The organism is Chitinophagales bacterium, assembly GCA_020635995.1.
GTDB lineage: Bacteria > Bacteroidota > Bacteroidia > Chitinophagales > UBA8649 > JAFMKE01.
In genome coordinates, this window is record JACJYS010000002.1 from 115,343 (window position 1) to 230,685 (window position 115,343).

A 115,343-nucleotide genomic window follows, 5' to 3' on the forward strand; every position below is an offset into this window, starting at 1 on the left:
CGCCATAATATTTTTGTTTGTCTAAGCCAAAATCTGTAGAACGGTGGGTTACTAACATTCCTATTTCTTCAAAACTACCTTCATCTAATAAAAAATGTAAGCGTTCTCTTGCCGTAAGTTTTCCTTTATCGTGTTGACTTTTAATTCTTTTTTCGCCACCACCAAGCTTTGCTTTTTCTTGTTTAGACTGTAGCAGTTTTAATTTGTCTTGCATGAAAATAAGTTTAGTTTACAAAAGTAAGAAATTAACTGTATAAAATATTGTTGAAAACTTAAAGCGTTCTATTTATAAAAATGGTACGAGAATTGCTACATTTGGTAATGTTATTATTTTTATTAAACATAAATTAAACTAAAATGAGCAAAAGAGACGAAAAAGTAGCTAAATATGCTGAGCAATTAAAAGGTGCTGGCGTAAAAGTTGACATGGATTTATTAACTAAAGTAACTGTAGGCTTAGGTCCTTCTATTTACAAAGCTGATGCTGAAACAGTATCTGGTACTGACGAAAGCGAATTAGAAACTGTAAAGAAAAATTACTTAATGAAAAAATTAGGTTTAGCAGACAGCCCAAAATTAGATGCAGGCATAGCTAAAGCTGTTGAAACTTTAGGAAAATCTAACAGAAATAAATACAGAGCTTGTGTATATTACTTGCTTTGCAAAGAGTTTAAAAAAGAAAGCGTTTACGCTTAATTTTTTATAACCGTACAAAAAAAGAGACTGTCCGAAAAATTTTGGACAGTCTTTTTTTTTGCATAAAGTCCAATTTATTATACCGATTAGGAATATATAATAGTCCAATATCGGTTACGCCTTGCCTTTTTCATTTTATTCAATACCTGTTCGTATAAATATTAATAGAACTCAGGTTTATACACAATAAAAATTAAAATATGGTATTCTCTAATTTGGTTGAATGGATACGTTTATTTTACATTTATAAAAAATACCGAGATTATCGCAAAATCTCTATATTTTAAACATTGTGTTTTCGCAATTGCTTTTCAAACTGTTTTGATTTTATATAATTGTGCTTCTTCTTATTAACTTGTACACTTTCTAAAAAACCTAATTGTACAAGTGTTTTTAAATCTGACCGAGCAGTAAAGTTAGATATCTTAAATCTGTTTTCTATAAATTTAGAATCTAATATTCGGTCTCCATCATCGTACAACAGTTTTAATATCTGAGCCATACGTTCGTTTATATTAGGTATTTTTAAAAACCGAGCCGATTGAAAAACTTCTTTTTGCTTTAAGTTTATATAAGACTTCAAAGACTCAAATGCTTTTTGCATAGTTTTAAGCTGGTAGCTAATAAAATACCCCATGTCATTATTGTCCAACTCGGTATATATAAAAGCATTTTCATATTGTTTTTTAGAGTCTTTTATAATTCTTGAAATAGATAAAAACTCGGTTAGCCAATAGCCTTTTTTTAACATATACCAATAAAACAAAGCTCTAGCCGTTCTACCGTTTCCATCTACAAAAGGATGAATCCATCCTATTAAAAAATGTATAATACTTGCTTTTACAATAGGGTGTATAAACGTGGCATTTTCTTTATTAAAAAAAGCACATAGGTCTTTAATTAACTTTTTCAATTCGGCATAGTCTGGTGGTGTGTGAGCCATTTCCCCTGTTACCGAATTAACTACATGTATTTCATTGCTTTCTCTAAACTTGCCTTCTTCATTTTTGTTGTCAAGAGTACTGTTTGTTATTAGTTTGTGTATGTTTAACAAAAGTTCTTCGCTTAAATCTTTATCTTTTATTTGAACAATTTTTCTCATTGTTATATAATTGTTCATTATCATTTGCTCCGATTTATTGATTGGCTTTCTCTCTTTTTGGAGCATTTCTTTTGCTTTTTTTCGGGTGGTTACAGCTCCTTCTATTTGGCTGCTGCTTATAGATTCCTCAATAAGCGAACTAATAATAAATTTGTTTTTATCTGTTTCTGCTATACCTATATTACTAGTAAGAGAGCCTCCTATATTCAAGTCAAAATGATGCAGTGTTTGCTGCATAAAATCTGTAACAATATAAGAAAATTGATATTTGCCAAAGGTTAAAATATTGCTTTTTAGCCGTCTATGCAATTTTACGGCAAACCATAAATCGGTGGCACTAAGTTTTGATTTTTGATACTTTACTTTGTCCCAATACAAATAGTTGTCTTGTATTTTCTTTAAAACACCTGCCATATCAATGTCAACCATGTTTTGAATGGTAATATCTGTGGTAAGTTCCTTGCTTTGAGGGGGTTTTTCTATCACGTTGCTTAAAGGATTTGCAAACAAATATAAAGCAAAATACCGAGATTATCGTAAAATCTCGGTATTTTTATAAAATTACTTTACATACTTTTGATAAGTTTGGGTGGTCATTTTTCATAAATTTATACCGATTAGGAATATATAATAGTCCAATCTCGGCTACGTCTTATTGTACTAAATATATTGCTCTATCGGCATTTACCATTGTAAAACACAAAATAGATTAGACTATTTTGTGTTGACAATTGGTATTATTTGTATAAAACTTATACACCTAATACCGTTTAGGTTGCCATTATTTATCAATTATACGGTAAACATATGAATTAATCTCCGCAAAATTGCGATGTTTATGGTAGCTAATCTCCGCATAAATTATTTGTATTGGTACTTAGTCAATCTTTTATCTCCTGTTTTATTTAATATGCCTTGCTCTACTCCCCATTTTAAATCTCGGCTTGCTGTGGCTTGGCTAATCTCCTTAAAGTTCTGTAAATAGTCTTTTCGGCTAAATTCATTGTTCTTTACTATCTCTTTATAAAGCTCTATTCTGTTTTCAGTTGTTAAGGTTCTATTTTGCGTTTTAAGGAGGTTATGTAATGATTGTAGTATTATGTTTAGCATAAACTCAATGAATGGCGTAGAACTTCCCGTTTTATCCGATTGAGAAAGTACTTTGTAATAGGTTTCTTGGTTTTCTTTAATAAGGCTTTCAATAGGCAAGTATTCAAATACTGGGTATTCCTGCATTAAAATAAGGGTTTGCCACAATCGCCCCATACGACCGTTACCGTCAATAAATGGGTGTATAAACTCAAACTCATAATGAAATACACAACTTTTAATTAGTAGTAAATCTTTGTCTTTCTTTAAATAAGTAAATAGGTCATTCATTAATCCCTTTACCATAGTTCCACTTGGAGCAATATGTTCCACTTTTGAACCTTTGACAATTCCCACGTTTTTAGTGCGGAGTTTGCCTGCGGTATCAATTAAACCATTCATTAAAATACCATGTGCTTTTTCAAGGTCTTTAAGGCTATTAGAATTAAAGCTATGTAACTGCTCATAAACTTTAATAGCATTTTGTACCTCAACAATATCTTTTTTAGGTGCTAATACTCGCTTATTTTCTAATAGTGCCGTTATTTGCTCCTCTGTAAGCGTATTTCCCTCTATTTCTAAAGAGGATTGTATCGTTTTAATTCGGTTTTTCTTTCTTAGCTCCGTTGGTGGTTTGTACAGATGTGTAGCATTTATTTCCCCTATTTTTTCGGAAATAGCAACAACTAATTGTAGTATTTTATTGTTTATTTGATAGAGTGGTTTCATTTTGTGATAGTATCATTTGATAGTATCACGAAGATAGAAAAAAATTCACTTCCCAATACAAAACTTTCCAAACACAGCACCCAGTATATCTTCATCCATATCTATTTCTCCGGTTATGCTGCCTATGCTTTTTATGGCATGGTGCATGGTGTGTGCTATTAAATCGCTACTGAGTTGGAGGTCAAAAGCGTGCAATACTTCTTCTACATCTTTATAGGCTTGGTTTAGGGCTTCAAAATGACGGGCATTGCTTACCACATAATTGCTTTCGCTGTGGTTCATTTCTTCTACGGCTTTGCTTAGCTGCTCTTTTATAAAATGAACATCATCGCTACGGTGTGCCGAAAGAAAATACAAATTTGAATACGCTTTAAATACCGCATTGTTTTGCTCATAATCTAATGCCAGCAAATCGGCTTTATTGGCTATTATTATAGTTTTAGCCTTAGTATTTAAGCCGTTTATTTCCTTAAATTCTTTTTCAAATGTGCTAAAATCGGTTTCGTTGGCATCAAACAAAAACAAAACTATATCTGCTTTTTGAATGGTACTCAATGCACGCTCTACTCCTATACTTTCTATTTCATCTTGGGTTTCTCTAATGCCTGCCGTATCTATCAATCTATATAAAACGCCATTAATACTTAACTGTGCTTCTACTTTATCGCGGGTGGTACCGGCTATGGTACTCACTATTGATATTTCATCATTGGTTAAGGCATTTATCCAACTGCTTTTCCCTGCATTGGGTTTGCCCACCAAAGCCACACTTACACCATTTTTAATAGCATTGCCATACTGAAAAGAGCTTTTTAACGCCCCTAAAACACGCTTTATTTTTTGCAGGTTTTCTATTAATTCTTTGCGGTTGGCAAACTCCACGTCTTCTTCGCTAAAATCCAATTCCAATTCTAAAAGTGCCGCAAAATCTATTAATTCGGTGCGTAAGTTTTTAAGCTCCGTAGCAAAACCGCCTCGCATTTGCTGCAATGCCAAATCTCGCCCCGCTTTTGAGTTGCTGGCTATTAAATCAGCTACGGCTTCTGCTTGGCTTAAATCTATTCTGCCGTTTAAAAAAGCTCGCATGGTAAACTCGCCCGGCTCTGCCATTTTAGCACCATTTTTAATTAAACATTGCAGTACATTTTCTAAAATATAGGGCGAACCATGACAAGAAATTTCTACACTGTTTTCTGTGGTAAAAGATTTTGGAGCTTTAAAAACACTAACCATTACTTCATCTAAAACAGTATTTTCATCTACAATATGTCCATAGTGTACGGTGTGGCTTTTTGCCTTTGTTAAATTAGCTCCTTTAAATACTTTATCACAAATTTCAATGGCATCTTGCCCCGACATTCTAATAATCCCAATGGCACCCATTCCATTGGCGGTAGCTATTGCGGCTATGGTGTGTTGCTGTTTATTCATTTATTAATACAAAGATAATTTAAAAGCTTAAATGAATACAAGTAGTGCTTATATTCTTATATTTACACCATAAAACTACAAAATGAAAAAAGTATTAGCTACCATTCTTTTATTGTTAATTGGCGTAGGTGCATTTCTCTATTTTGCTAATTTTTCTGAAGGGGTACGTTCAGGTATTTTAATGAAAATAAGCAAAAAAGGAGTGATTTTTAAAACTTATGAAGGGCAATTAAATATTGGTGGTTTTGACCAAACTAATGACGTAGGCGTTAGCAATGTGTGGGAATTTTCTATTAAAGATAAAGATGTACTTCAAGACTTGAATAAAGCCTTAGATAACTCTAAAAGAGTGAAACTTTTTTATGTAGAGAAATACATAACTCTTCCTTGGTGGGGCGAAACCAAGTATTTTGTTACCGATATTGAAGAACTGGGAGATATATAAAACAGCTAAATTGTTGTGGCATCATCCCAAGCCACTATGGTTTCATTGGTTCTTTTCTGTGTTTTTTGGCTTGAATTAAATAGAAAATGTGATAACGCTAAATTATCATTTAGTGCATCTATATAGTGTAAAGATTTAAGATAATCGCTCTTTACCGTTTCGGAGGCTTTCATTTCTATTAATTTTACTTGCTCTCCTTTTTCTATAATTAAATCAATTTCATTGCCATTACTATCTCGCCAAAAATAATAATTATTGTTGTTGCCTCTGTTTTTGTTATTTTTTATTATTTCTATTATTCCAAAATTTTCAAACAACGCACCTTTATATTGCGAAATCATAAAATCCTTACTACTGGAAATTCCCAGCAAATAAGCCAATAAACCCGTATCGTAAAAGTATAATTTGGGTGTTTTTATCAATCTTTTTTTAAAGTTTTTATGCCACACAGGCAAGGTAAAGGCAATATAACTTGTTTCTAAAATAGACAACCAGCTTTGAACTGTTTTTGCATCAATTCCCAATTCTTTTGACAAACTATTTGCATTAAATAACTGCCCGGCATAATGAGCCAATACACTTATAAATTTTTGAAAAACAGCAAGATTTTGCACATTTAATATGTCCCTTACATCTTTTTCAATATATGTTTTTATATAGCTTGGATAAAAATCATTTGGCTGTATTCCTTTGTCATAAATTCTGGGGTACGAGCCTGTAATTATGGCTTGTGCAAAATCTTTTATTTTCGCCCCCTTCAGTTCATACTGATTTAAAGGCAATAATTCCATTACATAAACCCTGCCTGCCAATGTTTGAGCTATTTTTTGAGACAGCAGAAAATTTTGAGAACCACTTAAAATATATTGCCCTTCTATGTTATCATCATCTACTTTTTGCTGAAGATAGGAAAACAATTCCGGCACTTTTTGTGCTTCATCTATTATTACATATTTATTGTACAGTTTTAAAAAACCTCTGGGGTCATTTGTAGCAAACAGACCTACATCGGGGTTTTCTAAGTTTACATATTCATATTTGTTAAATAGAGCTTTAGCCAATGTTGTTTTTCCCGATTGCCGTGGGCCGGTTAAAACAATTATAGGAAATTTTTTAGCCATTTCCTTTATTTTCTTATTCGCTTGTCTTATTATCACACACCAAAGATAAACAAAATTATGTTATTTCGGAATTTTCTTTATGTTATTTCGGAATTTTCTTTATGTTATTTCGGAATTTTTTAGTGTAAAGAAAATCTATTAGCAACTTTAGCATTACATTTCTTACTTTTGCTTAGCAATGAAAATACTAATGGTTTGCTTGGGAAATATTTGTAGGTCGCCTTTGGCGGAAGGTATTTTGCAGCATAAAATTAATGAGCAAATAAACCTTGGCAATGAGCTGTTTAAAACGTGGGAAGTAGAAAGTGCCGGCACCAGTGGTTTCCATGCCGGAGAAAAACCCGATAGACGCTCAATAAAAGTGGCACAAGAAAACGGCATAGATATTACAAACCAAAGAAGCCGACAGTTTAGAGGTTGGGATTTTGAAGCCTTTGACATTATTTATGCCATGGATATGAGCAATTATAAAAACATTGTGGCTCTTGCTCATAATGAAGCAGAAAAACAAAAAGTGAAACTAATAATGAATGAGCTTTATCCCCAAGAAAACATAAATGTACCCGACCCATACTATGGCGAATATGGCTTTGAAAATGTATTTGAAATGCTGGATAAAGCCTGTGAAAGTATTATTAAGAAATATTAGATTAAATAAAGCCTAAAAAACAACAAGTATTTATGCATTATTTAAGTTATATTAGTGCTCAGTATGAGTTTTAATACCGCAGTTTTATTCTTCATTATAATAGCTTTATCATATTCATGTACAAAACCAAATATTGATAAATTTGAAGGTTGCTATTTTTGTAATGGGCAATTTAATCAATATGAACGAATACTTACAGATAGTGGCATATATACCGGAACATTTACCAATACAACAGCCAACAATATAGAAATATGTATTGATAGATTAGCAGATAATAGTTACCAGTTTACGTACAAAAATGATAGTTTAAAACATCTTTCTACAAATGTTGGACTAAACCCTTATTTTTCATTTGCGAGAACCGATGATAATTTCATAAACTCCTTATTCGGAAATTTTAATCCAAGAGATTATACTATTTCATTAGAACAACATACCGAGAATACAGAATATAAACAATCTACATTGTACTTGAATTGTATAAAAAAATAATTTCCTTTTCTAAAACTTTATTGTAATTCTTATTGTTAAATAGAAAGAATCTAAATAGAGCTTTTATTTGCTTTATAAAGGTTTTATTTTTGCACACGATTTGAAATTATGAGTGAAGACGATAAAATATTAGAAGAAGCCACATCGGGAGAATATAAATTTGGTTTTGTAAGCAATATAGAGCAAGAAATAGCTGAAGCTGGATTAAACGAAGATGTAATCCGCTTTATTTCTGCTAAAAAGAATGAGCCGGAATGGCTGTTGCAATACCGATTAAACGCCTTTAAAATTTGGCAAAAAATGGAAGAGCCTACTTGGGCTCATGTTAAATATCCTAAGGTAGATTTTCAGAGTATTAGCTACTATGCTGCACCTAAGGAGAAGAAAAAACTAAATAGTTTAGATGAAGCAGACCCTGAGCTATTGCGTACTTACGAACGCTTGGGCATTCCTATTGAAGAGCAAAAAATATTAGCAGGCGTTGCTGTAGATTTTGTAATGGACAGCGAATCGGTTTTTACTTCATTCAAAAAACAACTGGCAGAAAAGGGCATTATTTTTATGTCTATTTCTGAAGCCGTGCAGGAGCACCCTGAATTAGTAAAAAAATACTTAGGTTCGGTTGTGCCTCCTCGCGATAATTTTTATGCTGCCTTAAACTCTGCCGTTTTTAGCGATGGCTCTTTTGTGTTTATACCTAAAGGCGTAAGATGTCCTATAGAATTAAGTACTTATTTTAGGATAAATGCTCAAAACACAGGGCAATTTGAAAGAACTTTAATAGTAGCAGAAGAAGGAAGCTATGCCAGCTATTTAGAAGGTTGCACAGCACCACAAAGAGATGAAAATCAGTTGCACGCTGCCATTGTAGAAATAATAGCTTTAGACAATGCTGAAATTAAATATTCTACGGTTCAGAACTGGTATCCGGGCGATAAAAATGGAAAAGGTGGTGTATTTAATTTTGTAACTAAAAGAGGATTGTGTGCCGGCAAACATTCAAAAATTAGCTGGACGCAAGTAGAAACAGGAAGTGCCGTAACATGGAAATATCCAAGTTGTATTTTAAAAGGCGATTATTCTATTGGAGAGTTTTATTCTGTGGCGGTTACCAATAATCATCAGCAGGCAGATACGGGAACTAAAATGATTCACATAGGAAAAAACACTAAAAGCAGAATAGTTAGTAAAGGAATTTCTGCCGGGTTTAGCGAAAACTCTTATAGAGGTTTAGTACAAATAAATAAAACTGCTGAAAATGCCTATAATTTCTCGCAGTGCGATAGTATGCTAATGGGAGAAACCTGCGGAGCACATACTTTCCCCTACATAGAAATAAAAAACAAAACGGCTAAGGTAGAACATGAAGCTACAACTTCTAAAATAGGCGAAGATCAAATGTTTTACTGCAACCAAAGAGGCATTGGCGAAGAAGAAGCGGTACACTTAATTGTAAACGGTTTTTGCAAAGAAGTTTTTAAAGAATTGCCTATGGAATTTGCGGTAGAAGCACAGAAATTGTTGGAAATTAGTTTGGAAGGCTCTGTTGGTTAGTTAATAAGTTTAATCTTAAAAAGTTTCAAGTTAATGGCAACAATAAAAAGATTTGAGAATTTGAAAATGAGATAATTAGATAATGGATGGAACAGAAAGAAAATTTAATATTGAAGTTAACATTACAATTTTCTCTTAGCATTATTGAATATTGTGAGATTTTAGAAAACAGAAAAAAATTTGTGATAGCCAATCAATTATTAAAAGCTGGAACATCAATTGGTGCTAATGTGCGTGAAGCTCAAAATGCAGAAAGTAAACAAGACTTTATTCATAAGTTTAAAATTGCTGCTAAAGAAATAGAAGAAACTGATTATTGGTTAGAATTATGTGATTTGTCAAAGAATTACCCAAACACAAAAGAATTAAAAGAAGAACTTAAAGACATTAATAATATTATAAACAAGATAATAATTACGTCTAAAAGCAAATAGGATAGCATTTCCAAATTTTCAAATTGACTAATTATCAAATTAGAGTTATGTTAAAAATAAAAAACTTACACGCCACCATAGAAGGCAAAGAGATATTAAAAGGACTAAATTTAGAGGTCAAAGCAGGAGAAGTGCATGCCATAATGGGTCCTAATGGAACGGGGAAAAGTACCTTGGCAAATATAATAGCCGGTAAAGATGACTATGAAATAACCGAAGGTTCTATAGAATTTTTAGGAAAAGATATACTGGAAATGGAGCCCGATGAAAGAGCCAGAGCAGGTATATTTTTGGCTTTTCAGTATCCTGTAGAAATTCCCGGAGTTACCACTACTAATTTTATGAAAGCGGCACTTAACGAACGCAGAAGACACAACGGAGAAGAACCATACAAAGCCAGCGATTTTTTAAAATTGATGAAAGAAAAAATGAAGTTGGTAGAAATAGACCAAAAGTTTATGAGCCGTTCTTTAAACACAGGTTTTTCCGGTGGAGAAAAAAAGCGTAATGAAATATTTCAAATGGCAATGCTTGAGCCAAAATTAGCCGTGTTAGATGAAACGGATTCCGGATTAGATATAGATGCTTTAAAAATAGTTTCTAACGGAGTGAATAAACTAAGAAGCAATGACAATGCTTTTGTGGTTATTACACATTATCAGCGTTTGTTAGATTATATAGTGCCAGATTTTGTACATGTTATGTACGAAGGCAAAATAGTAAAAAGTGGGCCTAAAGAATTGGCTTTAGAGTTAGAAGAAAAAGGTTACGATTGGATAAAAGAGACAATAGACTTATAGATTTTTAGAGTGTTAGACAAGGTGCTAATAATAAACTACTAAAAACTATTGACCAAAGACAAAAAAATGAATTACACAGCAGCATTTGAAAAATTAAATAAGAAAGAAGGAAGCATAGAAAATAGGGCTTTTAATAGGGTTGAAAAAATGGGCTTACCTACAAGAAAATCTGAGGTATATAAATACAGCAATTTAAGCCATTTTAAAAATCTTACGCCTAATACAGATGCCTCCGTTCCGCATAAAATACCGGAGTATTTTAAACACGATTACATTAAAGACAAACACATTTTGGTAACGGTTAATGGTATTTTTTCCGAGTCATTATCTACCATACACGAAGATGAAAGTGGCTTAATAATAACCTGCATGTGCGATGCCCGAAAAGAATACCGAGATATTGTAAATCAACATTTTAATGAAACCACAAAAGAATATCCCGATTATTTTTCCGAGTTAAATACAGCTTTTGCTCACTGTGGAATATTTATTTATGCCAAGAAAAATACGCATACGGCAAAGCCTATTGTTATACTCAATTTAGGCTCGCAGCAAAAAGAAGATACGCTTAATAACCAGCGAAATTTAATAGTACTTGAAGAAAATGCAGAGGTAACTATAATAGAAGATTACAGCAATTTAGACGAAAAAATAGACTATAATCTAAATCATTTTTCGGAGTATTTTTTAGGAGAAAATGCTAGTTTGAAAGTAGGAATTTACCAAGAGGAAAACAATGGTTTTTATTTTATAGGCAATAAGTTTTTTGAAATGAGCAGAAACAGCCGATTAAAAACTACGGCTATTGATTTGGGTGGCAATTTTATACGAAACAATTTTAGAGTAAATCTAAATGGCGAAAATGCCGAAGCTATCATCAATGGTGTTTTTATAAATAATAAAAAAGAGCATACCGATGACAGAATACTCATAAACCATAATGCGGCAAACTGCCAAAGTTTTCAAACATTTAAAGGTATTTTAAATGATGAGTCAACAGGCGTTTTTAATGGCAAAGTGTATGTAGCAGAAGGTGCTCAAAAAACAAATGCTTTTCAAAGCAATAAAAATATTTTGCTAAGCGAAGATGCTACCATGAACACCAAACCCGAGCTTGAAATATATGCCGATGATGTAAAATGTAGCCACGGAGCTACCTGCGGTCAGCTGGACGAAGATGCCATTTACTATGCCGAAACCAGAGGAATACCAAGAGATAAAGCCAAAAAATTAATTGTATTTGCTTTTGCTCAAGATGTAGTACAACAAATTGAAAATGAAGATTTTAGAAACTTTGTAGAAAGACGTTTAGTGCACAATTTAGACTTAACAGAGTACAGCACTTTTGAAAGTGTACAAAGTGGCATAAAAGAGTAATTCTTATGACTATCCGTAAAGATAGCTATGAAGTATTTTACATTAACTTTTCTTTAGTAGAAAAGTTACAAAAGAATCGCACTAAGTTTTCAGCGACCCATTATAACCTCAACTCCTAAAAATCAAAAACTCATCACTCCGTTCTTCAAACAGTTTAATTTTTTACGGAGTTTTCGGTTAATGGGTGCCCCACTTACAAACTTAAGGTGCACTTTTAACTGACCTTAATCAAAAATACGTTAAGAAATGATGTAAAACAGGCATCCAAAATGAATGAAATTATAAAACAATAAACAGACAAATTAGTATGCTCCTACGAGTGAAAATACTTTAGGAAAACTAAAATTGAGCATACATTAATTTGTCCTCGTCTGTTTTATAGCATTTTAGTGTTTTTGATTACAGTCTTGATTTTTTGTTACTTTTGTATCAAGACAAAAATAAAAGACCACAAACTGTAATTCAAATTACTTAAACGTCCCAAGATGCTATCTTAAAGTATAAATTATTGGTATAATAACGGATAGTCATATAATTCTTTTTTACACCAACATCATCAGCGGGTTTTCTAAATTAGCTTTTAAGGTATTTAAAAACTTAGCTCCTACTGCTCCATCTACAGTACGGTGGTCGCAAGACAAGGTTAGTTTCATTATATTGTTTTCTACAATCTCTTTGTTCTCGTTATAACCTAATTCTTTTTTAATGCCTCCCACAGCTAAAATACAAGAATCCGGTGGATTTATGATAGCGGTAAATTCATTAATACCAAATCCTCCCAAATTAGAAATACTAAAAGTATTGCCTTTCATTTCTTCGGGCGTTAGTTTTCTATCTCTTGCTTTGCCGGCAAACTGCTTAGCTTCTTCTGCTATATGAAGCAAAGATTTATTATCGGCAAATTTTATAACCGGAACTACCAAACCAAAATCTGTAGCCACAGCCATACCTATATGTATATGTTCATTGTAGCGTATAGTATCGCCCAGCCAAGAAACATTTACATCTAAATGCTTGCGTATAGCACTGGCGGTTGCTTTAATTACTATATCGTTAAAAGAAATTTTGCTTGGAGCTATTTGTTTGTTTATTTCTTCTCTGGCTGTTATAGTTTTATTCATATTCACTTCTACGGTTAAATAAAAATGAGGAGCACTATATTTACTTTCTGTCAAGCGTTTAGCTATAGTTTTTCTAACCTGACTTATTTTTTCTTCTCTAAACGATTCATTGCCAACCATTTGAGGAATTTCAATTTGCTGTTGTACTTTTTCTTCCGGTTTTGTTTTAATTTCAGCAACAGCAGTAGGCTTGTATTCTTCTACATCTTTTTTGGTTATTCTACCTTCATCTCCGCTACCTTTTATTTGATGTAAGTCTATTCCTTTTTCTTCTGCTATTTTTTTAGCCAAAGGGCTTGCTTTCAGGCGTTCATTATTAGCCGTACTTTCATTATCTTCTATATTAAATTCTATAGTATTGTCCGTATCATCTTCCTTGCTGGTTTCTACTGCCGGACCTTCATCTTCTTCCTCTGCCACCGTTGTTTTATTAGCTTCTTTGCTTAATAAAGCTTGTATGTCTTCGCCCTCTTGCCCTATTATAGCCACCAAAGCATTAATAGGAACGGTATCGCCATTTTCTACTCCAATATATAATACTTTTCCTTCTTGAAAAGATTCCCATTCCATGGTAGCTTTATCGGTTTCTACTTCAGCTATAATATCGCCAGCCGAAACGCTATCTCCTACTTTTATATGTAATTCTGCTATAACACCCTCTTCCATGGTGTCGCTCATTCGGGGTAGTCTAAGTACTTCTGCCATAAGTTGTTTGGTTTTCACAAAGGTAAATTATTTCATTCTTTATTTGAAACAATATTATACTTTCATTTTTTGTATCTTGCAGATAATGCGTGCTAAATTTACTATTTTAACATTACTTATCGGGTTTTTTGCTTACACTCAGCATCCTTGTAGCAATATTTATGGTGTTGATTATAATTCTTTTGGCACAAGTGCTTTGCCTTATTCTTTTGAAGAACTAACAAGTGTTTATTTTAAAAAAGCTATGTGCGAAGGAGAATACTATGAACTTGAATTTTGGATAAGTAAAGACTTATTTATGGCTAAACACAAAAGAGATTGGCTACAATACGAAAATACGCAATTGGAGTTGAGAATTTTTTTGGCTATAAAAGAAGGAAATAGAGAGGAAGGCAGAAATTACAAGCCTATAATTTATAATTTAAGTAGCTCGCATTTTGTATATATTGACCAAAAAACACAACGATATAAGTATAAAATATATGCCGATGCACCCTATGATTTGCTAACTATTGGCTACAAACCTATTTCGGGGTGGTGGGGTTTAGATATAAATACGATAGATGATATTTTAAATGTTTCAAGTTTAAATTTAGATTATTTAGATAGAGATACCGTGGTAATAGAACCTAAAGAAACTGAAGAAATATATAATTTTGACAGTTTGAAAATTACTGAATTTTTAGGTAGAAAAGTAAAAGATAAAAATGTGAATATTGTAAACCATGATAATTTTGATTTATTAATTTTTGACGATAAAGTAGTAGATAATGACACGGTAAATATTTATTTAAACGGCAGAGCTATTTTAAATCATTATCCATTAAAAAAGAAGGCTTTAAAACTACCTATTAAATTAAATGAAGGCATGAACACACTTTTGCTTTATGCCGAAAATTTAGGAGAAATAGAACCTAACACGGCAGCTTTTCATTTGGTTTTTGAAGATAAAACTTACAAAAAAGTGCTATTTTCCGATTTAAAAACCAGTGATATTATTTATTTGTATTATGAAAAATAGAGGAATTAATCTATATGCTTTTCTGCATGGTATGAGCTACGCACTAAAGGTCCACTTTCTACATATTTAAAACCTTTTTGCAAACCTATTTCTTCTAATTGTTTAAATTTTTCGGGTGTAACGTATTCTTGCACAGCTAAATGTTTTTTGGTAGGTTGTAAATATTGTCCTATGGTCAATACATCTACATTGGCATTTCTCAAATCGTTCATAGCTTCTACTACTTCGTCAAAAGTTTCGCCTAAGCCCAACATAATGCCACTTTTGGTTCTGTTTATGCCACCTTCTTTTAGCTTTGCCAAAACATCAATACTTCTTTCGTATTTTGCCTGCATACGCACTTCTTTAGTTAAGCGTTTTACCGTTTCTATATTATGCGAAACCACCTCTGGAGCTTCATCAATTATGTATTGTAAATTTTCTGTTTTCCCTTGAAAATCGGGAATTAAAGTTTCCATAGTAACGCCCGGGCAGTGCTTGCGTATCATACGGATAGTGGCAGCCCACACTTTAGCACCTCCGTCTTTTAAATCATCTCTATCTACACTGGTTATAACGGCATGTTTTAAGCCCATAAGTTGCACCGACCTTGCCACACGCCATGGTTCCATTACATCTACAGCCTCTGGTTTGCCTGTTTCTACATTGCAAAACTTACACGAACGGGTACATACATTTCCTAAAATCATAAGCGTAGCCGTACCAAAATCCCAACACTCGGCTTGATTGGGACAGTTGCCACTTTGACAAATAGTGTGCAACTCATGCTTAGTAACATTTTTAAGTACTTCAGAAGAATTTTTGCCTGAAGGCAACTTCACTTTTAACCATTCCGGTTTTTGTATGCGTGTTTGTTTTGCTGTATTTTCCATGGCTTAATACAAAGATAAACATAAGTGCATAAAATTAAGTTTCTATTTAGATTAACATATTGCTAAACCCATTTAGCAAAACCTCATTCTATTAACTTTCCTCATAATAATACACTTTATAAAAAGTGCCTTTTTCGTCTTTGTCTTTACTCTATAAATCATTTAACAATATATCTGTTGATAAAACAAACTTTAGATATAAATTCAACTTTAGTAAAATTCATTACCTTTATTTTATGAAAAGTCTTTTTGTTGCTTTTTTAGTGTTGCCATTTGTAGTTTTTGCTCAACAAGATGATGAAAAAAAAGCTTTTGAACTTTATGGCGAAGGTATTAAATACTTTTATAGCAATGATTTTGAAAACGCTCTTGTAAAATTTGATGAAGCTATTGCCTTAAAACAAGATTTTCAATACGCATACTACAACAGAGGATTAAGCCAATACAAACTTAAAAATTATACCGAAGCTGCAACTGATTTAAGTGCAGTACTAAAATTAGACAGCAACAATATAGATGCCTACAAAAATAGAGGTTTAGCCTATATGAAAATAAATGAGTATGACAATGCTTTATCTGATTTTCAGCACCTTATAGCTTTTAACCCCAGCGTACTTGAACCCTATAAATATTTAGGTTTATGCTACTATTATAAAAGGAAATACAAATTGGCAAACGAAGCATTTAGCATTTATTTAGAGTCTTATTTTGACGATACAGAGGTATGGTTTCAAAAAGGTTTAAGCAATTATTATTATGCAGATTTTGATGTAGCTATAAAAGATTTTACCGAAGTTTTAAACTTAAATGCCAATTATATTACTGCATTAGAATGGAGAGGAAAAGCGTACCAAAAAGCTAACTTGATTAAAAAAGCTTGTGAAGATTGGAATACTGCTGTAAGTAAAAATTTAGAATCATCAAAAGCTCTATTACAACAATACTGTGAGCAATAAAAAAGATAAATCTTCTTTTTTTGAAGATGTTTATAAAATAGCACGATTAATTCCCAAAGGTAGAGTATGCACTTATGGAGCTATAGCCGAAGCTTTAGGTGCTAAAAAATCGGCACGAATGGTGGGCTGGGCTATGAATAATGCCCATGTACAATTTCCTACAGTGCCGGCTCATAGAGTAGTTAATAGAAAAGGTTTGCTAACAGGAAAACATCATTTTGAAACACCCAATACCATGCAACAACTTCTTGAAAAAGAAGGAATAGTTATAAAAAATAACCAAATACAAAATTTTGAACAGATTCTTTGGACTCCTTTAAATGAAATGGAATTGTAATTCCCTAATGATTTTCAAGAAATGCTTTAAACTCGCTATCGTGAGTATTTAAGAGTACTTCTTTTTCGCCAAAATCAAGAATTTTACCGTTTTCAAGCATTAATACATAATCGGCATTTTTAATGGTGGCAAGCCTGTGAGCTATCACTATTGAAGTTCTGTCTTTTATAAGTTTATCAATAGCTGATTGTACTATATATTCTGTTTCCGTATCTACAGAAGATGTGGCTTCATCTAAAATTAATATTTTAGGATTAAATACCAAAGCTCGCACAAAAGAAATAAGCTGTCGCTGCCCTAAACTTAATGTTGCTCCACGTTCCATAACTTGATAATGATAACCATTTGGCAATTTTTCTATAAACTCATGAGCTCCTATTAGTTTAGATGCTTTTATTACTTGCTCTTCCGTTATATTTTCATTAAGTAATCTAATATTATCTAAAACAGAGCCCGAAAACAAGAAAACATCTTGTAGCACGGTACTCATTTGCTTTCTATAAAATTCTATTTTGTAATCTTTCACAGAAATATCATCCAAAAGAATATCGCCACTTTGCCAGTCGTATAAGCGTGTTAGCAAATTTATTATAGAGCTTTTCCCAGAGCCTGTTTGCCCTACTATGGCTAAAGTTTTTCCCGCAGGAATGGTAAAAGACACATTTTTAAGCACATAATCATCTCCTATGTAGGCAAATTTCACATCTTTAAACTCTATTTTTCCTTCTATATCTTTATTGTCTATTGCTCCATTATCTTCTATAAACTCATTTCTATCTAACAGTTTAAAAACTCTATTGGCCGCCACCAGCCCCATTTGCATAGTATTAAAACGCTCTGCCATAAATCTAATAGGCCGGAACAAGGCATTGATTAATAAAATGAATTGTACTATAAGCCCTACTGAAGCTATTTCTCCCGAATTGGTAAAAAGTTTATTTTGTATAAGCAAATTAGCTCCCAGCCAAACCATTAAGCCTGTAGCTATAGCCAGCAAAATTTCTACTACAGGAAAAAAAATAGAATACGCCCATATAGCTTCTATATTTGCTTTTTTATGTTTTTCATTTATTTCTTTAAACTTGCTCAGCTCCTGCTCTTCTGCACTAAATATTTGAACCAATCTCATGCCCGTAATATGCTCTTGCAAAAAAGCATTAAGTAAAGCTACTTGCGTTCTCACTTTTTGAAATGCCGATTTTACACTTTCTTTAAAAACATAAGTGGCAAAAACCATTATAGGCAAAGCTATCATACTGATTAACGCCAATTTCCAGTTTTTTACCAGCATCCAAGAAGCAATAAAAACAAGCGTAAGAATATCGGCTATAAGCCTAATAAAACCTTGGGTAAAAATATCGTTTATGGTTTCTATGTCATTTACAGTTCTGGTAGTGGTAGTTCCAATAGGTGTTTTATCAAAATAACTGAGTTTTAAATTTATAACATGCTTAAAAACCTTAGTTCTAAGGTCTTTTACTACAGATTGTCCAAGCAAATTGCTACTATAAATAAAAAGATATTGAAAGAATGTTTCGGCTATCAAAGAAACAATAATAGCAATAATAATTAATTGTATATTATTTCCTTCGCCCAAAATGCCGTTATCTATAAGTCTTTGAAAAAGTTCGGGGCGAAGTGGCACTAACACCGCAATAATAATAGCATACAAAATAGTAACAAACAGCAAACCTTTTAAAGGTGCTGCCAGTTTTATTACTTTCATAAGCAATTTAAAATCAAGGCTGGTATCGTATTCGTTTTTCTGTTGCATTATTTAATGTATGGATACTTTATTTGCCATAAAAATAAACCTTGTGGCGGTGCTGCCCTATTGTATTTCATTTCTGTGCCGTGTTTTAAAGCCTGTTCTAAATCATTTACCGTTAAAGTACCTCTGCCTATGTCTATTAAACAACCTACCATTCTGCGTATTTGGTTCCTTAAATATCGGTTAGATTTAACTTTAAAAATAACTCGTTTCTCGGGCTTAAAATAACACCATTCTGCTTGCGTAACATAAGAATCATGATTTTTTAGCTCGGGATTAAACCTGCATAAAGCGGTATAATCTTTATATTGGGTAAAAAGTTTGGTAGCTTCATATATTTTATCAAAATCTAAGGTAGAAAGCGGATACCACCACGTTTGATTTCTTCTAAAAGTATCAAAATTTTCATCTAAAAAGTACCAATACGTACGCTCTGTAGCATCAAATCGGGTGTGTGCATTATGTGCCACTTCATAAACACCCAAAACGCCTATTTTAGGTGGAAACATTTTTTGCAATATAAAAGCTAACTCTTTGCGTTCCTTTGGAGCATCAAAATGGAAAAAATATTGCTTGGCATTTACTCCTGTATCGGTTCTACCACAACCCACTATGCTTATTTCTTCTGCGTACAATTTACTCAAAGTTTCTTCTATCACTTGCTGTACGGTAAGCACATCTGGCTGACGCTGCCAACCAAAATAATGCGTACCATCATAAGCTATTTCTACAAAAAATCGTTTTGGATATTCCCCATTCTCCATAAAGAACGGCAAAGATACAATTATTAGTCTTTGGTGGGTAGCCAATTCCTTTATGCTACAAACTAATTAACTATTTTTTTAGACTATCCATTTTATACCAATACTTTATGCTTTAATATAGCAGGGTGGGACGTTTAAGTAATTTTAGTCAGTTTGCATTCTTTTACCTTTGTCTTGACACAAAGGTAACCAAAGGTCAAGACTGTAATCAAAAACACTAAAATGCTATAAAACAGACGAGGACAAATTAATGTATGCTCAACTTCATTTTTCCTAAAGTATTTTTATTTGTAGGAGCATACTAATTTGTCTGTTTATTACTTTATAATTTCATTCATTGTGGATGTCTGTTTTACATCATTTCTTAACGTATTTTTGATTAAGGTCAGACAAAAGTGCACCTTAAGTATGTAAGCGGAAAACCCATTAACCGAAAACTACGTAAAAAATTAAACTGCTTGAAGAGCAGAGAGATGATTTTTTTGAACTAAAAGTTCAAAAAAATCATCATATCATGGCGTCATATTATTTTTCTATTTAACTAACCAGCTAAACTATACCCCAAACTGCTTTAAATGATGATCCAAATGTTTGTACAACATATTGTTCCACTCGTTTTTGTTTAGTTTACCAAAAGAGTGAGATTCTTTTCCTTCAAATTCGTTTTCTCCTAACTGCTGAGTTTGATTAATATGGTCTATTAAACGAACTTTTTCTTTTTCAAATTCTCTTTTGTCCGCTATTTTAAAAGCCGGAGCGGTAGGTCCATTTTGCGGATAAGGAGCTGGCGTTACCACTTTATTTTTAACCATGGCTTTAAGCATAGCTTTCATTAAAAAGTTTGGTTTTGGGTGCTTATCGGTATAAATCATCTCGTAGGTAACATTGCAGTGAGCCAGCATTTGAGCTACGTCCATTTTTCCCCATTGAGCACTGGTTTCGGGTGTAAGTTTATTAATTCTGTCAAGCATCTGTTGACTAACTTCTTGTGTAAATATATTAGGTAAATCCATTGTTTTAGTTTTTTAATTGTACAAAAATATAAAAATGGAGCTTTGAAAAAAATATGATTGCTTGTTTATTTAAGAAAGCTGGCTAATTTCATCTAATACCAACCAAAATAGTTATAGAGTGGTGCGGTAAAAAATACCGACCACAAGGAAAATTACCAAAAAAAAGAATAAGCGTCTTAAAAAAACAGCAACCATTTTGTCTATTACTCCACATATTTGCAATAAATTGAAAATAGAGTCAATTTTCATCACAGCCATAATCAATAATAAAAGTTGTATCTACATTATCCCGATATACTATAACTTTTAGTTCATGTAAGGGTTTAAAAACACTATCATGTAGGTTAATATAATCAAAAAAGCCTGATGAATCTACATCAACAATAAAGTTCTGATTATACTTACCTTTAAAAGATATTGTAACAGTTTCAACACTATGATTCTTTATATCATAAAATCTATTTTTAACCACACCTTGAATCTTCCTATTATAAAAAACACTTTCTGATAAACATCCTTCAGAAGGTTTGAAAAGAAATAGCGGAAACATCATTAGAAGAAGAATAATAAGTGCAACACAACCTACTTTATTCCATGCTTTTTCAAAATCTTCATATTCCATTTTGCTCATCCCACCAACTTCAAAACCTCCATTACCTGTTTTGTTGCTTTTACATCATGCACACGCAATATATCTGCTCCGTTTTGTATGGCTATAGCGTGGGCAGCTGTAGTGGCAGGCAAACTTTCTTGGGGAGTTATACCCAAAGGTTTGTACAGCATAGATTTTCTTGAAACGCCAACTAATAATGGCTTTTGCAACGCTTCTTTAAACAATCTTAAGTTTGCCAATAATTCATAATTGTGTTCTACGGTTTTACCAAAACCAAAACCTAAGTCAACTATAATATCATTAGCTCCTTTTTCTTCTAATTCTTTTACTTTAAAACTTAACTCTTTTAGCACGTCCAGCACCACATTATTATACTGTGGGTTCTCTTGCATATTTGTAGGTGTGCCTTGTATATGGCTTAAAACATAAGGCAGTTTATTTTTTGCCACAAAATCAAACATTTTTTTATCCATTGTTCCACCGCTAATATCATTTACTATACTTGCTCCACTTTCAATAGCTTGCTCTGCCACTTTGCTATAATAAGTATCTATAGAAATTACAATATCGGGAAAAGTGCTCACCATTTTTTCAATAATAGGCAATACTCTGTCTGCTTCTTCTTGCTCGCTTACTTTTTGGGCATTAGGTCGGGTAGAAGCACCACCTATATCTATTATATCTGCACCTTCTGCCAGCATTTTAGCCGTGTGTTCTACAGCATTATTAATACTGTTATGCCTGCCTCCGTCAAAAAAAGAATCGGGTGTAATGTTTAATATGCCCATTAAAGCCACGCCATTAAAATTTAATAGCCGACCATTGGCATTGATAGAAAAACTATGGTTTTCTTTATTTGTCAAAGTATTAATTTATTTTTGCGTAAAGTTAAGTATTTTGGATATAAATAAGACCTCAGCCCAGTACGACAAAGCCATTGCTAAATGTCGGAACATTTTTGAACTTAAAGTGAAAGACTACGGTACTTCGTGGCGTATAATGAGGTTGCCGAGCTTAACCGACCAAATTTTTATTAAAGCTAATAGGATTCGTACTTTAGAAGAAAACAAAATACGCAAAGTAGATGAAGGTATTGAACCTGAGTTTATAGGCTTGGTTAATTATTGCGTTATAGCACTTATTCAATTAGAATTAGGTGTAGAAGATGCTGATGAATTGCCTTTAAACAAGGCTTTAAAACTATATGATAAACACGTTAATGCTACTAAAAACTTAATGCTTGATAAAAATCATGATTATGGCGAAGCGTGGCGAGATATGCGTATTCAATCTTATACCGATTTGATTTTGATGAAAATAAATCGCATTAAGCAAATAGAAAATAATGCCGGGAAAACTTTAATATCGGAAGGTAATGATTCTCATTATACCGATATAATTAACTATTCGGTTTTTGCACTTATAAAGTTAGACGAAGAGACTCATTTGTGAATTAAAATAATAAACTATCCGTTTTTATGCTTTAAGATAGCATCTTGGGACGTTTAAGTAATTTTAGTTACAGTTTGTATCCTTTTTACCTTTGTCTTGACACAAAGGTAACCAAAGGTCAAGACTGTAATCAAAAATACTAAAATGCTATAAAACAGACGAGGACAAATTAATGTATGCTCAATTTTAGTTTTCCTAAAGTATTTTCACTTTTAGGAGCATACTAATTTGTCTGTTTACTGTTTTATAATTTCATTCATTTTGGATGTCTGTTTTACATCATTTCTTAACGTATTTTTGATTAAGGTCAGGTAAAAGTGCACCTTAAGTTTGTAAGCGGGGCACCCATTAACCGAAAACTTCGTAAAAAATTAAACTGTTTGAAGAACGGAGTGATGAGTTTTTGATTTTTAGGAGTTGAGGTTATAATGGGTCGCTGAAAACTTAGTGCGATTCTTTTGTAACTTTTCTTCTAAAGAAAAGTTAATGTGAAATACTTTATAGGTATCTTTATGAATAATAATAAAAAAATTAAGTGTAATTAGCTTACTTTAATGCCAATTTGCTCCATAGTTTTTCTAACGCGTTTGTAAAGCATTTCTATACTGGCATTATTTCTAAATCGGTAATCTGCCACACGCACACATGCTGCTATGTTTTGCATGTGAGGTTCTTCATTGCTCATTTCGCGTTGTTCTTCTGCCATAAAAGTATTAAAATCCACTCTGTCGGTTACAGACTTACGTTCTTGCACGCGTTCGTATCTTAAATTAGGGTCGGCATCTACGGCAAATAAATAAAAATCGGATGCTTCTTTCAAAAATTCCACTTCTCCGGGAGTTCTTATACTTTCTATTACCGCATTGCCACCTTCTTTTTTGGCTTTGTTAAACAATTGTTCTATAATATAAGCCGGGCCGTGTTCTTCTCTTAAATCATTAGCCAAATTAGTCATAGAAAGCCTATTCACTTCCGTGCCGGATTCTTCAAGTAATTCTATTAGATATTGGCGAACAGAATAGTGCTTAAATCCGTACTCATTTTTAAGCAGTTCCATCAAGGTATCTTTACCTGCTCCTATTGTACCTGTTATCCCTATTACCATAAATTCAGCTAAATTTTGCACAAAGTTAATGATAATTAGATTGAATTTTAATTTTGATAAACTATTTTTGCATTATGAAGAATACATTTTACTTATTTGCATTAATTTTTTTGCTGTTTTCTTGTAAAAATAGCACTACAGACAATATTAAATTTCAAGACCTTGAGCCAATTACTTTAAAACAGTTTAAGAAGAAAAATGTAGCATTAAACAGTGCTTTAAGGTTTTTAAACGAGAATGAAGAATCTGTTATTTTTAATAAAGTGGAGTATGATGTTTTTGTAGATGGCAAAAATGTGGGTACATACATAGATAAAACCAATGAGAAAGTAGCTAAAAATGGCGTTTATAAAATAGACCTGCCTGCTAATTTTTCTCCCGAAAAAGCTTTTACAGACTTAGATTATGGAATAGCAAAAATTAAATCTGATATAGTGGCAGAAGTGAAATACGAAGGTTATTTTACCATAACAGATAGCAATAAAAAAGAGGAAGAAGTGAAATTTTCAAAAGTTCAAAAAGTACTTTTTAGCAATAATAAAAAGCTTAAACTTGATGAAAATGGCACGATTATAGAAAAGTAATAATTGTTAATTTAAAAAAGGAAAACATCAATGCTAAAAAAAATTCTAACAATACTAACACTTAGCATACTTACTTTAAGCTACTCCTACGCTATAGAAGCCATAGAGTTTGTAAAAACAAAAGAGTGGAAAGTAATAAAAGTAGGTAAAGAAGGAATAGAATTGAGTTGCACGGCTGTTTTTTATAACCCAAATAATGTAAAAGCTAAGCTGAAAGACATAGATATAGATGTTTTTTTTAACGATTTAAAAGCGGGAAATATCTCGCAGCCGGACGGCAAAGTAAAAGTGGGTAAGCAAAGTGCTTTTGATGTGCCATTATCTATAAAATTTAGTCCCGATAAAAACCAAAAAGGTTATTTTTCCGGTTTTTTAACTGCGGTAACACTCAAAGATTTTGTTATAAAACTGCAAGGATATTTAAAACTACAAGCTTTGGGTATTCCCCTAAAAGTAAAAATAAACGACAGCGAAACGGTAAACTTAAAGCAGTTGATAAAGAGCGAGTGAAGTATTTTCCTACTTATTGCTACAATACATCAAACTCTCAAACATCAATACTACACTTTCACAGACTAATCCCCAATCTCATTTCGTTAATATTCAAGTTGTTGATAAAAATACGGCTTTGTTTATTTTTTTAATTTATACTTGCATTAAGTAAGAAAATTGCTATCAAAATAATCTATGAATTTATATAAATATATCGCAATAGTAGGTTTTGTTTTAATTGGTTTTTCGTCTATTAAAGCTCAAGAAACTACTTTTTATGCAGAAAAAAACAGACACCTAAAAAAAGGCTTAAACCTTGTAGATCAAGAACTTTACGCTCCTGCACTTAAAGAATTTCAGTGGCTGAAAGAAGAAATGCAACACAGCACAGATAATCATCAATACACCTATTTGATGTATGCCGATTTTTATACCGCACTGTGTGCTGCTCGCCTAAATAACCCCGATGCAGAATTACTTTTTACCCGATTTATTGAAGCTTATCATCATACTTCACTGAGAAATCAAGGATATTTTGAGCTGGGCAACTACTATTTTAACCAAAACAACACTAATGAGGCTATAAAATGGTACGAAAAAGTGGACACTAAGCAGCTTCCCAAAGAAGATTTAACGCAGTATAAATTTAATTATGGCTATGCAAATTTTAAAAAGAAAAAATTTGATGAAGCTAAACCTCTTTTTAAAGCCGTTAAAGACGGTAGCAGTAAATATGCCGAGCCTGCCACCTATTACTATGGTTTTATTTCTTTTTATGATGAAGACTACAAAGAAGCAGAAAAAAGCTTTGAAAAACTAACTAATTCAGATACATACAAAAATGTAGTGCCTTATTACCTTACTCAAATTTATTTTTTAAGAGGAAATTATGATAAGGTTATAAGCTATGCCTCACCATTAATAAACGATAAAAACAATAAAAATTTAGAGGAGATTAAGCACATAGTTGGGCAGGCTTATTTTGAAAAAGAAGATTATGAAAATGCAGCTCCGTTAATTGATGCCTACATTAGTAGTGCTACTAAAGTGAGTAAGGAAGAAATGTACCAGTTGGCTTTTGCTCAGTATAAAACCGGGCAATACACAAAAGCCTTAGAAAACTTTAAAGATTTAAGCATTGTAGATGATTCTTTAGGGCAAAATGCTTTGTATTGCTTAGGTGATTGCTATTTAAAAACCAACCAAAAAGATAAAGCAAAAGATGCCCTTCAGCAAGCTTCAAATATGGATTATGACCCATTGATAAAAGAAGTGGCAAGTTTTGAAAGTGGCAAGTTGGCTTATGAGCTCAATTTTACCAGCCAAGCCATTAATAAGCTTACGGCTTTTATAAATAAATATCCAAAAAGTGTTTATAAAAATGAAGCAGGAAAAATATTAGGAGAAGCCCTATTGGCTACAAAAAACTTTAGCAAAGCTATAGAAATAATAGAAGAATATAATATTACGGGTCCTAATGTAGATAAAGTATATCAGCAGGTAAGCTATTACAGAGCCGTAGAACTTTTTAACGATAAAGAGTATGACCTTTCTTTGGCTATAGTTAATAAATCATTAAAGAAAAATATAGATGATGACATAACTGCTTTAGCCACATTTTTAAAAGGCAATTTATTGTTTGAAAAAGAAGATTATCCTAATGCGGCTAAAAATTATTTTGCTTTTAAAAACTATAGAAGTTCAAGTAATGAAAACAAATTTGCCTCTAAAGCACTTGCCGATTATAATATAGCCTACTGTTATTTTAAAGAAGAAGATTACGCCCCGGCATCTACCTACTTTGAAAAATCAATATTGAATGCTAACAGTTTAAATTTAACCAATAAGCAAATAATACCGGATGCTTTTTTAAGAAATGCCGACTGCTTATTTATGACAAAAAACTATGAAAAAGCCATACAAAATTATGATGAAATAATAAATAACAATTGGCAAGGTGCGGCTTATGCTTTGGTGCAAAAAAGTGTGATAAATGGTTTGCAAGGCAATCAAACCGAAAAAATAAACACCTTAGAGTTTTTAAATAGAACCTATCCAAACAATATTTATCAAGATTATTCGCTTTTTGAAATAGGAAATGCATACATAGCAGAGGGCAATCTGAATAAAGCTATCTCAACATTAAATAAGTTGATTAATGAATTTCCTTCCAGTACTTATGTGCCAAAGGCATATTTAAAACTGGGATTGAGTTATTTTAATATGCAGCAAGAAGAAAAAGCACTTAAAGCATATAAAGATGTAGTGCTTAAATTTCCTAAAACAGATGAAGCTCAAGAAGCATTGCTGGCACTTAAAGAGTTGTATGTTTACCTTGGCAGACCAGACGATTATTTAGATTTTGTGCAAAATCAAGCAGGAATTAATTTATCTACTACAGAGCAAGACCAGTTGATGTTTGAAAGTGCCGAAAATCAATATATAAACGGGAATTGTACGGATGCCATAACTTCTTTAACAAAATATATAGATAAATTCCCTAAAGGAAATGACATATTAAATGCTCATTATTTTAGAGCAGATTGCTTATTTAAAGGCAATGATTTTCAAAATGCTTACTTTGATTATATAAGAATAAACGAATTTGGTGCTAATAAATACCAAGAAGAAGCCTTGCTAAAAGCCACATATATAGCCTATGAAAAAAATAAGGATTATGCAGGAGCTTTATCGCTGTATGAGCAACTGTATAAAGTGGCTACCATGCAAAGCAATCAAGAAATAGCTCTTATAGGTATGCTACGAAGCAATTACAAACTTAAAAATTATACTAAAGTTTTAGAAGATGCCGATAAAGTACTAAGCAATAATTCTATTAACACAGATGTTAAAACAGAAGCTACTTTTTATAAAGCTAAAGCCCATTTTGAATTGCAACAATACAATTTAGCAAAATCGGGGTTTGAGCAAATAGTAAATACCGTTTCTAATAGTGCCATAAAAGCAGAATCAGCATATAGTTTAGCCTTTATTTTAAATAAAAATGCTCAGTATGAACAGTCTAATACAGCCTGTTTTAAAATTAAGGACGAATATGCTTCTTACGAATATTGGGTAGTTAAAACATTTATTCTTATAGCCGATAATTATCAAGCTTTAGATAATATTTTCCAGGCTAAAGCTACGCTACAAAGCATAGTAGATAACTACAAAGGCGATGAAACTTTACTAAATGAAGCTAAAGCGAAATTAGAAAAATTAAAGCAACTTGAAATAGAAAATAGCAAGTTAGATTTAAACCCACAAGAACAAGATACCATTCAATTTGACAATAAATAAAAGTAATATAACAATGAAGAAGTTACTAATCATATTAGCTGTAAGTTTTTTGAGTGGCAGTATTACTTTTGCTCAAGAAGAAGATGAAAATTTAGGCTCGGAAGACATTATAGTGGTTAAAGACTACGAAGCCAGAATAGCCGATGCCAAAAAAGTAAATGTAAATCCAAGTATTCCCGAAATAGAGGTAGAAAAAGTTAGCTTAGATTACAATTTGCCGAGCAGATTAATGAGTTTAAACTATCCTGCACACCAGCTTAGACCCTATTCAATGCCAAAACTTAAAGACATTAAGTACAAACATTCTTATGTGAAATTGGGTTTTGGTACACAGTTTTCGCCATTGGCAGAGCTTATGTATATTAATAAAGATGTAAAAAACTTAACTTTTGGTGGATATTACCGCCATTTTTCGGCTTACGGGCAAAAAAGAGAAAACCAGAAATTTAGAGATAATAAACTGAATGTTTTTACCAATTATGTAATTAAAAATTTTGAAATAGGAGCGGAATTTGATTTTCGCCAAGATGTAGATTATTTTTATGGATACAACCAAGAAGATACATCTTTTACAGCCAAAGAAGTAATGCACAGAGTGAGAGATATAGGCGGTAAAATTTATTTAAAAAATTCTAAGCTTAACAAAAAGAATGTTGACCATAAGCAAACCATAAGTACTTTGTTTACCAATGATAATTTTAATGTGAACGAATGGTTTGTAAACTACGATTTAGATGTTACCAAAGTACTTAAAAACAAACACTTTTTTAATGTAAATGGAAATGTAGATATTAGCAATTACATTCCTTCGGCACCGGGAAGAGGCGATTTAGAACGAGAAATTTTCCAATTTGGTGGAGGCTATACTTTTAATAATGACGACTGGAAATTAAATGCAGGAATTATATTTGCCGTAGGCGATATTAACGACCAGCAACAATTTAATGTATATCCAAAAATCTATTCTGAAAAGAGATTGTACAAAAATCACTTGCTGTTTTATACAGGTTGGAGTCGTAGGCTAATAAAAAATACTTATGCTGAGTTTGTAAAAGAAAACCCATATATCAATTATGATATTATGCTGGAAAACAGCCGTGTAGAAGACCGTATGGCAGGTTTTAAAGGAGCGTATAAAGGATTTACTTACAATGCTCGTTTTTCAAACAAAGTAGTAAAACAACTACCACTTTATGTAAATGACAGTACAGATATGAAGCGTTTTGATATAGTGTATGACAAAAATACTACGGTAATAAATGTTAATTTAGAAATGGGATATGAGTGGGATGAAAAATTGAAATCGTTACTAACTTTTGATTTAAACCTATATGAGCCGGATGGAGAAGCCAAAGCATGGCACATGCCTATGATAAACACTAATTTTTCTACTTCATATTTATTAAAGAAAAAAGTGCTGTTGAGAGCAGAGATTTTTGGTGTGGCTGGTGCTTTTGCTAAAGCTCAAAATGGCGATGCCGTAAAAATTAAGGGTATGGCAGATATAAATATTGGAGCAGATTATCAGTTTACAAAATATTTATCTTTCTTTGCACAGCTAAATAATTTAGCCAACTTTAAATACCAAAAATGGTATAATTATCCTACCTTTGGGTTTAATGCCATGGTGGGCGTGCAATTTAGATATTGATGGATATAAAATTTGAAAATCACTTATTAGAACTACTTACCAATAACGCTTGTGTTATTATTCCCAATTTTGGTGGATTTATAAATAAAGACATTTCCAGCCAAATAAATGGTGCTGTTATAACGCCACCGTCTAAGCAGTTGGCTTTTAACCAATATCTTACTCATGATGATGAGCTACTAACCGGGGCTTTAATGCAGGCACACCAGTTAAGTTATGAAGATGCTAAAAATAAAGTGCTTAATTATTCTAATCACATACAATATAGTTTAAAAAAGCATCATCAGTTTAAGATAAATAAAATAGGTTCTTTTAAGGTAAATGAGCAAAATCAAATAGTTTTTCAGCCATTTTTAAATAATTTGTCGGCTAAATCTTCTTTTGGTTTGCAAGCTATACATTTTCAACCTTTGGTAAAACAAGTGGCTGAAAATAAAATTGTAGCTAAAGAAAAAGCTGAAAAAACAGAAATATTAAAAACGAAACGTAAAAAAACCAAACGTCAAGTGGCTAAAGGTGCTTTGTTTGGGTTTATTGGTTCTTTTTTACTAATGGCAGGTGTAGCCGGTTTAATGATAACCAATACACAAATAGGTACTGTAGCACATCAAAAAGCAGGTTTTTCCGATATGCTGTTTCCTAAAACCGAGCATGTAAATAGCTTTGGCAATAGAAAAATAATAGAAAGAAAAATTAAGGTGGATACTTCTACGCCTAAAGAATTAGCCGATAAAGGGCGTGTTTATACCATTTCGGAGCAAAATATAGCAGAAGGATATTATGTAGTGTTAGGTTCTTATAGTACGCAAAGCAATGCTACCCGATTAGAAGATAAACTTTTTAATGAAGGAGAAGATACTTATGTAGTTCCTGCCGATAATGGTTTTTATAGAGTGTGCAAATACGTAGGAGCAGAATATACAAAAGCTAATGAAATTCTTACAGCAGAAAGAAATGAAAGCGATAAAGATTTGTGGTTAATTAAAAATTTGAAGTAAGGAAAGGGCGTTTTACAGCTACAAATTAAAGTCCTAAATCGTATATTTCTTGAATGTCTTTTAGTTTTTCTACAAAATTTATTTTTAAGTCTATTAATTTGCCTGATGCAATATCAAAAACCCAGCCGTGTACTGTTGGTGTTTTATCTTTTAAATAGTGTTTTTGAAAAGCTGCCATTTTAATAACATTTACACATTGCTCTTCTACATTTAGTTCTACCAAACGATTGTAGCGTTCATTTTCATCTTTTATGGCATTTAATTCCTCTTTGTGTAGTCTATATACATCTCTAATGTTTCTTAGCCAAGGGTTTAAAATACCTAAATCGGCTGCTTGCATAGCGGCTTTTACGCCACCACAAAAATAATGACCGCACACTACTACGTGTTTTACATTTAAATGGTTAATGGCATATTCTATTACAGACGAAGAGCTTAAATCGTTATTAGGTACTATGTTGCCCACATTCCTATGCACAAACATTTGTCCCGGTTTAACTCCTGTCATATCTTCGGCAGTTACTCGGCTATCGCTACACCCAATGTATAATATTTCGGGTTCTTGCCCATTGGATAAATGCTTAAAAAAATCTGCATCGGTAGCTTTTTTTCCTGCTACCCACTTTTTGTTGTTTTCAAAAACCTTTTGGTACAAATTCATTGCTTAAGTACAATTAATTCTTTAAAGATAGTTTTTTTCTAAAACAAAAAAAATCCCAAGCTTTTTACTTGGGATTCTGAATGTGGGCAATGAGAGATTCGAACTCCCGACTTCTTCCGATTGTTAATCGGAATGCTCTGAACCAGCCGAGCTAATTAAAATTTCTATCTTTTTTCTGCTCTTCCATTTCTTTATTTCACTCTCTCTCGCTTTAGCTTCTTCTTTTGTTAAATATTCTTCTAAATGTACTACATCCCAATCTTTTGCCCTATTTGTAAACCCCTTGTTTGTAGCCCTATGCCTCGCTACTCTTTTTTCTATTTCATCACAGGTATAACCTACGTAATACTTATCTATATCCTGTGAGTACAATATGTAACAATAGCATCTTCCCATTTCTTTAAAACAAAAAATCCCAAGCTTTTTACTTGGGATTTTGAATGTGGGCAATGAGAGATTCGAACTCCCGACCCCCTCGGTGTAAACGAGGTGCTCTGAACCAGCTGAGCTAATTGCCCCTCGTTTTAGTTATATTAGTTCCGTCCTTTTAAAAACGGATTGCAAAGATAACTGCTATTTTTTTAAAACCAAACATTTAGTTTAAATTTTTAATTAAAAAGAGAATCTACAAAAGCCTTTTTATTAAATAGTTGCAAATGTTCTTTCCCTTCCCCTACGCCTATGTATCTTATTGGTATTTTAAACTGGTCTGTAATACCTATTGCCACGCCTCCTTTTGCCGTTCCATCAAGTTTTGTAAGTGCTAAGCAAGTTACTTCTGTAGCATCTGTAAAGGCTTTAGCTTGATGCAAGGCATTTTGCCCTGTAGAAGCATCTAAAACCAGCATAACATCATTAGGTGCATCAGGCAATACTTTTTGCATAACACGCTTAATTTTACTAAGCTCATTCATCAAATTTACTTTGTTGTGTAGCCTGCCCGCAGTATCTATTATTACTACATCGGCATTTTGTGCTTGTGCCGATTTTAGCGTATCAAAAGCAACAGAAGCAGGGTCGGCATCTTGTCCTTTTGAAACAATAGGGACTCCTGCCCTCTCTGCCCAAATTTCTAACTGATGTACGGCAGCTGCTCTAAAGGTATCGGCTGCTCCTAACACTACATTTTTACCTTCTTTCTTTAATTGGTATGCCAATTTGCCAATAGTGGTTGTTTTGCCTACGCCATTTACTCCTACCACCATTAAAACATAAGGTGTTTTTGCATTATTAGGCAAATAAGTTTCCATATCGTCAGAGTTGTTCTCTGCCAATAGCTGACTAATTTCCTCTTTCAATATTTCATTTAGCTGCGTAGTGTTTATATATTTATCTTTAGCTACTCTTTCTTCTAATCGGTCTATTATTTTTATAGTAGTTTCTAAGCCTATATCGGAAGCTATTAATGCTTCTTCTATATCGTCTAAATCATTTTCATCTACTTTAGATTTTCCGGCTACGGCTTTTGACAACTTAGAAAATAGTCCTTCTTTTGTTTTTTCCAGTCCTTTATCTAAGTCTTCCTTTTTTTCTTTATTAAAAAATTTATTAAAAAAACTCATACGCTACTTATTTTTAGGGTTAAAATTAAAAAATAAAAGCCTCTCTTAAAGGAGAAGCTTTTAACTTTATATATTAACAATTGTAAACTACAATTAGTTCTTTGCTAAAAATTCTTGAACTTTATCTTTATGTACAATTTTTTCAACAAAGCTATATGCACCTGATTTTCCGGACTTCATAGTTTTTATAACTCTTACATAGTCTTTAGAACCTTCTTGTGCTTGACGGTTTGTTTTCGCGTTTTTTGATACTTTTGCCATGATTATTTAATTTCTTTGTGAACAGTATATTTCTTTAAAATCGGGTTGTATTTTTTCAACTCAATTCTGTCAGGTGTATTTCTTCTATTTTTTGTTGTTATATAACGAGATGTACCTGCCACACCACTATCTTTGTGCTCTGTACATTCTAATATAACCTGTATTCTATTTCCTTTAGATTTTTTAGCCATTTCTTAATCCTCCTTAACTAATTTAATTTCACCTTTTTTTTCTAACTCTGTTAAATAAGCGAAAATTCCTTTTTTGTTGATTGTTCTCAATGCAGATGTGCTTACTTTTAAGCTAATCCATCTATCTAATTCCGGAACATAAAAACGTTTAAAAATTAAGTTTGGTAAAAACTTACGTTTTGTTTTCACATTTGAGTGAGAAACATTATGCCCAGAAACTGGTTTTTTTCCTGTCAATTCACATACTCTAGCCATCGCTTAATAATTTTGGACTGCAAATATCTTACAAATTATCTAATTAACAAAATAATTCTAAAGATGTTTTTTGATAAAATGGTCTATTTGTATTTAGCATAACCTGTTTCTGACAAAACAAATTCACTATCCGAAACTGTTTTTTCTGTTACGCTCAATGTTTTTAATACATTTATTTCTGTACCATTATTAGCTATTAAGGTAGTGTTAACAGGAAATCCCACTTCTTTTTTTAAAGATAATGCTTGTATTTCAACACTTTCTTTTAATAGTCCGTATAATGACTTTAAAGGAACATCAATATTTGGCAAATATTCTACGTTGTATTCCCCTTTTTCTCCTAAAACATTTAATGTTTTAGATGCTGTTCCATTATACTTGCTGTTTTTAATATCTCCTACGCTTATATTTCCCAAATTAGATGAAATATCTTGCTGCTTAACTTCGGCATATATGATTTTGCCGTCTTCATTTTTTACCTCATCGTTAAATACTATTACGTTATTTGTATTCAAGTTAGGTATAATAGTAACAGATTCTCCAGTAGGGGCTTTAATAATTAGTTTAATCTTATCGCCTTTTATAAACCAAGTTACGTTGCTCAATACACCTGTATTTTCCACAAGCATTTGTTGTTCTATTATCCCTTCAAAAGCAAACAGCTTTGCAAAAATAAATAAACTTAAAACTACAGTTGTTATTATATTCTTTTTCATAAATAAAAATTAAATATTAAATTATGGTTGAACAGGACCTTTGATTAAGAAATTGGGTACTACTAAATCTTGTGTAGGTACATTATTAGTTTTTATAGCTATACCCGGTGCTCCACCTTGAGAAATTGGTAATGTATAAGAAAATGTTTGATTTAGTAATGTTATATTTCCTATGATTGGAATACTTACAGAAACATTCACATTGGCACCTATGCTTCCTGCACCACTAGTGCCCGGCTGTCCAAAATCGCCACCATCGCCACCATTAAGGCTTACAAATGGCGTAACTGTAGCCGGACCCGCACTAAATGATGTAGAATAACTTAAAATACCACCTACTCCCGGTATAGATGTTGGTCCTACTGTGGCATCTGTACCTAAATCTAATAATGAAGGACCTATTACTGTTCCGGACGAACCAGGAGAGTTTCCTGCCAAACCGCCAGAAGCACCACCGCCACCGGTAACACCGGCCTCCAATATAACCAATGTACCTACTATAGGTAAAGATGGAGTAGCTACAACTCCTCCAACAGAACCACCACCACCGCCACCGGAGTAAACACCACCCTGTAAGTCAAAGGTAGTTCTACAAGTAAGTTCCAAAGCATCTCCGCCTACTTCTCCAGGAGGAGCAAAACTTGGATTGGATATTAAGTTTGTTAAATTAGCACCATTTCCTCCTTTAGCATATATATATCCTTTGTTTCTTAAGCCTACATGAGAGTTGGGGTCTAACGAGCCCCAAGACATAGCATAATCATTAGTTGATGTGGCACTAATTTCTACATTTTGAGCTATATCAAGGACAACGCAAACAGGTGTGCCTACTCCCGGCAATGAAAAATCTGTTTGCAAATCTACATCTTGAAGTGGTGCTGCTATATTTACAAGAATACAAGGTTCTACTTCTACAGTTACACCTTGAAAGTAAACATTTTGCCCACATACACTTTGAATTATCAATGGATAAGTGCCTGGTGGTGCCCAAATATTGGCATATACTTTTACTATTACTGTACCTACAGAATCTATTATAGGATTTTCAACAGTAACAGACATTCCTTGTGGCAATGAAGCTAATACAGCCGTGGCTATACTATCTGTACCGTTTAATTTGGTAATATCTATTTCAAAATAAGCGGTATCATTTAAAGTTCTATCAATAGTGGCAAAACCTTGATTAACAGAAGAAATAAATTCACACTCTTGGCAGTTTTTTTGATACGCTTTTAACCAACACTCATTATTATAGTAGTATATTAAACTATCTTCCGTATTATAAATTACTAAACCATTAGTAGGGTTTTGCATTGATGTCATTTGTGTGGTAGTAAGCCTGGGTAATAACAAACCTTTTTCATCTGAGAATAAATCTAATATAGCATTAGAATCTGGCTGTAAAATATTAATACCTACTTGAGCTTTAATAGTGCCAAATGCAAACAAGAGAAAGATGGAAAATGAGAGTAGTAATTTCTTCATGTTGTATAAAATTTGAACTTTAATTGTTAATTGGCTACTAAAGTAAAAAAAATTAATTACTTTTAACCAAAATTAAGTAATTATTTAAAATTGTATGAAACAAATTTACATAATCATAGTCGTATTTTTCTCTTTTTACACAGTTTCTGTTAAGTCTCAAGATTTTTTGAGCAATAATAGTGGCTTAGTATCTATTAAAGATGGTGCTTTTATTTCTGTATTAGGCGATGTCTATTTGGAAAATAATGGCATTTTTGATAATTCCGATACTATTTTCTTTACTAATGATTGGATTAACAATGCCGGAAACACAGGATTTAGCTCTATAGGAGAAGGTTTTGTTTATATGATAGGCGAAGACCAAAGAATTAGAGGTGTTGACGAAACACATTTTTACAACCTACTTTTAAGAACTGGCGGTACTAAATTTGGCGATTTAGATGTTTATGTAGATGGATTTTTAGATTTAGCTTTCTTAGAAATGAACATGGACACCAACGTAGTATATGTTACCGACCCGGCATTGGATGCCACAAGAAATACTACGGGTTTTGTTAGTAGCTTAGAAAATGGTGGTATTTCCAGAGTAACTAATCAAAATGATGTTTATTTATTTCCTGTAGGTTCTACTATATATGATACTATATATAGACCCATAGAAATAACCACTACAGATGCCCCTCAAACTTACCGAGTGCGTTTTGCCGATACCGATGCTACTTATGAAGGCTACGACCGAGACAAACGTGCTTTATTAATTTGTGATATTAATGAAAACTATTACCATAAAATTTGGCAAGACATGGGAGCAGATAGTATAGATATTCGTTTTTTATACAAAAGTGCTGTTGACGGAACTAAATGGAACGATATAGTACATTGGAAAACTGTTCAAGAATGGCAACATGCTCCTGCCGACACTCAAATACTGGGTACTCCGTGGGATATTTTAGATGTATATAATTGGGGAGATTTTAGCACGCCTAACTATGCTTTGGCTCACACAAAACCTCACTATGCCGATGCCGGACCTGATACTACAATATATTTGTTAGATACCATTCAGCTACAAGCCAGCGGAGGAGATTTTTACACTTGGGAGCCTGCTTATCCTATTTCTTGTACTGATTGTAGTAATCCTTTATTTTGGCACGATAGCACTGCCACCATGTGGGTTTTAGTAGAAGACTTAGACAACTGTAAAGATATAGATAGCATAACGGTAACTGTAGATGAAAGAATGACACAAGAAGGGCCTTTTATTCCTTCGGGAATTTCGCCAAACGGAGATGGTGTTAATGATTTTTGGTACATTAGATGGCTATATAGATATCCAGATAATAGCGTAACCATTTTAAACAGATGGGAAGATATTGTTTATCAAACCGATAATTATCAAAATGACTGGTATGGTACGTGGAACGGCAAGAAGCTACCAGAAGGAACATACTTCTATATTCTTAAGATAAAAGAAAACGGAGAAGTAACACAAAATTATACCGGACCAATTACCATAATTGAATAACTAATTAAAACCTATTATTATGAAAAAACTTTTTACCTTTTCATTCATTTTACTAAGTTTTTCGTTAATTGCTCAGCAATTACCAGATTTTAGTTTATTTAGAGAAAATGCGTTTTTATATAATCCGGCAGTAGCAGGAACAGAACAAGCTTCAGTAATTAATTTGTCTGCCAGAAAACAATGGACTAACATTAAAAGGTCGCCATTAACCGTTACCGCTTCATTCCATACTAGTTTACCTAATAAAAACATTGGCTTAGGAGCTATTATTTTTAATGATTTTATAGGTCCTACAAATTATACAGGCTTAACCGGCTCTTTTGCATACAATTTAGTTCTATCAAGAGATTTAAGAGGTGTAAGTCATTACAAAGTTCTGTCTTTCGGATTGGCGGCCAGCATTGTTCAGTACAGAATTAATGGGAACCAAATAGATTTAGACCAACCCAATGATAACGCCATATTAAACGGAAAATCATCTCAGTTTTTCCCAGATGCAGCTTTTGGAGTGTATTATAAAAGTAGAACACTTTTTGCCAGCGTTTCTATTCCTCAATTATTGCACTTAAATGTACCTTTTAAAGGAGATAATGGACAAAAAACTAAGTTTAAGAAAATGCAGCATTACTATGCAATGTTTGGTGGCAGAATTTTCTTTGGCAAAGATAAAGTTACACAAGAATCTAAAGACAAATTTTATTTAGAACCTGCATTTAACTTCCACTACGTTATAGGAAGTATTCCTCAGGCTATGATTTCTGCCCGATTTGCCATGAAAGATGTATTTTTTGTTGGTTTAGGTTATAGAAGTATTCAAAATATGATGATGGAAGGAGGCTTTACCATTAAAAAGCAATTCAGCATATTTTATTCTTACGATATGGCTTTTGGAAGTGTGCGTAAAGATGCCGGACAAGTACACGAAGTAGGATTAAAATACAAATTCAATAAAAATTTAGGTTCTTTTTAATGGCACTGTTCCATTAACTGCTTTATCTCTTTTTGATTATAAAACTTTTTCTCTTTAGTAAATTTCTTGCTAATGTAATTAGTGATATTTAATATCTCTATTTCCGTTAAATCTTTAAGCGGTAGCATTTCTTCGGCATATACAACCCCATTTACTTCAATAGTATCTTTTAAACCATTGGTAATAATACAAGGTACGCTGTTCATGTTATTTTCAAGCCAATCGGAAGCGAGAGGTGGTAATAATTTTTCAAAACCTTCGCCATTATTGCCGTGGCAAGTAGCACAGTGTGTTTTATAAGAAATAGCTCCACTATCTTTAGCTAAAGCATTTATAGATTTAGATAACAACCAAAACCCTAAAATAGCAACTACGGCAACTATAGCTGTTTTTTTCCTACCTTTCATCTAATAATACGTGTATATCATCTATTATTTTAGGAATTTCTTCATCTCTCGTGCCGTCATAATAACCCCTTATGTATTTATTTTTATCTACAAGCAAAAAATAACCATTATGCTCAAATCCTCCGGGAACAGTACTATCTTCATAAGCCAAAATAGAGAAAAATTTAGCTAAATCATAAATATCGTCTTTCTCTCCCGTTACAAAATGCCATGTATCATTATCCTCTATTCCCGATTTTAAGGCATAAGCATTCAGCTGCTCTACAGTATCTCTTTTAGGGTCTATAGAAACCGACATTATTTTCACATCTCCATTTTCTTTAAATTCTTTATAAACATCAACCATGTTTTTAGTCATTATGGGGCAAATAGAAGGGCAAGAAGTAAAGAAAAAATCTACCACATAAATATCATCTTTAAATGTTTCGGCACTTACAGCCTCATTTTTTTGGTCGGTAAAATTAAATGCAGGAACTTGTTGCGTTACCGATTCTCCATTTATTACTTTTTTGCCATAAAAAGGCAACTCTTTTTTTTGGCTACAAGAATACAACAATAAAAAGGCAATAGTTATAAAGGCTAAATTTTTCATAGTTTCTAATTAAAATGCAAAGTTCGCAAAAGTTACATTCAAAAACCTTTAAAACTATTTTTAAAATAAGAAATAGTAATCTTTTTTAACTAATTTAGCTTCATTATGACAAGAAAAATTATTTTAAATCTATTTTTATACAGTTTGTTGTTTGTTCAGTTTAGCAATGCTCAAAATGAACACACGTTTAATTATGCAAGACAAAACACTATTAATTTAAGCAACCAAGGAGTAGCGTGGCAAGCCAATGTGTTTTCTACAGAAGCTGCCTATCCCGGCTCAGATTCATACAGAGCTTATTTACAGCAACTCAAAATGCTTAGATACGATGGCGTGGAAAGAGGTGGTAGTAAAAAATATACAGTAAAGAAAACTACAAGTGAAACGCCTATAAAATCTACGGGTTTTAAGGCTAATAATTTTGGTGGCATACCTAATGATAATGATTTGGCTATTTCTAATGACGGAAAAATAGTTTCTGTAACCAACTCTACCATGAATGTATATGATGAAAGTGGAACGGAATTATTGGTAGTTGATTTACAAGATTTTGCCGATTCTTTAGCTTTAAATGGAAGTTCATACGACCCAAAAGTAATATACGACCCAGACGAAGACCGTTTTATAATGGTGTTTTTAAATGGGAATGATGCTACTCAAACATCAATAGTGTTAGCTTTTTCTCAAACTAACGACCCTACTCAAAACTGGAATTTATACTACTTAGCAGGCAATCCCTTTAATAATAATGCTTGGTCCGATTTTCCAATGATAGCCATAACTAAACAAGATTTTTATGTAACGGTTAATCATATTAATTCAGACTCGGCTTCTTGGCAAACTGGTTTTATGCAAAGCGTAATTTGGCAAGTACAAAAAGCCGAAGGCTACAATGGCAATACCATAACAAGCAAAGTGCATAACAACATAAAATACAACAATAGATTTATCAGAAATTTAATGCCCGTAAAAGGTGGTTTTGACATTAAAAATGAAGAAATGTATTTTGTTTCTAACAGAAATTTTGACCTTGAAAACGACACGTTCTTTTTAGTGCATATTCCGCAATCTTTGAGTAGCAATGCCAATGTGGGATATACTACCCAAGCTGTATTAGCTAATAATGTTTATGGTTTGCCACCCAATGCCCGACAAACTAACAATACTTTTTTACAAACAAATGATGCCCGCCCACTTAGTGGCTTTATAGAAAACGGCATTATTAATTTTGTAGGAAATACTGTAGATACCGCTTCTAATTTAGCAAGTATTTATCACGCCAAATTAAGTGTAATGAATACCAATTTATTTGTTGATTTGCATATAATAAGCGATACAATTATTGAGTATGGCTACCCAAATATCTCTTTTACGGGATTTTCTAATTTTGACGAACAAGCCATTATTTCTTTTAATCATACTTCTATTGATAGTTTCCCGGGTATGTCTGCTATTTTTTATGATGTAAATGATGGCTACTCTGAAAGACTACATTTAAAAAGTGGTAATACTTTTGTAAACCTAATAAGCGGAAATAATGAACGCTGGGGAGATTATAGCGGTAGCCAAAAAAGATACAATAAACCTGGCGAAGTATGGATAAGTGGCTTTGTAGGGAAATATTTAACTTCCGGTATTAGCAGAAACAGGCACGAAACTTACGTTTATAAACTGGCTACTCCAGATAGCACTTATTTAACAGACAGCACACTTAATACTATAAGTAATAATATTGCTCAATCAAGTGCTAAAATTTATCCTAATCCTGTAAATGACAACCACATTTTTATTGATTTTGAAAGTGAAATTGCTCAAAATGTTAGTTTCTATGTATATACTGTAGATGGAAAAATAATAGATAAAATAATAACCGATAAAGTGAAAAAAGGCAAAAATACTTTAACATTATCTACACAAAAATTAACAACAGGTGTTTACCTTATAAAGGCAACAGACCAAAATAATAATCTTATTTTTACAAGCAAAATAATTAAAAACTAAGCTTTGGTTTGGCTTAAAATATCAATAGAAAGCATAATTCTTGCCATTAAAGAATTGCTTAGCAATAAATTTAGAGCTTTTCTTTCTTTGTTGGGTATTTCTATAGCTATACTTTGCTTAATTTCTGTTTTTGCGGCAGTAGATTCTTTAGAAAAAAACCTACGCAGTAGCGTTGACAGCTTAGGAAGCAACATTATTTATATAAATAAATGGCCCTGGCTAATGGTAGAAGATTATCCTTGGTGGAAATTTGTGCAACGCCCGGAAGTTTCAAGAGAAGATTATTTTGCTTTAAATGGAAATGTAAAAACAGCCGAAGCACTTGCATTATGGCGATGGGTGCAAATGGCAACAGTACAATACAAAGATAACCAGCTTGAAGAAATAAGCATTTTTGGTGTTACTAAAGATTATATTAAAGTTCGCGATATGAGTTTTTCGGCAGGAAGATATTTTAGCGACTTGGAATTTAACTCCACTCAAAATGGCGTGCTAATAGGACACGAAATTGCAGAGTTCTTTTTTGACACACCTCAAAAAGCCATAGGCAAAAAGATAAAATATGCCGGCATAGAACTAAAAGTTGTAGGCGTAATGGCTAAGGAAGGTCAAGATGTGCTGGGTATTAATGCCAATTTTGGATTGGATAATACTATGTATATTACCGATAAATTTGCCGATAGCAATTTAAACCCTCCTTTTGAGTCGGGGCCATCTATTTTAGCCAAAGCAAAACCCGGTGTTTCGCTTGAAGAATTAGAAGCAGAGCTTGTAGGACGGATGCGTATAGCACGTAAACTTTCTCCTAAGCAAGATGATAATTTCTCTTTAAACAAAATTAGCCTTATAACGGGCGTTTTTGACCAAGTTTTTAGTTTTATTTATGTTGCAGGATTTGTTATTGGCATTTTTTCGCTAATTGTGGGAGCTTTTGGTGTAGCCAATATTATGTTTGTAAGTGTAAGGGAAAGAACTAACATTATTGGAATAAAAAAAGCTTTGGGAGCAAAAAAAATCTACATTCTTTTAGAGTTTATTATTGAAGCTATAATTTTATGTTTAGTCGGTGGATTGTTGGGTTTATTTGCTGTTTTCTCTTTATTTTTCATTATAAATATAGCCATGCAAGGTAGCGAATTAAACTTTCAAATATCGCTGTTCAATTTAGGTTTAGGTTTATTTATATCTATAAGTGTAGGTTTGCTGGCAGGTATTATTCCCGCAGTAATGGCTGCCAATATGAAACCCGTAGATGCTATTAGAAGCTAATAACCTGAGTTCGGTTAATATCTTCTTTGTTTGCCGGCTATTAAAATTCCAAAAGTAACTTGCCCTAAAGGGAAAGCAATAAAATCAGTTGAAATTATGGCGTCATTATTATTGGCTATAGCATCGGCTGGCAACCCTATGTTTTTAGCATGTCTAAAATACATACCTAAGCCTGCTGTCAATTCAAATCCTACTTTTTTATTAGGCTTTAACATTTGAAAACCAAATTTAGGGATTAAACTGTATGCTTGAATTAATCTGTGATAATCCATAGCTTCGTAGTACGAGCCATTGTGCCTGCTTACATATTCATCTTTATGTATCTCAAATTTAGTTTTGTAAAACAAAGCAGGTGTTATAAATATTCCGGTTTTCACATTTCTGGCAAAATAGATTCTTGGCTCTAAGCCGACTTTAAATCCATGAAAATCATAATTGCTTAATTGATTGTACGCAGGATTCAAATAATTATTAGTATAACCCACCATGGTATAAATACCAAATTTTTTATTAATACTTTGCTCAAAACCAACATTTAAACTTGGCGTAGCAAAATCTAACAAAGAAGTAAAAGGAATAGTGAAAGCGTGCTTAAAAAATGGACTTTCTACTTTGCCATTTTCTTTCAATTCTGGTATAGCAAAACTATCCATATCTTTTTGCTCATAGTCTTGAGCGTTTATAGCAGTAGCTACAACTATAAAAAATAAAAATATTAACTTTTTCATTCTAAAAATTTACTGCAAAATAAGACAAATTTGTAATATTATTCACATCGTTATAATTAAACTGACGTAAACCATCGGTACAAACCACTAATAAATGATTGTTTTTAGCTATTACATCATTGGCGGTAAAACCCGGTATATTTGCCACTAAACTTGGTTGCGTAGGTTGAGAAATATCATAAACATCAATACCCGTATTATCTACACAAATAAACAGCAAATCATTATCTACAGCCAAACCTTTAGGGTTATTCATAGGAATAGTATTAACCATATATGGAGAAGTAGGATTTTGAATATTTATGATTTCCAATCTGTTGTTTTGCGAAATATTGCCTCCGCAAACTCTGTTTGACCGTAGTGTAACATAAGCGTAATCTCCTTGAGCTACCACAGGATCGCAAGTTTCTATATGCTCATAATTAGATAATTGCATAGGCACGCCATTAACATCTGTTTCATAAATAAACATTCCCGTAGTACTACCTATAAGCAAGTAGCCTTCAAAAGGGTAAAGTGTTTCTATACCAAAACCCACATCTTGCTTGTTTTTTAGCACTGGCGAAGCTTCATTACTTACATCATAAGTAGCTAAAGAGCTATTATCTACCACATATAAATAATTATCTACCAGCACAAAACGAGCCATAGAGCCTCCCGTGCCATTAGGGTTTTCTGTATAAATATCGCTATTGTCTTTGCTACAAGAGAAAAGAACAACAAAAACCAATAAAATAAAACTTAACTTTCTCATTATCTATAACATTTTGGTTTAGTTAATGTAGTTTCTTCCCACGATACTACCATACCTTTGCTTTCATCTACACACTCAAAATAACCACTATAACCAGAAGGTAAGTTTAATATATTTTCATCAAGATTAAATACGCCATTTAACCGACTGCTTTCCGAAACGCTTTGAAGATTGCTGATATTTATAGCTACAATATCTGCAAAATTATTGGCGTACATAGTTTGGTTTCGCACTGCTATATCCGATACTCCGGGTATTTTTATAAAGCGTATATCTGTAGGAGCAGAAGGGTTGGCATTTTCTATAACGTGCACGCCTAAACCATTTTCTACAATATAAACATACGTATCTTTTATATAGATTTTACTCCCTTTGGTAATAGCTCCCGGGGTTTCAGATGAAATGGTATTAGGATTTTCTGTTTGAGAATAAATAGGTTTTAGCCCTTCTATAGAATCCGGAACATTAAGTCCGTCATCGGTATCTTTTGTACAGCCTGCCAGTATAAACAGACCTAATACAAACGGTATTATTTTTTTCATAAAATAGTTTGTTTATGTCAAAATTAGTAAAATTTTTACATAGTACAAAATATAATACCAGCTGTTAATACTTTTGTGTTTTACAATGGTAAATGCCGTTAGAGCAATACATTTAGTACAATAAGGTGCAACCGAAATTGGACTATTATATATTCCTAATCGGTATAAATATTTTACAAGCTAAAATTATTATAACTATCCGTTATTATACCAATAATTTATGCTTTAAGAAAACATCTTGGGACGTTTAAGTAATTTTAGTTACAGTTTGTGGTCTTTTACTTTTGTCTTGATACAAAAGTAACAAAAAATCAAGACTGTAATCAAAAATACTAAAATGCTATAAAACAGACGAGGACAAATTAATGTATGCTCAATTTTAGTTTTCCTAAAGTATTTTCACTTTTAGGAGCATACTAATTTGTCTGTTTACTGTTTTTATAATTTCATTCATTTTGTATGTCTGTTTTCCACCATTTCTTAACGTATTTTTGATTAAGGTCAGATAAAAAGTGCACCTTAAGTTTGTAAGCGGGGCACCCATTAACCGAAAACTCCGTAAAAAATTAAACTGTTTGAAGAACGGAGTGATGAGTTTTTGATTTTTAGGAGTTGAGGTTATAATGGGTCGCTGAAAACTTAGTGCGATTCTTTTGTAACTTTTCTTCTAAAGAAAAGTTAATGTAAAATACTTCATAGGCATCTTTACGAATATTTATAAAATTATATATGCAAAAGGTATCTTTTTTACACTTAATTTTGTCCTTATTTCTATGACGTAGCTTTTCCCACTTTAGCCATACCTGCCGTTCCCGCTCCTAAGCTTACTATGCTTTTCATAGCTTGCTCAGATTTTACATCTAAAAATTCTATTTGCTCTTTAGTTAGTATAAATACATAGCCATTAGTTGGGTTGGGGGCTGTAGGGGCAAAAACGGTGTATGTACCTTCTTCCTCGTTTTCGTCTGTTACAAAACCTATCATTTTTGCTCCTTTGGTAAAAGGCTCTACTAAAACTACCCGAGAAAAAGGTGTTTTTTCCTTACCTATAAATTGCTGTACGGTTTCTTTAATAACAGAATAAAAAGGCAATCGACCTATGGTATTTTCTTCAAATAAACTAAAAATGGCTGTGCCTATTTGTGTGCGAACCGATAAACCTATTAAAAAACAAAGTACGGTTATAATGGCAAAAGCAATGAGTTTTACCAAGGTTACATTCCAGCTTTCGGGAAATAAACTAACTACGGGATCTAAAAAACCACCTATTATTCCTATTATCCAATTGGCTAATAAACCAAAAATGGCAAGGGGCAAAATAACCACTACTCCACCCAAAAAAGTAGTAGCCAAAAAATTTCTAAGTTTATGTTTATTCATCGTAGCTTACCTTTACTACGGCACTTTTAGGATGCGACTGGCAAGTTAGCACATAGCCTGCGGCTATTTCTTTGTCGGTTAAAGCATCGCTATCGTCCATTTTTATACTGCCTTCTATTACTTTGGCCCGGCATGTGGTGCAAGCTCCTACCATACACGCAAAAGGTGGGTCTATATCTTCATCTAATGCTCTGTCTAATATTTTATCTTTGGTATCTACATCTATTACGGTAGTTTTTCCATCGTAGGTAATGTGTACTTTGCTAACGCCTTCAAAATTATCATCTGCATTGCCTACTACAGCAGCTTCTTTGTCTTTTTCGCTTTTTTCGGTAAAATACTCTCTATGTACCTTTTCTTTTGGTATTTGAAGTACATTTAAAGCGGCACTAACGCTATCCATAAATCCACCCGGACCACACATATAAAACTGTGCATTTACATAGTTTGAATTGGTTTCTGTTCGCAGCAATTCAAGGCATTTATCTTTTGTAAGCATGCCTTCTACAAAAGGCAATTGCTCATCTGTTTTTTTCCCAAAGCCTAAAAATCCGCCTACTTTTTTGGGTTTGTCAAAAATATGAATAACCTTAAAACGACCTTCAAACTGTTTTTGAAACGCTGCAATTTCATTTCTAAATATTACAGTTTCGGTATTATAGTTGGCATAAAAAAGTGTAACGGTTGTTTTTTCTGCTTTGTGCAATGCTGTTTTTAAAATAGAAAACAAAGGCGTAATACCACTACCGCCACCAAACAAAATGAAATGAGTATTGTCGTTTTTTTCTATTTCGGCTTTAAAGTTTCCTAAAGGTTCCATGCCTTCAAGAATATCGCCTTCTTTAAGTTCTTTATTAATAAAAGTAGATACTTTGCCGCCTAAAACTTGTTTTACGGCTACGGTTAAATCTTCATTTAAAACAGGAGCAGAACACAAAGAATATGAACGATTGTAGGTTTCGCCTTTTACATTAACTCTAAAAGTAATGTACTGCCCAGGTGTGTATTCAAACGATTTTTTTAAATCTTCTGCTACTTCAAAACTAACAGCTACGGCATCACTTGTTTGCCTCTGAATAGTTTTTACTTTCAGCGTGTGGAATATTGACATATTATTTTAGTTTTTCTGTTTAGCAGAAATGGTCAAAAACTTGTTTTAAATGGTGCGAAATAGCTTCTGCATTATTGCCTTCTATTTGGTGGCGTTCTATAAAATGAACTAATTGCCCATCTTTAAACATAGCCATGCAAGGCGATGAAGGTGGATAAGGCTGAAAATATTCTCTTGCTTTAGCTACCGCTTCGCCATCTACTCCGGCAAAAACAGTTACTAAATTATCGGGCAGTTTTTCATTGTTAGTGGCTTCTATAGCAGCCGGACGAGCTCCGCCAGCGGCACAGCCACACACCGAGTTTACTACCACAAATGTAGTTCCTTCTTTTTTGCCTAATATTTCATCTACTTCTGCCGCAGTACTTAAACTTTTATAGCCTGCTTCTGTTAATTCTGCTGCCATTGGGGCAGTCATTTCTGGTGGGTACATATTTTTAATGTTTAATTATTAATGTTTAATGGTTAATTTTTAATGTTTAATGGTTAATTTTTAATGGTTAATTTTTAATGGTTAATTTTTAATGGTTAATTTCTTACTCGTTTTTAAAATGCTTGTAAGCAGTTTTATTATTTCTATAGCATCAGTATGAATACTTTTAAATTCTTTTTCACTTAAATATTTTGTTTCTTTTAATAACTCTAACCAATACATTGTTTCATTGCATTCTTTTTGTGCTATAGACAACTTATGAATAAAATCAGCTTTACTTTCTGCAAATTCGGCTTCTCTATATAATGCCCCTATACTTGTTCCTGCCCTTAATAACTGCTTGCTCAAAACAAATTCTTTTTGTTCTTCTTTAAGAATTTGATATAGTTTTACAATTCTAATTGCAAACGCATAACTTTTATTTTTAAGAACATTCTCTTTCATTAATCATTAAAAATTAACAACTAATAATTATTAAAGAAACCCAAGTTCCAGCATTGCTTCTTCACTCATCATGTCTTGATTCCACGGTGGGTCAAATACCAACTCTACACAAGCTTCTGTTACCCCTTGCACGCCTGCTACCTTGTCTTCTACTTCTTGTGGTAAAGAACCTGCCACAGGACACGATGGCGATGTTAAGGTCATTACAACTTCTGCATTCCTCTTATCATCTATATTTATTTCATATATCAAACCCAACTCGTATATATCTACAGGTATTTCAGGGTCATAAACTGTTTTTAAAGCCTCTATAATGGCTTGCTTCAATTCTTCTTTATCTCGTAATGCTTCACTCATAACATTTGCTTAGCTTTGTATTTCAATAAACTCTTATTTACAAGTTTAGAGTTCATTAACTTTGCAAAATTATGAATTATTATTTTATTACGGGCACAAGTAGTGGTATTGGAAAAGCATTAGTTGAAAGATTAATAACTTATGTTAATAACAAAGTGATAGGTTTAAGCCGAACCAATACCATACATGAAGACCAATTTGAACATCATATAATAGATTTATCTAAAACAGAAGAAACCGCTAACTTTAAATTTCCTACTCTTGAAACTGCCGATAAAATATGCCTAATCAACAATGCCGGCACTTTAGGAGATATAGAATATGTAGGAAATCTTACTTCGCAAAATATTATAGATGCTATGCAAGTTAATTTTACTGCTGTTGCTATTTTGACAAACAATTTCATAAAAACATACAAAGAAAGTAATGCAGAAAAAATAATTTTTAACATTTCATCGGGTGCAGCTAATAGTGTTTATGATGGTTGGAGCAACTACTGTAGTGCCAAGGCTGCATTAAATATGTACACGCAAGTGGTGGCTAAAGAACAACAAAACTGCAAAAATCCTGTAAAAATATATGCTATAGCTCCCGGAGTGGTAGATACCGTGATGCAAAGCGAAATTAGAAAAACGGATAAAAATAAGTTTCATAATAAAGATAAGTTTGTAGAGCTAAAAGAAAAAGGGCAGCTATATAAAGCTTACGATGTGGCTAATACTTTGGTAGCATATTTGAATGACACAGATGAAATACCTTCTTTAATTTCAAGAATTAGACTGTAATGAATAAGATTATTTTTTCCCTTTGTTTTGTAGCACTTTTTATAAATGCTAATGCCCAAATTAGCATTGCCCAAAAAGATTTTGAAAACAATGAGGTTTTTAAAAATGCTCAGTTGGCGTTTTCTATTATAGATGTTAGCAATGGCAATGAAATAGCTAAAAAAAATGAGCATACTTTAATGTATCCCGCTTCATTGCAAAAACTAATTACTACCAATATGGCTCTTATTTTGGCAGGAAAAGATTATCAATATGAAACCACAGTATATATGGGCGATAGTGTTAGCGATGGTACACTTTGGGGAAATTTAACAATAGATGCCAGTGGCGACCCAACTTTAAATTCAAGCAGTTTTAATGCAGATTTTTTAGACAAAGTAGCAAAAGCGTTAAAAGCAAAGGGAATTAGCACCATAAATGGAAATGTGTTGCTTAAAAATAAAGAAAAAGTTTTTGCTACACAAACATGGCTTTATGAAGATGTAGCCAACTACTATGCAACCATTCCTTTATTGTTTAATTATAAAGATAATAGCTATACCATTTCTTTCAAATCGGGAGCAAATAATACTACGCCCACAGTTAATAGCATAACGCCCGAAGTGCCATACACTTTTGAATATTTACTTAAAAGTAGCGAAACCGTTAAAGGAGATAATGCTTATATATTAGGCACACCATTTTCTTCGGCAAGGCAAATAACGGGAACAATAACTGCCAATACCGATAATTTTAAAATAAAAGGAGCAAACGCAAATCCTGTGTATTCTTTTGCTCAAGATTTAAGTAAGCAAATAAAAATAAGCGGATTAGAAACTAAGGATAAAAAAGAAGTTTTTTTGGCAAAAGCTGTTAGTGTTCCGCTACACGATATAGCCAAATATTGCAATTTTGAAAGTGATAATTTTTTGGCAGAAACATTATTAAAAACATTGGGACACAATACTTCAAAACACTTTAGCACAGAAGACGGAATAAAAGCTGTAAACAATTTTTTTAGTTTAAGTAAACTTAATGATAAAGAAATAATACTGAAAGACGGCAGTGGTTTATCAAGATTAAATGCTATAACGCCTAATTTTTTAAGTGAATATTTATGCACTTTTTATGAAAATAAAGATTTTGTAAAAACACTACCCATAGCAGGAGAAAGTGGAACCATGAAATATTTAAACAATGCAGGAATAAAAGGTAAAATTTTGGGGAAAAGTGGTTCGGCAGATGGTGTAATAAACTACGCAGGCTACATTAAAGCCAATAACGGAAAAACTTATGCTTTTACTATAATGACTAATAATGCCTATTCCAGCAAATCGGCTATAAGAAAAGCTATTGGAGAGTTTTTGGCAGCAGTGGTAAATATGCCATGATAGTGAAAAATATTAATGAAATATAAAGAAAGCAGAAATGACTAATAAATATTTAATTTTAGCAATAATAGTTGTAATTGTACTTTTTTCTTGCCAAGAGAATAAAGAAAAGCAGTCTGATTATGAAGAGCAAGTTTCAGAAAACATGACTGCTGACCAAGCACAAAGTTGTAGCCCAAGAATATTAAAAAGGAATACAGAAAATGGCTTGATATTACTTTCAGATAAGCAATTGGAAGAAATTGAGGAAAAAGCTAAAAAAATAGATGAAAACTTGCCCATAATAGGATTATTAATGTATGATGATGTTTTGACAACAGAACTAACTGCACCTATGGATGTTTTTACCAAGCACACAGAAGACGGCAAAAAACTGTTTAATGTTATAACCATTGCCGAAACTTATGATTTTATTGTTAGTGAAGAAGGCTTAAAAATGTTTCCCGATTACACCATTGAAAATGCTCCTCAGCTGGATGTTTTAATAGTTCCAAGTGCTTATGATATGACACTTCAAGTAAAAAATAAAAATTTAGTAAACTTTATTCAAGCTCAAAATAGCAACACAAAATATACGGTAAGTAATTGTGGCGGAGCTACGCTAATTGGCGAATCGGGAGTGGCTGACGGAAAGAAAATTGTAACGTGGATTGGAGGAGGAGAAGATTTACAAAAGAATTATCCAAATTTAAAAGTTCAAAATGATGATAAAGTAAGTTTTGTAGAAGATGGCAAATTTTTATCGTCAAACGGAAATTTAGCGTCCTATATTTCTTCGCTTGAGTTATTAGAAAAAATGACAAGTGTAGAACACAGAAAATTTGTAGAGTCATACTTATATCTTGATAGACTTAAAAACTGGGATAAATAAGTTCCGTTTTTTTTATAATTTAGATACTTCTTCCGCTCTGCTCCATCAGTAAGACGTTCAGTGTTAAATTCTACTCGCCCTTGCAAGTGAGGCACGAATGAAGCAGACAGTAAAGCACAACCTAACAATTAACAAGAGTTGCTATTAACTGTCAGGTTTATTGTGATGCTTCACAAAATCCCCAATACAACAAATCTTTGATTATCAACCATCCCCCAATAACCAATTCCGTTCTCCGCCTGTGGCGGATTCATTGTACGTCATTCGGACGCAACGAAAACTTAGTTGTTAGCTGCTGTTATTTTTTTTCCAATTCAACCAATTTTTCCATTATAGTCTCAAAGAGTTTTTGGGTTATTGAAAATTTAGAAACGTGTGGTTCATACTTTGTCCGAATCAGACTTTCCGTAAATCCGTCTTTATTCGAAGCATTTTCATCATTCAAATTGCGAATACAAGAGTCTATACAATCAATTGCCTTTGCAAATTCCGATTCCCGTGTTTTTCGGTTTTCATATTCTGTCATTATTCTTTGGAATCTGTCAGGATTTGGTATAAAGGAAGAAATTTTTTCTAGTGCTTTTTCTTCTTTCTCCTGCTTTAATTTCATTTCTTCGGGATTGTTGAATTTTGCATCTCCAGCATAAACTTCCACCACATCGTGATAGAGTAGGTATTCAAATACTTTTAGTTTGTCAAGAGGTTCATTTACAAAGTCAATCACTAAATCGGCAATCAGCAGGCAACTCCAGGAATGTTCAGCACTACTTTCTTTTCTATTACCGACATTGAGTCCACGTTCAACTGTTTTGAGTTTTTCTAATTCCGTGAGACTTTTTATTAATTGTTCGATTTTCATAATTGCAGGTAACGTTTTGCATATGGCTTGTAGCGGTTTCGAAGTACTTTCCTGTCCACCGAAACCAAAGCTGGCTACTAAGCGAAAACCTTGCTGATAGCCGTTTACCCGCCATAAACTATATGTGTTGTTAGCTATCGTTTTTTATTATTATTCGTACATCATTTTTGTATGTTTTGTCTTGAAAATCAAGTACAATATTGTTGTTATCAAATTCCTTTTTAAAGTCAGTGATTGTATGCATATCATATATTCCTGAAATCTTCTCATTTTCATTCAACTTAAATCTTATTGGTGGCAAATATTCAGTCATTATTATGCTTGAGTCTTTCCCTATAGTCTTACTTATTGGAAATATGAAAATTGATTTTTCTGTTTCAAAGACATCTGCTTTTTCAAAGTCGTAATCAATCATTTCGCTTATCGATTCTCCATAATATTTGAATCTATTGCTAAATGAAACTTTTGTTGAATTGGAATCAATGTCAGCATCAAATCTTTGAGTTAAAATATATTGATTAATGGCTTTGAAATGCTGAGAAGTTCGTTTGTAGATTTTATAATGTAATGTCATTGGGAACAAATAAAAAACAAGACCATATCCTAATACATTGAATAATATTATCGAGAAAAACACAGAAACAATAAACTTAAAGGATAAGGTCGTAATAGCAAAACCGACAAAAAGAAGGATAGAAGACAGTACCATTTTCCTGTTCTTTTTCAAATTATCAAAAATGTCTGAACTATGAAGTTTTAAATACTCAAAATATGTTTCTGTTCTATAGTTCATTTAATTCTGACTAACGTCAAATATAGCAATTAAAAATCAAATAGTTAGAAATCCCAGTTCTTCATTAGTTAATCCAAATTTAGTGATTTGTTTTTGAATACGCTTCACTTAATCCCCAATAGAACTATCAACCATCCTACAACAACCGATTCCGTTCAACCTACGTTTTTATTGTACGTCCTTCGGACGCAACGAAAAGTTAGTCGTTGTGTACAGTTTTTTTGTTTTTCATTTTCCCCCAAGCCAATACTTTTACTCCTTTTGAGTAATGAATTCTACCTGGTTTTTCGTTAATTAATTTTTCAAATCTCGGATAATTCAGTTCCAATTTCTGCAAGTTGATTTCATTGATTGGCCATTCCAAATGGTGTATTTCAAATTCGTTAATAGACTTGTCAGTATCTTGGAAAAGTGCGTACCTTTCCGTTAACCATTTGTCTAATTCCGTTTTTTTGGTCAATTCTATTCCAATTTTAAATTCAATATTGAGCTTGTCATTAAATTCTAAATTTTCCGATTGATATTTGTTTTCAGTCCGTTTAATTTCCGAAAATCTATATGGAAGTTCTGAAATCCCTTTTGCTACTTTGCAGGATAAACTTTTCCCTCCTTCTATGCTCAAAAAATAAACTCCTGTTTTATTATTTGACTTAACATAAGTCCGAATATTTATTTCGTCAAAATCTGATATTGGTGGAAAAGAAGGCAAGTTTTTCGGTCTAATCTTTTCCATTGTAAAAGCGACAACTGAAATCCAAGGTTTGCCGTCAAAAAGGTCAATTTCTAATTCTTTAGGAACGAATTTTTTCAATTCGGTCAAGTCAACTTGATAATGAAGAAATATTACATTATTCCACTCTTGATAAAATTTCCAACTGTCAGTCGGAATTTTCCAAGGTCTGTGATTTGTGGTATTTAATATCTCTCTAATTTTCATTTCGCAAATTGGCTACAACGTTTTGCATATGGCTTGTAGCGGTTTCGAAGTACTTTCCTGTCCACCGAAACCAAAGCTGGCTACTAAGCGAAAACCTTGCTGATAGCCGTTTACCCGCCATAAACTATATGTGTTGTTAGCTATCGTTTTTTATTATTATTCGTACATCATTTTTGTATGTTTTGTCTTGAAAATCAAGTACAATATTGTTGTTATCAAATTCCTTTTTAAAGTCAGTGATTGTATGCATATCATATATTCCTGAAATCTTCTCATTTTCATTCAACTTAAATCTTATTGGTGGCAAATATTCAGTCATTATTATGCTTGAGTCTTTCCCTATAGTCTTACTTATTGGAAATATGAAAATTGATTTTTCTGTTTCAAAGACATCTGCTTTTTCAAAGTCGTAATCAATCATTTCGCTTATCGATTCTCCATAATATTTGAATCTATTGCTAAATGAAACTTTTGTTGAATTGGAATCAATGTCAGCATCAAATCTTTGAGTTAAAATATATTGATTAATGGCTTTGAAATGCTGAGAAGTTCGTTTGTAGATTTTATAATGTAATGTCATTGGGAACAAATAAAAAACAAGACCATATCCTAATACATTGAATAATATTATCGAGAAAAACACAGAAACAATAAACTTAAAGGATAAGGTCGTAATAGCAAAACCGACAAAAAGAAGGATAGAAGACAGTACCATTTTCCTGTTCTTTTTCAAATTATCAAAAATGTCTGAACTATGAAGTTTTAAATACTCAAAATATGTTTCTGTTCTATAGTTCATTTAATTCTGACTAACGTCAAATATAGCAATTAAAAATCAAATAGTTAGAAATCCCAGTTCTTCATTAGTTAATCCAAATTTAGTGATTTGTTTTTGAATACGCTTCACTTAATCCCCAATAGAACTATCAACCATCCTACAACAACCGATTCCGTTCAACCTACGTTTTTATTGTACGTCCTTCGGACGCAACGAAAAGTTAGTCGTTGTGTACAGTTTTTTTTTCGAATTCGCTTTTCAGTTTCTTTAATTTCTTAATTATTACATCACGATTTTTACTTAACTTAACCCACTGAGGTAAATTTGTTATCATAGAATATTTATGCCTGCCATCATCTTCTCTAAGTTTGGCTCCAACATATTCTTTTAAATAATCTAGGTGGTCGATATTATACAGCCAAAGTATATTGTCTTTTATGGTTGTTTGAAGCCAAAGGTCGAATCCAAAATAAGGGTCAGTTGGTTTGTCATTTCTGTAGCGATACCATTGAATCTCATATTCTCGTGTAGCTTTACATGTGTCACATGTAATTTCTGAAGTTTCATATGGTTCTTGTGTCGGCTGTGTTGAGTGAAATATTGCACTTCCGCAATTTCCGCATGCTCGGTTAATAAACCCCTGAACATAGCCTGACCAACTTTTCTCGTCTGCTTCTTGAAATCCACAATGACTACAATGGCAAACAGATCTATGTCCCCGTGGAAAAGGTATCGTGTACTTGGGTAGTTCAGTCTTTACCAATGCAGGTTCAGAGCATTTTGGACATTTAATCCAAATATCTTCACTAAAATACACTGTCGGATATGCAGGTTTATTAAATCTCATTTTCTAATTGTACACAACAATTGCATAAACGAACATTTATACCAAATATACTTCGTTTGTACGGAGTGCAAGATATATTATTTATTTCTTATTTTCAAATTTATTGGCTAAGAAACTTATTGGTGTAACAGCTGCTGTTATTTTATATCTGACTAAAATCATTTTCGCCAGCTATGGCTTCTTGAATATTTATAACATGATCGCCTATAAGCTCAAAACGGTTTACAAAATCAATATAAAGCACGCCCACTTTTGGCGTATAAATGCTTTTTTCTAATCTTTCAAAATGATGTGTAAAAATTTCTTTTCTCTTTCTGTTTATTTCTTTTTCTAAATTATTAGCTTCGTTAAGTGGTACATCTTTACCATTGCTAACTATGTTTTTATGCATTAATGAAATGGCTTTATTGGTAAGTAAAACCAAATCTTTTAGCTCATCTTTAGCATTGTCGGGTAGCTGTACAGATTCGCGTTTTAACCTTTCGTAGTTTTTGCATAGTTCATACATAATATCGCCTATGCGTTCTAACTCATTAGATATAGTTAATATTTGGCGAATTTCTTTTGCCGTTTCTATATTCAATTCTTCTTCTGCCACTTTAGATAAAAATTGCGATAGCTCTTCGTCTAATTTATCTGTTAATTCTTCTCTCTTTTTAATTTTTTCTATCAGCTTAAAATCATCTTTTTGCTTTTCGTAAAACAAAGAATAGACATTGCCCGACATTTTTTCTATCAATTTACCAAAATTATTCAGTTCGTTTTTTGCATTAGCAACAGATAATGTAGGCATAGCCATAATACCCGAGCCTATGTATGTTAAATGAAATTCTTCGTCTTCATCTTTTACGGTAGGTACCATTTTTATTACCATTTTGGCTAAAATATTTATAAACCACATTAAAATAATAACATTTATTAAATTAAAGGTTGTGTGAAATATAGCCATTCCAATACTGTAATTATCTTTTCCTGCAAAATTGGCTAACGACTGAAAGAAATCTGAATTTAAAAATGAGGCTATAAAATGAGTGTAAGGCTTAAAAATTATAAGCATCCATACTACTCCAATTATATTAAACAAAAAGTGAAAACGGGCGGCTCTTTTAGCGTGTACATTGGCTATGGCTGCCGCAATATTTGCCGTAACAGTTGTTCCTATATTTTCTCCTAAAACCATGGCACAGGCTAATTCAAAAGGAATCCATCCTTGTATTAAAAGTGTTAATGTAATGGCTGAAGCGGCACTACTTGACTGCACTATTAAGGTCATAATCGTACCCAAAAGCACAAACAAAAGAATAGAAGCATAAGGAAACGACAAACTGGTAAAACTCTTAACAAAAGAAAGAATTTCCGGATTGCTGTTTATATCCGGCACTGAATTTTTTAAAAAGTCTAAGCCAATAAACAATATGCCAAAACCCAATAAAAACTCTGCAAAATGCTTAGTTTTTTCTTTTTTAGAAAACAAAAACGGAAAAGAAATACCTATTAATGCGATGGCTACAGCCGTGATATTAAACTTGCCCAATACGGCAATAATCCAGAGCGTAACGGTAGTACCTATGTTAGCTCCCATTATTACACCTATAGACTCGGTTAAAGTAAGTAAACCTGCATTAACAAAGCTAACTACCATAACGGTGGTAGCAGATGAAGATTGAATTAAAGCCGTAATTAAAAAACCTGTAAAAATGCCTAAATATCTGTTTTTAGTCATTCCTTTCAGTATGTTTCTTAATTTATCTCCGGCAGCATTTTGTATGCCTTCGCTCATTAGTTTCATTCCGTAGAGGAATACGCCAAGTGAGCCTAAAATTTGTAATATTTGATAAACTACAGCCATTTATTTGTCAATATAAAAAAACAGCTCAAAATTATGACTATTTCCACGACATTTTTTTAATAGCACTATTTTTAAGATAAGAAACTTAAATCTTCCCATTTCATTTCAAAATTTTCAGTAATGATGATGGTCTTGTTATTTATCAATAAAAGATAGTAAGACATTCAAGATATTATTCATAAATTTGATGTCCACTTGGAAAATTTAATTCAATATATTGCAATAAACATGCTTGAAGGCATAGGTGCTGTTCAAGCTAAAAATTTAATTTCGTACTGCGGTGGCGTAGAAGCTGTTTTTAAACAAAAGAAAAGTCAACTGCTAAAAATACCCGGCATAGGCCCTATAACTGCCGATAATATTTTAAAAGGTACTTGTTTTAAACAAGCAGAAGAAGAAATTGAGTTTACCGAAAAAAACAATATAGAGACATTGCCCTATACTTCTTCAAAATATCCTAAAAGATTAACACATTGTACAGATAGTCCTTTGCTACTTTATAAAAAAGGAAGTGCTAATTTGAATTATGCCAAAACTATTTCAATAGTAGGCACCAGAAAAGCTACCAAATACGGCAAAGATTTTATTATACAACTTTGCGAAGATTTAAAAAACAATGAGATACAAATAATTAGTGGTTTGGCTTTAGGCATAGACGGGCAGGCACATAAAAGTGCATTAGATAATAAGCTAAGCACTGTGGCTGTTTTAGGTCATTCGTTAAATACTATTTATCCTTCTTTACATAAAAATTTAGCCGAAGATATTGTTAAAAATAACGGAGCATTATTGAGCGAATATCCCTCATTTGAGCCTATGCATCCTTCTAATTTTCCTATGAGAAACAGAATAGTGGCAGGTATGAGCGATGCGGTAATAGTAGTAGAAAGTGCGGTAAAAGGCGGTGCTATTATCACGGCAAATATTGCCAACTCATACAACAGAGATGTTTTTGCTTTGCCTGGAAGATACAAGGATAAATACTCAGCTGGATGCAATTTTTTAATAAAAACTAATAAATCGCATCTAATAGAAAATGCTAATGACTTACTCAATATAATGGGCTGGCAAACAAATGTGAAAAAGCCAAAGCAAATTCAACGGCAACTTGCCATAGATTTATCAGAAGATGAGCAAAAAGTGATAGCCACGCTTAAAGATACGGATGGCTTAGAAGTAGATTTACTTATGGTAAAAACAAACATAAATGGTAGTATGTTAGCAGCAATTTTATTGGAATTAGAATTAAAAGGAATTATTTACTCACTTCCCGGAAACCGATATATTTTAAGTTAAACACTATGAACATTAAGTTTTTTTCTTTAAAACATTTAGTTTATTTAAGAACCATAATTTGGCAGTTTTATAAAGATAAACTTTACTATGTTATAGCGGCTTCTTTCATTTTTGCTACCGCCATTTATATTTTAAACCACTTTTTTTATCCTTCCGATTTTTGGAATCAATTTGCAACAGAAAAACATATTGAAATTTGGTTTTGCGAATTTACGGATATGAAAAAACTGGTGCGACAACCCATAAACACCTTTACCAACTTATGGTATATTGTTAATGCAATTTTCTTTTTTAGCAAAGGAATTTCTGATAGCAGAAAACCCTATGCCTTTAATTTAATTACAGCCAATCCTTTTTATAGCTATGTGGCAGGTTTTGCGGCTTTATATACTTTTATAGGAAGCACTTTTTTTCATAGTTCCTTAATAGAAGTGGCTTCCGATATTGATTTTTCGGCAGTATATAGTGTTTCTTTATTTCCGCTAATGTATTATACGCATAGGTTTATTTTGCTAAAACTTAAAAAACCAACTAACGTAAAACACCCTGTAGAAACAACGATATTAGTTGCTATTTTTACCACAATATATCTCCTTCTCACGTTTGTTATTCCTATGACTTATACGCATGAAATAGTGCTAACATTTATAGCATTAACGGTAATATTGGGTTTTATCTTAGAAAAAGCTGAACCCCGAAAAACTAACAAAGCTTATCTTTTGGCGGTAAGTATTTTTATAACCGCTGCTATTATTTTCTTTAAAATGGATATAGAAAAAATAGGCTGTGTACCAGAATCTATTATACAACCGCACAGTTTATGGCATATTTGTAATGCTATGGCTATTTTTTATTTTTATTTATACATACGAAGTGAAAATTATATTCCTGAAAAAGACGAAAAATTACTACCTTTCAGAGAGCAATTTTTAGATTAAGCCTATGCCTGTTTCTGATATTTTAATAGCTGTTATTATGATACTAATAATGTTTAGTATTGGCTTAGCTATGAAACCTAAAAACTTAAAAGCTATTTTTGAAGAAAGAAAATCTTTATTGATAGGACTTTTTTTTCAAATAGTTTTTTTGCCTGTTTTTACTTTTCTTTTGCTTTCGTTTAGTAATTTACCTCCTGTTTTTAAAGCCGGATTTTTTATTGTAGCCATTTGCCCCGGTGGTACTATGTCTAATTTTATAACTTACCTGCTTAAAGGCGATATTGCCTTATCTTTTTTGCTTACTACCGTTAATACCATTATTATTTTATTTACCGTTCCTTTTTTAACGCAGTTTGCCGTTTCGCACTATATGGAACATAATCTTTTTCAAAACATAGATTTATCTATGTACATTTTAAAAGTTATTTTAGGACTTTTAATTCCGGTGTTTATTGGTTTTATTTTTAAGTATTCTTTCCCCAGAGTTTCATTTAAAATACAGCAACCGCTAAAAATCATCAATAGCGTTTTATTAGCTTTGGTTTTTACTTTAAAAATTTTTGGTAGCGAAAAATCCGGAGGAAGTGGTATTTCTTTTAATGAAATTTTAATGCTTTTACCTTTAGCATTAATTATTCATTTGGGTGCTATTTTAATTAGTTATTTTTTAAGTTTAAAACTGAATATTAAAAACATAAAAGCAAGTACTATTGGTATAGAAGTAGGGCTACAAAACACTACTTTGGCTTTGCTGATAACCAGTACTATTTTGCACAATAACGATATGAGTAAACCGGCCATAGTATTTGCTATGTTCACTTTTTTTACTACACTAATTTTTGGCTATTTGAGCCTTAATTTTAAGAGATAATAAATCTACCTTTTTGTTAAGGTAGATATTTCACTTCGCCTGCTTGCCGCAGGCAGGTTTAATATGACGAAACTGTACGGTACTCGTGGCACGACTTGGAGTCGTGCCACGAGTAAACGAGTAAAAACTTACCCTGAAAGGGTAAGAAATAGTTTAGACTATCTTGCATTAACAATTGATATTACTTTTTAAAAACTATTGGTTTGTCCCAATTTAGATAAAACATTGGGTGAAAAATAACTTGCCCTTTTGTGTTTACTTCCATTGCCGGCATAGGAACTTTAAGTATATTTAAAACCGTTAGCAGTGTTTTCCAACCTTGCTTTTTGGCTGGTAGCTGCTCAAAATCCAAATCTAAAGACAAAAAGAATCTCCTGTATTGAGGAATATCGTATCGGGTAATAATATTGCCGTCTTTATCTTCCCATTTATTTTCAAAACCGCCAAACATATCGCCTCCCATATAACCTACCGATATAGCTAACCACTTAGCTCGCGGATGCGGATTTTTCATAAATGTACTTGGCGTTACCGATACCCAAATAGCTAAGCTATTATAGTCTTTAATTAATCTTTCTATGCTTCCACTTCCATATAAATCTGTGGCACGCTGGTCTAATTGAGCATCGGCATAAGTTACTTTATGAAAAGAATATTTAGTGCGTATTCTTTGCTCTTGCCAAAGCAAATTTTGCGTAAGTGCTAAGCCACTTCCTAAGGCATTAAACCCAATATCGCTCCACGAAGCACCCCATTTATCGGAAAAACCATCAAAAATTTCTATAGAAGACTGAAACGTAAAACCTGCCAAAGCCCCGTATATAGATGCTTTAGTATTATTAACGCCACTCCAACGTAGCATTTTAGTCATAAAAACAGTTTCAAAATAAGCGGTGTGCATGTGCCCAAGTTTATCTACTTGCTTCCATTCTTTAGCATCATTAAAAAAGTGAAATTTACTACGTGGAGCATCGCTATACCATATATAGTTTAAGCCCGTCATAGTACCGGCATAAGCCAAAGTTAAACCCGTAGATAACCCAATTATTCTCGCTTTATTTAAAGAATCGGCAGGCTGAAAAAACTTTAATTTTTGTTGATTTTGAGCCAATAGTGATGCGGCACAACAAAGTGCTAACATCAATATTATTATTTTTTTACTCTTAATTTCCAAGCTAAATTTTCTATGAAAGTAATACTTTTTTAGTTTCTGAAAGTATTTCTTCTACCATTTCTGGCGTTTCTGCCTCGGCATATACTCTTAATACCGGTTCAGTGCCCGATGGACGTATCATTACATTTCTATCATTTCCTAAATGATATTTAAAGCCGTCTATATCTTCCACTTCTTCAATATTGAACTTTCCAAAAGCAGTATATTTTTTGTTTTTGCAATTTTGTATTATCTCCTGCTTTTTTTCTTCTGCTAAATGCAAATCATTTCTGTTGTACGAAAATTCGCCCACCACTTCATACACTTCATTAATCAATTCTTCTAAAGATTTTCCCGATTTAGCCATGTGTTCTAAAATAACTAAACCGTCCCATATTCCATCTCTTTCTGGAATATGTCCTTTTACAGCTATACCACCACTTTCTTCTCCACCTACCAGCACATCTTCTTTTACCATTATTTCGGCTATGTGTTTAAACCCAATAGGCGTTACCTGCACATCTATACCATAAGCCTTGCACATTTTCTTTATTTTAGGCGATACCGAAAAAGCAATAACAACTTTTCCTGTCATTTTTTTATACTTGTGCAAAATATGAATAAGCAATAAAATAATATGATGTGCATCTATAAAATGACCTTCTTTGTTGTACAAACCAATTCTATCGGCATCTCCGTCATTAGCCAAGCCAATATCTAAAGTATTATCATTAGCAATAAGTGCCGAAAATTCTAACAAATTTTTATGTATTGGCTCGGGAGCTTGCCCTTTAAAACTTGGATTATAATCGCAGTGCAATGTTTTAGCATTGGGCAATAAGCGTGGCAAAATACGCTGACCAGCACCGTACATAGCATCGTAAGCCAAGGTAAATTTTGAGTTTCTAATTACGTCCATTTCAAAGTTTGCTACAACATGATTGTAATACATATCTTCAAAATTATGTATTTCCAACATACCGTTTTTTTCAAGTTCTGTAAAACAAAATTCCTCCCGAGTTACGACATTATTAGGTATTTTATCTTCTACTTCCTGTATTTCTTTAGGAATTGTTGGCCCGCCAAAAGTTGATTTCAATTTATATCCATTATAGCTGGGCGGATTATGGCTTGCCGTTAAAATAACACCGGCCGTAGCGTTTAGCTTGTGGGTAGCCAAAGAAATCATAGGTGTAGAAACAAAGTTTTTATCAAAATGAACTTTCACATTGTTTTTAGCCATAATATCAATAACTGCTTCGGCAAACATATACCCACCAAAACGGCAATCGTAGCCTAAAACTAATGAAGGCTTTTGAGATTTTGATTTAAGCCACTCTGCTGTAGCTTGAGCCACTCTACAAACATTTTCTACGGTATATGTATCGGCTATTATAGCTCTCCAGCCATCTGTTCCAAATTTTATTTTTAGCATCTTCCTTTCTATTTTTTTTGCAAATTTACTATTGTTAAGTTTATTCTAAAAATAATAACTATAGATAGCTTGGTTTATTCCTTTCTCAGTGATATGCGAATACATGTAATAACTATAACAATCCAAATTATTGAAGATTGTACAAATTATAACAGGTATAACTTTATTGGAATAGATTTTGTATATTTAATATTGAATCAAAAACAAAAAACATGATGAATTTTATTTTATGGGCGTTATTTGGCTTGGTAGCCGGAATTATTGCCCGATTTTTAATGCCGGGAAAAGACCCTATGGGTTGGATTATGACTATACTTTTAGGTGTAGCAGGTTCATTTGTGGGTGGCTTTATCGGACAAGTTATACCTTTTTTAAAAAGTACTCCTGGCTCTAATTTTTTTATGGCAATAATAGGAGCTATTTTAATTCTTATAGTTTACCGTTTTGTAAGTAAAAAAATGTAAAAAAATACATCAACTTATTTTGTAAACGCTCACTTTTTAGTGAGCGTTTTTGTTTTTAATAGCTACTCTTTTTTCCCTATTTTTGTAACACCAATGCAATCTAAACTGCAAAATAGTATAGAATATCTTAAAGGCGTGGGACCTAAGCGAGCCGAACTGTTGCAAAAAGAATTAAACATTTTTACTTGGGAAGATTTGTTGCATCACTATCCGTTTCGTTATGTAGATAAATCTAAATTTTATGAAATTTCTGCTATAAACAATGACACACAGTACATTCAAATAAGCGGAAAACTTACAGAACTTTATACCAAAGGTGGCGGTAAAAAAATAAGATTGCACGGCACTTTTGAAGACAACACCGGCACAATAGACTTAGTGTGGTTTAGCAAGATAGATTGGATACAAAAATCATTAAAAGTAGGAGCAGAATATGTGGTGTATGGCAAACCCAAAAAATATGGCAGAAGCTACAATATTTCTCACCCCGAAATAAAAACAAGTGGCGAAATACAGCAACAAACTAATGTTTTAGATCCTATTTATAACACCACAGAAAAACTCAAAAAATTTAGTTTAGACAGTAAGGGTATTCAAAAAATAATGAAGAATTTAGTAGAGCAACTTACCCCTGCCGATATTACAGAAACACTGCCTTTTAGCGTTATAGATGCGTACAAATTAATTAGTAGATTTCAGGCACATAAAAACATTCATTTTCCTAAAGATGAGAATGTTTTAGGTAAGGCTGAGTTTAGAATTAAGCTGGAAGAACTGCTTTATATTCAATTGCGAATGTTAAAGAAAAAAATTCATAACAACATACAAAGCAAAGGTTATGTTTTTGAAACTGTAGGCGAAAATTTTAATACTTTTTACGAAAAATATCTCCCTTTTCAGCTTACCAAAGCCCAGCAACGTGTGCTTAAAGAAATAAGAAAAGATACTTTAAATGGCAAACAAATGAACCGTTTATTGCAGGGTGATGTGGGTAGCGGAAAAACCATAGTATCGCTCTTGTGTATGCTTATAGCTATAGATAATAATTTTCAGGCATGTATGATGGCTCCTACAGAAATATTGGCACAGCAACATTACGATGGCATAAAAGAGCTACTGCAAGATATGCATATAAATGTAGCTTTGCTTACGGGTTCTGTTACCGGCAAAACAAGAGAGCAACTGCTTACGGCACTGCAATATGGCGAAATTCATATTTTAATAGGCACGCATGCCGTATTAGAAGACCCTGTGGTGTTTAAAAATTTAGGCTTGGCTATAGTAGATGAGCAACATCGTTTTGGCGTGGCTCAGCGTGCAAAACTTTGGAAAAAAAACACCCTACATCCCCATAATTTGGTAATGACCGCCACGCCCATTCCACGTACTTTAGCTATGACGGTTTATGGCGATTTAGATGTATCTGTTATAGATGAATTGCCTCCGGGAAGAAAGCCTATTAAAACCTTGCACAAATACGAAACACATAGGGTAGATATTATGAATTTTGTAGAGCAGGAAATTAAAAAAGGTCGGCAGATTTACATTGTTTTTCCTCTTATTGAAGAATCTGAAGCTTTAGATTATAACCATTTAGAATACGGCTATGAAAGTTTGCGACAGCAGTATCCGCAGTATGCTATTAGTATGGTGCACGGCAGAATGAAACCTGCTGATAAAGATTTTGAAATGCAGCGTTTTGTAGAAGGAAAAACGCAAATAATGGTGGCAACAACCGTAATAGAAGTGGGCGTAAATGTGCCTAATGCCAGCGTAATGATAATAGAAAGTGCAGAGCGTTTTGGTTTAAGTCAGTTGCATCAACTTAGAGGGCGTGTAGGGCGTGGAGCCGACCAATCGTATTGTATTTTGCTTACAGGATTTAAGCTAAGCCAAGAAAGTAGAAAAAGAATGCAAATAATGACAGAGACCAACGATGGTTTTAGAATAGCCGAAGAAGATTTGAAACTAAGAGGCCCGGGAGATTTAGAAGGAACGCAACAAAGTGGCATAGTAGATTTAAGGCTGGCAAGTATTACAAAAGATAGTAAAATTTTAGGTTTAGCAAGAGAAATTGCTTTGCATATATTAAATGATGATCCGTTTTTAGATAAGCATGAAAACAACTCGTTAAAAGAGCAACTTCAGAAAGTTTATAAAAACAGAAAATGGGGAAAAATAGCATAAAAACACAATAATGAAAATAGGAATAATTAAAGAAACCAAAACACCACCGGATAGCAGAGTGTGTTTGCCACCAAAGCATTGCAAACAAATATTAAATAGCTATAGCAATATTGAAATTGTAGTGCAAGCATCGGAAAGTAGATGTTTTACTAATGAAGAATACAAGCAGGCAGGCATTTCTTTGCAAGAAGATTTATCGGATTGCGATATTTTACTTGGCGTAAAAGAAGTAAAAATTCCTACATTAATAGCCGATAAAACCTATTTTTTCTTTTCGCATACTATTAAAAAACAACCGTATAATAAAGATTTGTTAAGAAATGTTTTGGCTAAAAAAATTCAGCTGGTAGATTATGAAACGCTTACCAATGCTGAAGGAAAACGCGTAATAGCTTTTGGGCGTTGGGCGGGCATAGTGGGGGCACATAATGGCATATTAACTTGGGGAAAACGCACTAAAAAATTTAATTTAAAACCCATGAATCAATGTTTTGATTTTAATGAAGCTAAATCTTATTATGCCGATTTGAATTTAGATGGATTAAAAATTGTGTTAACAGGAACAGGCAGAGTTTCTCACGGAGCAGCGGAAGTATTAGATGAAATGAACATAAAAAAACTAAATGCTGAAGATTTTTTAAATTATAAAGGAAATGAAGCCGTTTACACCATGCTACCAACAGAATTAATGTTTGCAAAAGATGCAGACGGAACTTTTGATAATGATTTTTATAAAAATCCCACCAATTATCATGCTACGATGCGGCCGTATTTACAAAAAGGAAATTTACTTATTAATGGAATTTATTGGGACAATAAAGCACCGGCATTATTTACTTTAGATGAAATGAAAAACCCAAATTTTGGTATAAAAGTTATAGCCGATATTACTTGCGATATTGCTCCCGTGGCTTCCATTCCTTCTACAATAAAAGCAAGCACTATAGCCAATCCTATTTTTGGTTTTGATGTAACGACACACCAAGAAACCGAACCTCACAAAGAAGATGTAGTAGATATGATGACCGTAGATAATTTGCCAAACGAACTACCAAGAGATGCCAGTGAAGACTTTGGCAATCAATTTATTGAGCACGTTTTACCGGAATTATTTAACAATAAAACGGATATGATTTACCGAGCAAGCATTACTACAAAGAAAGGCACACTAAATAAACCTTATTTGTATTTAGAGGATTATGTAGCTTAGTATTATTATTAGTTTAAATATTGCGTAACGTCATTGTGGCAATCTTGCCCAAAAACAAATTCATTTACAGAACCACTCATAGTGCCACCTTGCGTAGCATACATAACACACGAAGCATTGGAGCAGTGTTTTCCCGTATTGCTCAAATGATTGCTTACCATAGTTATCCCTGCATCTACCAGTCCAATGGCATGCCCTATCTCGTGCGTTAATATTTTTTGTTCTATATGCTTTCTTTCGGTAGCATTAGTTATGTTGTTGATGGCTGGCTTAAACATTGCTACTGTATTTGATCCCATATGTAATCCAATTACTTGATTAGGTACTTGCCCCCCTGTGTAATCATAATAACCATTAACAAATATCACATACAAAGTATTTTGGCTTGCAGTGCTTGTAGTTGGTTTATATTGTTTGGCTAAATTTATTAACTCACTTTTATTAAAACTTTGTTTGTTTTGAGCAGGTAAAACTTCCATTTCACTTAAACTCTTGTCAATAATTACACTGATAGGTCTATTTCTATCGGCAAATAACTGAGTTAAATTGTTTTGTGTAAACTCAAAATTATCACCATTATAAAATCCCGAATTAGTAAACGGCTCAAAACCATCTTCATAAGCTACATCTATTCTTAGCGAAGTACTTTCTGAATAAAAATAATCTAAAGTTTCATAATCTGTAGTTGGCTCGTTGGTGTCATCACCTTTACTACATGAAACAAGTGTAATAACCGGGAGAATAATTAAAAGTAATTTCTTCATAATTCAATAATTTTTTAAACTGATAAATACCGTTGTTTACAACAAACATACTGTAATTGACTCAAAATACGAACAATAAAAATGCCATTTTTTAGCTGTCTTTTTATATAAATTTAAGATTTATACCTATTTTTATCAAAGTCAACGCCAAAACTTATGAAGAATACACTAAACGCTAACATTCTTTGGGCATTTGTTATGCTAACATTTTTATTGCTTTGCCTTGGCAGTTTGCTTAAACTAATGCATTGGAGTTTTTACAAACCTCTTCTTTTTAGTGGCATATTGCTGTATTTTCTCACTACGCTACTATTAATTATAGACATAGTTAGTCATAAAGTTTACAATTCATTTTTTTGGATAATAAGTATGCTTATTTTTCCATCTGTAACATCTGTTATTTATCTAATTAGAAGAAAAAACATTACCTCAGCAAACTAAGAAATTAGGCTCATTAATTCTAAGATAGTATTTTTGCATTATGCAATTAAACTTTAAAACCTACGGAGAAGGAGTTCCTTTAGTTATTTTACACGGACTTTTAGGTTCTTTAGATAACTGGAATACCTTAGCCAAAAAATTTGCTGAAAATCATTTTCAAGTTTTTATTATTGACCAAAGAAACCACGGTCATTCTCCCCATACTGATGAATTTAGCTACGAAATAATGGCTGATGATTTATTGGAGTTTTGCCGACAACAACAGTTAGAAAAAATAAACTTAATAGGGCACAGCATGGGCGGTAAAACAGCTATGCTTTTTGCACACCGGCACCCCGAAATGATAGATAAACTTATTATAGCAGATATAGCTCCCGTAAAATACAAACCCGGACATAATGCTATTTTTGAAGCATTGTTAAATGCCAATATTGCTACAGCAGGCACAAGAGATGAGGTAGAACAACAACTGGCTAAAACCATAAAAGAGTACAGCGTTAGGCAGTTTTTAATGAAGGGGCTAACAAGAGGAGAAAACAATGAGTTTGAATGGCGATTTAATATTCCTTCGCTGGTAAAAAACTACCCTTTAATATTAGATACTTTCAGATTAAAGCTTCCTTATTTTAGTAGTGTTTTGTTTATACGTGGCAGTAAATCTGACTATATAAATAAGAAAAGCATACAAGCCATAGAAGAATATTTTCCTAATTATGAGCTGGCAACTATAGAAGGAGCAGGGCACTGGCTACATGCCGAAAAACCTAAAGAATTTTTACAAATTTGTTTAAGATTTTTAGAAGGGTAGGTAAAAGTATAACACTATTCCCTCAAATTTATATTTTATTCAGTCTGTTTTTCAAGTATGTATTCGTTTATTGTTTTTCCGTTTAGTTCATTTTCATAAATAGTATCGCCAGCCTCTATTCCATTTCCGGCAGGTATAACTACTTCTCTATAAACAGTATCTACTTCTATAAAATTTTGCTCAAAAGATTTTACTTTATTAATAATTGTCTTTTTCTGTGGCAATACACTTTCATCTACAATAAAAAAAGAGATTATTCCTCCCAATAAAATAATAAGTGAGAACAACCCAAAAAAACTGCCAAAATTAAATCCGCCATTTCCTTTTTTACTCGGCTTATAACTGTTAAATTGTTGCTCGGCAGATAATTTATTATACACATCATTAAGCTCTAAGCTTAAATTATTTTTAGCATATTTATTTATACCTTTCATCATTTGTTTTTGCTCAATAAAGGCATTTTTAAAAACAGTATCTTCCTTTAATCGTTTTTCAAAAAGTTGCTTCTGCTCTGCTGATAAATCATCATCAAAGTATTGTATTATTAATATGTAATCTTGCTCATTCATTTTCTAATACCAATTTTTGTAGTTGTTTTAAGCACTTATACTTTTGGTTTTTAGCATTTGCCGCATTAGTATAATCCAACTCTGTAGCTAATAATTGCATGCTCTTTTTATAAAAATAAAACCCTGTGAGCAATGCCTTACATTTTTCGCCAAGTAGCTTAACTTTTTCCATAATTAAATTAATTTTTTCATCATCATCGTCTTCTTCTTTTTCTTCAAAATGTTCATTTATATCTACTTTAATATATTGCTCAAAATCAGCAATATGTACTTGCTTACTTTTATTTCTTAGTTTTTTTAACCATAAATTTCTTGCTATAGAATAAATAAATGTTTTTACAGTACATGAAAGAGAAAAGTCTTTATGCTTAGTTTTTTCAAATAAAATAATAATTGTTTCTTGAAAAATATCTTTAGCATCTTCTTTATTTCCATTGTTTTTTAAAACAAAATAATATACCATATTAAAGTGTTCTTTATATAACATTTCAAAGGCATGGCGGTTACCGGTTCGCAGCTTTTCAATTATACTAATATCTTTTGGGTTAATCTTCATTTGTTAGTTAATTCCAAATATTGATAAAGGTAACCTTTTTCATTAAGGGTTACCTTTTTTATCTATTGGTATAAACAATTGAATCAAAAATATATTAAAATGAAAAAGACATTTTTTTTAACCACCGCTTTCCTTTTGGGATTTATTATTTCTTATGCCGTAAATATAAAAACGGAAACTATTTATTTTGAAAAAGATGCTTATACCCTTGATAATCAATCTATTCAAAAATTAGAAAAACTTTCCGGCTCCACTATGTTTTACTTAAATGGCTATACCGACAATGACGGAAGCGATAATTATAATATTAATCTATCTAAAGAAAGAGTACAATCCGTTAAAAATTATCTCATTGACAAAGGGGTATCTAAAAATAAGATAGAGACAGGTTTTTTTGGAGAGGAAAATCCTGTAAACGAAAACTTAAATGAAAAGCAAAAAACCTTAAACCGCAGAGTAGAAATAAAATACATTGACGACCCTCTTTTGAGCTTTGAAGTTGAAAAGCAATGCTTTACTATCAATAATGAAAAAGATACTATAATTGTAGGAAAAGAAGGAACCGAAATATTTTTTCCGGCTAAGGCTTTTGCCAACAAAAAAGTAGAAATAAAATTGCAAGAATTTTATAAACTACTGGATGTAATATCTGCCAATTTAACTACTACAAGTAATGGACTACCTTTAGAAACATCCGGTATGATAAATGTAGAAGCTTATGCCAATAATAAAACTCTTACACTTCAAAAAGACATTGAAATTAAATTTAATAAATTAGGGAATAATGAAGATTATACTGTTTTTTATGGCGAAACGGACAGTAAAACAATGCAACAAAATTGGGTTTCTCCTCTTAATAATAATAATGAAGTAATAGAACCAGAAAACGAACTTCTTGATTATTTTGCTTACGGCAAAAATTCTGTTTGTACCACATCTGGCGATATTCATCAAGAATTAACGGAGTATTGGAATAAATTTTGTCAAGAAGTAGATGTTTATGATTTAGAAATTGCTTCTTGTTATAACAATGCCCGAATTTCTGCAACTGTAGATACTAATGGAATAATAAAAGATATTAAAACCAATTTTAAAGAAAAAAACACAGCTTGCGATTTATATTTTAAAGAAAGAATAGCAAAATATTTTCCTAAAGCTTTTGAAACCAAAAACAAGAATTACGAATCTTATATTAATATTTCATTTGATATAGATATAAAAAACAACTCGGGTACTGCTAAAATAAAAGAACAGAAAAAAGATGAAAATTTTGACAATACGTATTACACAAATTATACTACAAATAAAATAATAATGAATAGTGCAAGACTTGGTTATATAAATTGCGACAGATATTTGAGAAATAGCTCTTTAATTTCCTTTCCCGTTGCCATATCAAACAATGCTAATGTGCGTATGGTGGTAAAAGAATACAAATCTTATTTTAGTGGCATTTCTACAACAGGCAGTGGTTATCAATTTAATAATATACCGGAAAACAAAGATGTAATTCTTATTGCCACGGTAATTAAAAATGATAAGATATTATTAGCTATTGAAGAAACTAAAACCTCAAAAGCTACTTTTAGTAATTTTAATTTTAAAGAAGTAAGCAAAGACCAATTACAAGAAGCAATGGAAAATTTGCCTTTATAATATTAAAAAAAGCACAAGATATTTCAACAACTATGTGTCTTGTGCTTTTTATCCAATTGAAATATTTAAAACAAGTTGACACCTATCACAATGCCCACATCTCAGCTCTAAAGCTTATCTTTGTGCCTTATGACAAAACATACGCCTCTATCCAATTATGGCGAGTTTGGTTTAATAGACCACCTCACTAAAAATTTTAAAATAAAGCAAAAGAGTACTATAAAAAGCGTAGGAGATGATGCTGCTGTAATTAATCACAATGGATTTGAAACGGTAGTTACTACAGATTTATTAATGGAAGGCATTCATTTTGATTTAACTTTTATGCCTTTAAAACACTTGGGCTATAAGGCTGTGGTAGTAAACCTTAGCGATGTATATGCTATGAATGCCACACCCACTCAAATAACGGTTTCCATTGCAGTTTCTAATAGATTTTCTGTAGAAGCTTTAGAGGAATTATATAGTGGTATTGAGTTGGCTTGCCGGCATTACAATGTAGATTTAATAGGTGGTGATACCACAAGCTCTGTAAAAGGATTAAATATATCTATTACTGCCTTAGGCAAAGCCAAAAAAGAAGATTTAGTATATAGAAATGGTGCCAAAGTAGGCAATTTTATATGCGTAAGTGGCAATTTAGGTGCTTCGTATATGGGTTTGCAAATATTAAACAGAGAAAAACAAGTTTTTTTAGAAAACCCTAAAATGCAACCTAAATTAGATGAGCATCAATATTTAGTAGGCAAGCAACTTAAGCCGGAAGCACGCAAAGACATTATTGAGTATTTTGAAAAATACGAAATTAAACCCACCGCTATGATAGATATTTCAGACGGTTTATCATCTGAGTTGTTTCATATATGCAAGCAATCTAATGTGGGGTGTTATATTTATGAAGCCAATGTGCCTATACATAACGATACTTACAATCAAGCTTTAGAATTTAACATGGACCCTATAACTACGGCACTAAGCGGAGGAGAGGATTATGAGTTACTTTTTACAATATCGGCAGAAGATGAAGCAAAAATAAACACCGATGAAATTGACATATCTTTTATAGGAAATATAGTAGAAAAAGAAAAAGGCAAAACACTACAAAGCCGTTCTAACCATTTGCACCAGTTAGTGGCTCAAGGTTGGAAATCTTTTTAATATAATGACACACACCACAAAAGAGAATGAATTTTTGTAAGGTTTTCTCTATCTACAACCTGAGTTCGGTTAATCTTTATGGAACAGTTTTGCCGTTTGCAGTGTTACGTACTCGTAAATTGTAGTAAAGACATGAAATGTAAATCCACTATACAGGATAAAACTTATCAATTTATTTTTCCTAAAAATGGAGAATTAAAAGATATTCAACTCCCATCTTCTTACAATTTATACGATAATGTTGATTTTATATATACTTTTCAAAATATTATAGAAAATATACGCCACCAAATTGTAATAATAAAAGAGCAAAATGAAGTAGTGGGACAGTTGTACTTTCAGTGTATGCCTTTTAAAGGCAAAGAATTGGCTACATACATACCTCAAGAGAGCAGATGCTTTTTAAACAAAACTGTAGAAGCTATAGTAGATATAGCTTTAGACAGAATAAACTGGAATTTGGCGGTGCTTGGCAATGTATTTATAACAGGCGATAACGGACAAGCTTGGTATAAAAACATAGCTCCATCTATAAAGTGGAAGTTGATAAACGAAGCTATAGAGCAATATACAAAATTAGAAAATGTAGATGCTGTTTTAATTAGCGATATAGATAATCTCCATTTAGCAGGCAGTAATTATTTGGTAGAGCAAAAATTTAGAAAATTTGAGGTAGAACCCGATTTAAAATTTTACGTTCAACCAGGCTGGAACACTTTTGACGATTATTTACAAAACCTAACTTCTAAATACAGGGTACGAACCAATAAAGTTTTAGAGAAAAGCGAAAATATTACCATTAAAAACTTAAATACTGAAGATATTCTGCAATATGAAAATCTTATTTATAAACTATATAGTAATGTAGTAAATCAAGCAGATTTTAAGCTGGCAGAAGTGCCTAAAAATTATTTTAGTAAAATGAAAAACGCCCTGCCCAATATTTTTCAAGTGCATGGTTTTTTTAAAGAAAATGAACTAATAGGTTTTGTGTGTTATTTTATAAATACGCATTGTATTAATGTAAATTTTGTAGGCATAAATTATGAGTATAACAAAACATATAGTTTATATCAGCGTATGCTGTACCATTGTATAGAAGAAGGTATAAAGCAGAAAACAGGCATGGTACATTTTGGTAGAACAGCCACAGAAATTAAAACAACAATAGGAGCTTTGCCTTTTAAATCATATTCGTTTATAAAGCACAATAGTGCTATACCCAACATAGCCATAAAGCCTCTTACTACTTATTTAAAACCCGAACCTTTTACACAAAGAAACCCTTTTAAAACGGTAGAGAAAAATAGCTTAGCAAGTTAATTTTTCTAAGTGAAGAAAGAAATTACACTTTCTTAAATTATGGGATAGCTAATATCTATAGATTTTCCTACAAATGTTCCCAGTTAAAACTATCTAACTCGCTTAAGCAGGCTTTAAGTAAATCAATAGATAAACGCACATCTTTTTTGCTACACATTTCTATAACTTGGTGTATGTGGCGTGTAGGTATAGAGATAGCTCCGGCAATAGTGCCATATTTAGCCATACGTTGCATTCCTGCGGTATCGGTGCCTCCAGCGGTTAATATTTCTGGTTGCCATTCTATTTTGTTTTTATCGGCAGTTTCTTTCATATAGCGTACCATTCGGGTATCGCACACAGTGCTACCATCTAATATTTTAATGGCTGTACCACTGCCCATTTTTGTTATTTGCTCATGCGGAGAAGACCCCGGCAAATCAAAAGCAATAGTAGTATCTAAACCAAAGCTAAAGTGTGGCTCTATATGATGTCCTGCCACCATAGCACCTCTTATGCCTATTTCTTCTTGCACTGTAAAAACGCCATAAACATCATAAGGAACTTCTGTGTTTTTAAGCTCTTTTAATGCTTCTAACAAAATAAAAACTGAAATTCGGTTATCTAAACTTTTCCCGTTTACACAATCGCCCATTTCTATTAATTCTCTTTGGCGAGTAATAGGCGTACCTACTTCTATATACTTTTCTACTTCTTCTTTAGGTAATCCTAAATCAATAAAAAAGTCGGAAATTTTAGGTGGCTTATTTCTATCTTCCGGACTCATAACGTGAATGGGCTTGCTTCCCATTACACCCACTAAATCTTTTTTGCCATGCAAAATAACTCTTTGAGCGGTTAAGGTTTTAGGGTCAAAGCCTCCCAAAGTATGAAAACGCACAAAGCCACTTTTATCTATATCTGTTACTATAAAGCCTATTTCGTCAAGGTGGGCGGCTACCATTGTTCTTTTTGAGCTGTCTTTTCCTTTTTTTAGTGCTATTAAATTGCCCATGGCATCTATGCTTACTTCATCTACATAAGGGGCAACTTGCTCTTTTATAAAGTTTCTTATTCTATTTTCAAAGCCGGGAGCTCCAGCTGTTTCAGATATTGTTGCTAAAAGTTTTACGTCTATCATATTGTGTTGTGTTTAATTTTTTGAGGGCTCAAAGGTAAGTTTTTATAATGAAATTATAGTAAGGGTTAATACTAATACCAATTGTTAATACAAAATAGTCTAATCTATTTTGTATTTTACAATGGTAAATGCCGATAGAGTAATATATTTAGTACAATAAGGCGAAGCTGAAATTGGACTATTATATATTACTAATCGGTATAATTACCATTATGTTGTATCTAAAAATCTATCCGTCTATAAAGTGAGATGCTTCCTACCGTCAGCAAGACGTGCAGGCAAAGGTAGACTTTACTCCGTTGGCAAAGACGTATAATACTAAGCACGTTTTTAAGATCCTATGAAGGTGAAACCCTTGTAACCATTAACAATTGTGTCTTTGCGAGAAAAAATACTACTAACAAATTGTACGGAAAGTCTCCCGAGAAGAATTTAGGAGCTTAAAACAGAAAATCCCGAACATTTCTGCTCGGGATTTTCCTTAGTTAGTTAGCATATAATATGCTTACTCAAACACTATCGTCATTTCTACCCTACGGTTTTCTTGACGACCAGCGGCTGTGTCATTTGAGGCTACCGGTTTAGTTTCTCCGAATCCTTTAGTTATAATTTTATCTCCAGAAACACCTTTCTTCATTAAGAAGTCTTTTACAGCATTTGCTCTTGCTTGCGATAAAGTCATATTGCTTTCAGCAGAACCTACACTATCTGTATGTCCTTCTACTAATAATCTGTAGTCTGGGTGGTCTTTCAATATTTGTGTTAAGTTATCTAAAGAAGAATAAGAAGATTTTTTGATGATAGATTTTCCTGTTTCAAACTCTAAGTTTTTGAACGCTAAATCAAGAGCTTCTTCCACTTCTTTCTCAATTATTGGACAACCGTTATTTTCTTTTGGTCCAGGAGTGTTAGGGCATTTATCTTCTTTGTTGATAACACCATCTTTGTCATCATCAGCAAATGGACAACCGTTATTTTCTTTTGGTCCTGCCACTTGTGGACAATCATCTTCGCTATCTATTAATCCATCGCCATCTGTATCTGGGCAACCATTGTATTCTTTTAATCCGGCTACTTGAGGACATTTATCTTCGCTGTCTTTTATGCCGTCTCCGTCTGTGTCTGGGCAACCTTTAAATTCTTCTATTCCTGCCACTTCAGGACATTCATCTTGGCTGTCTTGTATGCCGTCTCCGTCAGTATCCGGGCAACCTTTAAATTTCTCTACGCCTGCCACGTCCGGACATTTATCTATATCGTCAGTTATACCGTCATTATCTTTATCCGGACAACCTTGTGTAGCCCACGGTCCTGGGTCTTTTTTACAGTTGTCTTTTTTATTGCTTACATGGTCTTTGTCTTTATCCTTAATCTTTTTGGTAATAGGAATACTTAAACTCATATAAACGTTAGCATCATAAATTTTCTTTTTACCTACTAATGGCAATATATCGTTAGTACCAAAAGCTAACGGACCTACACGCATTCCTGTTCCTAAATGAACATTGCCGTGAGTATTAGCAGATACCGGCAAGTAAAAAGCAAACCATTTGTGCTCAAATCTTGGTGTAATGCTAAATTCAGAAATACCATTTGTTTTGTTAGGATTGTTTTTAAACATAGGAGCTATGCTGGCAGTGAAATTAGCATAAAAACCTTTCCATATATTATAATCTACATAAGCATTAATTTTCATTGGAGTAGGTACAGAATATTTGTCTTTACTTGCTTGTGTTTCTACAAACAATGAAGTTAAAGTATCTTGAAAATTGTTTAATCCGGTATTTTCAAAATCGTCAAAAGCTGCTCCAAAATGGTCTTCAATATCTATATTTTGTCTATCGGCATAGTATTCGCCATACACTCCATTAGAACGTTTGTATTTTGTGAATCCCATATCCATTAAACCTAAGCCAACTTTTAATTTATATTTTTCTTTGCGTGGGTCTAAATAATCCGGATTGCCGTCTAATTCATATTTATAATCGTCAATATTTGGTCTAAATTCCCAAACAGCACCTAAGTCAAAACCAACTCCAAAGCCTGAGTTAGCAAAAATTGAATTAGCACTTATATCTCCAAATTCATCGCCTACTATACTTGAATATCCAAATTTTAAGTCAGAATTATTAACACTAACCATAGAATCGTTAGGGAAAGTAACATCTAAATTTTTAGAATAAAAATAAACGTCCGCCAAACCTTGGTTAACTTTAAAAGTACCTGCAGCAGTTACAAAATGCTTCCCAGTATTTAACACCGGCATACCAAATGATAACCCATATTCTGCCCATGCATTAGCTTGAATAGAAAAATTCTTATTTTGAATGCCTACATTATATAGGTCTGCTAATTTTATTTCTTTAAAAGACATTCTTGCTAAATCTTCATCAACGCCATTTGCATTTACGTTTGTTCTAACACGGTAGTTAAAACCAATCATGAATTTTCTGTCTTTTCCAAAGTTAGCTATAAAAGAAGGTAAAGCACTTACTTCTAAGTTTTGGTAAACATTCTTTTTTCTACCGTTTAATCTTTCTACTAAGTAGTTGTCGGAAAAATCAGGATCATCAAAAGCAATATCTCTATCTTTAAATAGAGCTGTTCTTTTAATACCTAAATAATTGTTGCTCATTGTTGTTCCAAAAGAAACTACGTTCATGTGGAAAACAAAACGGCTATCAACCGCTTCTGCGGGGTTAAAGCTTAATGAATGAACACCATTCCAATTGTCTGTGTGGTGTCCCATGTTGTTTTGTGCTTTTGTTATTGCTATAGATAACAAGAAAAACACAAGTAATAGTAGGTATCTATTTCTCATAGGATTAAAAATTTTTGTTTCGTTCAATATGTTAAATTCTCTTAACAATAAATGTGCCAAATTTATATTTAAACCTGAGTTCGATTATTCGAGCTTTGTCAAAACGCTTTAAAATAGTTAGATACAAGGTTTTTTCTGAAGAAATATCGGGGTATTTCAAAGAAAAATAACGAAGTAGATGACTGTTTTAACGCGAGAAGTGTTTATTGATGTTTAGAAAAGCAATCACTTCCTGCGTTAGATTTTAACACGATAGCGTAGCTATCCCTTATAAAATCTGCCTTGTAATTAATTACTTTTCTAAATTTTGACTTTGCTGGAATAATCGAACTCAGGTTTTTAGATATACAAAAAGAATTTGTTAAATTTTATGGCAAAAATTATACATATACGACAATTGCCTTATTGACCACCATGTTTTCTTTTTCAACCTTTGCTAAATAAATTTTAAAACCTCAAAAAAATCAATCATGGGAACTACTCATTTTTACACAATTAGAATATTTGCAATTGTTTTAATCTCATACTTAGGATTAAATACTATTTCTGCAAACAATATTGCTGTTTCAAACTCATCAATTACTAATCAAAATACAGCAGGAGATTTTACGCATGTAAAATTTGACATTAGTTGGGATAACTCTTGGCGTACATCTACCCACGAAACCAACTGGGATGCAGCGTACGTATTTATTAAATATCGTATCCCTCCAATGAACACTTGGTATCATGCTACACTTAACTATGTAGATGGTACTGCCGCTAATGATGGAAACACTGAACCAACAGGAGCAACTATTAATGCTACTGCTGATGGAAAAGGAGCTTTTATTTATAAAAGTGCCGATGGCATAGGTAATGTGAATTATACAGGAGCTCAATTACGTTGGAACTATGGTGTTGACGGATTAAATGACGAAGATAGCGTTGAAATTTGTGTTTTTGCCATAGAAATGGTATATGTACCACAAGGTGCTTTTTATGCAGGAGATGGTTCGGTTACTTCATTAGAAGGACAGTTTGAAGATGGAGTTTCCGGGAATCCTTTTTATGTAACATCAGAAAACCAAATTACACTTGGAGGAGGTGGTGTAGGATCTTTAGGTAATAATAATAAAGCAGGTATGCCAAATCCTACTTATGAAGATTTTAGTGATGGAATCTCAAAAACTTTACCTGCTACTTTTCCAAAAGGATTTAATGCTTTTTATTGTATGAAATATGAAATAACCCAAGGTCAGTATGCTGATTTTTTAAATAAATTAAACTTATCTCAAGCAACAGCGAGATATATGGGGGGGTATAACACCAATAACCAATCTATTACAGGAACCCACCCAAGTTTTACGGCTGATGCCCCAGATAGATCTTTAAACTATATTAATTATGATGATTTTTTAACTTATTTAGATTGGAGTGGTTTACGCCCAATGACAGAATTAGAATACGAAAAAGCATCTCGTGGCTCTAGAGGTATAGGTTTTTTACCAACTCAGGACGAGTTTGCTTGGGGAGATGTATCTATTAAAGGTAGTCCTGCGTATGTAGTAACTAACCCAGGCTTACCCAACGAAACAGTTGATGCATCTTCAGCTATAGGTAATGCGGCTTATAATTCTACCAATAATTCACGACCATACAGAGTAGGAGCTTTTGCAGCTAGCTTAGCAACCCCTAACAGAGTAGAAGCCGGTGCAACGTATTATGGAATTATGGAAATGAGCGGAAATCAATGGGAATTTGCTATTGCCGTGGGTAGAAGTGAAGGAAGAACTTATACCGGTGATAATGGAGATGGCGAAATTAACGCTGCGGGTTCTTACGATGCAGTTTCTTGGCCAACAGGTATTTGGGGAATAGGAATAAGAGGAGGAGGCTATCTTGCATCGGTTACTAATCTAAGAACTTCTTCTAGAAGAAATGCACATTACTATAGTAATAGTTCGGCTAGACTTAATGGAGTAGCTGGTAGAGGAGTAAGAACAGCAGATTAATTTAAGAGTTCAATAGCTTTTATAACTTTTAAACTCTTAAACCAATGATAAAACGAATAACATATCTAATAGTGTTGATGATAAGCACTTCCGTAATTGTGGCACAAAACAATGCCATATTTAATGGTGGAAATGCAGACGGGCATGATAAAGGCTGTTATCAACAAACTATTCCAACTACGGTAGATTTTGGTGGTGGAGATAATGATGGGTATGCTAAAGATTGCTATATGCAAAGCATTCCACAAACTGTTGCATTCAGTGGAGGTAGTAATGATGGGCATGCTAAAGATTGTTACATGCAAACCATTCCACAAACTGTTGCATTTAGTGGTGGTAGCAATGACGGACACGCCAAAGACTGCTATATGCAAACCATTCCGCAAACCATTACTTTTAGTGGAGGTAATGGAGGAGATGGACAGCTAAACGGCTGTGCTAATGAACCATTAGGCTGTTTCTTAGCTATTAACTTAGGCAATGACACTGCTTTTTGTGATGGACAAACACTTACTTTAGATGCAGGAGCATTTCCTGGAGGAGCAACATACCTTTGGCAAGATAGCTCTACTGCTCAAACATTTGTAGCAGATACTACCGGATTATATTATGTTTTTGTAACTGATACAGGAGGCTGTACAGGGATAGATTCAATAACCATTACTGTAAACCCTGTTCCGATGGTTGATTTAGGCAACGACACTACTTTTTGTAACGGTAATAATTTAGTGTTAGATGCAGGCAATACAGGAGCAACTTATATTTGGCAAAACACTGCTATTCCTACATATCAAAACCAAATATTAACTGTAAACACTACAGGAATATATTTTGTAACTGCAAGTTTTGGTACTTGTAGCGATACAGATTCTATTGAGGTTACAGTTAACCCAGTTGTAACAACTAACTTAACGGACTCTATTATTTGTAATGGAGATAGTGCTTTAATTTTTGGAACATACCAAACTACAGCAGGAACATATAGAGATACTATTCCTGCAAGTACAGGTTGCGATAGTATATTAGTGCAACAATTAATTGTAAACCCAACCTACAATCAAAACTTAGGTACAGTTACTATTTGTGATGGAGATAGTGCTTTAATTTTTGGCAGCTACCAAACCGTAGCAGGTACTTATTACGATTCTACTCAGACTGTAAATGGTTGCGATAGTATTGTTGCTCAGACATTAGGTGTATTAAGCAATACTTCTGTAAACTTAGGCAATGATACTGCCATTTGCCAAGGACAAAGTTTGACATTAGATGCAGGAGCAGGAGCAACATCTTATTTATGGATGAATGACCCAGTACCAGCAAACCAAAATCAGACATTTGTAGTTGATACTACAGGAACTTATTATGTTGAAGTTACAACAGGCTCATGCTCTGCAACAGATACTATAAATGTAATGGTAAACCCTAACCAAACTACCAACCTTGCGGATAGTATAGTTTGTAATGGAGACAGTGCATTAATATTTGGAACTTATGAAACCGTAGCCGGAACGTATTACGATACTTTAAGCACATACTTAGGTTGCGATAGTATTTTGGTACAGCAATTAATAGTAAATCCTACTTACAATTACGCTTTAACTCCTATTTCAATTTGTGCTGGCGATAGTGCTTTGATTTTTGGAAACTATGAAACAGTTGCAGGCACTTACTACAATTCTACTCAAACCGTAAATGGCTGTGATAGTATAGTAGCTCAAACATTAAGTATCAATCCGGCACCTGTTGTTAACTTAGGAAATGATACTACTTTTTGCTCGGGTAATAGTTTGACATTAGATGCAGGAGCAGGAGCAACATCTTATTTATGGATGAATGACCCAGTACCAGCAAACCAAAATCAGACATTTGTAGTTGATACTACAGGAACTTACTTTGTAACAGCTACTATTGGATTGTGTTCTGCTACAGATAGCATTAATGTAACTGTAACGCAGCCTGTGTTTACCAACTTAACTGATGAACATATATGCGATGGAGATAGTGCTTTAATATTTGGTAATTATGAAACTGTTGCTGGCACTTATTATGATACCTTAGTTTCTACACTTACTACGTGCGATAGTATTTTGGTGCAAGAATTGGTAGTAAATCCTACTTACAATTATACCTTAACTCCTATTTCAATTTGTGCTGGCGATAGTGCTTTGATTTTTGGAAACTATGAAACAGTTGCAGGCACTTACTATGATTCTACTCAAACCGTAAATGGCTGCGATAGTATTGTAGCTCAAACATTAAATATCAATCCGACCCCTGTTGTTAACATAGGAAATGATACTACTTTTTGCTCGGGCAATAGTTTGACATTAGATGCAGGAGCAGGAGCAACATCTTATTTATGGATGAACGACCCAGTACCAGCAAACCAAAATCAGACATTTGTAGTTGATACTACAGGAACTTACTTTGTAACAGCTACTATTGGCTTATGTTCTGCTACAGATAGCATTAATGTAACTGTAACGCAACCTGTATTTATCAACTTAACTGATGAACATATATGTGATGGAGATAGTGCTTTAATATTTGGTAATTATGAAACTGTGGCTGGCACTTATTATGACACCTTATTTTCTACACTTACTACGTGTGATAGTATTTTGGTGCAAGAATTATATGTAAATCCAAATGTTTTAACTAATAATAGTATTGCCATTTGTACAGGAGATAGTATTTTCTTAGGTGGAGCTTATCAAACCGTAGCAGGAACATATTACGACACCTTACAAACTTCAGCAGGTTGTGATAGTATTGTTTTTACTACGCTTAGTGTACAGGCTGTACAATATACTACATTGGTAAATACCTCTATTTGTCAAGGCGACAGTGTACTGATATTTGGCACTTATCAAACTACAGCAGGCACGTATTACGATACACTTGCTACTACTGCTTTGGGCTGCGATAGTATAATTATACAGGAAGTAGAAGTACACGCTTTACCTATAATAAATTTAGGAGAAGATACTACGCTTTGTCATAACGAGCAACTTATTTTAGATGCCGATACCGGACATGTTTCATACTTATGGAACACTAATGATACGACCCAAACTATTACAGTTGTTAGTGATGATTTAACCGTAGGGGTTCATGAGTTTTATGTTACAGTAAGTAATCAATATAACTGTTCAAATACAGACACTATTGAAATTACTATTGAAATATGCAATGGAATTAGCTCTATTGAAAATGCTAATGTAAGCATTTATCCTAATCCTTTTAAAGAATTTTTCTATATAAAAAGCGATATAGAAATTAAGTCTGTAGAAGTAATGGACGTATTGGGTGCAATAGTTTATCAGTCAGATGTACATAAATATCAAACTATAGTTCATTCTGAAAGTATATCTAAAGGTATTTACTATGTTAAAGTATATTTTGAAGGAAGTGATGAATTTGTTATAGAAAAATTATTGGCTAAATAATATTACACCAATTGATAAACCTATAAAGAGAAATTAGTCAACATTATTTCGTAATTTGTATTTTTGTAATTTGAATGAGCTAAGTAAATAACTTAGCTCATTTATTTTATACCTATATTTCAAGTGGTGTTTAAAAAAAGATAAGTTATTCAAAAAAGAAAAATCAATTATTTTTCTTTTGTAGCAAAAGATACGTACCTTTGCACCGAATTAACAAACGAGTATAAAACTTGATGAAATTTATCCAATATTTAAGTCTGAGTGTAGCCCTTTTAGTGTTTTGTTTTGCTCCTATAAAAGCACAAGAATCTACTACACATGAAGAGCACGATAGTGCTATAGAAAATGTAGAACACGAAGTACATGAAGTGGAAGGTGAAATTAAACATCTTGAAGCAGAGTTTAACCCGGGAGAGGTAATTATGCACCACATAGCAGATGCTAATGAATTTCATATTTTTGGAAATATCTCCTTTCCGCTTCCTATTATACTTTGGGAAAAAGGCAATGGTTTAAAAATGTTTGTTTCTTCCGCATTTGACCACGGACATTTAGCTGTTGACGGTTATGTAATGGACCATGGTGTTATTAAAAAAATTAAAGGTGATTTTCCTGCGGGAGAGCAACACGTAGAAGTTCACCACGGAGAAGTAATGTTTGATGGGCATCACTATGAAACAGAAGGAAAGCACACTTTATTACACTCATCAAGCTTTTATGATTTCTCTATAACAAAGAACGTATTTGCTATGTTTTTATCAATAATAGTATTGTTATTGATTTTTATAACTATGGCAAACCACTATAAAAAAGGAAATAAAGTACCAAGAGGATTTTATGCAGTTTTAGAGCCAATAGTATTGTTTGTAAAAGAAGATATAGCTATTCCTAACATTGGAGAGAAAAAATACGCTAAATTTTTACCTTATTTACTAACAGTGTTTTTCTTTATTTGGATAAACAACTTATTTGGTTTAGTACCGTTTTTTCCGGGTAGTGCTAATTTAACAGGAAATATTGCTCTTACATTTGTGTTGGCATTATTTACTTTAGTAATTACCAATATAAATGGAAACAAATACTACTGGGGACACATTTTTAATCCACCAGTGCCGGGACCATTAAAAATATTAATGATTCCCATTGAGTTAATTGGTGTGTTAACTAAGCCTTTTGCATTAATGATACGTTTGTTTGCAAACATAAGTGCAGGGCACATTTTAATATTGAGTTTAATATCTTTGATATTTATATTTAAAAGCTTTTTTGTAGCTCCTATTTCTATAGCATTCGTGTTATTCATGTCTGTGTTAGAACTATTAGTAGCGGCATTACAAGCGTATATTTTTACATTATTAAGTGCTCTATTTATAGGTATAGCTTTGGAGGAGCATCATTAAAATGAATTCTTATTTTTTCACTATAAAAAACAATTAAAAAATGGAAATGGAAGGAATGATGGCGATGAAAGCCATAGGTGTTGGATTAACAGTAATTGGTGCTGGTATTGGTATTGGTAAAATCGGTGCGTCTGCAGTAGAAGGTATTGCAAGACAACCGGAAGCTACTAATAAAATACAAACTGCCATGATTATTGCTGCTGCTCTTATTGAGGGTGTGGCATTATTTGGTGTGGTAGCAGCTGCATTATTAGTTTAATACCTAAATTAAATTTGAAACTTCTCTGTATCGGATTGCGAGCAGAGAAGTTTCTTTAAGAAATTAAAAAACAGTAATTAATATAAAATGGAATTATTAACTCCCGATATTGGCTTAGTATTTTGGACAACCTTATCATTCTTAATATTATTATTTCTTCTTAAGAAATTTGCTTGGAAACCTATAGTAGAAGCTGTAGATGATAGAAATAAATCAATAGACGAAGCACTTTCTGAAGCTAAAAAAGCAAGAGAAGAAATGGCTCAGCTTACCGCTAAAAACGAAGAAGTTTTAAAACAAGCTAAAGAAGAACGTAATAACATTTTAAGAGAAGCTAATAAAGTAAAAGAGCAAATAATAGCAGATGCTAAATCTAAAGCTCAAGAAGATGCCGCTAAAATGATGGAAGATGTGCGTGAAGAAGTGGCTATACAAAAGCAAGCTGTTATGAGCGAAATGAAAGACGCAGCAGCAGCATTGGCAGTAGAAATAGCTCAAAAAGTTATTACTAAAGACTTAAACGAAGGTGGCAAACATCAAGAATATATTAACGAACTTGCAGAAAGTGCAACTTTAAAATAGTAGGATTATGCTTTCACCAAAATTAGCTTCCCGATACGCAAAATCTTTAATGGATCTTTCTGTTAGCCTTGGCAAAGAAAGTGAAGTAGTAAAAGATATGCAGTTATTAAAAGAAACTATTGCTAACAGTAGAGATTTACAAATGCTTTTAAAAAGCCCTATAATTAATGCTGACAAGAAAAACGGTGTAGTTAGTCAAATTTTTAAAGGTAAATTAAGCGAAACATCTTCAAAATTTGTACAACTGCTTATAAACAAAGGTAGAGAGGAAAATTTAGCAGAAATAGTAGATGCTTATATCCATCAGTACAATACAAATCATCAAATAGTGCACGCTACTTTAACTACAGCGGTGGCAGTAGATACTAAAACGGTAGAAAAAATAAAAGCATTAATATTAGAAGATAAAAATATAAAAGAAGTAAGATTAGCTACTAAAATAAACCCTTCAATAGTAGGCGGTTTTATATTGCAGTATGACGATAAAAAGTTAGACAACAGCGTAGCCAGAAAATTACATCTTATCAAACAAAATATTCAAGACAAAACATTTATTTCAAACTTATAATAAAAGAACATCATGGCAGCAGTAAAACCGGATGAAATATCAAGTATATTAAGAGAACAGTTGGCAAACGTAAAAACAGCCAGCGAATTAGAAGAAGTAGGTACAGTGCTTCAAGTGGGTGATGGTATAGCCCGTGTTTATGGTTTAACTAACGTACAACAAGGTGAGTTAGTTGAATTTGAAAATGGCGTAAAAGCTATAGCACTTAACTTAGAAGAAGATAACGTGGGGGTGGTACTAATGGGTTCATCTGAAGAAATTAAAGAAGGTGATACCGTAAGACGTACTAAAGTAATTGCTTCTATAAAAGTAGGCGAAGGCTTAGTAGGTAGAGTAGTGAATACTTTAGGCGAACCAATAGACGGAGATGGTCCTATAGAAGGCGAACTTTACGAAATGCCATTAGAAAGAAAAGCTCCGGGTGTTATTTATCGTCAGCCGGTAAACGAGCCGTTGCAAACAGGTATCAAATCTATTGATGCTATGATTCCAATAGGTAGAGGACAAAGAGAGTTGATAATTGGTGATAGACAAACAGGAAAAACTGCTGTGGCTATTGATACTATTATTAACCAAAAAGAATTTTACGATAAAGGCGAGCCTGTATATTGTATATACGTAGCTTGTGGTCAAAAAGGTAGTACAGTGGCTCAAATAGCTAAAGTATTAAAAGAAAACGGAGCAATGGATTATACAACTATTGTTTCTGCTTCTGCTGCCGACCCTGCTCCATTAATTTTCTACTCACCATTTGCAGGTGCTGCTATTGGAGAATATTTTAGAGATACAGGTCGTCCTGCATTAATTGTTTATGATGATTTATCTAAACAAGCGGTAGCTTACCGTGAAGTATCTTTATTATTAAGAAGACCTCCGGGACGTGAGGCTTACCCAGGTGATGTATTCTACTTACACTCTCGTTTATTAGAGCGTGCAGCTAAAGTAAATGCAAATGATAATATTGCTCAAAACATGAACGATATTCCCGATTCATTAAAAGGAAAAATAAAAGGTGGCGGTTCTTTAACAGCACTACCTATTATAGAAACACAAGGTGGAGACGTTTCTGCTTATATCCCAACTAACGTAATTTCCATTACAGACGGACAGATATTTTTAGAATCTAACTTGTTTAACGCAGGTGTGCGTCCGGCTATTAACGTAGGTATTTCGGTATCGCGTGTGGGTGGTTCGGCTCAGGTTAAAACCATGAAAAAAGTATCTGGTACACTTAAATTAGACCAAGCACAATACAGAGAGCTTGAAGCTTTCTCTAAATTTGGTTCAGATTTAGATGCCGCCACAAAAGCAGTATTAGATAAAGGAGCAAGAAACGTGGAAATGCTTAAACAAGCACAGTTTTCTCCATTATCTGTAGAAAAACAAGTGGCAATGGTATTTTTAGGCACTAAAAACCTAATGAGAGATGTACCTGTAAATAAAGTTCAAGAGTTTGAAAAAGAATTTTTAGGCCAATTAGAAAACAGATTTGGTGATGTATTAAAAACTTTAGGTGGAAAAGCTTTAACAGACGAAGCTCAAAACACGCTATCACAGTTGGCTACAGAAGTAGCACTAAACTACAAAAAGTAATAAGTACATCAAAAATTAAACGCTGATAAAATGGCAAATTTAAAAGAAGTAAGAGAACGTATAAGCTCGGTAATAACTACCCAGCAGATAACAAAAGCAATGAAATTAGTAGCCGCTTCAAAATTGAAAAAAGCTACGGATAACATTACTGCCATGCGTCCTTATTCTGATAAATTATTTAGTATTCTTGAAAATATTTTATCTAACGTAGATGTTGACTCATTAGATTTAGATTTTGGTAAAGAAAGAGAAGTAAAAAATGTATTGATAGTTTTAGCTACTTCCGATAAAGGTTTGTGTGGAGGTTTTAATGCCAACCTTAACAAAAGAACTAAGGCTTTAATAAATGAAGAATATGCCAACTTAAAAGGTGGCAATATTACCATAGCTACAGTGGGCAAAAAAGGATATGACTTCTTTAAGAGTTTTGAGGGGGTAAAACTTGAAACAACTTACAGAAATTTATTTACCGATTTGAATTTTGAGCACGCCTCTAAAGCGGCAGAATACGCTATGAACTCATACTTAGATGGCACTTACGACAAAGTACACGTAGTGTATGCTAAATTTATAAATGCTGCAACGCAAGAGTACAATGTAGAGCAGTTTTTACCTATTGCTAAATTTGAAGCAAAAGAAGGCGATATGAATGTTGACTTTGAATTTGAGCCGGATAAAGCAGATTTAGTTAAAGAATTAGTACCTAAAATTTTAAAAACACAGTTTTACAGATTTTTGTTAGACAACAATGCCTCAGAACATGGAGCACGTATGGTGGCAATGGACCAAGCTACAGAAAATGCCAACACCTTGCTTAACGATTTAAAATTATTGTACAACAGAGAACGTCAGGCGGCCATTACTACCGAGATATTAGAAATAGTAGGTGGTGCCGCAGCATTAGAAAATGGATAATTTATTTAATGATTAATTCTTAGTAGTTAATTATTAATGGTGATATTGAAAACTCCGAATGCTTTAGTATTTGGAGTTTTTTTTGTTATTTAGACTCTATAATTAAAGCTATAGAAAAAATAAAAGCTGTTTTAAGAGATTAAAGAAAAGCCAACTTATTATACTTTTTTATAAATTCTTTTCAGAAAAATTTGTTAATTATTAATAAATATTATTAACTCAGCGCCTCATTGTCAACACAAATGCTTTAATCTATTTTAATGTTTTTTTGTAGAAAATGGTAAATGAGTTAGAGTAAAATATATTTAGTACATTTATACAACTTCCACACAAGCCGATATATGGAATATTAAAATATTACCTTAATGAAGTTAATTAAAGTGATAAATTAACCCAAAATAGTCTCTAACTTGGCAAATTACAACAATTAACCATTAATAAGCTACCTTTGCAAACCTATGGAAAATGTAAAGGAATTTAAGTTAGCTAATGGACTAACTATTCTTATAGATGAAGATGAAAATACGCTTTCCACCTTCATTGTTACGTGTAATTAGTCCCGATTGGAACACTTCAAGTGGTGGCAAGAGTATTTTAGTTCTAAATAATTTCTATATTTGTAAAATAAAAAAATAGTACAATGAAAGAATTGCTTCTAATTTTGTTAGTTTTAATATCTACCCATTCTTATTGTCAAAACATTGAATTTCCCATTTCTATCAATGAATATACTTCAGACAATTTAGAGCCCCTTGGCTCCAATAATGATGGATTTTATTTTTATAATTGGAAAAAAAGGTATGATTATTAAATCAGGTAGCGATAATAATGTTTCTGTTTCTGATGAAAATTTTTTCTAAAATCAAATATCCTCAACTACCTGAAAACGAAGTGCAATTCACAACTATTGATAACTATATTATTTTTATGTATACTGAATTATCAAAAAAAGCAATTCATTAATATTTGTCTTTTTTTAACACTAAAACAATGAAACCAGATGCTGAGAAAAGTAAAATATATAGATTAAATGATGATTACCTCTTTTTATAAATGGAGTTCTAAACAATTTAGCCTTTCATTTAGTAATGGAATTACTCCAGCTAATCAATATGCAATCTTAGAAATTAATGACAATAACTATCACCCATATGTGCATATATATTATTTGTCGGACAAAGGAGTGGAAGAAATTCCTATAAAAATAATGATTTGAGTAAAATGATATCTGAGGATGCAAAAAATGCTTATAATTTTTCTGTAAATAGTGACAATGAAATTATTTTTCTTACTAAGCGAAGAAAAAATCCAAATATGCCTTTCGGAAAGGATACTGCTAAACATGAGAATTACTTATGTAAAATAAATAACAAAGGAGAAACTAACATTAAAAAAATAGGAGAAACTCAAAGCAATACTTTTTTAGATTTAGATCTGGGTAATAATAATATCCAATTAACGCAACTGCTCATAAAAGAAGCAAGTAGAAAAGAACCAATCAATGGAAAAAACAGGGAACTTTCTATTATAAAATAATAGTAAATAGCTATGATAATAACTTTAATTTATTAAATAGTTACGAATATAATTTTGAAGAATTAAATTCTGATATTAAAGATGAATTTTCCCTACAATCAATATCATATTTTAAAAATAAACTTTGTATTATTTTTAAAAGGAATTTTGATGAAACATATATTTCAACAGGTAATTCTGGGTATACTAAATACTGGCATGAAGGATACAATGTATTAATTATTGACGATAAAGGAAAGCTAATTAAAGAATATGAGTTAGATGCAGGAGCAAATGGAAAAGAAACATTTGAATATATAAGGTTTGGATCTGCTTTTATTGAAAACTGGGGTAAAAACGTCTATCTAATTGCCAATAAAAATTTAAGATTTTTTAAAGATGAATATGGAAATGGAGAAGATAATTCAGAATTAGTATCATACAAGATAAATATGAATAACAATACATTAGAAGAAAAACTCTATTATCATACAAAAAAGGACTAATTACCCGATTTTGCAACAACACATACAACTGCAAAAACAGCACGTTCTTTTTTTAATAATGTACAAAATAAAATTCCTTTTGTTCACAAGGAAAGAGATAAAAAATTATCTCCTCCAAATCTTGAAAATAAAAATATTCCTTTCTTTTACAGCATAATTACACTTGAGTAAATGGTAAATGCCGATAGAGCAATATATTTAGTACAATAAGGCGTAGCCGATATTGGACTATTATATATTCCTAATCGGTATTAGAGCCTTCTCAACTTATTAATTACAACAATTAACCATTAATAAGCTACCTTTGCAAACCTATGGAAAATGTAAAGGAATTTAAGTTAGCTAATGGACTAACTATTCTTATAGATGAAGATGAAAATACGCCTTTAGTTACGGTAAACTTACTGTACAAAGTGGGCTCTAAAAATGAAAGCGAAAGCAAAACGGGCTTTGCTCATTTGTTTGAACATTTTATGTTTGAAGGCTCTAAAAACATTAAACACTTTGACAGCCACCTACAAAAAGCCGGTGGTAGCAACAATGCATTTACTTCAAAAGATTTAACTAATTACTACGAAACTTTGCCGGCTACTAACATAGAAACGGCTCTTTGGCTGGAAAGCGACAGAATGCTTGAACTTGATTTTAACCAAAAAAGTTTAGACACGCAAATTTCTGTAGTTTGCGAAGAATTTAAGCAAAACTACCTCAACAAACCTTATGGCGATGTGTGGTTTTTAATTTCAGAACTTTGTTATAAAGTACATCCTTACAAATGGCCAACTATTGGCAAAGAGTTGGCTCATATTCAAGCCATTACTTTGCAAGATACTAAAGACTTTTTCTATACTTATTATCGCCCTAATAATGCTATTTTAAGTATAGTAGGCGGAGTAAAAGCAGCAGAGTTACTACCCCAAATTGAAAAATGGTTTGGCGATATTCCTAAAGGAAAACCTATAAATAGAACGTTGCCTACAGAACCAAAACAAACAGCAGCTCGTTTTTTAGAAGTAGAAAGAGATGTACCTCAGTCGGTTTTATACAAAGCATACCATACCTGTAGTAGAACACATAAAGACTATTATACTGCCGATGTGCTTACCGATATATTAGGCACAGGAGCATCTTCGCAGTTATACCAAAAGTTTATAGATGAAACTGACCTTTGTACTGAAATAGACTGCTTTATTAGTGGCACCGATGATGAAAATTTAATTGTAATAGAAGCCAAACCGGAAGATAATATTAGCTTGAAACAATTAGATGTGGCGTTAGAAGCATTTTTAGCAAAATTTGTAAACGAGAAGATTAAAGAAAGAGAATTGCAAAAAGTAGTAAACAAAACATGCAACTATATAGCCTTTTCTAATGAAACACATACAAACAAAGCATTTAATTTGGCTTATTTTAAAATGATAGATGCTATGCATTTGTATAATAATGAGCAAGAAACATATCAAAAAGTGAACACAAAAGATGTACAAAGAGTAGCTCAAGAAGTTTTTCGTGCTGAAAATTGTAGCACTTTATATTACCAAAAGAAAAATAATGAATAGAACCATAGCTCCACATATATATTTGCCTAAGCATTTAGATTTTATAAACATACATAAAGAAACCTTAGACAATAATTTTCCATTGTATGTAATTAGTGGCACAACTCAAAACATTTGCGAACTAAATATAATGTACCGAGCCGGACGATATTTTGAAAATAAAAAACTGTTGGCAAGTTTGTGTGCCGGTATGATGAAAAAAGGAACTTCGTCAAAAACGGCTTACCAAATAAACGAAAACTTTGATTTTTATGGTGCAACAGTAAAGTTTAGATCTAATATGTACACCGCTAAACTAAATTTATATTGCTTAAGCAATCAACTACCCGAAGTGCTACCAAAATTAATAGAAGTATTAACAGAAGTTAGTTTTCCTGAAAAAGAAATTAAAAAAACAAAAGAAAAAATAAAACAAAATTTAGCTGTACAAAAGGATAAAAACAGCTACATTGCCAGCCTGCATTTCAACCAAGCTATTTTTGGAAAAGAAAGCACTTTTGGCTATTTTCCTAAAAGTGAAGATTTAAAAAATATAAACCGACAAGACCTAAAAAACTTTCAAGAAGCACATTGGCAGCTCAATAGCGGTTCATTTGCCACAGTATCAGGAAACATTGGGCATAAAGAAATAAAATTAATAAACCAATATTTAGGAAAACTTAAAGTAATTAATAAAACTAATGATAGCATTGAACTAAATCCTATTGAGGATAAAGAAATTTTTATTGATGCTAAAAATAAACATCAAGCAGCATTAAGAGTGGGTATGCCCCTGTTTTCTTATCATCATAAAGATTATTATGATTTTAAAATACTAAATACTGTATTAGGTGGCTATTTTGGTAGTAGATTAATGAGCAATATTAGAGAAGAAAAAGGCTATACTTACGGTATTTATTCTTTTTATACCGCAATAATGAACCAAGGGTATTTTTGTATAGCAACAGATGTGGGCTCAGAATATAAAAATGCCACACTGCATGAAATAGAAAAGGAAATAAATCGTTTAAAAAATGAGCCTATAGGAAAAGAAGAGTTAGAAATGGTAAAAAATTATTTAGTAGGGCAACTAATGAAACGAGTAGATGGAGCTTTAAGTACTACTAAGACTTTGCAAAGTTTTCTTATTTTTGACAATGATTTAGAAAAAATAAATGAATATTTAAAAATTATACACAGCATAACACCGGCTCGTTTGCAAGCTTTAGCCAATGAGTATTTAGATTATAAAAATATGTATAAAGTAGTGGTTGGGTAAATGAAAAAAGTAATACATCTAATAGCTTTAATTTTAACAATAAGTGTTTTTAATGCAAAAGCACAGGAAATACTATGTGTAGATGCCATTGGAGCCAGTGATTATTACATTTCATGGAGTCCGCCTGCTACGCCATGTGGTCCTTTTGTTAACTACGAAATTTGGGCAGCAAACGACCCCAATAATGCATTTACCCTAATAACTACTATAACTACAGCAACCCAAACAGATTATACCCACGTAAACGGAATAACCGTAGGTTCTCCTATTTACTACTATATTGTTTTTAATTACAATTGCCCGGGACAGCCACCTTCCACCTCTCCTATTTCTACAAGCGATTTTGGCTCATACCAACCGGAAATAAGCAGTATAAATGTTACAAATAGTGGCATAGAAATTTGCTGGGAAGAAAGCACTTTCCCTCAAACTACAGCTTATGTGGTTTCTTATCTTTTGCCCAACGGCTTAGCACAACCTATAGACACCGTTTATGGAATAACTAATACTTGTTATACCGACATAGTTTCAAATCCCAATGACGAAAATTTGCAATACACATTAATATATATGAATGGGTGTGGTAGTTTTTCGCAGTATAACGAAATTGGCTACCAACTTTTGCACGCCACTGCCGACCAGCAAGGTTGCAACCAACTTATAGAATACGAGTGGGGACAATATACTAATCCTTATAATTTAGGTTATTATTATCAAATATTGGTAAATATAAATGGAAGTGCCGATACTTTAGTAAGCACACAGGCAGGCAACCAAAATATTTATAATCTCTTTGATTTTTTAGATGGCGATACCATAGCTATGCGTGTGGAAGTAATAGACAGCAATGGCGTACCACGTAGCAATAGCCCGTGGCGATATGATACCGCTCAAATAGTGCAGCCTCCTACAGAATTTTATATTTACCATTTAAGTGTAGTAAATGACACGCAAATAGATATTTCATTTTTTATAGATAATAATGCAGAACTTAGAAATATGCAAATAGATACTAGTAAATATGGTAGCGATTTTGACTGGGTAGAGCGTTATGACAGGAGCGTTTTTGCCGGCTTAGGAAATATTTATCTGCCCGACACTACTTCTCCACCTTATGCCAGCAACTGGCGATATTATAGAATAACTGCCAATGATAGTTGTAATACCAACCACTACTCTACCATAGGAAGAACCATTTTTGCAGAAGCCAAACTAAACGATTTCTTTAAAAATGAAGTATTATGGAATCCTTTTGAGCTTGAAGATGCCACGGTAAACACGTACCGTTTATACCGAGATTATGGTGCAGGCATGCAATATGTAGAAAGTTTTTCGCCTTCTACCACAGATTTTTCTTACATAGATGATATAAGTGCTTACTATGACCAATTAGGCAATTTTTGCTACAAAGTAGAAGCAGAATATACTTTTGAATATCCCGATGGAAGTACAGAAAATTTTGTGAGTTCTTCAAATGTGAGCTGTGTAGAAGAACGCCCCACCATATACATACCTAATGCCATAGTACCAAGTGGTACAAATAATGAATTTAAACCTTACATAGTTTTTGGCAACCCTACCAACTATAAAATGCAAATTTTTAACCGCTGGGGAGCTTTAATTTTTGAAAGCAATGATGTAAACACAGGCTGGCAAGGTACTAATAATAGCAGTTTAGTTCCTTTAGGAGGCTACCCATACATTATTGAGTTTACCGCTTCTGACGGGCAAAAAATCAAGAAAAAAGGCATTGTTTCTGTTATTAGGTAATGCCTAATTTTGTCCCAACGCTGACCACGATAAACTACCAAACCTGACAGTTGTAATAGTATTAAGATTGCTTCGCTCGTACCTCACTAGCAAAGACGTTCCTTTGTCTGGCGTACTCGTGCCACCACTTGGAGTGGTGGCACAAATACAGTACTTGCAAATACGTGCTCATGTTGGTTCGTCTTTGCGAACGGAGTGAAGCAATCTTCTCTATCTTATCATTCAAGGTGTTATAAGCTTGAATTTAATTTCAAAAAGTTCATAACGCCATTTAAAAATAGGTAATCTTAAGCTTGTCCCAAAAAAGCAAACCCTTTAAAAACTATTCGTAAATCATCAAAAACGCTGTAGTTTTTTGCATATAGCAAATTTATTTTATGGCTATTTATAGCTTTTTTATTGTCAAATACTATAAATGGAGAAACCACTCCGGCTTTTAGCTTAGGTAGTTTATAAGTATCCGAATTATTAGGAGTATATCCCACCCACGTTTTTTCGCCTATTAATACGCTAAAAATATTTTTAAAAAACCCGGCTTTCTCCTTTACAAAAAATACAGCTATAGGAAAAAGTAGTAGCAAAAACAAAGAAAATATCACATCAAAACTGCGTTTTAACACTTTAGCTCTTTGTCCGGCTATTTTTAAATTAACATCTATAGCATATAAATCTCCGGCAGTATTTTTAGAGTTGCTGCCTATTATACTCATACTGTCTTCCGGAAGTATTTTGTAGTTTAAATTGCTCCCCAAAACCGTCATGGTATTAATTATATTTTGCGAACTTATGTTTTTATTGCAAAACACTATTTCATCTATTTGGTACAAACTAACTATATCTTCCAAACTTTTAAAATCGCCTAAAAAATCAGTTTCTTTTGTTCCATTAGCCCCTACAAATCCTATAAAATTCAAATTATCTACACTATCTTGTAGCAAACCTAAAGCTCTTTTGGCTTCTTGTTTTTCTCCTACTATCACTATCCGCGAATTATTGGCTAACTCAAAAAGGAATTTTTTATTAACTATAATGTTGTAAATCAATCTGTTAAAAAGCATAGCGGTACCCGTAAAAACCGCCCCCAGTAAAATTATGGCTCTTGAAAATCTTAAATGCTCCGGCAAAAAGCCATAAATAGCCGCTATAATTAAAGTGCCAAATAATACGCCTTTCAATATTTTATTAATTCTATATGGCTTTTCATATCCCCCGGAAATTAAATTGCTCAACACCCACGCCAAACTATAAAACGGCAATATTAATGTATAAAAAGTGGTAGGGTAATAGTTTTCTACCTCCTTTACTTTTGATGCCCACAAATGAGTCAGCAAATTTAAAATGCCGTAACTGAACAAAAAATCAAAAAAAGGCAAGGCTATTTTTCTAATAAAAGAGAAAAATAAACTACTAAAACCCTTAAAAAAAATGGCAAAATAAATGGCTATGCTATACAATTTGGCTTGCTGAGGTGTAAAATGTTTTTTAGCAAAAATGAGCATGGCTTCGTAAAACACTTTAACATAGTTAAGTGAGCCTTTTTTGGTGCTTTCGCCCTTATAATGTATAATACTTGTAGTGGCTAAATAATAATTTTTATAGCCTTTTTTAAGCACTTGGTAAGATAAATCTATGTCTTCGCCATACATAAAATAGTCTTCATCAAAACCGCCAATTTCTTTTAATAGTTTTGCTCTAAAAAACATAAAAGCTCCGGAAAGCACTTCTACTTCGTGGTTTTTATCTTTATCTAAATATCCTAAATGGTATTTGCCAAATTTTTCAGATTTTGGAAACAAAGCCGATAAACCGCTCATTTTGCTGAAAGCCACAAAAGGCGTAGGCAAACTTCTTTTTGATTCAGGCAAAAATTTTCCTTTCCCGTCTATCATTTTTACACCTATAGCACCGCATTTTTGTTCTTTTTCCATAAAATCAACACAAACAGTTATAGTGTCTTCTTGCAAAACAGTATCAGGGTTTAAAAGCAAAATATATTCGCTTTCAGCTATTTTTATAGCTTGGTTATTTGCCTTGCCAAAGCCTACATTTTCTTTGTTTTCAATGAGTTTTACTTCCGGAAATTTCTCTTTAATTAAAGCTACAGAATCATCTTGCGAAGCATTATCTACTACAATAATCTGATAGTTTATTGATTTACAAGCATTTTTAACAGAAACAATAGCTTGCTCTATAAAATAGCGAACATTATAATTAACTATTATTACGGTAAGCTGTTTCATTTAGCTTTTTATTAGTTGTTTGGCGTTACTCAATGATTCTTCAGAAATTTTTTCGCCACTCAACATACGGGCTATAGCCGTTATGTGTTTTTCTTCATTTAGCAAAGCTATTTTTGTAGCTGTTTTGCCCTCATTTTCGCTTTTATAAATAAATAAATGATGCTGTGCTTTTGCCGCTATTTGAGGCAAGTGCGTTATGGCTATTAACTGGTGTTTAGTGCTTATGCTTGTAAATACATCGGCAACTTTTGCCGCAGTTTCTCCCGAAATACCTGTGTCTATTTCATCAAAAATTAATGTGGGTAAAGCTGTATTTTTAGCTAACAAAGCTTGAATACTGAGCATTACTCTTGACATTTCTCCTCCCGATGCTATTTTATTTAATGGCTGCAATGCAAAACCTTTATTGGCATTAAACATAAACTGTACTTGGTCATTTCCGGTGCTTGTATAATCTTGTTTAGCATTTATACTTACTTCAAAAACGGCATTAGGCATACCTACTTTTGCCAAAGTAGCTTCTATCTCTTTTTTGGCATTTTTGCCGGCTTGCATTCTGCTTTCGTGTAGTTTTTGAGCTAACAATTTTACATCTTGCTCTTGGCTTTCTGCTTCTTTTTCTAATTTATTAAGCTGGTTAGTATTGTTGTTAAAAGAAAGCAATTTAGCTTCAAAATCATTCTTTAACTGCATTAAATCGGCAATGGAATCCACATTGTGTTTTCGCATTAGCTTATGAGCCGCATTTAAAGTTTCGGTAAGCATTTCAATTTTTTCTTCGTCAAACTCAGTTTGATTGGCTATAGTTTGTGCTTCGCTTTTTAGGTCTTCTATTTCAATTATACTGCTGTTAATTCGCTCGGCTAAAGCTTCAAATTCTTTATTAAACTTGGCTATTTCTTTTAGTTGGGTGTATGCTTCGTTTAACAACTGCAATGTATTAATATCATCTTCATCCAACAATTTTACTACACTTATTAATTTTGCTTGAATAGTTTCTGCATTGTTTAAACTGTTTAGTTCTTGCTCTATTTCGTCAATATTTATATTGTCTAAATTGGCATTTGCTATTTCATCAAATTGAAACTGATTGTAATCATAATCTTTTTGCAGTTGCTCTTGCTCTGTTTTTAAATTTGCTATTTTTTTAAGCGTTGCTTTATACAAGTTAAAAGCAGTTTTATAATTAAATAACAAAGTTTCGTTTGCCGCCACGGCATCTAAAATGTCTATCTGATAATTTTCTTTATTAAGTTGCTGAGTTTCGTGCTGCGAAGTAAGATTAATTAATTTTTCTGCTAAAGATTTTAAAACTTCTAAAGTAACGGGCGTATCATTAACAAAAGCTCTTGATTTTCCATTAGCTGTTATTTCTCTTCTAATTATGGTTTTTTGCTCAAAATCTATATCGTTATCTTCAAAAAAAGGCTTTAAATTGTATTGGCTTATTTCAAAAACAGCTTCTACCACACATTTTTCATCATTGGCATACAATACTTTGGTATCGGCTCTATTGCCTAATGCCAAACCCAATGCACCTACCAAAATAGATTTTCCTGCTCCCGTTTCGCCAGTTATTATATTCAAGCCTTTGCCAAATTGGATATTGACATGCTGAATTATTGCATAATTTTTTATTTCTAAAGAAACTAACATAATACTATGCAAATTAACGAAATAATTACCTTTTCTTTTAACAAAGCCTTAAATTTGAAATCTAATTATAAACAGATGAATTTTATTAAGCCATATATAGAAAACAATAAAGACCGATTTGTAAACGAACTCATTGATTTATTAAAAATACCTTCAATAAGTGCCGATAAAAAATATAGCGAAAGCGTACACAAAACTGCCGATTTTGTAGCCACAAAACTTAAAGAAGCCGGAGCCGACAAAGTAGAAATATGCCCTACAGCAGGTTATCCTGTGGTTTATGGAGAAAAAATAGTGAACCCTAAACTTCCTACTATTTTGGTTTACGGACATTATGATGTGCAGCCACCGGATCCATTAGAATTGTGGACTTCGCCACCTTTTGAGCCAATAATTAAAGATGAAAAAATATATGCCCGTGGTGCCAGCGATGATAAAGGACAAATGTATATGCACTTAAAAGCTTTTGAGCTAATGATGAAAAACGGTGGTGTGCCTTGCAATGTTAAATTTATGATAGAGGGCGAAGAAGAAGTGGGCTCTGATAATTTAGAAACTTTTGTGCGTGCCAACACTGAAAAATTAGCTTGCGATGTGGTTTTAATTTCCGATACGGCTTTAATAAGTCTTGAACACCCATCTATAACTACAGGATTAAGAGGATTGAGCTATTTAGAAGTAGAAGTAACAGGGCCAAACAGAGATTTGCACTCCGGAATATATGGCGGAGCTGTTGCCAATCCTATAAATGTACTTGCCGATATGATTGCATCACTACACGACAAACAAGGCAAAATAACAATTCCCGGATTTTATGATGATGTAGCAGAAGTAAGCCAAGCAGAAAGAAACGCAATGAATAGTGCTCCGTTTAGTTTAGATGACTATAAAAAGCACTTAAATATAAATGCCGTAAGCGGAGAAGAAGGCTACACCACTTTAGAAAGAACATCTATACGCCCTACACTTGATGTAAACGGAATATGGGGCGGATATATAGGCGAAGGAGCTAAAACCGTATTGCCTTCTAAAGCTTATGCTAAAATTTCTATGAGATTAGTACCTAACCAAAGCAGCAAAAAAATAACAGAGCTATTTAAAAATCATTTTGAATTGATAGCTCCATCTTCTGTTAAAGTAAAAATAACGCCCCACCACGATGGAGAAGCTGCCGTAACGCCTACTAACTCTATAGCATACAAAGCTGCTGAAAAAGCAATGGAAACTACTTTTATGAAAACACCTATTCCTTTAAGAAGCGGTGGCAGTATTCCTATTGTTACTATGTTTGAGCAAGTATTGGGTATAAAAACAGTATTAATGGGTTTTGGTTTAGATAGCGATGCTATACATTCGCCAAATGAACATTTTGCCGTAGAAAATTATTTAAAAGGCATTGAAACCATACCTTATTTTTATAAATATTTTGCGGAGTTAAATAAAGCCTAAATGCAAATATTTTATGCTGAAAATATAAGCAACCATACATTTCAGATAGAGGAGCAAGAACACCAACACTTAAGCAAAGTGCTACGCAAAAAAGTGGGCGATAAGGTTTTTGTATGCAATGGAAAAGGATTGCTAATAGAAGCTGAAATTTCTCAAATTGAGAAAAGAAAAACCATTTTACATTATTTTAAAACAATAAAAGAAGAAAAAGAAGATACCAACAATTTAGTTTTAGCTGTTGCCCCAACTAAAAAAAGAGAGAAATTTGAGTGGTTAGTAGAAAAATGCGTAGAAATAGGCGTTAAAGAAATCATACCGTTTTATAGTCAAAACTCCGAACGCAGAAAATTAAATATAGAAAGAATAGAAAGCATAGCTTTAAGTGCCATGAAACAGAGTAAAAGTTTGTTTTTGCCTAACATGCATAAAGAAATTTCTTTTAAAGAACTTTTACAAAACAATGCTACGCAAAAATATATAGCTTATGTAGAAGAGGAAACAAATGATATTAAATCTTTAAATTTAGATTTTAACAAAAAAGCAGTTTTTGCCATAGGCCCGGAAGGTGGTTTTACCGAACAAGAAATTGCTTTAGCCAAAGAAAATAATTTTATTCCTATATCTTTGGGCAAAAAGAGATTGAGAACAGAAACGGCAGGAATTTTTACGGCTGTTGCTTATCAAATGTTGCAGAAATGAAAAAACTATTTTTTTTATTAATAATATTTAGTGCCTTTAGTTTAAAAGCACAGTATGGTTTTCAAATTGGACTACTAAAATATAATGGCGGGGGCGATTGGTATGCCAATCCTACTTCCTTGCCCAATTTAATATCTTTTTGCAATAAAGAGTTAGGCACATCTATAAATCCCGAGCCCGAAACGGTAGAAGTTGGTAGTCCCGATTTATTTAATTATCCTTTTGTGCACATGACAGGTCATGGAAATGTGGTTTTTTCAGAGCAAGAAAAAGACAACCTTAAAAAATATTTAAAAGCGGGTGGTTTTTTACACATTGACGATAATTATGGAATGGACGAATATATAAGACCTATTTTAAACCAACTTATAGATAATACCAATTTAGTAGAATTGCCTTTTTCTCACGAAATATACCAAACGGCTTTTCCTTTTAAAAATGGACTACCCAAAATACACGAGCATGACGATAAAGCTCCCAGAGCGTATGGTTTAATTTATGAAGGCAGGTTAGTATTGCTTTACACCTACGAAACCGATTTAGGTGATGGCTGGGAAGATGAACGTGTACACCACGACCCGGAAAATGTTAGACTACAAGCACTTAAAATGGGTGCTAATATTATCAAATACGTTTTTGGAGAGTAGTGTTTCCCTATTGTTCGGAAAATTGTTTCGTTTAGTATTTTTTACAACTATCTGTAAAGATACCTATGAAGTATTTTACATTAACTTTTCTTTAGAAGAAAAGTTACAAAAGAATCGCACTAAGTTTTCAGCGACCCATTCTTCAACTCCTAAAAATCAAAAACTCATCACTCCGTTCTTCAAACAGTTTAATTTTTTACGGAGTTTTCGGTTAATGGGTGCCCAACTTGCAAACTTAAGGTGCACTTTTACCTGACCTTAATCAAAAATACGTTAAGAAATGATGTAAAACAGACACCCAAAATGAATGAAATTATAAAACAGTAAACAGACAAATTAGTATGCTCATACAAATGAAAATACTTTAGGAAAACTAAAATTGAGCATACATTAATTTGTCATCGTCTGTTTTATAGCATTTTAGTGTTTTTGATTACAGTCTTGACCTTTGGTTACCTTTGTGTCAAGACAAAGGTAAAAAGAACACAAACTGTAATTCAAATTTTACTTAAACGTCCCAATATGCTACCTTAAAGCATAAATTATTGGTATAATAACGGATAGTTATAGTATTTTTAGATACAATATGAACAGGCACTACGCAGCAAATTTCCGTAATTAGATGAAGATTTAGTGCGTGCTTTGAGTTACGAGAGTAATTCTTAAATTTGCATTATGAAAAAACATTTGTTTTGGGTTTGTGCTTTGTTGGGCATAAACATATTAGTAAATGCTCAAAACCAAGTTGAGCTAAGTTTACACCTCAAAAATGGCGATATATTAACAGGCATTAGCAGCTTAGAAAGTATCAATTTTGAAACAGATTTTGGCAGTTTAAAAATCCCTGTTGATAAAGTAAACAGCATAAAAGTGGGCTTAAACGATGCTCGCTTTGACAAAGGAAATTTACTAAAACTCCTTGACGAAATAGAATACGGCACGGCTAAAGAAAAAGAAACCGCTTTTGATAAAGTAGTTAAAATGGACGAAGGAGCTATTCCGTTTATTCGTGCATTTATGGAGTCGGCTACAGGAGGCCCGGCTTATACCACAACAGATATAAACACGGCTGTACTTTACGAAGTAATGCTGGCAAAGCACAAAGTTTCAAGAAACTATAGTATAAATGATATTTTAACCTACAGCAATACTAATAAAATAGAAGGCAATTATAATTTTGATGCACTTACCGTAGTCACTTCTTATGGAAATATTTCTGTAGAAAGAAATGATATAGATTTTATAGATGTTAAAATAACAAGTAGCGGTGGTTTTAGCAATAAAGATGTGTTTAAAGTATTTGCCAATGAAAATATTTCGGGCAATAAAGATGAAAACTGGTTTAACACACAAATTTTAGTTAAAAAAGGAGACAAAATAAGCATATCTGCTACGGGAGAAGTGGTATTAGCCAGCTTATCGGGCAACACCTACACCCCCGATGGAGGCATAAACGGAGCTGTGGGCAAAAAAGAAGATAAATTAAACTACGGACAGTTAGTATATAGAATAGGATTATCGGGCAAAATACAATATGCCGGAAATAATTTTAACGGATATGCCGATAAAACAGGCGTAATTTATTTAGCTATATACGAAACGGTATATAACTCAGCAAATACAGGATATTATAATGTGGCAGTTAAAGCCAATTAAATTAAAAAGTAAAACAGATGAACAACTTATTAAAAGGGAAAAAAGGAATTATTTTTGGTGCTTTAGACGAAAACTCCATAGCTTGGAAAGTGGCAGAGAAAGCAAAAGAACAGGGAGCAGAGTTTATATTAACCAATGCTCCTGTAGCATTGCGATTAGGCAAAATAAATGAATTAGCCCAAAAATGCAATACAGAAGTAGTGCCTGCCGATGCTACAAGTACTGAAGATTTAGAAAACTTATTTAAAACAGCCATGGAAAAATATGGCAAATTAGATTTTGTGCTTCATAGCATAGGAATGAGCCCAAATGTTAGAAAAAACAAACCTTATACCGATTTGAATTATGATTTTTTCTTAAAAACATTAGATATATCGGCATTATCATTTCATAAAGTGTTGCAAACAGCACATAAATTAGATGCACTAAATGAGTGGGCATCTGTATTGGCATTAACTTACATAGCCGCTCAGCGTACTTTCCCCGGATATAATGATATGGCAGATGCCAAATCAACCTTAGAGTCTATCGCTCGTTCATTTGGGTATTATTATGGTGCAGAAAAAAAAGTAAGAGTAAACACGATTTCTCAATCGCCAACTAAAACAACAGCCGGCTCTGGGGTAAAAGGTTTTGATGTATTTTTTGATTATGCCGAAAAATTATCGCCATTAGGCAACGCTTCATCAGAAAGCTGTGCTGAATTTTGCGTAGCTATGTTTAGCGATTTAACCCGAATGATAACCATGCAAAACATTTTTCACGATGGAGGATTTTCATCTATTGGCATGACAGAGGCATTTATGGCTCAATAATTGTAAGAAGAAAGGAAAATTTAATAAAAAAGCAATATCTTTGCACAAAATTAAAAACGTAATGAAGAAAAATTTACTATTATTATTGTTATTGGTTGTTTCAACATTTGCATACAGCCAAGAAGAAGCAAAAAAAGAATTCAAGTCAAAAGTATTAACTACCGATAGGGGTATGTTTGGTCGTACTGGAGCTACAGTAGGTAGAGGATTACAAGTAGAGTTAGGTATCAACTATGAGTGGACAGATGCAGACAATTCTACTTACAAAACAGATGTTTTTTCTCCTATTAAAGCCAAATTAAGATGGGCACTACACGATAGAGTAGAGTTAAACTTTGCTATTAGCAACAATCAAATGGTGTTAAGAGCTTGGGATGAAAGCTTTAAAGACAAATACAACTATTGGTCGCCATTAGACATAGGATTAAGAGCACAGTTTGCCGAAACGCATAAAAAAGTATCTACAGATGCATCGGTTTATGTAGGTTTGGGTGTTTACACTACTATGCGTGATGCACAAGACAAAAACAATGTTACAAGACCATGGGTGTTAGTAGATAGACCATCTTATGTAACTCCGGAATTTGCTATTTTAGTGGCTCACCATTTTGGCAAAAGAGTTAGCTTAAACTACAATGCCGGTGTTAGATGGACAGGGATGGTATTAGACGATGCTCAAACAGCTAAAGACCCAGACTACTACTATACAGTAAATGTAACAGTACATGCTTTACAAATGTTAGATGTATATGTAGAGCACTTTAATTACATGAGAAAAAGCTACTATTCTAACATAGGTATGAATGCCGGAGTAAGAGTAGCGGTTATAGATAAGTTAACATTAGACTTAAACGGTGGTTTAGGCTTTAACAGTGCATCTCCGGAGGCATTTGCCGGTTTTGGTTTAAGCTACAAATTAGGAAGATTAAAATAAGAAATTTTAATTTATAAATAAACAGATAGAGCCAAGCATGTTTTGCTTGGCTCTTTTGTTTTAAATAAGTTAGTTTCCAGTGGGTTATTTTGTTTTCCAATGGGTCAGTGACCCGTTGGAATAATAAGAAACTTATTGAAAAAACACTAATAAAACTATTAAAATTTAATAAATTATCTATATTTTAGCAACGTACAAACGGAATATATACGGCATAAATGTTCGTTTATATAATTGTTGTAGAGCATTTAAAATAGAATGACCAAAAAGAAAAGAAACATACTAATTGGGCTTGGGATAGGACTATTCTTTAGTGTGATTTTCACGTTTAACATATACACGTATGTTGGAATTAAAACACACACAGGATATACATATGGAACAATAATCAAAAATTGGGAATCTGGGAAACATAGACATGATTATTCCAGATACCAATATCAAGTTGATGGAATTACTTATCAGGGCAGACAAGGAGATGAATTCCCCCTAAACTCAGTAGTAGTTATTGTTTATGACCAGGATAATCCAAAATATAGTATGATTGCGGACTATTCTCTTACGCTAATCAATCAAGACGGAGATACCTTACCCATAAACGAAAAATATGTAAAATATAGCTGGTGGAATTATTTACCAGGTGACAACATATCTGATTTATTGAAATAATAAAACGCTCTACAACAAGGTGTATAGCCAATAGGGCATTTAGTGATAAATTGAAAGTCCTGTTCTTTGAGCAGGCAACGCCAAAACAAAGTTTTGACGTTTAACAAAAAGAAATTTAAAAGTAAAAACGTTTGTTTTGGCTTAGTGGTAAACAGAAAGTGAAGTGCTTCGAATCAGCCCTACTGTCCATACACAGAACGTTGTGGTGCATTAAAAAGAATGAAAACATTATGATAAGTAGCTTTATAACACAGATTGATAATGACGAGATTGTCCTTCCTGCCATTCAACGTGATTTCGTTTGGGAAGAAGAACGAATAACAAAATTGTTTGATTCCATAATGAGAGGTTATCCACTTGGAATTGTTCTATTATGGGAAACTTATTTAGATATAAAATATCGAGAATTTGAAAATGATTACCAATCTGAAGCAAAATATATTTTCAAAGACAATACTGGAAATAAAAGGATAAAACTTGTGCTTGATGGACAACAACGGTTGCAATCGTTATTCATTGCTTTAAACGGAAGCATTGATGGAAAGGAATTATACTTTGACATTTTAAGTGGTAAAACTGCTGACGATTTTCGCGAGGTTTTTTATGTATTTCGTTTTTTAAAAACAAATGAATCAATAGCACTAAATAATGAAACAAAGGAAAATTTAAAAAATAAGGAAAATGGAGAAGAAAACGGAGAACAAGAAAAATATTCTGTTTTTATTCCAGTTAAAGAAATTCTTAATTCAATCCCAGAGGGCAGATTAGCACTGAAAAACGAATTAAAAGATGAATATAGTCTGACTGATATAGATATAATTCGATTAGAATTGAATATGAATAAATTAATTCATTCAATTACTAATGACGGAAATATTTTGAAAGTATCTACTATAGATGAAAATAAACCTAAGGAAAGCAAAGACAGAAAAACAGAATCTGATATACTAGAAGTTTTTGTAAGAATAAACCGACAAGGAATAACATTAAGTCGTTCAGACTTAATATTCAGTATGCTTAAACTAAATTGGAAAGAATCTGCAGAGGAACTACCTGATTTTATTAAAGATATAAATGATGGAAACAATTTGGGAATTGATATTGATTTTGTTATAAGGTCATTGTTTAGCGTTTCAAATTTGGGGTCTAAATTTGATGTTGACTTATTAAGAAAATATTCAAATGTAGAAAAGATAAAGACTAATTATGAACGAACCTGTAATGCAATTCGTTCATTAGTCGATTTTATGCAGGAGGATTGTAATGTATTGAATAGTAATATTATTGGCGGTTATCTGAATCTAATACCAATAGTCTATTATCTTGCTAATACTCCCGACAATCTTGTGCCAAATAGTGAAATAGCAAAACTTAAAAGAGCTTTATACATTTTCGGTTTTACAAGACCTTTTAGTAGGTATGCTGACAGTAGGATTGGGAAATTTATTCGAGAGGAATTGAAACCTCTTGCAGATTCAGGTGATTCTTCATTTCCTCTTGATAATTCAATTTGGTGGGTAAATTATTGGGAAGGTTATGATTCATTTAATACAAAGTTGCTTCAAAAAAATAGATATTTGACACTTCATCTACTGCAAGGAAAAACTGGTGCAAAGGTAAAGTACTCAAGGAATTCTCCTGAAATTGACCATATCTTTCCTCAATCAATACTAAAAGAAAAAGAATATGATTGGGGTGTAATAAACTCATATGGTAACTTTTGGATTTTAGCAAAAACAAAAAATCAAAATAAATCAAATAAACATCCAAAAGATTATTTTGCAAATGTTGACGAAAGCATTTTGGCAAAATCACTGATAGATAAGGATAAACTTGACTACAGACAATTCTCAACTTTTGTAAAGGATAGAGAACAGAGTATCTTGGTTAAAATAAAAAAATCATTGGGTATTAAAGATTCCGAATTAGATTATTCTGAAATTTGGGAGAATGAGAGTAATGAAACAGATGAATAAAACGTGTGCTAACAACTAAGTTTTCGTTGCGTCCGAAGGACGTACAATGAAAACGCCACAGGCGGAGAACGTAATTGGTTATTGGGGGATGGTTAATAATCAAAAAAATGTTCTATTGGAGATTTTGTGAAGCGTATTCAAAAACAAATCACTAAATTTGGACTAACTAATGAAGAACTGAGATTCCTAACTATTTGATTTTTAATCCCTATTTTTGACGTTAGTCAAAAGCTTTAAAAACACGTATTAATAAAATTAAAAAAACACGTGGATTGAAAATTAATTTGTAACTTTGTAGTAGAAACAAAAATAGTTGATTAAAATGAATACAAAGCTAACATTGACAATAGAACGAGATATTATTGAACGAGCAAAAAGTTATGCGAAAGATAAAAACCGTAGCTTGTCTGATATAATTGAAAACTATTTAAAAATTCTTACTGAAAAAGAACAGAAAAACAAAGACAAAAAGCTTAATCCAATTGTAGAATCACTAAAAGGCTCTTTTAAAATGCCGAAAAATATGGATTATAAAAAAGAACTTAGAAACCGTTTAGAAGAAAAATATTTATAATGGATAAAGTTCTTATTGACACAGATGTTTTAATGGATTTCTTTTTTGACAGAAAACCATTTGCAAAATATTCAACTGAATTAATCAATCTTTGTGCAGAAAAGCAAATACAAGGATTTACAACACCAGTAATTATTTCAAATGTCTATTACTTATTACGTAAAACAGCAAAACATAATATAATTGTAGAAAAAATAAAACAGCTTTTGACCATTATAGAAATTGTGAAAATGGACAAAAATGCGGTTATGACCGCTTTAAATTCAGAGTTTAAAGATTTTGAGGATGCCTTGCAAAACTTTTCGGCAATTGAAAACGGACAAATCAAAATTATTTTAACGAGAAATTTAAAAGACTTTAAAAAGAGTGAATTAGCCATTTTGACACCCGAAACATATTTAAAAGGGAAAGCCAGCAGCTAACAACTAACTTTTCGTTGCACAATGAATCTGCCACAGGCGGAGAAGAGAACGGAATTGGCTATTAATAATCAAAAAATGTTCTATTGGGGATTTTGTGAAGCATCACAATAAACCTGACAGTTAATAGCAACTCTTGTTAATAACATGTCAGTTCGTGCTTCACTTGCAAAGACGTACTCATATCGGTTCGTCTTTGCGAGCGGAGTGAAGCAATCTTATATCGTTACCTCATACCTACTCCCTCAGACACCTCAAACAAATAGGCAAGCTTTTTGTTTTTTTATTGTAGCAGAATTATTACATTTAATCAACCAAACTCATCTATCATGAAAAAAATATTGATTCCAACTATACTCTTTTTACTATTTCAATCTTGCACTCAAGACAACAACAGTAGTACAAAAAAACACAATATCGCTTACGGATCTGATAGTCAACAAAAAATGGATGTTTATATTCCTACCAATACAGAAGAAAACACCCCTTTTGTAGTGTGGATACACGGTGGTGGTTGGACTGCCGGAAATAAAGATGATGATAGGTGGATACAGGATTATTTATACAATAACAAAATAGCTTCTGCCAATATCAATTATAGACTAACAAGTACCGCTAACCCCAACATAGACGGAGAAGAAATTTATGCCGATGTAGATGCAGCTATTGACTACGTAGCAGCTCATTTAAACGAATGGGGCTTAAATAACAATGGCTTTGTATTAGCAGGACACAGTGCCGGTGGGCATTTAGCTTTACATAGGGGGTATAAATATACTAACCAAGACATTAAAGGCATAGCTTCTTTTGCCGGGCCTACAGATTTTTATACTTCAAACTCAAGAAACCACTATTTTTCTAATGCTGATTTAAAAGGCATGGTAAATAGGCTGTGTGGTACAAACTATCAATTAGGAGATAGCGTACCACAAGCTTTTTATGACAACAGCCCTCTTTATTTTATAAACCCGGATATTAAAGTGCTAATGGTTTATGGAACTATAGATAATGTTGTTCCTTACTTTCAAGCAGAAATGCTAAGGGATTCACTGCAAGCTAATAATGCAAACTACGAGTTAGTTACACAACAATTGGCAGGTCATGATTTAGGGCTTTTAATACCTACCGTAAAAGAACAACTCAGCTATAAATTTGTGCAATTTGTAAAATCACTATAAATTTTATCTTTGCGTTAAGAAATTGTTGTCATAAACGCAAAGAAGCCCATAAAAACACTATTAACTCTATTTGTACTAATATTTAGTGTGCCTTTAAACGCCCAGCATTATGCAAAAACAGGTATTTTAAGCTATTACAACATTTCAAAAACCTTTAAGAAAGATTGGAAGATCACTTTTAATAATCAAACAAGATTTCCTATCTATGACGGAGAGTTTCATTCAAAAACGCCAGCTAACATTTATCCCGAACTAAGTGATTTTGGTATTTTTACCACTAAAAAAATACATAATAATCATACTCTTGGTAGCTTAGTTTTACTAAGATTTGAAGGATATAAAAAATTCTACAGATACAACTTTCACTACATCTATGCACACAAAGTAAAAAAGATATATCTAAGCTATAGAGTTGTATTTGATCAAACTTTTAATAAAAATAATGCTCCAATTTATAGAACCCGATATAGGGTTTTATTATTAGTTCCTCTAAAAGGCGAGAAATTAGATAACAAGGAATTTTATTTTAAAATATCTAATGAATATTTTACTATTTCGCAGGCTAAAACTTTTGATTTTGAGTTTAGAGTTTTTCCTTCTATAGGCTATAAGCACAACAAAAAAGTTAATGTAGAATTAGGTTTAGATTATAGACTGAATGAATTTATTCAAAAAGGAAAACAGTCAAGCAATGTATTTTGGATAAACACAGGAATGAGTATTAATTTATAATAAACTACTCTATTTCTTTTTCACTAAGATTGTTAAGCAATTGTAGATTGCTATTTTCTATTAATTTGCTATTAGCAAAATCATTTAAGCTTATAAAATGCTCATCACTTTCTTCTACAAATTCTAAAACATAGCCTTTAAAAAACATCATTTCTAACACCGATTTTATTTGATTTTCTAACGGTTTTTTTATCCATTCTAATTCTTTTGGTCCTCTTTCGCTATCTTTTATAGTTTTGGTTCTTCTTTCTTCTATAAATTTATTGTAGTAAGGCAAAAGTTTGTTATCTGTTTTCCATGTTTCTTTGCCTATTAGTGGCGAACTGTATTTTAAAGCAATAGGATTTTTCCATAAAACATCTCTTGATTTAAAACTCAAAAACTTAGGTTTAGCACCATAAACTTTTACCTTAGGCAAACCATTTTCTTCATAAGTATTTACTTTTATTTCATCTACTTTTATTCCGTAAATAGCATCTAATTTAAAATGCAAAGCACCAAAAATTCTAATGGGATTATCGGCATATTTTTCTGAGTAATTAGAAGGATTGCTCTTAATAAGTTCTATCATTCCTTCGTCATTAATTTCATTAAAATGCTCGTCAAAATATTGGTCAACAAACTGTGTAAATTCTGTTTCAGCTTCAAACAAACCCAGCTCAACTAAAGGCTTAATATTAGAAACATTTATTTTCATGTCTTGCATACGTTTGTTTTCAGACACTACTTTTAAATGCTGGCGTTTTAAATCTTCATGCTCTTTACTTAGCCTGTTTAATTTATCTTTATTTAAGGCACTATCTACCGCATCTTTTTTAATAGTTTGAAAAAATCCTATTAAAGCCACTACAGCTCCTGCACCTACAATTACCAATAATAATTCGCCACTTAAGCTACTTAAAGCATACAAAATTAAACCTATGCCTAAAAGCAAAAGAATAATATACAAAATGCGTTTTTTAATGAAGTTTTTAAACATTTTACTAAAGTGTTTTTTATAATTACTGCTAATATAGTACCAATTTAATTTATTTATGCCTATCCGTTATTATACCAATAATTTATGCTTTAAGGTAGCATCTTGGGACGTTTAAGTAATTTGAATTACAGTTTGTGGTCTTTTACTTTTGTCTTGATACAAAAGTAACAAAAAATCAAGACTGTAATCAAAAATACTAAAATGCCATAAACCAGACGAGGACAAATTAATGTATGCTCAATTTTAGTTTTCCTAAAGTATTTTTATTTGTAGGAGCATACTAATTTGTCTGTTTACTGTTTTATAATTTCATTCATTTTGGATGTCTGTTTTACACCATTTCTTAACGTATTTTTGATTAAGGTCAGTTAAAAGTGCACCTTAAGTTTGTAAGTGGGGCACCCATTAACCGAAAACTCCGTAAAAAATTAAACTGTTTGAAGAACGGAGTGATGAGTTTTTGATTTTTAGGAGTTGAGGTTATAATGGGTCGCTGAAAACTTAGTGCGATTCTTTTGTAACTTTTCTACTAAAGAAAAGTTAATGTAAAATACTTCATAGGTATCTTTACGAATAGTCATAAATTTATTTTAATCTAAAGTGTTTTGAAAAAGGTTAATGCCTTGTTAATACATACAATATAATTCTAAAACAATAGCAATACCCTTAACTTTGGCATTATATTTTTTAACTTTAAAATAAACCACCATGATAGAACAATTAAAAACATACAAAGGAAACACTCTTGCTCTTGAAGTAATTGATAGTTTTACTGAAACTGACGAAAAATTTGCACAAAAATTATTTCAAGAAAAATTAGACCAAGGATTTGACCATGTTAATGTATTGGTAAAATTAGATGAAATGAAAATAAGTAAAAGTAGTGCTAAAGCTTTTATGGAAGATACTATTTTTACACTTAGAAACTACAAGCAGTTGGGGCATTTAGCCATAGTAGCCCATTCAAATATGATGAAAGCATTAGTACCTGTAGATAATTTATTTTTTGAAAGAGCAAGCAAAGGACGATTAGAAAGATATTTTGATGTTTCGCAAATGGATGAAGCCTTTGATTTTGTAAAATAAATGGCTAATTTTAGCCTGTGAGCAAAAACATAAGTTTAAAAGAAGCCATTTCCATTGGTATAGGAGGAATGGTAGGGGGAGGTATTTTTGCGGTATTAGGTTTGGCGGTTTCTCTTGCCAAAGGAGGTACGCCAGTAGCCTTTTTATTTGCAGGAATTTTAGCTTTAATAACTTCCTATAGTTATGTAAACCTTTCTAAAACTTATCCCGATAGCGGAGGCACCGTTAAGTTTATTAATCAAGGATTTGGTGTAAACATATTTAGCGGAGCTATGAATAATTTACTTTGGATAAGTTATATTATAATGCTTTCTCTATACGCATCTGCCTTTGGTTCGTATGCCCCAAATTTATGGCAAATAACCGGTAGCAAAATTATAGATTTTCATATTTACGCCAGTGCGGTAGTAGTAATAGCCACTATTATAAATTATTATAGCATAACTATGGTGGGCAAAATAGAATCTTATGCCGTAGGTATAAAACTTATAATACTAATAGGATTTGTTATTATAGGAGGATATGGATTAGTAGGCAACCCAAATTTAGAGCAACTTTCTATAAAAAACTGGGAATCGCCCGTAAAATTATTTGCAGGAGGCATGGTTATTTTTGTAGCTTATGAAGGCTTTGAATTAATAGCAAATGCAGTTCCCAATATTATAAATCCATCAAAAAATATAGCCAGAGCGTATTATTATTCTGTAGTGTTTGTAATAATACTATACATTATTATTGCCATTGTTACAGTGGGTTCTTTGCCGTTTAATGAAATAGCTAAAGCAGAAGATTATGTTTTGGCAGAAGCCGCCAAACCCATGTTAGGACAAATAGGTTTTAGTATTATAACTGTGGCGGCATTAATTTCTACATTTTCTGCCATTAATGCTTCCATATACGGAGGCAGTAGAGTAAACTATGAAATAGCACAAGATGATGAACTTCCTAAACATTATTTATCTCTATTTTGGAATCAGCCTATAGGTTTGCTTATAACTTCAGTAGCTACTTTATTTTTGGTAAATATCTTAAATTTAGAAAGCATATCGCTAACAGGAAGTATTGGTTTTATATTGATTTTTGGCATTGTAAATTTTGTAGGGTTTAAGTTGCACAAAGAAGTTAATGGCAATAAATACATTCCACTATTTGGTTTTTGGCTTAGCATAATAGCCTTACTCATATTAATTTACCAACAAATAGATACAAATATTGAGGGTATTATAATATCTGGAGTAATAGTATTTTCTTGCTTTTTAATGGAATGGCTGCATAGGAGGAAGGCTTCTTTACCTCAAAAAAAAGAGGCTGCATAACAACCTCTTTTCCATTTTTTTGCCTTACTCCATTCCTTTCATACTTCTTTGAATGAAATCTGTGAGTTTTTTGCCTTTTAATAAGCCTTGGCTTAAAAGTGCCAATTCAAAAAGCTGATTTATTTTTTCGTTTTGTTTTCCTTTGCTTTTAAGTACACTTTGTGCCAGCGGATGATTAGTGTTTACTACCAAATTATAACCGCCCGGCATATTGCCCATAAAGCCCATGCCTCCGCCTCCCATTTGCTGCATTTCTTTCATTCTGCGTAGCCATTCACTTTGGGTTATTTGTACCGGCATATCTTCGGGCGAAAGTGCTTTTAATTCTACGGTATAATCGGTATTGTTAATTGTTTCTTCATACAGCTTTTTAAGCTTTTCTTCTTCATCTTTACTTAATACAGATTCTACATTCTCGTCTTTTTCTATTAGTTTATCCACCGTATCGGCATCTACACGTTTAAACGAGATGTTCTCTTCTTTCATTTCTAAATGCTGCATAAAATGGTTGTCTATTAAAACATCCATTACCAGCACATCATAACCTCTGTTTTTGGCATTTCTAATGTAAGTATCTTGTCCATCTTTATCGCTGGTATATAAAAGTACGGTTTTACCATCTTTATCTGTTTGCAAACCTTTTACTTTTTCAATATACTCTTCTATAGTAAATAGTTCTGCTTCGGTATTTTCTAATAAACAAGCCGACTTTGTTCTTTCATAAAATTTTTCATCGCTAAGCATGCCGTATTTAACAAACACGCCTAAAC

The 115,343-nt window shown here is 32.7% G+C and carries 109 protein-coding genes and 2 tRNA genes (2 of these 111 running past the window's edge); 61 read left to right on the top strand and 50 right to left on the bottom strand.

Annotated elements, in window-relative coordinates; translation table 11 throughout:
- Window positions 1-214: the beginning of an acyl-CoA carboxylase subunit beta gene (locus H6578_04540; GenBank protein MCB9226417.1), read on the bottom strand. It extends 1,331 nt beyond the left edge of the window; the window shows 214 of its 1,545 coding nt (coding positions 1-214); the start codon lies at window positions 212-214; its stop codon lies beyond the left edge, outside the window.
- A 143-nt stretch (window positions 215-357) separates the two neighbouring features.
- Here H6578_04540 and H6578_04545 point away from each other — a divergent pair, with 143 nt between their 5' ends.
- Complete coding sequence (locus H6578_04545; GenBank protein MCB9226418.1) at window positions 358-696, top strand: DUF2853 family protein; 339 nt, start codon at window positions 358-360, stop codon at window positions 694-696.
- 283 nt (window positions 697-979) lie between these two features.
- Here H6578_04545 and H6578_04550 read toward each other — a convergent pair whose 3' ends face one another.
- From H6578_04550 to mnmE, 3 genes are all read right to left on the bottom strand, one after another.
- Window positions 980-2,284 carry a Fic family protein gene (locus H6578_04550; protein MCB9226419.1) on the bottom strand — a complete coding sequence of 435 codons (1,305 nt, stop codon included), beginning with the start codon at window positions 2,282-2,284 and terminating at the stop codon, window positions 980-982.
- A 375-nt stretch (window positions 2,285-2,659) separates the two neighbouring features.
- Window positions 2,660-3,616: a Fic family protein gene (locus H6578_04555; GenBank protein ID MCB9226420.1), complete on the bottom strand. Its 957-nt coding sequence runs from the start codon at window positions 3,614-3,616 to the stop codon at window positions 2,660-2,662.
- Window positions 3,617-3,661: 45 nt separating this feature from the next.
- Entirely contained in the window at window positions 3,662-5,047 is a 1,386-nt protein-coding gene (gene mnmE / locus H6578_04560; protein MCB9226421.1) for a tRNA uridine-5-carboxymethylaminomethyl(34) synthesis GTPase MnmE, read from the bottom strand.
- An 82-nt stretch (window positions 5,048-5,129) separates the two neighbouring features.
- Here mnmE and H6578_04565 point away from each other — a divergent pair, with 82 nt between their 5' ends.
- Window positions 5,130-5,492, top strand: coding sequence for a 6-phosphogluconate dehydrogenase (locus H6578_04565; GenBank protein MCB9226422.1), 363 nt, complete (start codon window positions 5,130-5,132; stop codon window positions 5,490-5,492).
- A 5-nt stretch (window positions 5,493-5,497) separates the two neighbouring features.
- On the opposite strand, the gene H6578_04570 is transcribed toward H6578_04565, so the two are convergent.
- The gene (locus H6578_04570; GenBank protein MCB9226423.1) at window positions 5,498-6,613 is read right to left on the bottom strand and encodes an ATP-binding protein; all 1,116 of its coding nucleotides are present in this window, start codon (window positions 6,611-6,613) and stop codon (window positions 5,498-5,500) included.
- 178 nt (window positions 6,614-6,791) lie between these two features.
- Here H6578_04570 and H6578_04575 point away from each other — a divergent pair, with 178 nt between their 5' ends.
- From H6578_04575 to sufD, 6 genes are all read left to right on the top strand, one after another.
- The gene (locus tag H6578_04575; protein MCB9226424.1) at window positions 6,792-7,262 is read left to right on the top strand and encodes a low molecular weight phosphotyrosine protein phosphatase; all 471 of its coding nucleotides are present in this window, start codon (window positions 6,792-6,794) and stop codon (window positions 7,260-7,262) included.
- Between the two features lie 63 nt (window positions 7,263-7,325).
- The gene (locus H6578_04580) at window positions 7,326-7,757 is read left to right on the top strand and encodes a hypothetical protein (protein ID MCB9226425.1); all 432 of its coding nucleotides are present in this window, start codon (window positions 7,326-7,328) and stop codon (window positions 7,755-7,757) included.
- Between the two features lie 108 nt (window positions 7,758-7,865).
- Entirely contained in the window at window positions 7,866-9,311 is a 1,446-nt protein-coding gene (gene sufB, locus H6578_04585; GenBank protein ID MCB9226426.1) for a Fe-S cluster assembly protein SufB, read from the top strand.
- Between the two features lie 86 nt (window positions 9,312-9,397).
- A complete protein-coding gene (locus tag H6578_04590; protein ID MCB9226427.1) occupies window positions 9,398-9,745 on the top strand; it encodes a four helix bundle protein in 348 nt (115 codons plus the stop codon).
- 47 nt (window positions 9,746-9,792) lie between these two features.
- Window positions 9,793-10,545 (top strand): Fe-S cluster assembly ATPase SufC, encoded by a 753-nt coding sequence (sufC, locus tag H6578_04595; GenBank protein MCB9226428.1) that lies wholly within the window; start codon window positions 9,793-9,795, stop codon window positions 10,543-10,545.
- Window positions 10,546-10,611: 66 nt separating this feature from the next.
- Complete coding sequence (gene sufD / locus H6578_04600) at window positions 10,612-11,922, top strand: Fe-S cluster assembly protein SufD (protein ID MCB9226429.1); 1,311 nt, start codon at window positions 10,612-10,614, stop codon at window positions 11,920-11,922.
- A 542-nt stretch (window positions 11,923-12,464) separates the two neighbouring features.
- Here sufD and H6578_04605 read toward each other — a convergent pair.
- A complete protein-coding gene (locus H6578_04605; GenBank protein ID MCB9226430.1) occupies window positions 12,465-13,766 on the bottom strand; it encodes a 2-oxo acid dehydrogenase subunit E2 in 1,302 nt (433 codons plus the stop codon).
- 67 nt (window positions 13,767-13,833) lie between these two features.
- Between H6578_04605 and H6578_04610 the strand changes: the two genes are divergently transcribed.
- Window positions 13,834-14,769, top strand: a complete 936-nt coding sequence (locus H6578_04610; protein ID MCB9226431.1) for a hypothetical protein — start codon at window positions 13,834-13,836, stop codon at window positions 14,767-14,769.
- Between the two features lie 5 nt (window positions 14,770-14,774).
- Here the strand turns inward: H6578_04610 and lipA are convergent, their stop codons facing one another.
- Window positions 14,775-15,641, bottom strand: a complete 867-nt coding sequence (gene lipA / locus H6578_04615) for a lipoyl synthase (protein ID MCB9226432.1) — start codon at window positions 15,639-15,641, stop codon at window positions 14,775-14,777.
- A 236-nt stretch (window positions 15,642-15,877) separates the two neighbouring features.
- On the opposite strand from lipA, the gene H6578_04620 reads away from it, so the two are divergent.
- Window positions 15,878-16,597: a tetratricopeptide repeat protein gene (locus H6578_04620; GenBank protein ID MCB9226433.1), complete on the top strand. Its 720-nt coding sequence runs from the start codon at window positions 15,878-15,880 to the stop codon at window positions 16,595-16,597.
- Window positions 16,587-16,934 carry an MGMT family protein gene (locus H6578_04625; GenBank protein ID MCB9226434.1) on the top strand — a complete coding sequence of 116 codons (348 nt, stop codon included), beginning with the start codon at window positions 16,587-16,589 and terminating at the stop codon, window positions 16,932-16,934. The genes H6578_04620 and H6578_04625 overlap by 11 nt, the downstream gene beginning before the upstream one ends.
- 4 nt (window positions 16,935-16,938) lie before the next feature.
- Here H6578_04625 and H6578_04630 read toward each other — a convergent pair whose 3' ends face one another.
- The 5 genes from H6578_04630 to folP form a co-directional block, all read right to left on the bottom strand.
- Complete coding sequence (locus H6578_04630; GenBank protein MCB9226435.1) at window positions 16,939-18,708, bottom strand: ABC transporter ATP-binding protein; 1,770 nt, start codon at window positions 18,706-18,708, stop codon at window positions 16,939-16,941.
- On the bottom strand, window positions 18,708-19,469 hold the full coding sequence (truA, locus tag H6578_04635) for a tRNA pseudouridine(38-40) synthase TruA (GenBank protein MCB9226436.1): 762 nt from the start codon (window positions 19,467-19,469) through the stop codon (window positions 18,708-18,710). The genes H6578_04630 and truA overlap by 1 nt, the downstream gene beginning before the upstream one ends.
- A 554-nt stretch (window positions 19,470-20,023) precedes the next feature.
- Complete coding sequence (locus H6578_04640; protein ID MCB9226437.1) at window positions 20,024-20,482, bottom strand: DUF1569 domain-containing protein; 459 nt, start codon at window positions 20,480-20,482, stop codon at window positions 20,024-20,026.
- Between the two features lie 238 nt (window positions 20,483-20,720).
- Window positions 20,721-21,104, bottom strand: a complete 384-nt coding sequence (locus H6578_04645) for a hypothetical protein (protein MCB9226438.1) — start codon at window positions 21,102-21,104, stop codon at window positions 20,721-20,723.
- A 5-nt stretch (window positions 21,105-21,109) separates the two neighbouring features.
- Window positions 21,110-21,883, bottom strand: a complete 774-nt coding sequence (folP, locus tag H6578_04650) for a dihydropteroate synthase (GenBank protein MCB9226439.1) — start codon at window positions 21,881-21,883, stop codon at window positions 21,110-21,112.
- A 115-nt stretch (window positions 21,884-21,998) separates the two neighbouring features.
- Between folP and H6578_04655 the strand changes: the two genes are divergently transcribed.
- Window positions 21,999-22,547 (top strand): DUF1599 domain-containing protein, encoded by a 549-nt coding sequence (locus H6578_04655; GenBank protein MCB9226440.1) that lies wholly within the window; start codon window positions 21,999-22,001, stop codon window positions 22,545-22,547.
- 541 nt (window positions 22,548-23,088) lie between these two features.
- Here the strand turns inward: H6578_04655 and H6578_04660 are convergent.
- Window positions 23,089-23,673 (bottom strand): AAA family ATPase, encoded by a 585-nt coding sequence (locus tag H6578_04660; GenBank protein MCB9226441.1) that lies wholly within the window; start codon window positions 23,671-23,673, stop codon window positions 23,089-23,091.
- A gap of 53 nt (window positions 23,674-23,726) precedes the next feature.
- Here H6578_04660 and H6578_04665 point away from each other — a divergent pair, with 53 nt between their 5' ends.
- From H6578_04665 to H6578_04685, 5 genes are all read left to right on the top strand, one after another.
- A complete protein-coding gene (locus H6578_04665) occupies window positions 23,727-24,236 on the top strand; it encodes a hypothetical protein (protein MCB9226442.1) in 510 nt (169 codons plus the stop codon).
- Between the two features lie 30 nt (window positions 24,237-24,266).
- Window positions 24,267-24,746 carry a hypothetical protein gene (locus H6578_04670; GenBank protein MCB9226443.1) on the top strand — a complete coding sequence of 160 codons (480 nt, stop codon included), beginning with the start codon at window positions 24,267-24,269 and terminating at the stop codon, window positions 24,744-24,746.
- A gap of 177 nt (window positions 24,747-24,923) precedes the next feature.
- Window positions 24,924-28,028 carry a tetratricopeptide repeat protein gene (locus H6578_04675; protein ID MCB9226444.1) on the top strand — a complete coding sequence of 1,035 codons (3,105 nt, stop codon included), beginning with the start codon at window positions 24,924-24,926 and terminating at the stop codon, window positions 28,026-28,028.
- Between the two features lie 13 nt (window positions 28,029-28,041).
- Window positions 28,042-29,679: a TonB-dependent receptor gene (locus H6578_04680; GenBank protein ID MCB9226445.1), complete on the top strand. Its 1,638-nt coding sequence runs from the start codon at window positions 28,042-28,044 to the stop codon at window positions 29,677-29,679.
- Window positions 29,679-30,677: an SPOR domain-containing protein gene (locus H6578_04685; protein ID MCB9226446.1), complete on the top strand. Its 999-nt coding sequence runs from the start codon at window positions 29,679-29,681 to the stop codon at window positions 30,675-30,677. The genes H6578_04680 and H6578_04685 overlap by 1 nt, the downstream gene beginning before the upstream one ends.
- 25 nt (window positions 30,678-30,702) lie before the next feature.
- Here the strand turns inward: H6578_04685 and H6578_04690 are convergent, their stop codons facing one another.
- The 10 genes from H6578_04690 to H6578_04735 all read right to left on the bottom strand — a co-directional run bounded on the left by H6578_04690 (window position 30,703) and on the right by H6578_04735 (window position 35,808).
- Window positions 30,703-31,338 (bottom strand): carbonic anhydrase, encoded by a 636-nt coding sequence (locus H6578_04690; GenBank protein MCB9226447.1) that lies wholly within the window; start codon window positions 31,336-31,338, stop codon window positions 30,703-30,705.
- An 83-nt stretch (window positions 31,339-31,421) separates the two neighbouring features.
- Window positions 31,422-31,495: transfer RNA gene (locus H6578_04695), tRNA-Val, on the bottom strand.
- A complete protein-coding gene (locus H6578_04700; GenBank protein MCB9226448.1) occupies window positions 31,462-31,734 on the bottom strand; it encodes a GIY-YIG nuclease family protein in 273 nt (90 codons plus the stop codon). The genes H6578_04695 and H6578_04700 overlap by 34 nt, the downstream gene beginning before the upstream one ends.
- A 47-nt stretch (window positions 31,735-31,781) precedes the next feature.
- Window positions 31,782-31,856: transfer RNA gene (locus tag H6578_04705), tRNA-Val, on the bottom strand.
- Between the two features lie 90 nt (window positions 31,857-31,946).
- Window positions 31,947-32,900, bottom strand: coding sequence for a signal recognition particle-docking protein FtsY (ftsY, locus tag H6578_04710; GenBank protein ID MCB9226449.1), 954 nt, complete (start codon window positions 32,898-32,900; stop codon window positions 31,947-31,949).
- A gap of 93 nt (window positions 32,901-32,993) precedes the next feature.
- Window positions 32,994-33,161, bottom strand: coding sequence for a DUF4295 family protein (locus H6578_04715; protein MCB9226450.1), 168 nt, complete (start codon window positions 33,159-33,161; stop codon window positions 32,994-32,996).
- Between the two features lie 2 nt (window positions 33,162-33,163).
- Complete coding sequence (rpmG, locus tag H6578_04720; GenBank protein ID MCB9226451.1) at window positions 33,164-33,352, bottom strand: 50S ribosomal protein L33; 189 nt, start codon at window positions 33,350-33,352, stop codon at window positions 33,164-33,166.
- A gap of 3 nt (window positions 33,353-33,355) precedes the next feature.
- Window positions 33,356-33,607: a 50S ribosomal protein L28 gene (gene rpmB, locus H6578_04725; GenBank protein ID MCB9226452.1), complete on the bottom strand. Its 252-nt coding sequence runs from the start codon at window positions 33,605-33,607 to the stop codon at window positions 33,356-33,358.
- Window positions 33,608-33,690: 83 nt separating this feature from the next.
- Entirely contained in the window at window positions 33,691-34,323 is a 633-nt protein-coding gene (locus H6578_04730; protein ID MCB9226453.1) for a hypothetical protein, read from the bottom strand.
- 21 nt (window positions 34,324-34,344) lie between these two features.
- Window positions 34,345-35,808 carry a hypothetical protein gene (locus tag H6578_04735; GenBank protein MCB9226454.1) on the bottom strand — a complete coding sequence of 488 codons (1,464 nt, stop codon included), beginning with the start codon at window positions 35,806-35,808 and terminating at the stop codon, window positions 34,345-34,347.
- A 94-nt stretch (window positions 35,809-35,902) separates the two neighbouring features.
- Here H6578_04735 and H6578_04740 point away from each other — a divergent pair, with 94 nt between their 5' ends.
- Together H6578_04740 and H6578_04745 are read left to right on the top strand one after the other, a co-directional pair.
- Entirely contained in the window at window positions 35,903-37,333 is a 1,431-nt protein-coding gene (locus H6578_04740; GenBank protein MCB9226455.1) for a gliding motility-associated C-terminal domain-containing protein, read from the top strand.
- A 19-nt stretch (window positions 37,334-37,352) separates the two neighbouring features.
- Window positions 37,353-38,303: a PorP/SprF family type IX secretion system membrane protein gene (locus tag H6578_04745; GenBank protein MCB9226456.1), complete on the top strand. Its 951-nt coding sequence runs from the start codon at window positions 37,353-37,355 to the stop codon at window positions 38,301-38,303.
- Here H6578_04745 and H6578_04750 read toward each other — a convergent pair.
- Together H6578_04750 and H6578_04755 are read right to left on the bottom strand one after the other, a co-directional pair.
- Window positions 38,300-38,710, bottom strand: a complete 411-nt coding sequence (locus tag H6578_04750; protein MCB9226457.1) for a cytochrome c — start codon at window positions 38,708-38,710, stop codon at window positions 38,300-38,302. The two genes, H6578_04745 and H6578_04750, sit on opposite strands and share 4 nt — an antisense overlap.
- Window positions 38,700-39,302, bottom strand: coding sequence for an SCO family protein (locus H6578_04755; protein MCB9226458.1), 603 nt, complete (start codon window positions 39,300-39,302; stop codon window positions 38,700-38,702). Before H6578_04755 ends, H6578_04750 begins: the two co-directional genes overlap by 11 nt.
- A 105-nt stretch (window positions 39,303-39,407) precedes the next feature.
- Here H6578_04755 and H6578_04760 point away from each other — a divergent pair, with 105 nt between their 5' ends.
- Window positions 39,408-41,303, top strand: a complete 1,896-nt coding sequence (locus H6578_04760) for a T9SS type A sorting domain-containing protein (protein MCB9226459.1) — start codon at window positions 39,408-39,410, stop codon at window positions 41,301-41,303.
- A 3-nt stretch (window positions 41,304-41,306) separates the two neighbouring features.
- Entirely contained in the window at window positions 41,307-42,572 is a 1,266-nt protein-coding gene (locus H6578_04765; GenBank protein MCB9226460.1) for an ABC transporter permease, read from the top strand.
- A gap of 14 nt (window positions 42,573-42,586) precedes the next feature.
- On the opposite strand, the gene H6578_04770 is transcribed toward H6578_04765, so the two are convergent.
- The 8 genes from H6578_04770 to H6578_04805 all read right to left on the bottom strand — a co-directional run bounded on the left by H6578_04770 (window position 42,587) and on the right by H6578_04805 (window position 48,321).
- Window positions 42,587-43,300 carry a hypothetical protein gene (locus tag H6578_04770; protein MCB9226461.1) on the bottom strand — a complete coding sequence of 238 codons (714 nt, stop codon included), beginning with the start codon at window positions 43,298-43,300 and terminating at the stop codon, window positions 42,587-42,589.
- A gap of 1 nt (window position 43,301) precedes the next feature.
- On the bottom strand, window positions 43,302-44,054 hold the full coding sequence (locus H6578_04775) for a hypothetical protein (protein ID MCB9226462.1): 753 nt from the start codon (window positions 44,052-44,054) through the stop codon (window positions 43,302-43,304).
- Complete coding sequence (locus tag H6578_04780; protein ID MCB9226463.1) at window positions 44,054-44,596, bottom strand: hypothetical protein; 543 nt, start codon at window positions 44,594-44,596, stop codon at window positions 44,054-44,056. The genes H6578_04775 and H6578_04780 overlap by 1 nt, the downstream gene beginning before the upstream one ends.
- 771 nt (window positions 44,597-45,367) lie before the next feature.
- Window positions 45,368-45,976, bottom strand: coding sequence for a DUF502 domain-containing protein (locus H6578_04785; GenBank protein MCB9226464.1), 609 nt, complete (start codon window positions 45,974-45,976; stop codon window positions 45,368-45,370).
- Window positions 45,969-47,087 (bottom strand): 2Fe-2S iron-sulfur cluster binding domain-containing protein, encoded by a 1,119-nt coding sequence (locus H6578_04790; GenBank protein MCB9226465.1) that lies wholly within the window; start codon window positions 47,085-47,087, stop codon window positions 45,969-45,971. Before H6578_04790 ends, H6578_04785 begins: the two co-directional genes overlap by 8 nt.
- Window positions 47,088-47,106: 19 nt before the next feature.
- The gene (locus tag H6578_04795) at window positions 47,107-47,520 is read right to left on the bottom strand and encodes a BrxA/BrxB family bacilliredoxin (protein MCB9226466.1); all 414 of its coding nucleotides are present in this window, start codon (window positions 47,518-47,520) and stop codon (window positions 47,107-47,109) included.
- 81 nt (window positions 47,521-47,601) lie between these two features.
- Window positions 47,602-47,964 carry a four helix bundle protein gene (locus tag H6578_04800; GenBank protein ID MCB9226467.1) on the bottom strand — a complete coding sequence of 121 codons (363 nt, stop codon included), beginning with the start codon at window positions 47,962-47,964 and terminating at the stop codon, window positions 47,602-47,604.
- A gap of 30 nt (window positions 47,965-47,994) precedes the next feature.
- Window positions 47,995-48,321: an SUF system Fe-S cluster assembly protein gene (locus H6578_04805; protein MCB9226468.1), complete on the bottom strand. Its 327-nt coding sequence runs from the start codon at window positions 48,319-48,321 to the stop codon at window positions 47,995-47,997.
- A gap of 71 nt (window positions 48,322-48,392) precedes the next feature.
- Between H6578_04805 and H6578_04810 the strand changes: the two genes are divergently transcribed.
- The 3 genes from H6578_04810 to H6578_04820 are packed head-to-tail and all read left to right on the top strand — an operon-like array spanning window position 48,393 to window position 51,347.
- Window positions 48,393-49,106, top strand: a complete 714-nt coding sequence (locus H6578_04810; protein ID MCB9226469.1) for an SDR family NAD(P)-dependent oxidoreductase — start codon at window positions 48,393-48,395, stop codon at window positions 49,104-49,106.
- Window positions 49,106-50,476: a D-alanyl-D-alanine carboxypeptidase/D-alanyl-D-alanine-endopeptidase gene (gene dacB, locus H6578_04815; GenBank protein MCB9226470.1), complete on the top strand. Its 1,371-nt coding sequence runs from the start codon at window positions 49,106-49,108 to the stop codon at window positions 50,474-50,476. The genes H6578_04810 and dacB overlap by 1 nt, the downstream gene beginning before the upstream one ends.
- Before the next feature lie 37 nt (window positions 50,477-50,513).
- The gene (locus tag H6578_04820; protein MCB9226471.1) at window positions 50,514-51,347 is read left to right on the top strand and encodes a DJ-1/PfpI family protein; all 834 of its coding nucleotides are present in this window, start codon (window positions 50,514-50,516) and stop codon (window positions 51,345-51,347) included.
- Window positions 51,348-51,645: 298 nt separating this feature from the next.
- Here H6578_04820 and H6578_04825 read toward each other — a convergent pair whose 3' ends face one another.
- The 6 genes from H6578_04825 to H6578_04850 form a co-directional block, all read right to left on the bottom strand.
- Entirely contained in the window at window positions 51,646-52,206 is a 561-nt protein-coding gene (locus H6578_04825; protein ID MCB9226472.1) for an HD domain-containing protein, read from the bottom strand.
- Window positions 52,207-52,336: 130 nt separating this feature from the next.
- Entirely contained in the window at window positions 52,337-52,999 is a 663-nt protein-coding gene (locus H6578_04830; GenBank protein MCB9226473.1) for a hypothetical protein, read from the bottom strand.
- Between the two features lie 199 nt (window positions 53,000-53,198).
- A complete protein-coding gene (locus tag H6578_04835; protein ID MCB9226474.1) occupies window positions 53,199-53,936 on the bottom strand; it encodes a DUF2071 domain-containing protein in 738 nt (245 codons plus the stop codon).
- Window positions 53,937-54,072: 136 nt separating this feature from the next.
- Complete coding sequence (locus H6578_04840) at window positions 54,073-54,735, bottom strand: hypothetical protein (GenBank protein ID MCB9226475.1); 663 nt, start codon at window positions 54,733-54,735, stop codon at window positions 54,073-54,075.
- 199 nt (window positions 54,736-54,934) lie between these two features.
- The gene (locus tag H6578_04845; protein MCB9226476.1) at window positions 54,935-55,561 is read right to left on the bottom strand and encodes a hypothetical protein; all 627 of its coding nucleotides are present in this window, start codon (window positions 55,559-55,561) and stop codon (window positions 54,935-54,937) included.
- Window positions 55,562-55,703: 142 nt separating this feature from the next.
- Window positions 55,704-57,410: a Na/Pi cotransporter family protein gene (locus H6578_04850; GenBank protein ID MCB9226477.1), complete on the bottom strand. Its 1,707-nt coding sequence runs from the start codon at window positions 57,408-57,410 to the stop codon at window positions 55,704-55,706.
- A 228-nt stretch (window positions 57,411-57,638) separates the two neighbouring features.
- Here H6578_04850 and dprA point away from each other — a divergent pair, with 228 nt between their 5' ends.
- From dprA to H6578_04865, 3 genes are read left to right on the top strand one after another with little or no spacing between them, the layout of a single operon-like run.
- Window positions 57,639-58,706 (top strand): DNA-protecting protein DprA, encoded by a 1,068-nt coding sequence (gene dprA, locus H6578_04855; GenBank protein MCB9226478.1) that lies wholly within the window; start codon window positions 57,639-57,641, stop codon window positions 58,704-58,706.
- A gap of 5 nt (window positions 58,707-58,711) precedes the next feature.
- Window positions 58,712-59,644, top strand: a complete 933-nt coding sequence (locus tag H6578_04860; protein ID MCB9226479.1) for a ceramidase domain-containing protein — start codon at window positions 58,712-58,714, stop codon at window positions 59,642-59,644.
- A gap of 4 nt (window positions 59,645-59,648) precedes the next feature.
- The gene (locus tag H6578_04865; protein ID MCB9226480.1) at window positions 59,649-60,515 is read left to right on the top strand and encodes a bile acid:sodium symporter; all 867 of its coding nucleotides are present in this window, start codon (window positions 59,649-59,651) and stop codon (window positions 60,513-60,515) included.
- 181 nt (window positions 60,516-60,696) lie between these two features.
- On the opposite strand, the gene H6578_04870 is transcribed toward H6578_04865, so the two are convergent.
- Both H6578_04870 and H6578_04875 read right to left on the bottom strand, forming a co-directional pair.
- Complete coding sequence (locus H6578_04870) at window positions 60,697-61,656, bottom strand: DUF2279 domain-containing protein (GenBank protein ID MCB9226481.1); 960 nt, start codon at window positions 61,654-61,656, stop codon at window positions 60,697-60,699.
- A 43-nt stretch (window positions 61,657-61,699) separates the two neighbouring features.
- Complete coding sequence (locus tag H6578_04875; GenBank protein ID MCB9226482.1) at window positions 61,700-63,103, bottom strand: phosphoglucomutase/phosphomannomutase family protein; 1,404 nt, start codon at window positions 63,101-63,103, stop codon at window positions 61,700-61,702.
- A gap of 215 nt (window positions 63,104-63,318) precedes the next feature.
- Here H6578_04875 and H6578_04880 point away from each other — a divergent pair, with 215 nt between their 5' ends.
- From H6578_04880 to H6578_04890, 3 genes are all read left to right on the top strand, one after another.
- A complete protein-coding gene (locus tag H6578_04880; protein ID MCB9226483.1) occupies window positions 63,319-63,567 on the top strand; it encodes a GlsB/YeaQ/YmgE family stress response membrane protein in 249 nt (82 codons plus the stop codon).
- A 93-nt stretch (window positions 63,568-63,660) separates the two neighbouring features.
- Window positions 63,661-65,754 (top strand): ATP-dependent DNA helicase RecG, encoded by a 2,094-nt coding sequence (recG, locus tag H6578_04885; GenBank protein MCB9226484.1) that lies wholly within the window; start codon window positions 63,661-63,663, stop codon window positions 65,752-65,754.
- A gap of 10 nt (window positions 65,755-65,764) precedes the next feature.
- Window positions 65,765-66,964 carry an alanine dehydrogenase gene (locus tag H6578_04890; GenBank protein MCB9226485.1) on the top strand — a complete coding sequence of 400 codons (1,200 nt, stop codon included), beginning with the start codon at window positions 65,765-65,767 and terminating at the stop codon, window positions 66,962-66,964.
- Between the two features lie 8 nt (window positions 66,965-66,972).
- Here H6578_04890 and H6578_04895 read toward each other — a convergent pair whose 3' ends face one another.
- Window positions 66,973-67,728, bottom strand: coding sequence for a hypothetical protein (locus H6578_04895; GenBank protein MCB9226486.1), 756 nt, complete (start codon window positions 67,726-67,728; stop codon window positions 66,973-66,975).
- A 156-nt stretch (window positions 67,729-67,884) separates the two neighbouring features.
- Here H6578_04895 and H6578_04900 point away from each other — a divergent pair, with 156 nt between their 5' ends.
- Both H6578_04900 and H6578_04905 read left to right on the top strand, forming a co-directional pair.
- Entirely contained in the window at window positions 67,885-68,169 is a 285-nt protein-coding gene (locus H6578_04900; protein MCB9226487.1) for a hypothetical protein, read from the top strand.
- Between the two features lie 40 nt (window positions 68,170-68,209).
- Window positions 68,210-68,977: an alpha/beta fold hydrolase gene (locus H6578_04905; GenBank protein ID MCB9226488.1), complete on the top strand. Its 768-nt coding sequence runs from the start codon at window positions 68,210-68,212 to the stop codon at window positions 68,975-68,977.
- A gap of 35 nt (window positions 68,978-69,012) precedes the next feature.
- On the opposite strand, the gene H6578_04910 is transcribed toward H6578_04905, so the two are convergent.
- Window positions 69,013-69,546, bottom strand: coding sequence for a hypothetical protein (locus H6578_04910; protein ID MCB9226489.1), 534 nt, complete (start codon window positions 69,544-69,546; stop codon window positions 69,013-69,015).
- Window positions 69,539-70,102 carry a sigma-70 family RNA polymerase sigma factor gene (locus H6578_04915; protein ID MCB9226490.1) on the bottom strand — a complete coding sequence of 188 codons (564 nt, stop codon included), beginning with the start codon at window positions 70,100-70,102 and terminating at the stop codon, window positions 69,539-69,541. Before H6578_04915 ends, H6578_04910 begins: the two co-directional genes overlap by 8 nt.
- Before the next feature lie 99 nt (window positions 70,103-70,201).
- Between H6578_04915 and H6578_04920 the strand changes: the two genes are divergently transcribed.
- From H6578_04920 to H6578_04930, 3 genes are all read left to right on the top strand, one after another.
- Window positions 70,202-71,758 carry an OmpA family protein gene (locus H6578_04920; protein ID MCB9226491.1) on the top strand — a complete coding sequence of 519 codons (1,557 nt, stop codon included), beginning with the start codon at window positions 70,202-70,204 and terminating at the stop codon, window positions 71,756-71,758.
- A 129-nt stretch (window positions 71,759-71,887) separates the two neighbouring features.
- Window positions 71,888-72,916 (top strand): thiamine-phosphate kinase, encoded by a 1,029-nt coding sequence (gene thiL / locus H6578_04925; GenBank protein MCB9226492.1) that lies wholly within the window; start codon window positions 71,888-71,890, stop codon window positions 72,914-72,916.
- A gap of 132 nt (window positions 72,917-73,048) precedes the next feature.
- On the top strand, window positions 73,049-74,239 hold the full coding sequence (locus tag H6578_04930) for an N-acetyltransferase (GenBank protein MCB9226493.1): 1,191 nt from the start codon (window positions 73,049-73,051) through the stop codon (window positions 74,237-74,239).
- Between the two features lie 67 nt (window positions 74,240-74,306).
- Here H6578_04930 and H6578_04935 read toward each other — a convergent pair whose 3' ends face one another.
- Both H6578_04935 and H6578_04940 read right to left on the bottom strand, forming a co-directional pair.
- Window positions 74,307-75,359: a M42 family metallopeptidase gene (locus tag H6578_04935; protein MCB9226494.1), complete on the bottom strand. Its 1,053-nt coding sequence runs from the start codon at window positions 75,357-75,359 to the stop codon at window positions 74,307-74,309.
- Window positions 75,360-75,864: 505 nt separating this feature from the next.
- Entirely contained in the window at window positions 75,865-78,180 is a 2,316-nt protein-coding gene (locus H6578_04940; protein MCB9226495.1) for an OmpA family protein, read from the bottom strand.
- A 470-nt stretch (window positions 78,181-78,650) separates the two neighbouring features.
- Between H6578_04940 and H6578_04945 the strand changes: the two genes are divergently transcribed.
- The 12 genes from H6578_04945 to H6578_05000 all read left to right on the top strand — a co-directional run bounded on the left by H6578_04945 (window position 78,651) and on the right by H6578_05000 (window position 95,548).
- Complete coding sequence (locus tag H6578_04945) at window positions 78,651-80,174, top strand: SUMF1/EgtB/PvdO family nonheme iron enzyme (protein ID MCB9226496.1); 1,524 nt, start codon at window positions 78,651-78,653, stop codon at window positions 80,172-80,174.
- 44 nt (window positions 80,175-80,218) lie between these two features.
- The gene (locus H6578_04950) at window positions 80,219-83,623 is read left to right on the top strand and encodes a T9SS type A sorting domain-containing protein (GenBank protein MCB9226497.1); all 3,405 of its coding nucleotides are present in this window, start codon (window positions 80,219-80,221) and stop codon (window positions 83,621-83,623) included.
- Between the two features lie 233 nt (window positions 83,624-83,856).
- The gene (gene atpB, locus H6578_04955) at window positions 83,857-85,023 is read left to right on the top strand and encodes a F0F1 ATP synthase subunit A (protein MCB9226498.1); all 1,167 of its coding nucleotides are present in this window, start codon (window positions 83,857-83,859) and stop codon (window positions 85,021-85,023) included.
- Between the two features lie 46 nt (window positions 85,024-85,069).
- Window positions 85,070-85,282 (top strand): ATP synthase F0 subunit C, encoded by a 213-nt coding sequence (gene atpE / locus H6578_04960; GenBank protein ID MCB9226499.1) that lies wholly within the window; start codon window positions 85,070-85,072, stop codon window positions 85,280-85,282.
- Between the two features lie 87 nt (window positions 85,283-85,369).
- Window positions 85,370-85,864: a F0F1 ATP synthase subunit B gene (gene atpF, locus H6578_04965; GenBank protein ID MCB9226500.1), complete on the top strand. Its 495-nt coding sequence runs from the start codon at window positions 85,370-85,372 to the stop codon at window positions 85,862-85,864.
- A 7-nt stretch (window positions 85,865-85,871) separates the two neighbouring features.
- Window positions 85,872-86,432, top strand: a complete 561-nt coding sequence (gene atpH / locus H6578_04970) for an ATP synthase F1 subunit delta (protein ID MCB9226501.1) — start codon at window positions 85,872-85,874, stop codon at window positions 86,430-86,432.
- Window positions 86,433-86,444: 12 nt separating this feature from the next.
- Window positions 86,445-88,025 carry a F0F1 ATP synthase subunit alpha gene (locus H6578_04975; protein MCB9226502.1) on the top strand — a complete coding sequence of 527 codons (1,581 nt, stop codon included), beginning with the start codon at window positions 86,445-86,447 and terminating at the stop codon, window positions 88,023-88,025.
- A gap of 30 nt (window positions 88,026-88,055) precedes the next feature.
- Complete coding sequence (gene atpG / locus H6578_04980; protein MCB9226503.1) at window positions 88,056-88,940, top strand: ATP synthase F1 subunit gamma; 885 nt, start codon at window positions 88,056-88,058, stop codon at window positions 88,938-88,940.
- A 1,212-nt stretch (window positions 88,941-90,152) separates the two neighbouring features.
- Window positions 90,153-90,476, top strand: coding sequence for a hypothetical protein (locus tag H6578_04985; GenBank protein MCB9226504.1), 324 nt, complete (start codon window positions 90,153-90,155; stop codon window positions 90,474-90,476).
- Between the two features lie 799 nt (window positions 90,477-91,275).
- Complete coding sequence (locus tag H6578_04990) at window positions 91,276-92,520, top strand: insulinase family protein (GenBank protein ID MCB9226505.1); 1,245 nt, start codon at window positions 91,276-91,278, stop codon at window positions 92,518-92,520.
- On the top strand, window positions 92,513-93,778 hold the full coding sequence (locus H6578_04995) for an insulinase family protein (GenBank protein ID MCB9226506.1): 1,266 nt from the start codon (window positions 92,513-92,515) through the stop codon (window positions 93,776-93,778). The genes H6578_04990 and H6578_04995 overlap by 8 nt, the downstream gene beginning before the upstream one ends.
- Window positions 93,779-95,548: a gliding motility-associated C-terminal domain-containing protein gene (locus H6578_05000; GenBank protein MCB9226507.1), complete on the top strand. Its 1,770-nt coding sequence runs from the start codon at window positions 93,779-93,781 to the stop codon at window positions 95,546-95,548.
- Between the two features lie 287 nt (window positions 95,549-95,835).
- Here H6578_05000 and H6578_05005 read toward each other — a convergent pair whose 3' ends face one another.
- A complete protein-coding gene (locus tag H6578_05005; protein MCB9226508.1) occupies window positions 95,836-97,788 on the bottom strand; it encodes a glycosyltransferase in 1,953 nt (650 codons plus the stop codon).
- The gene (gene recN, locus H6578_05010; GenBank protein MCB9226509.1) at window positions 97,789-99,444 is read right to left on the bottom strand and encodes a DNA repair protein RecN; all 1,656 of its coding nucleotides are present in this window, start codon (window positions 99,442-99,444) and stop codon (window positions 97,789-97,791) included.
- A gap of 75 nt (window positions 99,445-99,519) precedes the next feature.
- Here recN and H6578_05015 point away from each other — a divergent pair, with 75 nt between their 5' ends.
- The 12 genes from H6578_05015 (at window position 99,520) to H6578_05070 (ending at window position 111,192) form a co-directional block, all read left to right on the top strand.
- Window positions 99,520-100,893, top strand: a complete 1,374-nt coding sequence (locus H6578_05015) for a dipeptidase (protein MCB9226510.1) — start codon at window positions 99,520-99,522, stop codon at window positions 100,891-100,893.
- Window positions 100,894-101,592 (top strand): 16S rRNA (uracil(1498)-N(3))-methyltransferase, encoded by a 699-nt coding sequence (locus H6578_05020; GenBank protein ID MCB9226511.1) that lies wholly within the window; start codon window positions 100,894-100,896, stop codon window positions 101,590-101,592.
- Window positions 101,589-102,239 carry a DUF4159 domain-containing protein gene (locus H6578_05025; GenBank protein ID MCB9226512.1) on the top strand — a complete coding sequence of 217 codons (651 nt, stop codon included), beginning with the start codon at window positions 101,589-101,591 and terminating at the stop codon, window positions 102,237-102,239. The genes H6578_05020 and H6578_05025 overlap by 4 nt, the downstream gene beginning before the upstream one ends.
- Window positions 102,240-102,914: 675 nt before the next feature.
- Window positions 102,915-103,895, top strand: a complete 981-nt coding sequence (locus tag H6578_05030) for a hypothetical protein (GenBank protein MCB9226513.1) — start codon at window positions 102,915-102,917, stop codon at window positions 103,893-103,895.
- 17 nt (window positions 103,896-103,912) lie between these two features.
- Window positions 103,913-104,710, top strand: coding sequence for an enoyl-ACP reductase (locus tag H6578_05035; protein MCB9226514.1), 798 nt, complete (start codon window positions 103,913-103,915; stop codon window positions 104,708-104,710).
- Between the two features lie 61 nt (window positions 104,711-104,771).
- Complete coding sequence (locus H6578_05040) at window positions 104,772-105,644, top strand: transporter (protein MCB9226515.1); 873 nt, start codon at window positions 104,772-104,774, stop codon at window positions 105,642-105,644.
- A 258-nt stretch (window positions 105,645-105,902) separates the two neighbouring features.
- Window positions 105,903-106,313, top strand: a complete 411-nt coding sequence (locus tag H6578_05045) for a hypothetical protein (GenBank protein ID MCB9226516.1) — start codon at window positions 105,903-105,905, stop codon at window positions 106,311-106,313.
- A 230-nt stretch (window positions 106,314-106,543) separates the two neighbouring features.
- Window positions 106,544-108,289 (top strand): DUF262 domain-containing protein, encoded by a 1,746-nt coding sequence (locus H6578_05050; GenBank protein ID MCB9226517.1) that lies wholly within the window; start codon window positions 106,544-106,546, stop codon window positions 108,287-108,289.
- Window positions 108,290-108,611: 322 nt separating this feature from the next.
- Entirely contained in the window at window positions 108,612-108,863 is a 252-nt protein-coding gene (locus H6578_05055) for a hypothetical protein (GenBank protein ID MCB9226518.1), read from the top strand.
- Window positions 108,863-109,285: a PIN domain-containing protein gene (locus H6578_05060; protein ID MCB9226519.1), complete on the top strand. Its 423-nt coding sequence runs from the start codon at window positions 108,863-108,865 to the stop codon at window positions 109,283-109,285. Before H6578_05055 ends, H6578_05060 begins: the two co-directional genes overlap by 1 nt.
- Window positions 109,286-109,611: 326 nt before the next feature.
- On the top strand, window positions 109,612-110,460 hold the full coding sequence (locus H6578_05065) for an alpha/beta hydrolase (GenBank protein MCB9226520.1): 849 nt from the start codon (window positions 109,612-109,614) through the stop codon (window positions 110,458-110,460).
- A gap of 87 nt (window positions 110,461-110,547) precedes the next feature.
- Window positions 110,548-111,192 carry a DUF2490 domain-containing protein gene (locus tag H6578_05070; protein MCB9226521.1) on the top strand — a complete coding sequence of 215 codons (645 nt, stop codon included), beginning with the start codon at window positions 110,548-110,550 and terminating at the stop codon, window positions 111,190-111,192.
- 4 nt (window positions 111,193-111,196) lie between these two features.
- Here H6578_05070 and H6578_05075 read toward each other — a convergent pair whose 3' ends face one another.
- Complete coding sequence (locus H6578_05075; protein ID MCB9226522.1) at window positions 111,197-112,171, bottom strand: hypothetical protein; 975 nt, start codon at window positions 112,169-112,171, stop codon at window positions 111,197-111,199.
- 708 nt (window positions 112,172-112,879) lie between these two features.
- Here H6578_05075 and H6578_05080 point away from each other — a divergent pair.
- Together H6578_05080 and H6578_05085 are read left to right on the top strand one after the other, a co-directional pair.
- Window positions 112,880-113,257 carry an STAS/SEC14 domain-containing protein gene (locus H6578_05080; GenBank protein ID MCB9226523.1) on the top strand — a complete coding sequence of 126 codons (378 nt, stop codon included), beginning with the start codon at window positions 112,880-112,882 and terminating at the stop codon, window positions 113,255-113,257.
- A gap of 17 nt (window positions 113,258-113,274) precedes the next feature.
- The gene (locus H6578_05085; GenBank protein MCB9226524.1) at window positions 113,275-114,573 is read left to right on the top strand and encodes an APC family permease; all 1,299 of its coding nucleotides are present in this window, start codon (window positions 113,275-113,277) and stop codon (window positions 114,571-114,573) included.
- A gap of 24 nt (window positions 114,574-114,597) precedes the next feature.
- Here the strand turns inward: H6578_05085 and htpG are convergent, their stop codons facing one another.
- Window positions 114,598-115,343 carry the 3' end of a molecular chaperone HtpG gene (gene htpG / locus H6578_05090; GenBank protein MCB9226525.1) on the bottom strand. Its footprint extends 1,138 nt past the window's final position, so the window shows 746 of its 1,884 coding nt (coding positions 1,139-1,884); its start codon lies off the right edge, out of view; the stop codon is at window positions 114,598-114,600.

Bases quoted from the DNA above. Each gene is read 5' to 3' on its own strand.
- H6578_04545 (MCB9226418.1), top strand. From the start codon at position 358: ATGAGCAAAAGAGACGAAAAAGTAGCTAAATATGCTGAGCAATTAAAA.
- H6578_04555 (MCB9226420.1), bottom strand. From the start codon at position 3,616: ATGAAACCACTCTATCAAATAAACAATAAAATACTACAATTAGTTGTT.
- mnmE (MCB9226421.1), bottom strand. From the start codon at position 5,047: ATGAATAAACAGCAACACACCATAGCCGCAATAGCTACCGCCAATGGA.
- H6578_04565 (MCB9226422.1), top strand. From the start codon at position 5,130: ATGAAAAAAGTATTAGCTACCATTCTTTTATTGTTAATTGGCGTAGGT.
- H6578_04570 (MCB9226423.1), bottom strand. From the start codon at position 6,613: ATGGCTAAAAAATTTCCTATAATTGTTTTAACCGGCCCACGGCAATCG.
- H6578_04575 (MCB9226424.1), top strand. From the start codon at position 6,792: ATGAAAATACTAATGGTTTGCTTGGGAAATATTTGTAGGTCGCCTTTG.
- H6578_04580 (MCB9226425.1), top strand. From the start codon at position 7,326: ATGAGTTTTAATACCGCAGTTTTATTCTTCATTATAATAGCTTTATCA.
- sufB (MCB9226426.1), top strand. From the start codon at position 7,866: ATGAGTGAAGACGATAAAATATTAGAAGAAGCCACATCGGGAGAATAT.
- H6578_04590 (MCB9226427.1), top strand. From the start codon at position 9,398: ATGGAACAGAAAGAAAATTTAATATTGAAGTTAACATTACAATTTTCT.
- sufC (MCB9226428.1), top strand. From the start codon at position 9,793: ATGTTAAAAATAAAAAACTTACACGCCACCATAGAAGGCAAAGAGATA.
- sufD (MCB9226429.1), top strand. From the start codon at position 10,612: ATGAATTACACAGCAGCATTTGAAAAATTAAATAAGAAAGAAGGAAGC.
- H6578_04610 (MCB9226431.1), top strand. From the start codon at position 13,834: ATGCGTGCTAAATTTACTATTTTAACATTACTTATCGGGTTTTTTGCT.
- lipA (MCB9226432.1), bottom strand. From the start codon at position 15,641: ATGGAAAATACAGCAAAACAAACACGCATACAAAAACCGGAATGGTTA.
- H6578_04620 (MCB9226433.1), top strand. From the start codon at position 15,878: ATGAAAAGTCTTTTTGTTGCTTTTTTAGTGTTGCCATTTGTAGTTTTT.
- H6578_04630 (MCB9226435.1), bottom strand. From the start codon at position 18,708: ATGCAACAGAAAAACGAATACGATACCAGCCTTGATTTTAAATTGCTT.
- truA (MCB9226436.1), bottom strand. From the start codon at position 19,469: ATGGAGAATGGGGAATATCCAAAACGATTTTTTGTAGAAATAGCTTAT.
- H6578_04640 (MCB9226437.1), bottom strand. From the start codon at position 20,482: ATGGATTTACCTAATATATTTACACAAGAAGTTAGTCAACAGATGCTT.
- H6578_04645 (MCB9226438.1), bottom strand. From the start codon at position 21,104: ATGGAATATGAAGATTTTGAAAAAGCATGGAATAAAGTAGGTTGTGTT.
- folP (MCB9226439.1), bottom strand. From the start codon at position 21,883: ATGGGCATATTAAACATTACACCCGATTCTTTTTTTGACGGAGGCAGG.
- H6578_04665 (MCB9226442.1), top strand. From the start codon at position 23,727: ATGAAGAATACATTTTACTTATTTGCATTAATTTTTTTGCTGTTTTCT.
- H6578_04670 (MCB9226443.1), top strand. From the start codon at position 24,267: ATGCTAAAAAAAATTCTAACAATACTAACACTTAGCATACTTACTTTA.
- H6578_04675 (MCB9226444.1), top strand. From the start codon at position 24,924: ATGAATTTATATAAATATATCGCAATAGTAGGTTTTGTTTTAATTGGT.
- H6578_04680 (MCB9226445.1), top strand. From the start codon at position 28,042: ATGAAGAAGTTACTAATCATATTAGCTGTAAGTTTTTTGAGTGGCAGT.
- H6578_04685 (MCB9226446.1), top strand. From the start codon at position 29,679: ATGGATATAAAATTTGAAAATCACTTATTAGAACTACTTACCAATAAC.
- H6578_04690 (MCB9226447.1), bottom strand. From the start codon at position 31,338: ATGAATTTGTACCAAAAGGTTTTTGAAAACAACAAAAAGTGGGTAGCA.
- H6578_04700 (MCB9226448.1), bottom strand. From the start codon at position 31,734: ATGGGAAGATGCTATTGTTACATATTGTACTCACAGGATATAGATAAG.
- ftsY (MCB9226449.1), bottom strand. From the start codon at position 32,900: ATGAGTTTTTTTAATAAATTTTTTAATAAAGAAAAAAAGGAAGACTTA.
- H6578_04715 (MCB9226450.1), bottom strand. From the start codon at position 33,161: ATGGCAAAAGTATCAAAAAACGCGAAAACAAACCGTCAAGCACAAGAA.
- rpmG (MCB9226451.1), bottom strand. From the start codon at position 33,352: ATGGCTAAAAAATCTAAAGGAAATAGAATACAGGTTATATTAGAATGT.
- rpmB (MCB9226452.1), bottom strand. From the start codon at position 33,607: ATGGCTAGAGTATGTGAATTGACAGGAAAAAAACCAGTTTCTGGGCAT.
- H6578_04730 (MCB9226453.1), bottom strand. From the start codon at position 34,323: ATGAAAAAGAATATAATAACAACTGTAGTTTTAAGTTTATTTATTTTT.
- H6578_04735 (MCB9226454.1), bottom strand. From the start codon at position 35,808: ATGAAGAAATTACTACTCTCATTTTCCATCTTTCTCTTGTTTGCATTT.
- H6578_04740 (MCB9226455.1), top strand. From the start codon at position 35,903: ATGAAACAAATTTACATAATCATAGTCGTATTTTTCTCTTTTTACACA.
- H6578_04745 (MCB9226456.1), top strand. From the start codon at position 37,353: ATGAAAAAACTTTTTACCTTTTCATTCATTTTACTAAGTTTTTCGTTA.
- H6578_04750 (MCB9226457.1), bottom strand. From the start codon at position 38,710: ATGAAAGGTAGGAAAAAAACAGCTATAGTTGCCGTAGTTGCTATTTTA.
- H6578_04755 (MCB9226458.1), bottom strand. From the start codon at position 39,302: ATGAAAAATTTAGCCTTTATAACTATTGCCTTTTTATTGTTGTATTCT.
- H6578_04760 (MCB9226459.1), top strand. From the start codon at position 39,408: ATGACAAGAAAAATTATTTTAAATCTATTTTTATACAGTTTGTTGTTT.
- H6578_04770 (MCB9226461.1), bottom strand. From the start codon at position 43,300: ATGAAAAAGTTAATATTTTTATTTTTTATAGTTGTAGCTACTGCTATA.
- H6578_04775 (MCB9226462.1), bottom strand. From the start codon at position 44,054: ATGAGAAAGTTAAGTTTTATTTTATTGGTTTTTGTTGTTCTTTTCTCT.
- H6578_04780 (MCB9226463.1), bottom strand. From the start codon at position 44,596: ATGAAAAAAATAATACCGTTTGTATTAGGTCTGTTTATACTGGCAGGC.
- H6578_04785 (MCB9226464.1), bottom strand. From the start codon at position 45,976: ATGAATAAACATAAACTTAGAAATTTTTTGGCTACTACTTTTTTGGGT.
- H6578_04790 (MCB9226465.1), bottom strand. From the start codon at position 47,087: ATGTCAATATTCCACACGCTGAAAGTAAAAACTATTCAGAGGCAAACA.
- H6578_04795 (MCB9226466.1), bottom strand. From the start codon at position 47,520: ATGTACCCACCAGAAATGACTGCCCCAATGGCAGCAGAATTAACAGAA.
- H6578_04800 (MCB9226467.1), bottom strand. From the start codon at position 47,964: ATGAAAGAGAATGTTCTTAAAAATAAAAGTTATGCGTTTGCAATTAGA.
- H6578_04805 (MCB9226468.1), bottom strand. From the start codon at position 48,321: ATGAGTGAAGCATTACGAGATAAAGAAGAATTGAAGCAAGCCATTATA.
- H6578_04810 (MCB9226469.1), top strand. From the start codon at position 48,393: ATGAATTATTATTTTATTACGGGCACAAGTAGTGGTATTGGAAAAGCA.
- dacB (MCB9226470.1), top strand. From the start codon at position 49,106: ATGAATAAGATTATTTTTTCCCTTTGTTTTGTAGCACTTTTTATAAAT.
- H6578_04820 (MCB9226471.1), top strand. From the start codon at position 50,514: ATGACTAATAAATATTTAATTTTAGCAATAATAGTTGTAATTGTACTT.
- H6578_04825 (MCB9226472.1), bottom strand. From the start codon at position 52,206: ATGAAAATCGAACAATTAATAAAAAGTCTCACGGAATTAGAAAAACTC.
- H6578_04830 (MCB9226473.1), bottom strand. From the start codon at position 52,999: ATGAACTATAGAACAGAAACATATTTTGAGTATTTAAAACTTCATAGT.
- H6578_04835 (MCB9226474.1), bottom strand. From the start codon at position 53,936: ATGAAAATTAGAGAGATATTAAATACCACAAATCACAGACCTTGGAAA.
- H6578_04840 (MCB9226475.1), bottom strand. From the start codon at position 54,735: ATGAACTATAGAACAGAAACATATTTTGAGTATTTAAAACTTCATAGT.
- H6578_04845 (MCB9226476.1), bottom strand. From the start codon at position 55,561: ATGAGATTTAATAAACCTGCATATCCGACAGTGTATTTTAGTGAAGAT.
- H6578_04850 (MCB9226477.1), bottom strand. From the start codon at position 57,410: ATGGCTGTAGTTTATCAAATATTACAAATTTTAGGCTCACTTGGCGTA.
- dprA (MCB9226478.1), top strand. From the start codon at position 57,639: ATGCTTGAAGGCATAGGTGCTGTTCAAGCTAAAAATTTAATTTCGTAC.
- H6578_04860 (MCB9226479.1), top strand. From the start codon at position 58,712: ATGAACATTAAGTTTTTTTCTTTAAAACATTTAGTTTATTTAAGAACC.
- H6578_04865 (MCB9226480.1), top strand. From the start codon at position 59,649: ATGCCTGTTTCTGATATTTTAATAGCTGTTATTATGATACTAATAATG.
- H6578_04870 (MCB9226481.1), bottom strand. From the start codon at position 61,656: ATGTTAGCACTTTGTTGTGCCGCATCACTATTGGCTCAAAATCAACAA.
- H6578_04875 (MCB9226482.1), bottom strand. From the start codon at position 63,103: ATGCTAAAAATAAAATTTGGAACAGATGGCTGGAGAGCTATAATAGCC.
- H6578_04880 (MCB9226483.1), top strand. From the start codon at position 63,319: ATGAATTTTATTTTATGGGCGTTATTTGGCTTGGTAGCCGGAATTATT.
- recG (MCB9226484.1), top strand. From the start codon at position 63,661: ATGCAATCTAAACTGCAAAATAGTATAGAATATCTTAAAGGCGTGGGA.
- H6578_04890 (MCB9226485.1), top strand. From the start codon at position 65,765: ATGAAAATAGGAATAATTAAAGAAACCAAAACACCACCGGATAGCAGA.
- H6578_04895 (MCB9226486.1), bottom strand. From the start codon at position 67,728: ATGAAGAAATTACTTTTAATTATTCTCCCGGTTATTACACTTGTTTCA.
- H6578_04900 (MCB9226487.1), top strand. From the start codon at position 67,885: ATGAAGAATACACTAAACGCTAACATTCTTTGGGCATTTGTTATGCTA.
- H6578_04905 (MCB9226488.1), top strand. From the start codon at position 68,210: ATGCAATTAAACTTTAAAACCTACGGAGAAGGAGTTCCTTTAGTTATT.
- H6578_04910 (MCB9226489.1), bottom strand. From the start codon at position 69,546: ATGAATGAGCAAGATTACATATTAATAATACAATACTTTGATGATGAT.
- H6578_04915 (MCB9226490.1), bottom strand. From the start codon at position 70,102: ATGAAGATTAACCCAAAAGATATTAGTATAATTGAAAAGCTGCGAACC.
- H6578_04920 (MCB9226491.1), top strand. From the start codon at position 70,202: ATGAAAAAGACATTTTTTTTAACCACCGCTTTCCTTTTGGGATTTATT.
- thiL (MCB9226492.1), top strand. From the start codon at position 71,888: ATGACAAAACATACGCCTCTATCCAATTATGGCGAGTTTGGTTTAATA.
- H6578_04930 (MCB9226493.1), top strand. From the start codon at position 73,049: ATGAAATGTAAATCCACTATACAGGATAAAACTTATCAATTTATTTTT.
- H6578_04935 (MCB9226494.1), bottom strand. From the start codon at position 75,359: ATGATAGACGTAAAACTTTTAGCAACAATATCTGAAACAGCTGGAGCT.
- H6578_04940 (MCB9226495.1), bottom strand. From the start codon at position 78,180: ATGAGAAATAGATACCTACTATTACTTGTGTTTTTCTTGTTATCTATA.
- H6578_04945 (MCB9226496.1), top strand. From the start codon at position 78,651: ATGGGAACTACTCATTTTTACACAATTAGAATATTTGCAATTGTTTTA.
- H6578_04950 (MCB9226497.1), top strand. From the start codon at position 80,219: ATGATAAAACGAATAACATATCTAATAGTGTTGATGATAAGCACTTCC.
- atpB (MCB9226498.1), top strand. From the start codon at position 83,857: ATGAAATTTATCCAATATTTAAGTCTGAGTGTAGCCCTTTTAGTGTTT.
- atpE (MCB9226499.1), top strand. From the start codon at position 85,070: ATGGAAGGAATGATGGCGATGAAAGCCATAGGTGTTGGATTAACAGTA.
- atpF (MCB9226500.1), top strand. From the start codon at position 85,370: ATGGAATTATTAACTCCCGATATTGGCTTAGTATTTTGGACAACCTTA.
- atpH (MCB9226501.1), top strand. From the start codon at position 85,872: ATGCTTTCACCAAAATTAGCTTCCCGATACGCAAAATCTTTAATGGAT.
- H6578_04975 (MCB9226502.1), top strand. From the start codon at position 86,445: ATGGCAGCAGTAAAACCGGATGAAATATCAAGTATATTAAGAGAACAG.
- atpG (MCB9226503.1), top strand. From the start codon at position 88,056: ATGGCAAATTTAAAAGAAGTAAGAGAACGTATAAGCTCGGTAATAACT.
- H6578_04990 (MCB9226505.1), top strand. From the start codon at position 91,276: ATGGAAAATGTAAAGGAATTTAAGTTAGCTAATGGACTAACTATTCTT.
- H6578_04995 (MCB9226506.1), top strand. From the start codon at position 92,513: ATGAATAGAACCATAGCTCCACATATATATTTGCCTAAGCATTTAGAT.
- H6578_05000 (MCB9226507.1), top strand. From the start codon at position 93,779: ATGAAAAAAGTAATACATCTAATAGCTTTAATTTTAACAATAAGTGTT.
- H6578_05005 (MCB9226508.1), bottom strand. From the start codon at position 97,788: ATGAAACAGCTTACCGTAATAATAGTTAATTATAATGTTCGCTATTTT.
- recN (MCB9226509.1), bottom strand. From the start codon at position 99,444: ATGTTAGTTTCTTTAGAAATAAAAAATTATGCAATAATTCAGCATGTC.
- H6578_05015 (MCB9226510.1), top strand. From the start codon at position 99,520: ATGAATTTTATTAAGCCATATATAGAAAACAATAAAGACCGATTTGTA.
- H6578_05020 (MCB9226511.1), top strand. From the start codon at position 100,894: ATGCAAATATTTTATGCTGAAAATATAAGCAACCATACATTTCAGATA.
- H6578_05025 (MCB9226512.1), top strand. From the start codon at position 101,589: ATGAAAAAACTATTTTTTTTATTAATAATATTTAGTGCCTTTAGTTTA.
- H6578_05030 (MCB9226513.1), top strand. From the start codon at position 102,915: ATGAAAAAACATTTGTTTTGGGTTTGTGCTTTGTTGGGCATAAACATA.
- H6578_05035 (MCB9226514.1), top strand. From the start codon at position 103,913: ATGAACAACTTATTAAAAGGGAAAAAAGGAATTATTTTTGGTGCTTTA.
- H6578_05040 (MCB9226515.1), top strand. From the start codon at position 104,772: ATGAAGAAAAATTTACTATTATTATTGTTATTGGTTGTTTCAACATTT.
- H6578_05045 (MCB9226516.1), top strand. From the start codon at position 105,903: ATGACCAAAAAGAAAAGAAACATACTAATTGGGCTTGGGATAGGACTA.
- H6578_05050 (MCB9226517.1), top strand. From the start codon at position 106,544: ATGATAAGTAGCTTTATAACACAGATTGATAATGACGAGATTGTCCTT.
- H6578_05055 (MCB9226518.1), top strand. From the start codon at position 108,612: ATGAATACAAAGCTAACATTGACAATAGAACGAGATATTATTGAACGA.
- H6578_05060 (MCB9226519.1), top strand. From the start codon at position 108,863: ATGGATAAAGTTCTTATTGACACAGATGTTTTAATGGATTTCTTTTTT.
- H6578_05065 (MCB9226520.1), top strand. From the start codon at position 109,612: ATGAAAAAAATATTGATTCCAACTATACTCTTTTTACTATTTCAATCT.
- H6578_05075 (MCB9226522.1), bottom strand. From the start codon at position 112,171: ATGTTTAAAAACTTCATTAAAAAACGCATTTTGTATATTATTCTTTTG.
- H6578_05080 (MCB9226523.1), top strand. From the start codon at position 112,880: ATGATAGAACAATTAAAAACATACAAAGGAAACACTCTTGCTCTTGAA.